The sequence below is a fragment of the Fibrobacter sp. UWB5 genome, from assembly GCF_002210295.1.
GTDB lineage: Bacteria > Fibrobacterota > Fibrobacteria > Fibrobacterales > Fibrobacteraceae > Fibrobacter.
Map to the genome: position 1 here is coordinate 1 of NZ_MWQH01000001.1, position 114590 is coordinate 114590.

114 protein-coding genes and 5 tRNA genes (1 of these 119 running past the window's edge) are annotated in these 114590 nt (G+C 50.7%); 95 read left to right on the forward strand and 24 right to left on the reverse strand.

The window, feature by feature from the left end; translation table 11 throughout:
- The 32 genes from tuf (B7989_RS00005) to B7989_RS00160 all read left to right on the forward strand — a co-directional run bounded on the left by tuf (B7989_RS00005) (position 1) and on the right by B7989_RS00160 (position 17847).
- Complete coding sequence (gene tuf, locus B7989_RS00005) at positions 1 to 1185, forward strand: elongation factor Tu (protein ID WP_072981006.1); 1185 nt, start codon at positions 1 to 3, stop codon at positions 1183 to 1185.
- Between the two features lie 9 nt (positions 1186 to 1194).
- The gene (rpsJ, locus tag B7989_RS00010; RefSeq protein ID WP_088626645.1) at positions 1195 to 1503 is read left to right on the forward strand and encodes a 30S ribosomal protein S10; all 309 of its coding nucleotides are present in this window, start codon (positions 1195 to 1197) and stop codon (positions 1501 to 1503) included.
- 5 nt (positions 1504 to 1508) lie between these two features.
- Positions 1509 to 2126 (forward strand): 50S ribosomal protein L3, encoded by a 618-nt coding sequence (rplC, locus tag B7989_RS00015; RefSeq protein ID WP_072980618.1) that lies wholly within the window; start codon positions 1509 to 1511, stop codon positions 2124 to 2126.
- Positions 2126 to 2746, forward strand: a complete 621-nt coding sequence (rplD, locus tag B7989_RS00020; protein WP_073057022.1) for a 50S ribosomal protein L4 — start codon at positions 2126 to 2128, stop codon at positions 2744 to 2746. Before rplC ends, rplD begins: the two co-directional genes overlap by 1 nt.
- On the forward strand, positions 2746 to 3054 hold the full coding sequence (rplW, locus tag B7989_RS00025) for a 50S ribosomal protein L23 (RefSeq protein WP_073322853.1): 309 nt from the start codon (positions 2746 to 2748) through the stop codon (positions 3052 to 3054). Before rplD ends, rplW begins: the two co-directional genes overlap by 1 nt.
- A 2-nt stretch (positions 3055 to 3056) precedes the next feature.
- A complete protein-coding gene (gene rplB, locus B7989_RS00030) occupies positions 3057 to 3887 on the forward strand; it encodes a 50S ribosomal protein L2 (RefSeq protein WP_073322855.1) in 831 nt (276 codons plus the stop codon).
- 3 nt (positions 3888 to 3890) lie between these two features.
- Positions 3891 to 4175, forward strand: a complete 285-nt coding sequence (gene rpsS / locus B7989_RS00035; RefSeq protein ID WP_072980626.1) for a 30S ribosomal protein S19 — start codon at positions 3891 to 3893, stop codon at positions 4173 to 4175.
- The gene (rplV, locus tag B7989_RS00040; RefSeq protein ID WP_072799941.1) at positions 4175 to 4522 is read left to right on the forward strand and encodes a 50S ribosomal protein L22; all 348 of its coding nucleotides are present in this window, start codon (positions 4175 to 4177) and stop codon (positions 4520 to 4522) included. The genes rpsS and rplV overlap by 1 nt, the downstream gene beginning before the upstream one ends.
- 5 nt (positions 4523 to 4527) lie before the next feature.
- Positions 4528 to 5187: a 30S ribosomal protein S3 gene (gene rpsC / locus B7989_RS00045; RefSeq protein ID WP_072799942.1), complete on the forward strand. Its 660-nt coding sequence runs from the start codon at positions 4528 to 4530 to the stop codon at positions 5185 to 5187.
- A 2-nt stretch (positions 5188 to 5189) separates the two neighbouring features.
- Positions 5190 to 5603, forward strand: a complete 414-nt coding sequence (rplP, locus tag B7989_RS00050; RefSeq protein ID WP_072799943.1) for a 50S ribosomal protein L16 — start codon at positions 5190 to 5192, stop codon at positions 5601 to 5603.
- Positions 5603 to 5794, forward strand: a complete 192-nt coding sequence (gene rpmC / locus B7989_RS00055; RefSeq protein WP_072799944.1) for a 50S ribosomal protein L29 — start codon at positions 5603 to 5605, stop codon at positions 5792 to 5794. Before rplP ends, rpmC begins: the two co-directional genes overlap by 1 nt.
- Before the next feature lie 18 nt (positions 5795 to 5812).
- The gene (gene rpsQ / locus B7989_RS00060; RefSeq protein ID WP_088626646.1) at positions 5813 to 6067 is read left to right on the forward strand and encodes a 30S ribosomal protein S17; all 255 of its coding nucleotides are present in this window, start codon (positions 5813 to 5815) and stop codon (positions 6065 to 6067) included.
- 21 nt (positions 6068 to 6088) lie between these two features.
- Positions 6089 to 6457 (forward strand): 50S ribosomal protein L14, encoded by a 369-nt coding sequence (gene rplN, locus B7989_RS00065; protein WP_072799946.1) that lies wholly within the window; start codon positions 6089 to 6091, stop codon positions 6455 to 6457.
- Positions 6457 to 6756 carry a 50S ribosomal protein L24 gene (rplX, locus tag B7989_RS00070; protein ID WP_072799947.1) on the forward strand — a complete coding sequence of 100 codons (300 nt, stop codon included), beginning with the start codon at positions 6457 to 6459 and terminating at the stop codon, positions 6754 to 6756. The genes rplN and rplX overlap by 1 nt, the downstream gene beginning before the upstream one ends.
- A gap of 9 nt (positions 6757 to 6765) precedes the next feature.
- The gene (rplE, locus tag B7989_RS00075; protein ID WP_088626647.1) at positions 6766 to 7305 is read left to right on the forward strand and encodes a 50S ribosomal protein L5; all 540 of its coding nucleotides are present in this window, start codon (positions 6766 to 6768) and stop codon (positions 7303 to 7305) included.
- 9 nt (positions 7306 to 7314) lie between these two features.
- Positions 7315 to 7500, forward strand: coding sequence for a type Z 30S ribosomal protein S14 (locus B7989_RS00080; RefSeq protein WP_072799949.1), 186 nt, complete (start codon positions 7315 to 7317; stop codon positions 7498 to 7500).
- Positions 7501 to 7513: 13 nt separating this feature from the next.
- A complete protein-coding gene (gene rpsH / locus B7989_RS00085) occupies positions 7514 to 7909 on the forward strand; it encodes a 30S ribosomal protein S8 (protein ID WP_073057028.1) in 396 nt (131 codons plus the stop codon).
- A 2-nt stretch (positions 7910 to 7911) separates the two neighbouring features.
- Positions 7912 to 8451, forward strand: a complete 540-nt coding sequence (gene rplF, locus B7989_RS00090; protein WP_072800078.1) for a 50S ribosomal protein L6 — start codon at positions 7912 to 7914, stop codon at positions 8449 to 8451.
- Positions 8452 to 8460: 9 nt separating this feature from the next.
- The gene (gene rplR / locus B7989_RS00095) at positions 8461 to 8832 is read left to right on the forward strand and encodes a 50S ribosomal protein L18 (RefSeq protein WP_072799951.1); all 372 of its coding nucleotides are present in this window, start codon (positions 8461 to 8463) and stop codon (positions 8830 to 8832) included.
- An 11-nt stretch (positions 8833 to 8843) separates the two neighbouring features.
- The gene (rpsE, locus tag B7989_RS00100; RefSeq protein WP_072799952.1) at positions 8844 to 9326 is read left to right on the forward strand and encodes a 30S ribosomal protein S5; all 483 of its coding nucleotides are present in this window, start codon (positions 8844 to 8846) and stop codon (positions 9324 to 9326) included.
- A gap of 13 nt (positions 9327 to 9339) precedes the next feature.
- A complete protein-coding gene (gene rpmD, locus B7989_RS00105) occupies positions 9340 to 9519 on the forward strand; it encodes a 50S ribosomal protein L30 (RefSeq protein WP_072799953.1) in 180 nt (59 codons plus the stop codon).
- A gap of 1 nt (position 9520) precedes the next feature.
- Positions 9521 to 9964 (forward strand): 50S ribosomal protein L15, encoded by a 444-nt coding sequence (gene rplO / locus B7989_RS00110; protein WP_072799954.1) that lies wholly within the window; start codon positions 9521 to 9523, stop codon positions 9962 to 9964.
- Entirely contained in the window at positions 9964 to 11325 is a 1362-nt protein-coding gene (gene secY, locus B7989_RS00115) for a preprotein translocase subunit SecY (RefSeq protein ID WP_088626648.1), read from the forward strand. The genes rplO and secY overlap by 1 nt, the downstream gene beginning before the upstream one ends.
- Entirely contained in the window at positions 11325 to 11543 is a 219-nt protein-coding gene (infA, locus tag B7989_RS00120) for a translation initiation factor IF-1 (RefSeq protein WP_014546098.1), read from the forward strand. The genes secY and infA overlap by 1 nt, the downstream gene beginning before the upstream one ends.
- 28 nt (positions 11544 to 11571) lie before the next feature.
- Positions 11572 to 11688 carry a 50S ribosomal protein L36 gene (gene rpmJ / locus B7989_RS00125; protein WP_014546097.1) on the forward strand — a complete coding sequence of 39 codons (117 nt, stop codon included), beginning with the start codon at positions 11572 to 11574 and terminating at the stop codon, positions 11686 to 11688.
- Between the two features lie 9 nt (positions 11689 to 11697).
- Positions 11698 to 12066 (forward strand): 30S ribosomal protein S13, encoded by a 369-nt coding sequence (gene rpsM / locus B7989_RS00130; protein WP_072799956.1) that lies wholly within the window; start codon positions 11698 to 11700, stop codon positions 12064 to 12066.
- An 11-nt stretch (positions 12067 to 12077) separates the two neighbouring features.
- Complete coding sequence (gene rpsK / locus B7989_RS00135; protein ID WP_083532333.1) at positions 12078 to 12518, forward strand: 30S ribosomal protein S11; 441 nt, start codon at positions 12078 to 12080, stop codon at positions 12516 to 12518.
- An 18-nt stretch (positions 12519 to 12536) separates the two neighbouring features.
- On the forward strand, positions 12537 to 13511 hold the full coding sequence (locus B7989_RS00140) for a DNA-directed RNA polymerase subunit alpha (protein ID WP_072799957.1): 975 nt from the start codon (positions 12537 to 12539) through the stop codon (positions 13509 to 13511).
- A 2-nt stretch (positions 13512 to 13513) separates the two neighbouring features.
- A complete protein-coding gene (gene rplQ, locus B7989_RS00145) occupies positions 13514 to 13978 on the forward strand; it encodes a 50S ribosomal protein L17 (RefSeq protein ID WP_088626649.1) in 465 nt (154 codons plus the stop codon).
- A gap of 221 nt (positions 13979 to 14199) precedes the next feature.
- Positions 14200 to 15291: a polysaccharide biosynthesis/export family protein gene (locus tag B7989_RS00150; protein WP_233144180.1), complete on the forward strand. Its 1092-nt coding sequence runs from the start codon at positions 14200 to 14202 to the stop codon at positions 15289 to 15291.
- Between the two features lie 6 nt (positions 15292 to 15297).
- Positions 15298 to 16500, forward strand: coding sequence for a Wzz/FepE/Etk N-terminal domain-containing protein (locus B7989_RS00155; protein ID WP_088626651.1), 1203 nt, complete (start codon positions 15298 to 15300; stop codon positions 16498 to 16500).
- A gap of 3 nt (positions 16501 to 16503) precedes the next feature.
- A complete protein-coding gene (locus tag B7989_RS00160) occupies positions 16504 to 17847 on the forward strand; it encodes an O-antigen polymerase (protein ID WP_088626652.1) in 1344 nt (447 codons plus the stop codon).
- Here B7989_RS00160 and B7989_RS00165 read toward each other — a convergent pair.
- Together B7989_RS00165 and B7989_RS00170 are read right to left on the reverse strand one after the other, a co-directional pair.
- Complete coding sequence (locus B7989_RS00165) at positions 17788 to 19020, reverse strand: oligosaccharide flippase family protein (RefSeq protein WP_088626653.1); 1233 nt, start codon at positions 19018 to 19020, stop codon at positions 17788 to 17790. The genes B7989_RS00160 and B7989_RS00165 overlap by 60 nt on opposite strands.
- Positions 18993 to 19985 (reverse strand): acyltransferase family protein, encoded by a 993-nt coding sequence (locus B7989_RS00170; RefSeq protein WP_088626654.1) that lies wholly within the window; start codon positions 19983 to 19985, stop codon positions 18993 to 18995. The genes B7989_RS00165 and B7989_RS00170 overlap by 28 nt, the downstream gene beginning before the upstream one ends.
- A gap of 107 nt (positions 19986 to 20092) precedes the next feature.
- Here B7989_RS00170 and B7989_RS00175 point away from each other — a divergent pair.
- The 9 genes from B7989_RS00175 (at position 20093) to B7989_RS00215 (ending at position 30364) form a co-directional block, all read left to right on the forward strand.
- Positions 20093 to 20172: transfer RNA gene (locus tag B7989_RS00175), tRNA-Leu, on the forward strand.
- Between the two features lie 38 nt (positions 20173 to 20210).
- Positions 20211 to 21470: a trigger factor gene (gene tig, locus B7989_RS00180; protein ID WP_088626655.1), complete on the forward strand. Its 1260-nt coding sequence runs from the start codon at positions 20211 to 20213 to the stop codon at positions 21468 to 21470.
- A gap of 12 nt (positions 21471 to 21482) precedes the next feature.
- Positions 21483 to 22073 (forward strand): ATP-dependent Clp protease proteolytic subunit, encoded by a 591-nt coding sequence (locus tag B7989_RS00185; RefSeq protein WP_072799965.1) that lies wholly within the window; start codon positions 21483 to 21485, stop codon positions 22071 to 22073.
- Positions 22073 to 23386, forward strand: coding sequence for an ATP-dependent Clp protease ATP-binding subunit ClpX (gene clpX / locus B7989_RS00190; protein ID WP_088626656.1), 1314 nt, complete (start codon positions 22073 to 22075; stop codon positions 23384 to 23386). Before B7989_RS00185 ends, clpX begins: the two co-directional genes overlap by 1 nt.
- A 217-nt stretch (positions 23387 to 23603) precedes the next feature.
- On the forward strand, positions 23604 to 25406 hold the full coding sequence (locus tag B7989_RS00195; RefSeq protein WP_088626657.1) for a polysaccharide lyase family 1 protein: 1803 nt from the start codon (positions 23604 to 23606) through the stop codon (positions 25404 to 25406).
- Positions 25407 to 25486: 80 nt separating this feature from the next.
- Positions 25487 to 27817 (forward strand): endopeptidase La, encoded by a 2331-nt coding sequence (gene lon, locus B7989_RS00200; RefSeq protein WP_088626658.1) that lies wholly within the window; start codon positions 25487 to 25489, stop codon positions 27815 to 27817.
- A gap of 38 nt (positions 27818 to 27855) precedes the next feature.
- Entirely contained in the window at positions 27856 to 28638 is a 783-nt protein-coding gene (locus B7989_RS00205) for a YggS family pyridoxal phosphate-dependent enzyme (protein WP_088626659.1), read from the forward strand.
- A 103-nt stretch (positions 28639 to 28741) separates the two neighbouring features.
- The gene (locus tag B7989_RS00210; protein WP_088626660.1) at positions 28742 to 29302 is read left to right on the forward strand and encodes a LemA family protein; all 561 of its coding nucleotides are present in this window, start codon (positions 28742 to 28744) and stop codon (positions 29300 to 29302) included.
- Positions 29303 to 29311: 9 nt separating this feature from the next.
- Entirely contained in the window at positions 29312 to 30364 is a 1053-nt protein-coding gene (locus tag B7989_RS00215; protein ID WP_088626661.1) for a M48 family metallopeptidase, read from the forward strand.
- Positions 30365 to 30378: 14 nt separating this feature from the next.
- Here the strand turns inward: B7989_RS00215 and B7989_RS00220 are convergent, their stop codons facing one another.
- From B7989_RS00220 to B7989_RS00270, 11 genes are all read right to left on the reverse strand, one after another.
- Positions 30379 to 33561 (reverse strand): KGGVGR-motif variant AAA ATPase, encoded by a 3183-nt coding sequence (locus tag B7989_RS00220; protein ID WP_088626662.1) that lies wholly within the window; start codon positions 33559 to 33561, stop codon positions 30379 to 30381.
- A gap of 14 nt (positions 33562 to 33575) precedes the next feature.
- A complete protein-coding gene (locus B7989_RS00225; RefSeq protein WP_144264921.1) occupies positions 33576 to 35327 on the reverse strand; it encodes a hypothetical protein in 1752 nt (583 codons plus the stop codon).
- Positions 35328 to 35428: 101 nt separating this feature from the next.
- Complete coding sequence (locus B7989_RS00230; protein WP_088626664.1) at positions 35429 to 36421, reverse strand: PP2C family serine/threonine-protein phosphatase; 993 nt, start codon at positions 36419 to 36421, stop codon at positions 35429 to 35431.
- A gap of 1 nt (position 36422) precedes the next feature.
- Positions 36423 to 37109 (reverse strand): VWA domain-containing protein, encoded by a 687-nt coding sequence (locus B7989_RS00235; protein WP_088626665.1) that lies wholly within the window; start codon positions 37107 to 37109, stop codon positions 36423 to 36425.
- 37 nt (positions 37110 to 37146) lie between these two features.
- Positions 37147 to 38370 carry a serine/threonine protein kinase gene (locus B7989_RS00240; RefSeq protein ID WP_233144182.1) on the reverse strand — a complete coding sequence of 408 codons (1224 nt, stop codon included), beginning with the start codon at positions 38368 to 38370 and terminating at the stop codon, positions 37147 to 37149.
- Positions 38351 to 38962 (reverse strand): hypothetical protein, encoded by a 612-nt coding sequence (locus B7989_RS00245; RefSeq protein ID WP_088626666.1) that lies wholly within the window; start codon positions 38960 to 38962, stop codon positions 38351 to 38353. Before B7989_RS00245 ends, B7989_RS00240 begins: the two co-directional genes overlap by 20 nt.
- A 457-nt stretch (positions 38963 to 39419) precedes the next feature.
- Positions 39420 to 40427, reverse strand: a complete 1008-nt coding sequence (locus B7989_RS00250; protein ID WP_088626667.1) for a GTPase family protein — start codon at positions 40425 to 40427, stop codon at positions 39420 to 39422.
- 70 nt (positions 40428 to 40497) lie between these two features.
- Entirely contained in the window at positions 40498 to 41181 is a 684-nt protein-coding gene (locus B7989_RS00255) for a GTPase family protein (RefSeq protein WP_088626668.1), read from the reverse strand.
- A gap of 157 nt (positions 41182 to 41338) precedes the next feature.
- Positions 41339 to 41521, reverse strand: a complete 183-nt coding sequence (locus B7989_RS00260; protein WP_088626669.1) for a hypothetical protein — start codon at positions 41519 to 41521, stop codon at positions 41339 to 41341.
- A 128-nt stretch (positions 41522 to 41649) separates the two neighbouring features.
- Positions 41650 to 42333, reverse strand: a complete 684-nt coding sequence (locus B7989_RS00265) for a LysR family transcriptional regulator (protein ID WP_158212834.1) — start codon at positions 42331 to 42333, stop codon at positions 41650 to 41652.
- A gap of 298 nt (positions 42334 to 42631) precedes the next feature.
- Positions 42632 to 43555, reverse strand: a complete 924-nt coding sequence (locus B7989_RS00270) for a viperin family antiviral radical SAM protein (RefSeq protein WP_088626671.1) — start codon at positions 43553 to 43555, stop codon at positions 42632 to 42634.
- A 240-nt stretch (positions 43556 to 43795) separates the two neighbouring features.
- On the opposite strand from B7989_RS00270, the gene B7989_RS00275 reads away from it, so the two are divergent.
- Positions 43796 to 44491, forward strand: coding sequence for a hypothetical protein (locus B7989_RS00275; RefSeq protein WP_088626672.1), 696 nt, complete (start codon positions 43796 to 43798; stop codon positions 44489 to 44491).
- 18 nt (positions 44492 to 44509) lie between these two features.
- Positions 44510 to 47626, forward strand: a complete 3117-nt coding sequence (locus tag B7989_RS00280) for a KGGVGR-motif variant AAA ATPase (protein WP_088626673.1) — start codon at positions 44510 to 44512, stop codon at positions 47624 to 47626.
- An 86-nt stretch (positions 47627 to 47712) separates the two neighbouring features.
- Here B7989_RS00280 and B7989_RS00285 read toward each other — a convergent pair whose 3' ends face one another.
- The 3 genes from B7989_RS00285 to B7989_RS00295 form a co-directional block, all read right to left on the reverse strand.
- Positions 47713 to 49002, reverse strand: coding sequence for a replication-associated recombination protein A (locus B7989_RS00285; RefSeq protein WP_088626674.1), 1290 nt, complete (start codon positions 49000 to 49002; stop codon positions 47713 to 47715).
- 101 nt (positions 49003 to 49103) lie between these two features.
- Positions 49104 to 49964, reverse strand: a complete 861-nt coding sequence (locus tag B7989_RS00290) for a hypothetical protein (RefSeq protein ID WP_088626675.1) — start codon at positions 49962 to 49964, stop codon at positions 49104 to 49106.
- 32 nt (positions 49965 to 49996) lie between these two features.
- Entirely contained in the window at positions 49997 to 50404 is a 408-nt protein-coding gene (locus tag B7989_RS00295) for a thioesterase family protein (RefSeq protein ID WP_088626676.1), read from the reverse strand.
- Between the two features lie 88 nt (positions 50405 to 50492).
- Here B7989_RS00295 and B7989_RS00300 point away from each other — a divergent pair, with 88 nt between their 5' ends.
- The 19 genes from B7989_RS00300 to B7989_RS00390 all read left to right on the forward strand — a co-directional run bounded on the left by B7989_RS00300 (position 50493) and on the right by B7989_RS00390 (position 68922).
- Positions 50493 to 51431 (forward strand): hypothetical protein, encoded by a 939-nt coding sequence (locus B7989_RS00300; protein WP_088626677.1) that lies wholly within the window; start codon positions 50493 to 50495, stop codon positions 51429 to 51431.
- Positions 51432 to 51663: 232 nt separating this feature from the next.
- Positions 51664 to 51736: transfer RNA gene (locus B7989_RS00305), tRNA-Thr, on the forward strand.
- A 10-nt stretch (positions 51737 to 51746) separates the two neighbouring features.
- Positions 51747 to 51829: transfer RNA gene (locus B7989_RS00310), tRNA-Tyr, on the forward strand.
- Between the two features lie 46 nt (positions 51830 to 51875).
- A tRNA-Thr gene (locus B7989_RS00315) sits at positions 51876 to 51947 on the forward strand.
- Between the two features lie 22 nt (positions 51948 to 51969).
- Positions 51970 to 53154 carry an elongation factor Tu gene (gene tuf, locus B7989_RS00320; RefSeq protein ID WP_072981006.1) on the forward strand — a complete coding sequence of 395 codons (1185 nt, stop codon included), beginning with the start codon at positions 51970 to 51972 and terminating at the stop codon, positions 53152 to 53154.
- Positions 53155 to 53166: 12 nt separating this feature from the next.
- The gene (gene rpmG, locus B7989_RS00325; RefSeq protein ID WP_072801172.1) at positions 53167 to 53319 is read left to right on the forward strand and encodes a 50S ribosomal protein L33; all 153 of its coding nucleotides are present in this window, start codon (positions 53167 to 53169) and stop codon (positions 53317 to 53319) included.
- 12 nt (positions 53320 to 53331) lie between these two features.
- Positions 53332 to 53404 (forward strand) — tRNA-Trp (locus B7989_RS00330).
- Positions 53405 to 53423: 19 nt separating this feature from the next.
- Positions 53424 to 53612 carry a preprotein translocase subunit SecE gene (secE, locus tag B7989_RS00335; protein ID WP_072980610.1) on the forward strand — a complete coding sequence of 63 codons (189 nt, stop codon included), beginning with the start codon at positions 53424 to 53426 and terminating at the stop codon, positions 53610 to 53612.
- 3 nt (positions 53613 to 53615) lie between these two features.
- Complete coding sequence (gene nusG / locus B7989_RS00340) at positions 53616 to 54155, forward strand: transcription termination/antitermination protein NusG (RefSeq protein WP_073322889.1); 540 nt, start codon at positions 53616 to 53618, stop codon at positions 54153 to 54155.
- 29 nt (positions 54156 to 54184) lie between these two features.
- Positions 54185 to 54610 carry a 50S ribosomal protein L11 gene (gene rplK / locus B7989_RS00345; RefSeq protein WP_072801175.1) on the forward strand — a complete coding sequence of 142 codons (426 nt, stop codon included), beginning with the start codon at positions 54185 to 54187 and terminating at the stop codon, positions 54608 to 54610.
- 39 nt (positions 54611 to 54649) lie between these two features.
- A complete protein-coding gene (gene rplA / locus B7989_RS00350) occupies positions 54650 to 55336 on the forward strand; it encodes a 50S ribosomal protein L1 (RefSeq protein ID WP_072801176.1) in 687 nt (228 codons plus the stop codon).
- Between the two features lie 8 nt (positions 55337 to 55344).
- The gene (gene rplJ / locus B7989_RS00355) at positions 55345 to 55881 is read left to right on the forward strand and encodes a 50S ribosomal protein L10 (RefSeq protein ID WP_072801177.1); all 537 of its coding nucleotides are present in this window, start codon (positions 55345 to 55347) and stop codon (positions 55879 to 55881) included.
- Positions 55882 to 55932: 51 nt separating this feature from the next.
- Positions 55933 to 56304 carry a 50S ribosomal protein L7/L12 gene (gene rplL, locus B7989_RS00360; protein ID WP_072980602.1) on the forward strand — a complete coding sequence of 124 codons (372 nt, stop codon included), beginning with the start codon at positions 55933 to 55935 and terminating at the stop codon, positions 56302 to 56304.
- A gap of 129 nt (positions 56305 to 56433) precedes the next feature.
- Positions 56434 to 60705 (forward strand): DNA-directed RNA polymerase subunit beta, encoded by a 4272-nt coding sequence (rpoB, locus tag B7989_RS00365; protein ID WP_088626678.1) that lies wholly within the window; start codon positions 56434 to 56436, stop codon positions 60703 to 60705.
- Between the two features lies 1 nt (position 60706).
- Positions 60707 to 65152 (forward strand): DNA-directed RNA polymerase subunit beta', encoded by a 4446-nt coding sequence (gene rpoC, locus B7989_RS00370; protein ID WP_088626679.1) that lies wholly within the window; start codon positions 60707 to 60709, stop codon positions 65150 to 65152.
- Positions 65153 to 65218: 66 nt separating this feature from the next.
- Positions 65219 to 65608 (forward strand): 30S ribosomal protein S12, encoded by a 390-nt coding sequence (rpsL, locus tag B7989_RS00375; RefSeq protein ID WP_072980597.1) that lies wholly within the window; start codon positions 65219 to 65221, stop codon positions 65606 to 65608.
- Positions 65609 to 65620: 12 nt separating this feature from the next.
- Positions 65621 to 66097, forward strand: coding sequence for a 30S ribosomal protein S7 (gene rpsG, locus B7989_RS00380; protein WP_088626680.1), 477 nt, complete (start codon positions 65621 to 65623; stop codon positions 66095 to 66097).
- Positions 66098 to 66355: 258 nt separating this feature from the next.
- Positions 66356 to 67024 carry a hypothetical protein gene (locus B7989_RS00385; protein ID WP_088626681.1) on the forward strand — a complete coding sequence of 223 codons (669 nt, stop codon included), beginning with the start codon at positions 66356 to 66358 and terminating at the stop codon, positions 67022 to 67024.
- 182 nt (positions 67025 to 67206) lie between these two features.
- A complete protein-coding gene (locus tag B7989_RS00390) occupies positions 67207 to 68922 on the forward strand; it encodes a glycosyl hydrolase family 8 (protein ID WP_233144184.1) in 1716 nt (571 codons plus the stop codon).
- 86 nt (positions 68923 to 69008) lie between these two features.
- On the opposite strand, the gene B7989_RS00395 is transcribed toward B7989_RS00390, so the two are convergent.
- Entirely contained in the window at positions 69009 to 70157 is a 1149-nt protein-coding gene (locus B7989_RS00395; RefSeq protein WP_088626683.1) for a glycoside hydrolase family 26 protein, read from the reverse strand.
- Positions 70158 to 70288: 131 nt separating this feature from the next.
- Between B7989_RS00395 and B7989_RS00400 the strand changes: the two genes are divergently transcribed.
- The 9 genes from B7989_RS00400 to B7989_RS00440 all read left to right on the forward strand — a co-directional run bounded on the left by B7989_RS00400 (position 70289) and on the right by B7989_RS00440 (position 81035).
- Positions 70289 to 71608: a GntR family transcriptional regulator gene (locus B7989_RS00400; protein ID WP_088626684.1), complete on the forward strand. Its 1320-nt coding sequence runs from the start codon at positions 70289 to 70291 to the stop codon at positions 71606 to 71608.
- Positions 71609 to 71788: 180 nt separating this feature from the next.
- Positions 71789 to 73195, forward strand: a complete 1407-nt coding sequence (gene eno, locus B7989_RS00405; RefSeq protein WP_088626685.1) for a phosphopyruvate hydratase — start codon at positions 71789 to 71791, stop codon at positions 73193 to 73195.
- Between the two features lie 295 nt (positions 73196 to 73490).
- A complete protein-coding gene (locus tag B7989_RS00410) occupies positions 73491 to 75314 on the forward strand; it encodes an ABC transporter substrate-binding protein (protein ID WP_088626686.1) in 1824 nt (607 codons plus the stop codon).
- 35 nt (positions 75315 to 75349) lie between these two features.
- Entirely contained in the window at positions 75350 to 76708 is a 1359-nt protein-coding gene (locus tag B7989_RS00415; protein WP_233144185.1) for an ABC transporter permease, read from the forward strand.
- Positions 76709 to 76710: 2 nt separating this feature from the next.
- Entirely contained in the window at positions 76711 to 77556 is an 846-nt protein-coding gene (locus B7989_RS00420) for an ABC transporter permease (RefSeq protein ID WP_088626688.1), read from the forward strand.
- 11 nt (positions 77557 to 77567) lie between these two features.
- On the forward strand, positions 77568 to 78566 hold the full coding sequence (locus B7989_RS00425; RefSeq protein ID WP_072800039.1) for an ABC transporter ATP-binding protein: 999 nt from the start codon (positions 77568 to 77570) through the stop codon (positions 78564 to 78566).
- A complete protein-coding gene (locus B7989_RS00430; RefSeq protein ID WP_088626689.1) occupies positions 78556 to 79368 on the forward strand; it encodes an ABC transporter ATP-binding protein in 813 nt (270 codons plus the stop codon). Before B7989_RS00425 ends, B7989_RS00430 begins: the two co-directional genes overlap by 11 nt.
- 183 nt (positions 79369 to 79551) lie before the next feature.
- Positions 79552 to 80568, forward strand: coding sequence for an N-acetylmuramoyl-L-alanine amidase (locus B7989_RS00435; protein WP_088626690.1), 1017 nt, complete (start codon positions 79552 to 79554; stop codon positions 80566 to 80568).
- A gap of 23 nt (positions 80569 to 80591) precedes the next feature.
- Positions 80592 to 81035, forward strand: coding sequence for a hypothetical protein (locus B7989_RS00440; protein WP_088626691.1), 444 nt, complete (start codon positions 80592 to 80594; stop codon positions 81033 to 81035).
- Between the two features lie 103 nt (positions 81036 to 81138).
- Here the strand turns inward: B7989_RS00440 and B7989_RS00445 are convergent, their stop codons facing one another.
- Positions 81139 to 81792: a porin family protein gene (locus B7989_RS00445; protein WP_088626692.1), complete on the reverse strand. Its 654-nt coding sequence runs from the start codon at positions 81790 to 81792 to the stop codon at positions 81139 to 81141.
- 218 nt (positions 81793 to 82010) lie between these two features.
- Between B7989_RS00445 and B7989_RS00450 the strand changes: the two genes are divergently transcribed.
- Both B7989_RS00450 and B7989_RS00455 read left to right on the forward strand, forming a co-directional pair.
- Positions 82011 to 83738, forward strand: a complete 1728-nt coding sequence (locus tag B7989_RS00450) for a glycoside hydrolase family 9 protein (protein ID WP_088626693.1) — start codon at positions 82011 to 82013, stop codon at positions 83736 to 83738.
- 122 nt (positions 83739 to 83860) lie between these two features.
- Entirely contained in the window at positions 83861 to 85540 is a 1680-nt protein-coding gene (locus tag B7989_RS00455; protein WP_088626694.1) for a DUF4832 domain-containing protein, read from the forward strand.
- On the opposite strand, the gene rpe is transcribed toward B7989_RS00455, so the two are convergent.
- Complete coding sequence (rpe, locus tag B7989_RS00460) at positions 85530 to 86180, reverse strand: ribulose-phosphate 3-epimerase (RefSeq protein ID WP_088626695.1); 651 nt, start codon at positions 86178 to 86180, stop codon at positions 85530 to 85532. The genes B7989_RS00455 and rpe overlap by 11 nt on opposite strands.
- 77 nt (positions 86181 to 86257) lie before the next feature.
- Between rpe and B7989_RS00465 the strand changes: the two genes are divergently transcribed.
- From B7989_RS00465 to B7989_RS00495, 7 genes are all read left to right on the forward strand, one after another.
- Positions 86258 to 86740, forward strand: a complete 483-nt coding sequence (locus B7989_RS00465) for a glycogen-binding domain-containing protein (protein ID WP_088626696.1) — start codon at positions 86258 to 86260, stop codon at positions 86738 to 86740.
- Between the two features lie 80 nt (positions 86741 to 86820).
- On the forward strand, positions 86821 to 87354 hold the full coding sequence (locus B7989_RS00470) for a hypothetical protein (RefSeq protein WP_088626697.1): 534 nt from the start codon (positions 86821 to 86823) through the stop codon (positions 87352 to 87354).
- 155 nt (positions 87355 to 87509) lie between these two features.
- A complete protein-coding gene (gene lysA, locus B7989_RS00475) occupies positions 87510 to 88772 on the forward strand; it encodes a diaminopimelate decarboxylase (protein WP_088626698.1) in 1263 nt (420 codons plus the stop codon).
- Positions 88773 to 88930: 158 nt separating this feature from the next.
- The gene (locus tag B7989_RS00480) at positions 88931 to 90097 is read left to right on the forward strand and encodes a ribose-phosphate pyrophosphokinase (RefSeq protein ID WP_088626699.1); all 1167 of its coding nucleotides are present in this window, start codon (positions 88931 to 88933) and stop codon (positions 90095 to 90097) included.
- A 138-nt stretch (positions 90098 to 90235) separates the two neighbouring features.
- The gene (locus B7989_RS00485; protein ID WP_144264922.1) at positions 90236 to 91066 is read left to right on the forward strand and encodes a hypothetical protein; all 831 of its coding nucleotides are present in this window, start codon (positions 90236 to 90238) and stop codon (positions 91064 to 91066) included.
- Between the two features lie 165 nt (positions 91067 to 91231).
- Positions 91232 to 91771, forward strand: coding sequence for a hypothetical protein (locus B7989_RS14055; protein WP_198959531.1), 540 nt, complete (start codon positions 91232 to 91234; stop codon positions 91769 to 91771).
- A gap of 235 nt (positions 91772 to 92006) precedes the next feature.
- Entirely contained in the window at positions 92007 to 92750 is a 744-nt protein-coding gene (locus B7989_RS00495) for a hypothetical protein (RefSeq protein ID WP_088626701.1), read from the forward strand.
- 106 nt (positions 92751 to 92856) lie between these two features.
- Here the strand turns inward: B7989_RS00495 and B7989_RS00500 are convergent, their stop codons facing one another.
- Both B7989_RS00500 and B7989_RS00505 read right to left on the reverse strand, forming a co-directional pair.
- Positions 92857 to 94539, reverse strand: coding sequence for a putative transporter (locus tag B7989_RS00500; RefSeq protein WP_088626702.1), 1683 nt, complete (start codon positions 94537 to 94539; stop codon positions 92857 to 92859).
- 21 nt (positions 94540 to 94560) lie between these two features.
- A complete protein-coding gene (locus B7989_RS00505; RefSeq protein ID WP_088626703.1) occupies positions 94561 to 95127 on the reverse strand; it encodes an FISUMP domain-containing protein in 567 nt (188 codons plus the stop codon).
- Between the two features lie 118 nt (positions 95128 to 95245).
- Between B7989_RS00505 and B7989_RS00510 the strand changes: the two genes are divergently transcribed.
- Positions 95246 to 96148 (forward strand): LysR family transcriptional regulator, encoded by a 903-nt coding sequence (locus B7989_RS00510; RefSeq protein ID WP_088626704.1) that lies wholly within the window; start codon positions 95246 to 95248, stop codon positions 96146 to 96148.
- A gap of 69 nt (positions 96149 to 96217) precedes the next feature.
- Positions 96218 to 98074: a hypothetical protein gene (locus B7989_RS00515; RefSeq protein ID WP_233144186.1), complete on the forward strand. Its 1857-nt coding sequence runs from the start codon at positions 96218 to 96220 to the stop codon at positions 98072 to 98074.
- Here the strand turns inward: B7989_RS00515 and B7989_RS00520 are convergent, their stop codons facing one another.
- Entirely contained in the window at positions 98075 to 98551 is a 477-nt protein-coding gene (locus tag B7989_RS00520; RefSeq protein WP_158212835.1) for a cytochrome c, read from the reverse strand.
- 173 nt (positions 98552 to 98724) lie between these two features.
- Here B7989_RS00520 and B7989_RS00525 point away from each other — a divergent pair, with 173 nt between their 5' ends.
- From B7989_RS00525 to B7989_RS00570, 10 genes are all read left to right on the forward strand, one after another.
- The gene (locus tag B7989_RS00525) at positions 98725 to 99744 is read left to right on the forward strand and encodes a GDSL-type esterase/lipase family protein (RefSeq protein WP_233144187.1); all 1020 of its coding nucleotides are present in this window, start codon (positions 98725 to 98727) and stop codon (positions 99742 to 99744) included.
- Positions 99745 to 99890: 146 nt separating this feature from the next.
- Positions 99891 to 101219, forward strand: a complete 1329-nt coding sequence (locus B7989_RS00530; protein WP_088626707.1) for a GGDEF domain-containing protein — start codon at positions 99891 to 99893, stop codon at positions 101217 to 101219.
- Positions 101220 to 101236: 17 nt separating this feature from the next.
- The gene (locus B7989_RS00535) at positions 101237 to 101644 is read left to right on the forward strand and encodes a hypothetical protein (RefSeq protein WP_088626708.1); all 408 of its coding nucleotides are present in this window, start codon (positions 101237 to 101239) and stop codon (positions 101642 to 101644) included.
- A gap of 46 nt (positions 101645 to 101690) precedes the next feature.
- Complete coding sequence (locus B7989_RS00540) at positions 101691 to 102533, forward strand: TIGR02147 family protein (protein ID WP_072800019.1); 843 nt, start codon at positions 101691 to 101693, stop codon at positions 102531 to 102533.
- Entirely contained in the window at positions 102530 to 104236 is a 1707-nt protein-coding gene (locus tag B7989_RS00545; RefSeq protein WP_088626709.1) for a carboxypeptidase-like regulatory domain-containing protein, read from the forward strand. Before B7989_RS00540 ends, B7989_RS00545 begins: the two co-directional genes overlap by 4 nt.
- 138 nt (positions 104237 to 104374) lie before the next feature.
- Complete coding sequence (locus B7989_RS00550; protein ID WP_088626710.1) at positions 104375 to 105262, forward strand: polyprenyl synthetase family protein; 888 nt, start codon at positions 104375 to 104377, stop codon at positions 105260 to 105262.
- Complete coding sequence (gene dxs / locus B7989_RS00555; RefSeq protein WP_088626711.1) at positions 105262 to 107130, forward strand: 1-deoxy-D-xylulose-5-phosphate synthase; 1869 nt, start codon at positions 105262 to 105264, stop codon at positions 107128 to 107130. The genes B7989_RS00550 and dxs overlap by 1 nt, the downstream gene beginning before the upstream one ends.
- Complete coding sequence (locus tag B7989_RS00560; protein ID WP_088626712.1) at positions 107127 to 108344, forward strand: RNA methyltransferase; 1218 nt, start codon at positions 107127 to 107129, stop codon at positions 108342 to 108344. Before dxs ends, B7989_RS00560 begins: the two co-directional genes overlap by 4 nt.
- Entirely contained in the window at positions 108344 to 109237 is an 894-nt protein-coding gene (gene pyrF, locus B7989_RS00565; protein WP_088626713.1) for an orotidine-5'-phosphate decarboxylase, read from the forward strand. The genes B7989_RS00560 and pyrF overlap by 1 nt, the downstream gene beginning before the upstream one ends.
- Positions 109238 to 109240: 3 nt before the next feature.
- A complete protein-coding gene (locus tag B7989_RS00570) occupies positions 109241 to 110137 on the forward strand; it encodes a hypothetical protein (RefSeq protein ID WP_088626714.1) in 897 nt (298 codons plus the stop codon).
- A 7-nt stretch (positions 110138 to 110144) separates the two neighbouring features.
- On the opposite strand, the gene B7989_RS00575 is transcribed toward B7989_RS00570, so the two are convergent.
- Together B7989_RS00575 and B7989_RS00580 are read right to left on the reverse strand one after the other, a co-directional pair.
- Positions 110145 to 110912, reverse strand: coding sequence for a hypothetical protein (locus B7989_RS00575; RefSeq protein ID WP_088626715.1), 768 nt, complete (start codon positions 110910 to 110912; stop codon positions 110145 to 110147).
- Positions 110906 to 111907, reverse strand: a complete 1002-nt coding sequence (locus B7989_RS00580; protein WP_088627332.1) for an MlaD family protein — start codon at positions 111905 to 111907, stop codon at positions 110906 to 110908. Before B7989_RS00580 ends, B7989_RS00575 begins: the two co-directional genes overlap by 7 nt.
- A 96-nt stretch (positions 111908 to 112003) precedes the next feature.
- Between B7989_RS00580 and B7989_RS00585 the strand changes: the two genes are divergently transcribed.
- The 3 genes from B7989_RS00585 to B7989_RS00595 all read left to right on the forward strand — a co-directional run.
- Positions 112004 to 113209 (forward strand): M18 family aminopeptidase, encoded by a 1206-nt coding sequence (locus tag B7989_RS00585; protein WP_088626716.1) that lies wholly within the window; start codon positions 112004 to 112006, stop codon positions 113207 to 113209.
- Between the two features lie 195 nt (positions 113210 to 113404).
- Positions 113405 to 114235: a TIGR02147 family protein gene (locus tag B7989_RS00590; protein ID WP_088626717.1), complete on the forward strand. Its 831-nt coding sequence runs from the start codon at positions 113405 to 113407 to the stop codon at positions 114233 to 114235.
- Positions 114228 to 114590, forward strand: partial view of a hypothetical protein gene (locus B7989_RS00595; RefSeq protein ID WP_088626718.1) — the 5' end (the start) only. The gene runs 522 nt beyond the window's last position; 363 of the gene's 885 nt are visible here — the first part of the coding sequence; its start codon is at positions 114228 to 114230; its stop codon lies beyond the right edge, outside the window. Before B7989_RS00590 ends, B7989_RS00595 begins: the two co-directional genes overlap by 8 nt.

Genomic DNA, 114590 nt, shown 5'->3' on the forward strand with positions numbered 1-114590 from the left:
ATGGCAAAAGAACATTTTGACAGAAGCAAGCCGCACTGCAACATCGGCACCATCGGCCACGTTGACCACGGCAAAACCACTCTGACCGCCGCAATCTGCACGACTCTCGCTGCACGCGGCCTCGCCGCCGCCAAGCGTTTCGACGAAATCGACAACGCTCCCGAAGAAAAGGCCCGCGGCATCACGATCAACACCTCCCACGTGGAATACACCACTGCAAACCGTCACTACGCTCACGTCGACTGCCCGGGGCACGCCGACTACGTCAAGAACATGGTGACCGGTGCTGCCCAGATGGACGGCGCCATCCTCGTCGTTGCAGCTACCGACGGCCCGATGCCGCAGACCCGTGAACACATCCTCCTCGCTCACCAGGTGGGCGTGCCGAAGATCGTCGTGTTCATGAACAAGGTCGACATGGTGGACGACGAAGAACTCCTCGACCTCGTGGAAATGGAAGTTCGCGACCTTCTGTCCAAGTACGAATTTGACGGCGACAACACCCCGATCATCCGCGGTTCCGCTCTCAAGGCCCTCGAAGGCGACCCCGCCTACCAGGACAAGATCATGGAACTCATGGACGCCTGCGACACCTACATCCCGCTTCCGGCCCGTGAAACCGAAAAGCCGTTCCTGATGCCGATCGAAGACGTGTTCACCATCACTGGTCGTGGCACCGTCGCTACCGGTCGTATCGAACGCGGCGTGGTTCACCTGAACGACAAGGTCGAACGCGTTGGTCTCGGCGAAACCGCCGAATACGTTGTTACCGGCGTTGAAATGTTCCGCAAGCTCCTCGACGACGCCCAGGCTGGCGACAACGTCGGTTTGCTCCTCCGCGGTGCAGAAAAGAAGGACATCAGCCGCGGCCAGGTGCTCGCTGCTCCGAAGTCCGTGACCCCGCACGCCGAATTCAAGGCAGAAATCTACGTCCTGACGAAGGACGAAGGTGGCCGCCACACTCCGTTCATGAACGGCTACCGTCCTCAGTTCTACTTCCGCACCACCGACGTGACTGGCACGATCCAGCTCCCGGAAGGTGTTGAAATGGTGACTCCGGGTGACACCGTGACCATTCACGTGAACCTGATCGCCCCGGTGGCAATGGAAAAGCAGCTCCGCTTCGCAATCCGCGAAGGTGGCCGTACCGTTGGCGCTGGCTCCGTAACCGAAATCATCAAGTAAGGAATTATCATGGCTGGTGAACGCATTCGTATTCGCTTGAAGAGCTTCGATCATCGTATGATCGACCGCTCCGCTCAAGACATCGTGAATACAGCTAAGAACACTGGGGCACGCATTGCCGGCCCCATCCCTCTTCCGACGAAGATCCAGAAGTATACGGTGATCCGCTCTCCGCATATCGACAAGACTTCCCGTGAACAGTTCGAATCCCGTACGCACAAGCGTCTTATCGACATCCTTGATGCTACGCCGCAGACTGTTGATTCCCTCATGAAACTTGACTTGCCGGCAGGCGTTGAAGTCGAAATTAAGGTTTAATAACAATGAACGGTATTCTCGCAAAGAAATTGGGAATGACCCAAGTGTTCACGGAACAGGGCGAACGCGTTCCTGTAACGGTTCTCGAAGCCGGTCCGTGCGTGGTCGTTTGCCATAAGACAGAAGAGAAGGACGGCTACACTGCTGTCCAGATCGGCTTTGGTCTCAAGAAAGAACAGCGTGCCAACAAGGCAGAAATCGGCCATTTCAAGAAGGCTGACGTTGCTGTTCGTGAACACCTCGCTGAATTCGATGTCGCTGATCTCGAAGCCTGGCCGGTTGGCAAGGAATTCGGTGCAGCTGACTTCGCCGATGTGAAGATGGTGAATGTCTCTGGCCTCTCCAAGGGTCACGGCTTCTCCGGTACCATCAAGCGCCATAACTTCCACAGCGGTCCTCGTTCTCACGGTACGCACAATATGCGCGAACCGGGTGGTACGTCCGCTCACTCTTATCCGGGCCGCGTTTTCCCGGGCAAGCGTATGGCCGGTCAGTTCGGTAACAAGAAAGTGACCGTGAAGCACCTCCAGGTCGTCAAGGTTGACGGCGACCGCAACCTGATCTTTGTCCGCGGCGCAGTTCCCGGTGCAAAGAACAGCATCATCGTGGTGAGGAAAGACTAATGGCTACAGCAAAGCTTTTCGCCGCTACTGGCGATTTCAAGAATGATATTCAGCTCCCGGCCATGTTCGATCAGGAAGTCAACAAGGTCTGCATGTACTTGCACATCAAGGCTATCCTGAACAACAACCGTCAGGGCACTGCCCAGACCAAGAACAAGTCCGCCGTTAGCGGTGGTGGTCAGAAGCCCTGGAAGCAGAAGGGTACCGGCCGCGCTCGTTCCGGTCAGAACACCTCTGCCGTGTGGGTTCGTGGTGCTAAGGCTCATGGTCCGAAGTCCCATGACTACTTTGAAAAGGTGAACAAGAAGGTCAAGAAGATCGCTTTCCGCTCTGCTCTCGCTGCTAAGGCTGCCGAAGGCAAGGTGCAGGTGTTCGAAGCTCTCGCTTTCAACGCCCCGAAGACTAAGGATCTCCTCGCCGTCCTCAACAAGGCCGGTCTCGAACAGCGCAACGCTCTCTTCCTCGTGAGCGAAGCTGACAAGAACCTTTACCTCTCTTCTAACAACATTCCTTGGTGCCGTTGCGCACGCGTTGCCGATGTCAACACTTACGACATCGTTCGCGCCAACAACGTCGTCATCTCCCAGGCAGCTCTCGCCGAACTGGAAGGAGGCCGCTAATGAGTGAACTTCACGAAATTCTCGTTGCACCGCACATTACCGAAGCTACCGCCCGTTTGATGGCTGCTGTGCGTAATGACGTGCACAAGTATGTATTCAAGGTTGCCAAGACCGCAACGAAGACCGAGATCAAGGACGCTATCGAAAAGCGTTTCGGCGTCAAGGTTGATTCCGTCAATACCCTTATCAACCGCGGCAAGATGAAGCGCGTTCGTATGGGCATGGTCGCCGGCAAGAAGTCCAACTGGAAGAAGGCCTACATCACGCTTAAGGCCGGGCAAAAGATTGCCGAGTTCGAAGGAGTATAATCATGGGTCTGAAGTCTTATCGCCCGCTTACCCCGACGCTGCGCTACAAGCAGATTGGTGACCGCAAGGAAATCACTGCGGAAAAGCCGTACAAGCCGCTCACCGAAGGCATCAAGCGTAGCTCCGGCCGTAACAACGCCGGTGAAATCACCTCCCGCCGTCGCGGTGGTGGTCACAAGAAACTGTATCGTATCATCGATTTCAAGCGTCAGTTTGCTGGCATCCCCTGCACTGTTGAAACGATCGAATACGATCCGAACCGTTCCGCTCGTATCGCTCTGGTCAAGTACCTGAACGGCAAGCGCTGCTACATCATCGCTCCGGCTGACGTCAAGGTTGGTGATGTGCTGAATTCTGGCGAAGGTGCCGAATTCCGCGTCGGTAACGCTATTCCGCTCCGCGATATTCCGCTGAACACCATTATCCACAACATCGAAATGAAACCGGGCAAGGGCGCTCAGATCGCTCGTTCCGCAGGTGCAGGTGCAGAACTCGTCGCTAAAGACGGCAAGCTCTGCCAGGTCAAGCTCCCGAGTGGCGAAGTTCGCTACATTCCGGAAGATTGCCTCGCCGTCGTGGGTCAGGTTTCCAATATCGATCACATGAATGAATCCTCGGGTTCTGCAGGCCGCTCTCGCTGGCTCGGCATTCGCCCGTCCGTCCGTGGTGTCGTTATGAACCCGGTCGATCACCCCCTTGGTGGTGGTGAAGGTCGTACCTCTGGTGGTCGTCATCCGTGCTCTCCTTGGGGTAAGAACTCTAAGGGTGCCAAAACTCGTAACAATAAGCGTACCGATAGGTTTATCGTACGTCGTCGTCAGAAGAGGGCCTAATTCATGTCCAGATCCCTTAAGAAAGGTGCTTTCGTGGATTCCCACGTTTTGAGCAAAGCCCAGGCGATGGCCGGTTCCGACAAGAAACAGGCTATCAAGACCTGGTCCCGTCGTTCCACCATCATTCCTGATATGGTCGGACTTACGTTCTCCGTCTATAACGGCAAGCAGTTCATCCCCGTCTACGTGACCGAAAACATGGTCGGCCACAAGCTGGGTGAATTCTCCATGACCCGCACTTTCCGCGGTCACCGTAAGACTGAAACCGCTGCTGGAGGAAAGAAATAATGCAAGCTGTTGCTAAAGTGAAAAACGTCCGTTACGGCGTTCGCAAGCTCCGTCGCGTTGTCGACCTGGTTCGCGGCAAGTCCGTTGCAGAAGCATTCGCAATGCTTTCTATTCTCCACACGCAGACCAAGGGTGCTCCGCTGGTCGAAAATGCTCTGAAGTCCGCTGTTGCTAACTTCAAGCAGAAGGCCGCTGGTGCCGTTGCCGCCGAAGAACTGGTCGTCAAGACCATCACTGCCGACGGTGGTACCATCATGAAGCGTATCCACCCGCGTTCCCAGGGCCGTGCTTTCCGTATCGAAAAGCCGCTCTCTCACATCACAGTCGTTGTGGCCAACAAGGAGTAATTAAAATGGGTCAGAAAACTCATCCGAATGGTCTTCGTCTTGGCGTTATCCGCGGCTGGGAATCCAAGTGGTATGCCGAAGACAAGTTTGCCGATCTTCTTTATGAAGACATCGTGCTCCGTCGCTACTTGATGAAGCGTTTTGAACATGCCTCCCTTTCCAAGGTCGGCATCGAACGCACCGTCAAGAAGGTGAACGTGAACCTCTTTACCGCCCGTCCGGGTATCGTGATTGGCCGTAAGGGCGAAGAATTGGAAAAGCTCAAGGGCGAACTCCAGTTCCTCACCGGTAAAGAAATCTATATTAACGTCCAGGAAATCAAGCGCCCGGAAACGGATGCCAAGCTGGTTGCCGAAAACATCGCTCGTCAGCTCGAAAAGCGTATTTCCTTCCGTCGTGCCATGAAGCGCGCTATCCAGTCCGCTATGCGCATGGGCGTTGAAGGTATCAAGGTGCAGTGCGGTGGCCGCCTCGGTGGTGCCGAAATTGCCCGCGTCGAAAAGTATGCCGAAGGCCGCGTGCCTCTGCACACTCTCCGCGCAGACATCGATTACGCGACTGCCATTGCTAAGACCGTTTATGGTTCCATCGGTATCAAGGTGTGGATCATGCACGGCGAAAAGATTGGCAAGGACGTCATGAACGATAACAAGAGAGAGAAGTAATTATGCTGAGTCCTAAAAGAACATTACATCGTAAGCAGATGAAAGGCCGCATGAAGGGCATTGCCTCCCGCGGCAACTCCATCGCCTTCGGCGAATTCGGCATTCAGGCTCTTGAAAAGTGCTGGCTGACTGCTCGTCAGATTGAAGCCGCTCGTATCGCCATGACCCGTAAGATCAAGCGCGGTGGCCGCGTTTGGATCCGCGTCTTCCCCGATAAGCCGATCACCCGTCACCCTGCTGAAGCCCGTATGGGTAAGGGTAAGGGCGCCGTCGAATTCTGGGCAGCCGTTATCCTCCCGGGTCGCATCATTTTCGAAATGGGTGGTGTCGAACGTGAACTGGCCATGGAAGCTCTCCATGTCGCAGCACAGAAGCTCCCCCTCAAGTGCAAAATCATCGAAGAATCGGAGATCTAATGAAAGCACGTGAATTAAAGGAACTGGGCGTTGACCAGCTCAAGGAAAAACTGGCTCAGTTGAATCTCGATTTGTTCAATTACCGTATGGCTGCTAAGCTCGGTAACTTGGAAAAACCCTCTTCGATCCGCAATACCCGTAAGGATATCGCTAGGGTCAAGACCATCCTCACCGAAAAGGCCAAGGCATAAGCCGGGCAGGAGCAGGAAATGGATAGAAACCTTCGTAAGGTAAGACAGGGTGTCGTCAGCTCTGACAAGATGGACAAAACCATCACCGTCGTAGTTGAAAACCGTAAGCGTCACCCGGTGTACAACAAGATCATGACCACCACCAAGAAGCTCAAGGCTCACGATGAAAACAACGAAGCCGGTGAAGGTGACTTGGTTGAAATCATGGAAACTCGTCCGCTCTCTGCGACGAAGCGCTGGCGCCTCGTTCGCGTTGTAGCTAAGAAGAAATAATCGTTTTGGAGTAAGGCGAATATGATTCAAGAAGAAACCAGACTCGTCGTGGCCGATAACAGTGGAGCCAAGGAAGTCGCCTGCATCCGCGTTTTGGGTGGCACCAACCGTCGCTATGCCAGCATCGGTGATGTCATCAAGGTTGCCGTCAAAGACGCAATCCCCCAGAGCAAGGTGAAGAAGGGTTCCGTAGCTGACGCCGTCGTCGTGCGCACTCGCAAAGAAATTGCCCGTCCGGATGGCACGTTCATCCGTTTCTCGGACAACGCCGTGGTTCTCATCAACAAGGATGGCGAACCTCGTGGAACCCGTATTTTTGGACCGGTGGCTCGTGAGCTCCGCGACAAGAAATACATGAAGATCATCTCCCTCGCACCTGAGGTTCTCTAATGGCAAACATCAAGAAGAATGATAACGTCAAGGTGATTTCCGGTGCCAACAAGGGCAAGACCGGCACCGTGATTAGTGTCAAGGGCGGTAAGGTGACCGTTTCGGGCGTGAATGTCCGCAAGCGTCATGAAAAGCCGTCTCAGACCAATCAGACTGGTGGCATCATTGAAAAGGAACTGCCGATCGACATTTCCAACGTGATGCTCCTCGAAGGCAACACTCCTGTCCGTACCCGTATCGTGCGCGAAGCCGGCAAGAAGGCTTCCCGCGTGAGCGTCAAGTCCGGCAAGGCTATCTAGAGGTAACACATGAACCAGATGAAGCAATTTTATCTCGAAAAAGTAGTTCCGGCCTTGCAGCAGAAGTTTGCTTACAAGAACGTGATGGAAATTCCCCGCCTCCAGAAGATCGTGCTCAACATGGGTGTCGGCGCTGCCGCCTCTAACCGCAAGATCCTGGATGAAGCCGTTGATACCCTGACCGCTATTACCGGTCAGAAGGCCGTCGTCACCAACGCCAAGAAGGCTATCGCTCAGTTCCATCTGCGCGAAGGCATCGGCATCGGTGCTAAGGTCACCCTGCACGGCGAAAACATGTGGGACTTCCTCTTCCGTTTCATCAACATCGACCTCCCGCGTGTCCGTGACTTCCGTGGTCTCGCACGTCGTGGCTTTGATGGCATGGGTAACTTTACCCTCGGCATCAAGGAACAGACGATCTTTGTTGAAATCGACATTGACAAGATTTCTCGTACCTTCGGTATGGACATCTCCTTCGTGACGACCGCTAAGACGGACGAAGAAGGCCGCGCCCTGCTCGAAGAACTTGGACTCCCCTTCAGGAAGTAAGGTAATACCATGGCAAGCACAAGAATGATTGAAAAATGCAAGCGCACCCCGAAGTATACCGTTCGTGGGTACAACCGCTGCAAGCGTTGCGGTAGGCCGCACGCCTTTATGCGCCGCTTTGGCCTTTGCCGTATTTGCTTCCGCGAAATGGCACTCGCCGGCGAAATCCCCGGTATCACAAAGTCGTCTTGGTAAGGAGAGTATACTCATGGCAATGACAGATCCTATCGCCGATATGCTCACCCGTATCCGCAATGCCGCTTCGGCAAAGCTCCCCGTGGTGGACATTCCTGCCAGCAACTTGAAGCGTGAAATCGCTCGCGTGTTGCAGGAAAAAGGTTTCATTAAAAAGTTCGTCGTCGTCGATGACGGTAAGCAGGGCATCCTCAAGGTCCTCCTCCGTTACACGAAGGGCGAATCCGCTATCCAGGGCATCCAGCGCATTTCTTCGCCGGGTCTCCGTCACTACGTTGACGCCGCAAAGCTTCCGCGCGTTCGCAATGGCCTTGGCTATGCTATCATCTCCACATCTAAAGGCGTGATGACCGACCACGAAGCCCGCAAGGAAAACGTGGGTGGTGAAGTCATCGCAAAGGTATGGTAAAGATGTCCCGTATCGGTAAAGCTATTATCAATATCCCGGCCGGCGTGAAAGTCGCCGTCAATGGTCAGAACATCAAGGTTGAAGGTCCTCTCGGCAAGCTCGAGACCGACGTTCATGAACTGATTGCAATCAAGCTCGAAGGCAACCAGCTTTCCTTCTCTCGTCCTGACGATCAGAAGTTCACCCGTGCCATCCATGGCACCACTCGCGCTCTCGTTGCCAACATGGTCGAAGGCGTGACCAAGGGTTTCCAGAAGACGCTCGAAATCGTCGGCGTTGGTTACCGTGTGGAACAGAAGGGCAAGGACCTCAACTTGGTTCTCGGCTTCTCTCACCCGGTTATCTTCAAGGCCCCGGAAGGCGTTGAACTCAAGGCTGTTGACCCGCTGAAGATCTCCATCAAGGGCATCGATAAGCAGAAGGTCGGCCAAGCTGCGGCAGAAATCCGCAAGTACCGCAAGCCTGAACCGTATAAGGGCAAGGGCATCAAGTACGAAGGCGAAATTGTCCGTCGTAAGCAAGGTAAGAAGACAGGTAAATAAGGGTAAACTATGACTGCAATTGCTAAGAAAAGAATCCAGTCCAGAATCGCACGCCACGAACGCGTACGCAAGTCTGTTGTCGGAACTGCAGAATGCCCTCGTTTGGCTGTTCGCCGTTCCTTGTCCCACATGGTAGCCCAGATTATCGACGACGAAAACAACAAGTCTCTCGTCCAGCTCACCACCACTGCCAAGGAATTCCAGGCTAAGTTTGGTGAAATGACGAAGTCGGAACAGAGCAAGCAGCTCGGTATCCAGATTGCTGAAGTCGCTAAGTCCAAGGGCATTGAATCCGTGGTCTTTGACCGCGGCGGTTACATCTATCACGGTCGCGTTCAGGCTCTCGCTGAGGGAGCTCGTGAAGGCGGACTCAAATTCTAGTGAGGTACACTTTGGAACGCGAAGCTCAAGTTTCTGAATTTGAAGACAAGGTTGTACACATCAACCGTTGCGCTAAGACCGTCAAGGGCGGTCGCCGTATGTCCTTCTCCGCTCTCGTTGTCGTTGGCAACAAGAACGGCAAGGTCGGTGTTGGTCTCGGTAAGGCTAAGGAAGTTTCCGAAGCTATCCGTAAGGGTACCGAAGCCGCCCAGCGTAACATCGTTGAAGTGCAGCTCCTCGACGGCACCATTCCCCACGACATCGAAGTCAAGAGCGGCGCAACCCGCATCCTCTTGATGCCGGCTGCTCCGGGTACTGGTGTTATCGCCGGTGCCGCTGCCCGTGCCGTTCTCGAACTGGCCGGTGTGCGCAACATCCTCACCAAGATTCACGGTTCTTCCAACCCGAGCACTGTCGTGAGCGCCTGCCTCGAAGGTCTCTTGGCCCAGAAGAACAAACAGGACTGCGCTGCCCTCCGCGGCGCCAATGCCTAAGGAGTAATACACGATGAAGAAAGTTCGTATTACTTTGATTAAGGGTACTGTCCGCCGTCTCCCGATGCACCGCGCTAACGTGGCTGCTCTCGGCCTCCGCAAGATCGGACAGTCTGTTGAACACGTTTTGACCCCCAGCATCCAGGGCATGATCAATGCCGTGGCTGACATGGTGAAGGTCGAGGAGATCTAAGATGGAACTCAATACTCTCAATCCTGGCAAGGCTGCCAAGGGCAAGAGCCGCAAGCGCATTGGTCGCGGTCCGGGTTCCGGTTGGGGCACCACCGCTGGCCGTGGCCAGAAGGGTGCTGGCGCTCGTAAGAGTGCACAGGCCGGTCGCGTCGCCTTCGAAGGCGGCCAGATGCCGATCCACCGTCGCATCCCGAAGCGTGGCTTCAAGTCTCACTTCGCCAAGGACACGCAGATCGTTAACCTCAAGAAGCTCGCTTCTTGCAGCGTGACGGACTTCGACGCCCAGGCAATGTTTGACCAGGGTTTCATCAAGAACATCGAACTGCCTATCAAGGTCCTCGCTTTTGGTACCATCGACAAGGCAATCAATGTAAAGGTTAACGCCATCAGCGAAAAGGCTAAGGCCATGATCGAAGCTGCTGGCGGCAAAGTCGAGATCGTCTAATGGAAGCTCTCAAGAAAGCCCTTGATGCGTTCGCTAATGCGTTCAAGATTGAAGACCTGCGTAAAAAGCTCCTTTTTACGCTCGGTGTCTTGATTATCTATCGCCTTGGCGCACACATCACTATCCCCGGAGTGAATTCTGCCGTTCTGGCGGAGTTCTTCCGTAACTCGAATAATTTGTTCGGTCTGTATGACTCCTTCACGGGCGGTGCCTTCGCTAAGGCTACCATCTTTGCCCTGGGTATCATGCCGTACATCAGTGCGAGCATTATCATCCAGTTGATGGGTTCCGTGATTCCCGCTATCCAGATGCTTCAGAAGGAAGGTCAGGAAGGGCGTGCTAGGCTGAACCAATATACCCGTTACTTTACGGTAGCTCTCGCTGCCTTGCAGGGATGGGGCATTTCTGTGTGGCTTTCGTCCCTTAAGGTGACAACCGCTACCGGTGCCGGAGTGTCTGTCTTGGCTGATGACTTCTCCTCTGGTGCCGGAAACATCGGTTTCCGTTTACTAGCTACCCTGACCTTCACCGCCGGTACGATCTTCGTGATGTACCTGGGCGAGCAGATTACCTCGCACGGTGTGGGTAACGGTATTTCTCTTATCATCTTCGCCGGTATCGTCGGCGGCCTTCCGCGGGCTGCCCTTGCAGAAATTGAAATGTTTAAGGAAGATATCCAGCCTCTCGCCATCGAGATCTTTATTCTCGCTGTCGTGATCCTGATTATCGGCTTTATCGTATTCGTCGAGCAAGCGAACCGTCGCATTCCACTCCAAAGTCCTCGCAGGACTGTAGGTTCCAAGGTCGTGGGCGGCCAGTCCAGCTATCTGCCTTTCAAGGTGAATACCGCTGGCGTGATCCCCGTGATCTTTGCAAGCTGCATCATGTTCATTCCGGCCATGATCGCTTCCTGGTTCCCGAACGTTTCTGCGATGCAGTCCTTTGCGGCTGCGTTCATCCCGGGTCACATTACCTATAGTGTGATCTTCGCTCTCCTGATTATATTCTTCACCTACTTCTACACGGCAATCCAGTACAACCCTAACGACATTGCCGAAAACCTCAAGAGAAGTGGTGGATTTATTCCGGGAATCCGTCCGGGTAACGAAACTGCAAAGTACATAGACCACGTTCTCACGAGAATTTCTTTGCCTGGATCGCTTTTCCTCGCTTTAATCAGTGTTGGTCCGCTCCATCTCAAAGACGCACTCAATATGAGTTTCTATATTGGGGGCACCTCGGTACTTATCGTGGTCGGTGTGGCGCTGGATACGCTCCGTCAACTCGAAGCCCAGTTGCATACCAAGAATTATGAAGGTTTCCTCAAGCATGGCCGCATTCGCGGCAGGATGGCGTCTTAGTGGCTAAAGAAGAAGGAATACAAGTAGAAGGTGTTGTGTTGGAAGCCCTTCCCAACGCTTTCTTCCGTGTCCAACTCGGAAATGGCCACGAGATTCTCGCTCATGTTTCAGGAAAAATGCGTCGGCATTTCATTCGAATTTTGCCGGACGACAAAGTGTTGGTAGAGATTTCTCCCTACGATCTCAATCGTGGACGAATCACATACCGTTACAAGTAATAGGTATTTTCAAAGAAAGGTCAAACCTATGAAAATCAAAGCCTCCATCAAACCCAGATGTGAAAACTGCAAGATCATCCGCCGTAAGGGTGTATTGCGCATCATCTGTTCGAAGAACCCCCGTCACAAGCAGAAGCAGGGATAAGGAGATCGTATGGCACGTATCGCTGGTGTCGATTTACCGAAAAACAAGACTGTTGAATACGGTCTGACGGCAATCTATGGTGTCGGTCTGTTCACCGCTAATAAGGTCTGTGCTCAGCTGGGCATCGACAAGAACAAGAAGTGTGACGACCTGACTGAAGAAGAACAAGGTAAGATTCGTCATCTCCTCGAAGACGAATACTCTGTGGAAGGTCAGCTCCGCGCAGAAATCACCTTGAACATTAAGCGTCTGCAGGATATTGGCTGCTATCGCGGCATCCGCCACCGCAAGGGTCTCCCTGTTCGCGGTCAGCGCTCCCGTACCAATGCCCGCACTCGTAAGGGCCCCAAGAAGACTGTGGCTAACAAGAAGAAGTAAGGAGATTCATCGTGGCTGAAGAAGAAATTAAGGAAACTGCTGCCGCTGCCGAAGCTCCGGTCGCTGCTGCTACAGAAGAAAAGGTCAAGAAGGGCAAGAAGCGTATTGACGTTCAGGGTATCGCCTGCGTGTTCGCTTCCTTCAACAATACAATCGTTTCTATCACCGATGCTCGCGGCAACGTGGTCGCTTGGGGCTCTCCGGGTAACTCCGGTTTCAAGGGCTCTCGCAAGAGCACTCCGTTTGCTGCCCAGCTCGCCGCTGAAGTCGCTGCCCACAAGGCTTTCGACCTCGGTATGCGCAAGGTAGATGTCCGCGTCAAGGGCGCAGGTGGCGGTCGTGAATCCGCTGTCCGTGCTATCAAGAATGCGGGCCTCGAAGTTCTCTCTATTCGAGACGTGACGGGCGTTCCGCACAATGGTTGCCGTCCTAAAAAGAAGAGAAGAGTCTAATTAAAAGAGGTATCGCCAATGATGTGGAAATCACTTCAGATGCCGCGCAGCTTCCAGAAAGTGGAAACCGGCGAAGATGGTCGCTACGCCAAGTTTGTCGTAGAGGCTTTGGAACGTGGCTGGGGTATTACCCTCGGTAACGCCCTCCGTCGCTCGCTCCTTTCCTCTCTGCAGGGTGCGGCTATTGTCTCCGTGAAAATTGAAGGCGTCGATAAGGAATTCTCGACGATTCCGGGTGTGAAGGAAGATGTCACTGACATTATCCTGAATCTCAAGAGCATCCGCGTGAAGCTCCTGTCCGACCACGACGAAACGCTCCGCTTGGACATGTCCGGCGAAGGCGAAGTCACGGCCAAGGACTTCATGGACAATCCGAATGTCGCCATCTTGACTCCGGACGTCCATATCGCTACTTTGAACGGTAACGCATCGCTCTCCCTGGAAGTGAAGATTTCCAGCGGTCGCGGCTACGTCACTGCAGACGAATTGAAGGACAAGGACGCTCCGATTGGCGTGATCGCCATGGACGCCAACTTCAACCCGGTGCAGAAAGTCGCGATGCACATCAGCGATACCCGCGTTGGCCAGAAGACGGACTATAACCGTCTGGAACTGGAAATCACGACTGACGGTTCCATCGATCCGGAAGACGCTCTTGCATACGCTGCAAAGCTCCTCATGGACCACTTGGAAATCTTCATCAACTTCGAAGGCGATCTCGAAAGCCCCGAAGAACTTGAAATGGATGAAGAACGTCAGCGTATCGCCCAGCTCCTGCGCACCCGCGTGGACGATCTGGAACTCTCCGTTCGCTCCAGCAACTGCCTCCGTATGGCTAACATCCATACCGTCGGCGAACTTGTGCGCAACAAGGAAAACGATATGCTTAAATACAAGAACTTCGGCAGGAAGTCCTTGGTGGAACTTAACGAGGTGTTGACCTCCATGGGCCTCTCTTTTGGCATGGACGTCGATGACTACTTGAAGGATTAAACATGAGACACGGTGTAAAAAACAAGAAATTGGGCGTTAACGCTCAGCACAAGCGTGCCATCCTCCGCGCTCTTACCACTTCTATTCTTGAGAAGGGCATGGAAGCCGAGCAGAGCAACCGCTACGTGCGCACTACTCTCCACAAGGCTAAGCTCGTCCGCAGCTGCGTGGATCGCATGATCACTTATGCAAAGAAGGGTGACCTTTCTGCACGTCGTGAAGCTTCTCGCTTCGTGATGAGCCCGAAGGCTGTGCAGGACCTGTTCGCAACGATCGGTCCGCGCTATGCCGGCCGTAACGGCGGCTATACCCGCATCATCAAGCTCGGCCCGAACCGCGCTGGTGACGCTTCCGAAATGGCTCTCGTCGGTCTCGTCGAAGACGAAATCGTCGTGAAGGCCAAGAAGGCTAGCGAACCTGCCAAGTCCGAAGCTGTGAGCATGGTCGAAGGCGAAAGCAAGGCATAATTGATCTTTGCAAAAAGATTGGAGATGGGGGCCGATGCATGTCGGCTCCCTCTTTTTTGGTAATTGACCTTGGATAAAAAATCCTAGCAACTATTAACTATTGACTAGTATCTTTACTCTTTAATTTTGTATTTTATAGAGACATGCGTAACTTTATACTATTCATAGCTTTACTTTGCGTTAGCCTTTTTGCCGATGACGACCTTTTTGGCTCGGGACTGATGTCTACGAAGAGGAGTGGAATCTCGTCGCGCAGTTCGGCCGTGATGCAGCCAGCTTCTGCAGAAGCCCCTGTTGATTCGAGCTACGTGCTTGGCCCCGGCGACTTTTTGGACTTGATGCTCGAAGACAATTATTTGACTGTGCAGGTGTATCCGGATGGATCTGTCGCCATTGAAGAATGCGGTGGCGTTATCGTGGGTGGCAAGACGCTTGCCGAGGCGCGAGAACTGATTCTGGATCTTGCAGCCAAGCGTTACAAGCGTGACCAGTGCTTTGTGCAGCTTTCCGTGCTCAAGAAATTCAAGGTGAACGCCATGGGTGCCATTTCGGAAGTGGGCCAGCAGTTGGTGGAACCGCAGACGAGACTTAGCATGTTTTTGCGCAAGGTGGGCGGAACCCTTTTGAGCGCCGACATCGAAGATGTGCAGGTGATTCGTGGTAAGGATACGATTCACGTGGATTACAGTGCCATGGCGACGAAGGGCGAATTCGATAACGACATCATGCTGGAACAGGGCGACAAGGTTTATGTGCCGTTCGTGAAGATGGGCGAAAACGTTTCGTTGATTTTCCCGGGCTACAGGACCAGTGCCGCATACCAGGAAGGTCGTACCTTGCAGGAATACTTCGACCTGGTCGGAGGCTACCGCCTGCATAACTACGGCTACAAGGCCGCTTGCGTTCGTGAACCGGGCAAGGCCCCGCGCTGGATCGATATTTCTGAAATGAGCAAGACGACTGTTGCACCGAATACCGAAGTGGAATTCTCCGTACAGGAAATGCTTGTGTACGTGGGCGGTGCCGTGAACTACTTGGGTCGCTATCCTTACGATCCTTCGTGGCATGCCATTGATTATGTGGCGGCGTCTGGCATCAACACGATTACGGGATCGTGGAGCCAGGTCAAGGTATGGCGTGGCAAGAGCCCTGAACCTTTGAAACTGAGCGTGACCGAAGACCAGATTATGCCGGGCGACTATATCGAAATCCCGAAGAGCCATTATGAATCTTTCAAGGATTTCACGTTGTTCTTGGCGTCGCTCCTTACGGTGATTTCTTCGGCATTCATCATTTACGTCAATTATAAGTAGTTTTGTATGGAAAAGCAGGAATCTGTCGGTTTTATCGAAGTCTGCCTTCGCTTGCTGAATAACGACTTGAAGCATTTCAAGTTGTGCCTAGCGATTGTCCTTATTCCCACGATCGTAGCCTTTGTGCTTGTCATGTGGGTCATTAAGCCTGTGTATGCGGCGACGGCTGTGGTGACTCCGCCGTCTTCGTCTCAGACTTCGTTGAACGGTTTGAGTTCAATGCTCGGTGGCGCCTCTGGCATGGGCGCGCTCCTTGGGCTTTCCAGTAGCGACGAAGATGAGAACGCTGTCTGGACGATTTTCAATTCGTGGGAATTGCATGACCAGGTGATTAGGGAATTCAACCTGGCGGAGCATTATGAATTCGATGGCGATTTCCATGCGGACTTGTTGAAGGAATTCCGCAAGAATTTTGCGGTAGAAGTCAACAAGGAAGACATGTTCGCCGTCTCCATGGAAGACGAAGACTTTAGGCTTGCCGCAAAGATTGTGGCCTTCATGCTTGAAAAGGCGGACTCCGCCTTTAACGCTTTCAAGACAGCGCAGGCAAGGCAGTCAAGAATTTATTTCCAGAGCAGGCTCGATTCCTGTGAAATGACTCTGGATTCCTTGATCAAGGAATTTGTGAAGTTCCAGGTGGACAACAATTTCTATGACCCTGATGTTCAGCTTGAATCGACAATCAAGTACTTGGGTGCCTTGCAGGCCAAGCGCGAAGAGGTGTCGATTGAAATGGCTTTCGAAAAGGCTGACCGCGGTGAAAAGAGCAAGCGCTATGACGAACTCACCAAGCGTTACCAGGGCGTGAATTCGGCCTTGCACGGTGCCTTGAAGGGCCGTCACGAGAACATGGGCATGGTCGCCCTCAAGAAGTCTCCGGAACTTGCCGCCGAATACATGCGCCGCGAAACAGAGATTCGCGTGCAAGAGGCCATGTACAAGTTGCTTCGCCAGCAGAGCGAACAGATGCGCATGGAAGAAGCGAAGATGCTTACGAACTTGCATGTGCTTGAACCGCCTTGGGAAAACGACAAGAAGATTTACCCTCTGAGAGGCGTTACCCTGGTGTTCGTGTTCTCTGTGGCCTGCATTATTGCGACTATTGTCAGCAACTTGCTTGGCTACCTGGCCAGCGAATCGAAGCGCGGGTCCTCGGTGGCTGCGGAATGGAACGCCTTCAAGGGATTCTTTAAAAAGAACAAGGGCTAGCCCGTGTTTTCGTGGATAGTAGAATATCCGGTCAGCGCCGCCCTTCTTCTGGTAGTCATTTTTTGCCTATTCCAGTCTTGGTGGTTCAAGAAGGATTTCTTTAGTCCGCTCAATGTCTATTGCTTTGCGCAGTGCATTACCCTCGCTATCTCGTATCTGCAGATAAACAGGGCGATGAGTGATTTTAAACTTTATACCTGGGGCGTGTGGCTCCTTGGATTCTTGTCGTTTGCAGGCGGCTGTATTATTGCGAGGCTTCACGCGAAGTCGAAGGGATTGCCGGTCAACGTTTCAGAGCCTGTGGCTCCCAAGCGTTATAACTGGACTATTCACCTGGTACTTTCGTTCTGCGTGTTCTGCCTGTTTCTTGTGGGCGTTTATGGCGTATACTCGGTGGTGGGCAACCTGATCATATTCACGGATAGCCCGGCCAAGTGGATGACGAAAGATATCAACTACGGCTATTACACACTCCTGTTCAATAGCGGTCCGTTGTGCGTACTGCTTTTCGGCGTAGCGTCTTTTAAGAAGTTCAACGATGTGCAGTGGGTACGCCATGTGGCCTTTGTCATGGTGTTTGTGACGATTGCCGTAAACCTGATGACATACCCGAACAGAACGACTCTGTTCTTTAATGCGGGTTTCTTCTTGATTTTTGTGAACTACCTGTACAAGCGGATTTCGCCGATTGTCATTACGACGCTTTTGGTGGTTGCCATTGCGGTGTTCGTATCGATAAGCAGTCTTCGTGACCAGTATGGTGGCAGTTCCGCCGAGGGCAAGGCGATGGACGTGGTGCTTGAACTGCCCTACAAGTACTTGGCGAATAACTACTGGAACCTGGATTATGCGCTGAACCCGCCGACCGATCGCGAAATACACCCGCATACTTACGGTATCGACTTCTTTAACGGCATATTCGAATACGCAAGGCTCACGGGTTCGTTCAGGACCAGTTTCCGCTGGGATGACGCCTTTAACGACAGAATCCAGAAGGTGGAAGGGTTCAACACGGTGAACTATCTTTGGGAAGTTTATAAGGACTTCCACTTGCTCGGCGTGCTCCTGTTTCCGCTCTTATGCGGAATCGGCCTCACGGTGCTTCATTTGCGCTTGTGCAAGCCCTTTACCCCGCGGCAGATTCTGATGTATACCTACTTCATCTACTTTGTGGGATGGTGGTTCTTTACGGCGGGTTACAAGCAGGGCATTTTCTGCATCTGGGGTGCGATTATCTATTTCGTTTCTACCGTGTGCATGTGGCAGAAGCGCGGCACGGTAAAAGAATTACCAACGGAACCTGCGGTTCTTGACAAAGTAAGCGAGCAGGAACAGGCTCAGGCATAAATCGCCCGAAAGGGTGAGCATCGGAATGTAGGGCGCCTTGAGCAAGCTTGCGCCACCGATACAGACTGCAATATTTATCACGCCGCCAACGGTAATCATGGTTCCGTAGAGCCATGTGCGTTTTTCCTTGAGCAAGGTCGAAATCATTCCCATGCGGGTCGCTTGCAGAATCAGGGAGCAGGCGAGAATGCGCAGGCAGTAGCAGCTGGTTTCCAGGACATCGGGCGTCCAGGGGGCGGCAAAGAAAACGATGCGGAGCGTGTATTGCGGGAACAGCCAGAAGGGGGTCGTGACCGCCGCGATGAAAAGCGTGAATACGGCCTGGTCGCGCAAGTGGAGAACGCGTGTATCGGTCTGGTGCAAGGTAATGAGGCTTGACGAAATAAAGTGCACCATGAGGCTAGAGGCGAGAATGACGAGTTTGTGCGAGAAATTGTAGGCGCCCAGAAATTCGGGCGTTGTAAAGTGCGCTACCGTGTAAAGGCCGACCGGCAAGTAGGCGAAGCTTGCAATGCTCGAAAGCGCATAGGGACATGCCGACTTGAACATGAGCTTGAAGAACTTGGCCGTGTGCAAACCGATGCGGAAAATCTTGAAGGTAAACGCCTGGCCGACACCGAACCCGAACGCGGGCAGGGCCGCAATCACCATGGCAAGCGCAATCAGGGGAATGGAATCGAGTTTGAGTACCCAGAGGGCGATTCCCATGACGGTGCAGTAAGACAGCGTGTGGAGAACTTTTGAAATCAGGAGCTTTTTCCAGAAGTTTCCGCAAATGAAGTACCAGTCAAAAAACGCATGCTGGAAGAGTAGGCCAAGTGCAAGAACCAGTTCGCCTTCAAAGATATCGCTCCCTCTTCGGACAGTGAATGCGAAGACGACCATGGCAATGGCCGTTAACGCCGTCATGAAGAGTCTCAGTTGCAAGACGTTGGTGAACAGGGTGCCGTTTGTCGCGCGCTTGCCGAAAAAGGCTAGAATCAGCGTTGCCATGCCAAAGTCGGCGAGGGCGCAGAAGATGGTGTAATCGCTTTGCAGGATTCCGAAGGAACCGAACTTGACAATTCCCAAATTGTTTGCGATAAGGTTCTGGACAAGGACAGAAACGCCCTGGATAAGGATATTGACCAGAGATATGAAAACGCCTATCTTGATGTTTCTGAGTGCTTGCATGATTTGATGCGTTTCTGGATAAAGACGGTGAGGGGGAGGATGATTCCGCAAGCGATTGTATAGAGCGCAATCTTTAATTCAGTGGAGGCGTCGGGCAGGACTCTTTTGATGACTATCGAAGCGCACACGATAACGAGCCAGTGCAAAACGTAATAGGTCATGGAATCCTTGCCGATAGCTTGCAACCTTATTTTTTCGAGTAGGCGGATTCTGGCAATATGGTCGAGGATGACGATGCCTGCAAGCGATGCGGGGAACCATAAGAAATATAAACCGCTAGAGACATGGTGGAGTCGCATGTCTACTTGTGGGGCGTTGGCGGCAAAGATGGCAATGAACGTTACGATGGCGGCTATAAGGACGGGACGTATGAATTGCTTGTCTTTTAAGAAATGCCCGGCAGCAAGGAAGCATAGACCTGCAGAGATGTTTCCGAAATAATGGGGCAGGCCCAGGGGCGCGTACATAAAGGCACAGGCGGCAAGGAGCCCGATGATGGCGATGATGTAGTCGGGCAGTTTCTTGAAGAGAATGTTGAAAATGATTCTTGCGAAGAAAAGGCTGAACAGGAACCAAAGCGGCGGGTTACTTTCGAGGGCGCCGCCCATAAGGAGGGCGTGCAGGTTGTCTCGAATGAAGCCTGCGGCCGTAAAGCCTTCGTGACTCATTTTGGCGGCGTATTCGAGGCAGGCGCCGAAGAATGAAAATAGGGCAAAAGGAATCAGGAGCCTTTTGGCCGAAGCCTTGATTTCGACGAGGGTCGGTTTTTCGCGAAAGAACATTCCGGCCTTGAAGAAGAACCAGGGCATCATGAAAAATATCAGGCTGCACCAAAAAGTGTACAGGGATTGTTGCCCTTGCCATAGTCCCGCATGTTGCGTGATGTGGCCGAATACCATATGGATAATCAGAAAACCGCAGGCGATATCGGGGTAGAGTTGTCTTTTGGTCGGTGTGATTTCCATGACTAAAAATTAGCATCTTTCTTTTACAAAATCGCCCTTCGCAACGATAAATAAGGTGAATGCAGGTATCGGTAAATGAAAAATTTTGTATCTTTGGGTGCAAAATCGCGAGAGTGGCGGAATTGGCAGACGCACCAGACTTAGGATCTGGCACTTCGGTGTGAGGGTTCGACTCCCTCCTCTCGCATGTTTTTCAATACTTTTTAACCGACTCTCGGAGTTCATATGAGCGTAGAAATCAAAGAAACAAGCGCAACCGTGCGCACCCTCGAAATCACCATCCCGCAGGCAGACCTCACTGCCCCCTTCGATCATAAGCTTGCTCAGTACAAGAAGCAGGTGTCCATGAAGGGTTTCCGCCAGGGCATGGTGCCGAAGGCCATGATCCTCAAGCAGTTTGGCGGCGCTATCCGTCAGGAAGCTGTGGATGAAGTCGTGAACAAGCTCGTTCAGGAAGCGCTCAAGAACGCAAATATCATCCCGGTTGGCCAGATGAAGGTCGTCGACTTCAAGGACGACAAGGAAAACGACATCGCACTGAAGGTCGAAGTCGAAATGGACCCGGAAATCGACATCAAGGGCTACGCTGACACGGGCATCACCGTTCCGGAAACCGCCGTTCATGAAGAAGAAGTCCAGGCCGAATACGACCGCCTGGTTCAGATGTGGAGCAAGGACGAACATGTTGACCGCGCTGCCAAGAAGGGTGACGTGGTCGTTGGCAACTACATCGAAGTGGTGATCGACGGCGAAAAGCAGGAACTCCCGGAAAACAAGGAATTCCGTTCTCTCCTCGGCGAATCCGCCTCTCCGGGATTCGACGAAGGCCTCACCGGCGCAACCGCTGGCGAAACCAAGGAAATCAACTTCAAGTACCCGGATGACCACAAGGACGAACGCTATCGCGGCAAGACCGCCCAGTTCAAGGTCGAAGTTACCGACGTGCGCGAAATTGTTCCGCCGACCATGGACGAAGAATTCTGCAAGCAGATTGGCGTGAAGGACGTCGAAGACTTGAAGAACAACCTCGCCGAAGGCCTCGCTAACCAGAAGCAGGATGCTGCCAAGAACAAGGCTATCAACGAAGCTATCGACAAGATTATCGAAGCCAACCCGTTCGAAGTGCCGAAGGCTCGCGTCTATGACCTCATCAAGTGGACGCTGAACCGCAACGCCCAGAGCGAAAAGGACGTGGTGGAACCGACTGAAGAACAGCTGAACGGCCTCACTCCGGAAGCTATCCGCGAAATCAAGAAGCACCGCATTCTCGACTTCATCGCCACCAAGGAAAAGATTAAGCCGGCTCAGGCTGACGTCGACGAACGCCTGAAGCAGATGGCTGCCGCCTACCACGTGGACTTTGAAACCCTCAAGGGCCACTTCCGTCAGAGCGGCCGTATCAACCAGCTCCGTGATGAACTCCGCGTTCAGATGGCTGCCGACTTCATCGTCGGTATCCGCCCGGCTGCTGAAGAAACCAAGTAAGAGGTAAATTGAATGATCATCCCTACCGTCATTGAGACCACCGGACGCGGTGAACGCGCCTACGATATCTATTCCCGTCTCCTCAAGGAACGCATTATCTTCCTGGGCACGCCGATTAACGACGAAGTGGCGAACAACGTCATGGCCCAGTTGATTTTCCTTGAATACGAGAATCCGGAAAAGGATATCACGCTGTACATTAACAGCCCGGGTGGTTACGTGTCGGCAGGGCTTGCCATTTACGACACCATGCAGCATGTTCGCCCGAACATCGCGACCATCTGCATTGGTAACTGCGCTTCGATGGCTGCAGTGTTGCTTGCGGCAGGTACCAAGGGCAAGCGTTACGCGCTCCCGCATTCCCGCATTATGCTTCACCAGCCGTCTGGTGCTGCTACCGGTCAGTCGACCGATATCCAGATTACCGCGAAAGAAATCGTGCGCACCAAGGAAACCTTGGCTGAAATCGTTGCCAAGCATACCGGCAAGTCCATTGACGAAGTCCGCGAAAAGACTGACCGCGATTTCTATATGGGCCCCGAAGAAGCAAAGGCCTTCGGTGTCATCGACGAAATCTTTGTTCCGCGTAAAGAGGGCATTTAATGTATCGTAGCGGGAAAAATCACCCGACGGTTACGTGTAGTTTTTGCGGCAAGCCCGCAGAACGCGTCGAGAAGATGATTACGGGCGCAGGCGTGCAGATTTGTAGCGACTGCGTTGCGATGTGCCACCGCATTATCGAAGAAGACCGCGTGCGTGCCAAGCAGGAATCTGCCGCTGCCGAAGCTTCCTCGAAACCGCTCCCGCTCCCGACCGAAATCAAGGCGCACCTGGACGAATACGTGATCGGCCAGGACCAGGCGAAGACCGCCCTTTCTGTGGCGGTGTACAACCACTACAAGCGCCTGCGCTACAAGCAGGCTCACCCCGATGCGCAAGAAGTCGAAAAGTCGAACTTGCTGTTGGTGGGTCCGACCGGTTCGGGCAAGACGCTCTTGGCCCAGACTATGGCGCGTTTCTTGGATGTGCCCTTTACTATTGCCGATGCGACCGTGCTGACTGAAGCCGGTTACGTGGGCGAAGACGTGGACAGCATCATTGTGCGCCTGTTGCAGGCTGCCGATTACGATGTGGCCCGCGCTGAACGCGGTATCATCTTTATCGATGAAATCGACAAGATTGCCCGTAAGACTGCCAACCCCTCCATTACTCGCGACGTGAGTGGCGAAGGCGTGCAGCAGGGGCTTTTGAAGCTTTTGGAAGGTACTGTTGCTGCCGTGCCGCCGAAGGGTGGCCGTAAGCACCCCGAACAGCCGCTGGTGCAGGTGAATACCAAGAACATTCTGTTCATTTGCGGTGGTGCCTTCGAAACGCTCGACAAGATTATTTCCCGCCGAGTGAATACAGGCGGCATGGGCTTCGGTGCCGACATCCGCAGCGCCGAAGAAAACTCGCTCAGCGAACTTTTCAAGCTCTTGGAACCCGATGACCTGATCCAGTTCGGTTTGATTCCTGAAATCGTGGGCCGCTTGCCTGTGGCTGTCGCCCTCGAAGAACTCGACGAAGCTGCGCTTCTGAATATTCTGACCCAGCCGAAGAACGCCCTCGTAAAGCAGTACAAGAGCTTGTTCGAAATGGACGGAATTGAGCTCAAGTTCGAAGACGATGCCCTCAGGGAAATTGTCCGCGAAACGATGGTCCGCAAGACAGGTGCCCGCGGGCTCCGCTCTGTGATGGAAAAGACCTTGCAGAAGGCCATGTTCGATATGCCGGGTTCTGGCAACAAGGAATTCGTGGTGACCGCCGAAATCGTGAAGAACGGTCTCAATGCCCCCGAAAAGAAGACTGCCGACAAGACGGTCGCTCTCGATGCCGGTGCCGAAACGGCAAAGAAAACCCGAAAAAAGGCTTCGTAGCTAATTGTAAAATATATTTTTGAGAACATTTTAGAAATGGCGATTTTTACTTAAAATCGCCATTTTCTTGTTTTATGCGCTAGAATAACGAAAAAAGTGCATTTTATTTTTGAAATGCCTATTGACTTTTGGTTGTTTTGATTATAAATTTTGAGAAGAAATTTGAGAACATTTTCGAGCGTGGTGGCTTGAAATGTCAAAATAAGGGATGGTTGATATGGTTAAATCACAAAAAAACTGGTCTAGAACTCTTGTCGTAGGCGCAGCATTGGGCGCAGCCCTCGCAACTTCCGCGATTGCGGCCACGTCACCTGATTTTCCGCTGACGGGCTGGGCGACCCAAAACGGCAGCACCACTGGCGGAGCCAATTACGGCACAGTCACCGTTGACAACGTAAGCGATCTTAAAAGCTACGCCAAAGCGGGCAACAAAACAATCTACATCAAGCCTGGTACTTATGCAGGTACCGTGGAAGTCGGTAGCAACGTTACCCTTTACGGCTATCCTGGAGTCACAATCACTCAGCCGTCCAAAGGAAGCGGTATCAAGATTTCCGGCTCCAAGAACGTGATTGTTCGAAACATTTCTGTGCAAGGTGTTGGTGCGGTCGATGAAGATGATGAAGACTGCTTACAAATAAACCATGAAGCAAAAAACATTTGGATTGACCATGTTCATGTCTACGACGGGCACGACGGTAACATGGACATTGTAAACCAGTCTGATTATATTACAGTCTCGTGGAGCAAGTTCACCTATACGTCCAAATCTAAGAACCATCAATTTTCCAATCTTTTCGGCAATAGTGATTCAAAAACTGCAGATGCTAACGCCTTGAAGATTACCGCACACCACAACTGGTGGGGTGATGGTGTAAAGGAACGTATGCCCCGCGTGAGATTTGGCCAGGTTCATGTGGTCAACAACCTCTACACAAGCTCTGCCGCAAGCTATTGTGTTCGTGCCGGCATGAAGGCAAACATCCGTGTCGAAAGCAATGTGTTCATCGGCGTAAAAAATCCTTTGGATTACAACAATCAGTCCAAAGAAGATGCCAAAGTTTCGATGATTAACAACTATTACGAAAAGACCTCCGGCAACACAACAGGCCAAGGAACTGCGTTCACGCCGCCATACCAAATGAGCGTTACCGATGTGAGTAATCAGGCAAAAGCTTACGCGCTCCGCGATTCCATCCAGGCTTACGCTGGCCCAACGCTCCCGGCTCCGGGTAGCTCGCAGGTGACACCGGTTTCTTCTTCAAGTATTGTGGTGGCATCGAGTTCTTCGCAGGCGAAGTCCAGCAGCAGCGTTGTGCCTGCATCGAGTTCTTCTGCCAAGTCCAGCTCGTCGCAGACGCCTGTCGCGGGCGAGGCTAGCCTCACCAAGCACGGCTCGGGCAGCGCAAATCAGGAAGTGGCCCAAGGCGCCTCCATCGTGGAATTTTACTACACGATTGACGGTGCTACCGGTGCAACGGTAACGGGCCTTCCGCAGGGTGTAACGGGCACGCTCAAGGGCCTTGACTACTACATTTCGGGCACGGTGGCATCTACTGCCGCGGCGGGTGCATACAAATTCACCGTCACCACGACGGGTGCTACGACAAATGTGTCCAAGAGTGGAACGATTACCGTGGTTGCGGGCAATGGAAGTTCCGAAACGAAATCCAGTTCAAGCGTGGCTTCAAGCTCTTCGCAGGTTAAATCCAGTTCCAGCGAAGCAAAGTCCAGTAGCTCCGAAAAATTGAGCAGCAGCGAAGTGGCGGAATCGTCTAGCTCTTCTGAAACGGCGCAGGGCATTCAGGCTGTCGCACAGACTCGCGTAAGCCTCTCGGTCTCTGGCCACGAACTTTCGATTATGGGTGCCATGGCAAAGCCGATTACCGTCTTCGATATGCAGGGCCGCTTGGTCTACAGGAATTTCGCCACCAGCAATCAACATGCGGTAACGCTCCCTGGCGCGGGTGGCTACCTGGTGCGCGTGGGCTCCGAGAGCCACACTGTTCGAATTCGATAGTGACCTCCTAACCAAACCAAAAGCCAGTTTGCAACTAAATGCAGACTGGCTTTTTTTTAAAGATACTATCTTTGTAATGTATGGCTTTAGACACTTCAAAAACGTATCCGTTGCTCCCTCTGAGGGACGCTGTTGTATTTCCGCACACGACCCGCCGCATTTTGGTCGGCAGGGATATTTCTTTGCGCGCTCTTGAATATGCTGAATCGCACGATGGACAAATCATTCTTTCGGCTCAGAAGAATATCGAGCAAGAAGAACTTGAAAACCCGATGCTCGACCTTTACTCGGTGGGCATTCTCGCACACGTAAGCAATGTAACGCCCTTCCCGAATGGTTGCGTGAAGGTGGTGCTCGAAGGGGACTGCGTGGTGGATTTGCGTTCCATCACGACTAAGGACAACTTCTTGATGGTGACTGTTTCGGCTCACAAGCCCGCGATTACGGATGCCGACAAGAGCCCGCGCTTTGAAACGGTTCTGACCCAGTTCAAGGAATATTCCCTGCACAGGAATATTTCGGAAGGCATGGTAGATGCCCTGTTTACCATGGACAGCCAGATTAACGCTTTTTATGGCATGATTCCGTTCTTGCAGATTTCGATGGACGAACGCCAGCGCTTGCTCGAAATCGGTGAAATCGATGAACTTGCGGAACGTCTGGTCGAAATCATGCAGGTGGCTGCCGATACCGACACCATGATGGTCAAGGTACAGCAGAACGTACGCCAGAAAATGGCCCAGCAGCAAAAGGAATGGTTCATTAGCGAACAGATTCGCCAGCTGCAAGATGAACTCGATGGCGAAAACGGGAATTCTTCTGAGCCCGATCAGCTGCTCAAGAAAATCAAGGCGAAAAAGTTCTCGGCCGCCATTCAAGAAAAGCTTGAAGATGAAATTGGCCGCATGCGCCTGATGCAGCCGACGTCTCCGGAATACGCCGTGAGCCGCAATTATTTGGACTGGTTCCTGACGCTCCCGTATGGCGAATACACCGACACCGTTCTCAACATGAAGAAGGTGAAGAGTGAACTGGACGCCAAGCACTTTGGCCTGGACAAGGTCAAGGAACGCATTATGGAATACGTGGCCGTGCTGAAACTGACGGGTACCGAACGCCGCGCTCCGATTCTTTGCTTGGTTGGTCCTCCGGGCGTGGGCAAGACGACGCTCGTGGAATCGATTGCCCATGCCATGCAGCGTAACTTTGTGCGCATTACCCTGGGTGGCGTGCGTGACGAAGCCGAAATCCGTGGCCACCGCCGTACCTACATCGGTGCCATGCCGGGCCGCTTTATCCAGGCGCTTCGCCGTGCCAAGTGCATGAACCCGATTATCCTGCTCGATGAAATCGACAAGATGGCAAGCGACTTCCGCGGTGACCCCGCCAGTGCCATGCTCGAAGTTTTGGACCCCGAGCAGAACCACGACTTTACTGACCACTTTATGGAAGTGGGGCTTGACTTAAGCCGCGTGCTCTTTATTGCGACGGCGAACAGCGAAGCCGAAATCCCCGAAGCCTTGCGCGACCGTTTGGAAATGGTACGCCTACCCGGTTACTATCCGCACGAAAAGTTGCAGATTGCAAGCAAGTACCTGGTGCCGCGCATTTGCGAACGCACGGGCATCGAAAACGGCAAGGATGTCGCTTTTGACGACGGCATCATTTCGAAGGTGATTCGCGAATGGACGCGTGAAGCGGGCGTGCGCGAACTGGAACGTACTCTTGAAAACGTGGTGCGTCACCGTGCCAAAGACAAGGTGATGGGCAAGAAGTACAAGACCGAAGTGACGGAAAAGACCTTGCAAGATTACTTGGGCGCTCCGCGTTACCTCGACAACCAGCTGCCTGCTGCAGGCCGCCCGGGCGTTATCGTGGGCCTTGCGTGGACAAGCGTCGGTGGCGAAATTCTGCCCATCGAATGCATGCTCTTGCCTGGCAAGGGAACGCTCTTGATGACGGGTAAGCTTGGCGACGTGATGAAGGAATCGGCGCAGATTGCTTTGAGCCTTGTGCGCGAACGCCTGAGCCGCTTCGGTATCGATCCGAATATTGTGAAAAAGACGGATATCCATATTCACGTGCCCGAAGGCGCTGTGCCCAAAGATGGTCCTTCTGCAGGTATTGCCCTCACGCTTTGCTTGCTCAGTGCGTTTACCAAGCAGCCGGTTTCGCCCGAAATTGCGTTCACTGGCGAAGTGAGCCTCACGGGCGCATGCCTTGCGATTGGCGGCTTGAACGAGAAGGCGCTTGCCGCACTTCAGGCCGGCGTAAAAACCTTGCGACTCCCGGCGCAGAACCAGAAGGATGTAAACGAACTTCCGGCGCCTGCAAAGAAGGGCCTCAAGATTTACACGCACAAGCACATCGACGAAATTATCAAGGTGCTGTTCAAGGAAAATAAGAAGTAAACGTCATTGCGAGTGAAGCGTGGCAATCTAGGAATATTATGGAATTTACTTTAGATGAAATGCGCGAGCACCTTGCAGCTCTCGAAGCAAGGATTAGCGAAGCCTGCAAGGTTGCGGGCCGTAGCCGTGAATCGGTAAAACTCGTTTGGGTGAGCAAGTTCCACCCGGCAGAAGCTGTAGAAAATGCGATTGCGCTGGGTGCTACCGATTTCGGTGAAAACCGCGTGCAAGAAGCCGAACTCAAGTTCTCCGAACCGCGTATTGCAAAAGACGGAAACCGCGTGCGTTGCCATGTAATCGGTCCTGTACAAAGTAACAAGCTCAAGAAGGCGGCGATTGTCGCTGACTGCATCCATTCCATCGCAAGTATTGAAGCGGTAGAAAAGCTCGAAAAGGTTTGTGCCGCGCAAAATAAGGTGCTGGATATTCTCTTTCAGATTAACGCCGGCGAAGAAGAAACCAAGAGCGGCCTCGATGTGCACGAAGCCGAGGCGTTCCTTGCTGATCTAGAAAATCGTGCGGGCGCAGCCACTGCCGACGGCAAGAGCGCGAATTTCCCGCACCTGCGATTCCGCGGGCTCATGACCATCGGCAAGAATACCGGTGTCGCCGAAGATAGCCGCGAATGCTTTGCATTCCTCCGTAATCTGCAACAAAAGTTCTTGGCCAAGGGCGGTGTATTCGCCCACTTTGACCAGCTTTCGATGGGCATGACGGGTGACCTTGAAGTCGCTATTGAAGAAGGCTCTACCATGATTCGCGTGGGAACGGCCCTCTTTGGCGAACGCGACTACAGTAAACCGGTCAATGATCCTGTCTAGAGTCAAAAGACGCTCTTTTGGGGCGTAAAAATGTCATCCCGGGTTTGACCCGGGATCTTTTTTTTATATAGATTTCTTACTAAGAAACAGAAAGGAGTAAAATATGACTATTGGAATTGTTGCCGGCATTGTCGTGGTGGTGCTAATCGCCTGGTTCATTTCGATGTATAATGGACTTGTAAAACTCCGCAATAACCGTGAAAATGCATTCGCAAATATCGATGTGCAACTCAAGCAGCGTTTTGATTTGGTGCCGCAGCTGGTGAGCACTGTCAAGGGCTACGCCACTCACGAAAAAGAAACTCTCGACAAGGTGACTTCTGCTCGTGCCGCGGCCATGAACGCAACAACCGTCGACGAAAAGGTTCAGGCTGACAAGGCGCTTTCTGGTGCACTCGCAGGACTCCGCATTTCGCTGGAAGCTTACCCTGAACTCAAGGCCAACCAGAACTTCTTGCAGCTGCAGAACGAACTTGCCGATATCGAAAACAAGCTCTCTGCCGCCCGCCGCTTCTTCAATTCTACCACTCGCGAATTGAACAACGCCTGCGAAGTATTCCCGAGCAACATTGTGGCCGGTATGTTCGGCTTCAAGCGTGCCACGATGTACGAGGCCACCGAAAGCCGCGAAGACCTGAACAAAGCACCCGAGGTGAAGTTTTAGCCTTCCCTCATGAAATACGTCGGACTCCAAACCCAGATTTGGCGGAACAACCGCAACAGCATCTTGCTGCTGTGCCTGTTTCCCGTTATTATCCTGGCGATGGTGTTCGTAGTCATTTTGAGTCTTGACTATTTCGGTGTGCTTTGCCCGATTGTCGAAGGCGGGTGCCCCGAAGGCCACGCCACCTACATGAAATACGGCATTCTGCACTGGCCCGAAGTGCGGCATAGTTTTTGGGAGGTGCTTCCTTACACTTTGCAGATTGTCGGCGTGTGGTTCATTATCGCCTATTGCGCGAATACCGCCATTATACGGCATGCGACGCATGCGAAACCCCTTGAACGCAAAGATAACCTGCGCGTCTACAATATTGTCGAGAACCTCTGCATTGCAGGCGGAATCGAGATGCCGCAAATCAACATCGTCGAGGATAACGGTCTGAACGCGTTTGCGAGCGGAATCGACATTCCCTCGTTCACGATTACGCTCACGACCGGGCTTATAGACAAATTAAATGACGCGGAGCTCGCCGCCGTTGTGGGGCATGAACTCACGCATATCAAGAACCGTGACACGCGACTCATGGTGGTGTGTATCGTATTCGTGGGAATTTTTTCGACCATTCAGATGGTATCGATGAAGCTGCTTTCGGCAATGCTACGCGGCCCCCGCAACCATTCCCGCAGCAGGCGCGGCGGGGGAAGTGGTGGAGTTATCATCATCTTTGCGCTGATTCTTGTTTTGATCTGGAGCACCATCGGCTACTTGTTCAGCTGGCTCACGCGCCTTGCCATTTCGCGCTCCCGCGAGTACGTGGCCGATGCGGGCGGCGCCGAACTCTGTGGCGACCCCTGGGCGCTCGCTTCTGCCCTGCAAAAAATTTCGGACTATCCGGGTCTCGATACCGTGCGCCGTAGCGATGTGGCGCAACTCTACATCATCCACCCCGACGAAGAATTCGACAATGATATGAAACTCAAGGGCATCATCGCGAAGGCGAACATCATGTTCTGCACCCACCCCGATACTCCCGAGAGAATCAAGCTGTTGAAGCAGTTCTAGGGTTGTTGAAAGATTTATTTTTTGTTGCTTAATTTGGATATCATTTTTGCAATTTCTGACGCCATACTTACTGCTGAACCGACGGCTGTAGCTGCAGTTCCAAATTCTTTAAGTCCAGCGCCAGTGGCGACATTGCCTACACCTTCGATAAATTTGCTTATGTTTGCAATTTGATCAAATTCAGAATTTTTATTCCTAATTTTTAAATTGTCGTTACTTTTTTCGTCTACATCTTTAAGTCCCCATGGGAACCAATAGAGAGGAGCAAATACGAAAGATTTTCCTTTTGTTGTTTGATTAATGGCCATAATGCCATTTGCAAAGATCATATTTATCAGATCTTCTTTTTTATGACCGTATTCGGAAGCGTCTATTCGAATGGTTGTTTCGTTGATTAAATTTTCAAATTTGTTTTCGTCCAGTGATTTGTAGAGATACATTCCTTTACCACCAAACAAAATAGCACTTTGAAAGGTTTGCAAGCTTTTACAGAATTTATCGTTGACTAGCTCATAAAATAACGTTGTTGCAGCATTGGTACGAACTCTTTTTGATGCATAAATAGTTGGACTTATAATTTCAGTTATATTTGATTCTGCAGTTGCTATAGCCGTACCTATAGCATATCTGTAGATGTTAATGAATAATTGTAGATTGGCCGTGTTATCAGCGTTAGATAATTCCTTTTTGAAATAATCCCACGGTCTTCCTAAACCGAGTGTGTCTTTGCCAAAGAACACTTGTAAAAGAGGAATCATTTCTGCTTGTGAAAGGTCCTTGAATTGATTATTGTTGGTCTCAAAAATTTTTTCAGTATTTGCAATGTATTGTGGATCTATGCCGAGTTTTCTTGCAATATTCCAATAAGCTGAACCTGTTGTTGGGTCTGAAAAAATTAGTTTGAAGAAATATCCGAAAACTTCTTCGATAGACCATTCCATATTGATGATGTTGTTGGATTGTAGGTCAGTATTTAGGGACTCTATTTGTGGCAATAGATCTGTACGGACGAAAATTTTAGGAATGATGTTGCTGGAAGTAACTTCTGGGTAGCTGCAATAATCATAAAGAGATGATATTGTGTTATTCCAGTATAAAGGATGGATGTAGGACTCTAATCCATCAAAGAGAATGAAAACTTTTTTATGTGATACTTTCAGAAGTTCGTTAAAAATTTGTAAATCACCTACGATTCCTAGAAGAACATCTACGCTTTCCGTGTACTTGATATAATCTATTCCTGAAAATTCTTTGTCATAAGGCATTTCAACAAAAAATTCAGGCTTGTCGGCATTCATTGCATGCCTTTGTTGTTTGACCATCTTGCGAATTTTTGCTAGACTTTCATTTCCGTCGTCATGTAACAATTTTGTCCAAATGTATATTCGCCAAAAATTGGAGAATATAAAATCTTTATCAAAACTATGTTTAGCTATATCAGTTAAGAGAAGCTTCTCTTCCCTTTTTTGGGGTGTTGCATTTATAAAAATGTAATCGTCATTATCGTCTTTTTGACTGGATGATCTTTTGATATTGTTGGAAATCTGGTTGTTTTGGAGAGCTTTATATAAATATGTTTTCCCCGTTCCCATGCGTCCGCAAATGATGAATTTGTCTCTATCGAAGAAATTGTTCATGCATGTTCTATAGAAGAATGTACTTTCGTTTATAGCGCTGTCTTCTGCGCTATTTGCGGACTCTTTCAAAACTTTTCTTAAATGCTGAAGGATGATGCTTCTTAAATCAAATAAATTAGAATTTGCATCTTTAGCTATTAGATGCGCTTGCTCATTTGAGAAAGCTTTTTTATCAATTTCATTGTAGTATTCGCGTAATGCATGTGCTATAGAACCAAATACTGTGCCAAGTATCCCGCTTGGGAAACATTTTCTATCAATTTCATTAAATAGGAGAGTGTAGTCCGAGAATTGGTTGTCCCTATCTGTTGAGGTGTTCATGTCAATGAATTTTTCATTTGCAGCATAATCGCCTATTCCAATCCTTTCTAGATTATCATTTCGATGAATCGGAATTCTTGCCGGAACATTTTTTTTGTCATAAACACCCATAATGAACGCTTCCATTCGATTATAGGCTTCCATTAAAACGTTGTCTTCTTTATAATTTTTCGGTAAAATTGAATATGCTAGGATTAGCTCGAATAGATTTTCGTTTTTAACATGTTGAGCTAAAAGATTTATTAATCCTGGTTCGTTTTGCCTGCTTAATCCAAAGAAACCTACAACGCATGATGATAAATGTAATGTTGCAGTTCCAAAGATATCATTGAATCCGGTTCTGGAATCGATCAGGATTGCGTCCACATTTAAGGTCTTTAACTGTTCAAATAGAGCGTTGAAACTTTTGATCACTTTTTGGGTGTTGCCTAAGTTCAACTTAGCCAAGCCCTCTAAGTAGTCTTGCCTATTTGGACTTTTTAGCGCATTATCTTCTGTAACACCTTCGTTTAGATTCCCTGCAGGGACGAGCCAGATACGATCAAGTGCTGGATTATAGTCGTTGCTTTGATTACGAGCTCCAACATTTAATATATAATCATTTATGTTGACATCTTTTCCCATAAATTGGGAATCACATAAAAATTCAACAAGTCCGTTTTTTTTGCCTTCTATTAGTTCCTCGTGTTCGGATAGATCAAAGAAATTGAGGTATCCGGGAGCCTCTAAATCACAATCAATAATTGCGACGTTCTTTCCTTGTGCTGCTAAATGCAATGCATATGAAGCCATTGCAGTGGTTCTGCCAACGCCTCCCTTGTGGCTATAAAATGTGATGATGGGAATCTCTGTTTCGTCATCTTTAGTGAGGTTGATTTTTGATGTGCTATAAAATGAGTCAAATCTATAACGAGGACCGTAATCAATGTTATTCGGATTGTTGACGATATTGGAATAAAATGAATCTTCTAAATCTGCAAAAGGAAGGACCTTGAAGAAGATTTTTATATAATCATTTCCTTTAATTGGCTCTAAATCAGAAAAAGATTTCGTTTCTTTGCAGAAATTATCAAATTTTTGTTTGATATCTGTATAATATTGGCAATCATGAACGAATATATATACATCTATTTGAAATCCTGTTCGGATAAAGATTTTAAATTTTTCTGTTTCGTCGTTTTTAAGTTCTTTTAGGAGGAAAAGTTTTAATGCTTGGGCGTATTTTGAAATAAATGTCATAATGAACTCCTTTTTTATGCATGGTTTATAGCAGCGAAGATGGTTTCACACAGTTTTATCAGTTGTTCTAAAGTCTCCTGTTGCAAGGCATTTTCTTTTTCAATGCATATCCATTTTTCACTTTCGTTCTCTGTGTATCGAAGGCTTGTGTCCCAATTTTGAATTAAGGTGATAACTTTGTTTTTTATAGCAGCATTCTCAATAGGAATATCTTCGGTAGAAGATAGATATGGTACATCATTTGTGATAAGAGTGTTTTCAATGTTTCTATTGTTTAAGACATTGGTTATAATTTCATAGAAGTGATGATCTTCTACAGAATGAAAACAAGTACGATTCCATTTCCCTACAAAATTTTTTTGTTTCCATTCTTCAAATTCTTTTTGTTTCCATTCATCTATGAGCTTATTTAGCTCTATTAGTGCTTTTGAATCTTTTTCATATTGTTCGATACCTTTCTCATTAGAATACTTTTCGTCATTTTTTTGGGGATATTGTCGATTAGAGCGCCAGCATTTTTTGATGTTGTTCCAATTGACTTTATAATAATCTATATGAGTATTTTGAGTGAATTCTATATCTAAATCTGTTATTCTTTCTCCTTTAAATCGTCCTCCTTCGTATGCAGCATAAATTGTCAATGCTTCTAATATATATCCTGTTAAATAGTAGATATCTTTTAGTAAGTAATTTTTTTTCTCTAATTCATCATTGAAATGCTTGAATTTCTTCTTAAGCAAAACATCATTTTTATCCAGTTCCGCTTCAAGATTTGATAAAACCTTCCTATCCCTTAACAAGATTTTGTATTCTTTAGATTGGTATACATCTTTTTTTGTATATGATTTATGTTGCTTGCGGAAAATCTTATTTTTTCTTAATTGAGATTCTTGTTTGTCTAAGTATGTTATATACTCTGTTTCGTCCAGTTGCTTTTTTAATTTATCTATATTTTCTTCTAAATAAGTTTTTTGTTCATTAATTGTTTTTTCTACATCTTTTATAAATGCATCAATTTCTTCTAATTTATTGATGTCGTCATTTAATTCTTGGAAAATTGCGTTCAAATTTGAATCATACGATTTCAATTTATTGCTTAATGCTTTTGTTTGGTGCTCTTGATTATTTAGTTTAATTGAAAATTCTTCTAATAGATGTGCATTTTCATTTTCTTGCAATTCCTCTCGCTTCAAAGATTCGCTATGTATCCTTTGCGGAAATTCTTGGTCAATTTCGTTTGCAATAGATTCTAGCTGATGTACACAATCTTTCAATTTGGAAGATAGTTGTTCTAGAAAAATACTATTTTCTTTAATTTTAAGTTTTTGTTCCCTTTGCCGAATAAAATCTTCTTTTAATTGAGCATTAATTGTTTCTAAGAGCGTAGTTGGTTGGCATGTAGAATTATCGGATTCATTTAACAAATCATTCTGCTGGATTAACCACATCGTGCTATTTTGTAATTGGTTCGAGATGTTTGCTAATGGTTCCGTTTTTTCTTGGTAAAAGGCATTTGTTTCTTGCAACCATTCTCGATGTTTATCTATAGATGCAGTTTGTTTCTGCAGCAAGGAAATCCATTTTTTTAGGAGTGCATATTTTTTTGCAATATAATCTTCTTTACTTATTAATTGAATGGCTTTTTCTTTTAACAAATCGCTTTTTTTTGGTGTTATTTCCCATTCTGTATTTTTGAAAAACATTTGACATGCTGCCAAATGTCTTTTTGCTGTATATAGATACTCCCTATGTTTCATTGTGTTCATATCACGAAATATATCTCTTTTTTCTAGAAAAGACTAATAATTATATGAAAAGAGATGCTTTACGTCTAAACTGTTCGAATCCTCCAAAGTAGATCGTGCTATTAAAAAGCCCGGAGGGCGGATTTGTAATGTCCGTCCTCGCGAACTTCCAGAATTTTTGCGTTGACAAGTCGCTTGAAAACTCTGTCCAGTTTCTTGCCTCGCCAGTGCAGCCTACCTTTTATTGCGCCGTAGGCTTTCCATGTCTGCAGAATTTCAAGAACTGCATCAAAGCCTTGCAGTCTTTTACGCGATGCACGCGTATTGGGCAGTCCAAGAATGCAGCATTTATCTTTCTCTGAAAAATCTCTGTAGCCAGCTCCCTCAGCGCAACGCGACATCAGCACGATGCTGCAGTCGTCAGAGGTTTTTTGCTTTACAAGATTTTCGAAAGTGCTGTTCAACATTCGCGACATGTAATCGGCGTCGCAAGCGGAAGCTAGCTTTACTAAGCGGGTAAGGGAAGGAGAAAGGACTTTATCCCGTTTGTTATAAAAACCAGTCTCCGTGCCGTCGGACATCAAGATGAATCCCGAAATTTGATTCAAGTTCCCCTTGATAATCTTCATGCTTGCGATGGCGTCGCTTGATGTCGTAAAGACTGTGGTATTTGCAAACTCACCGTTTTCTGGGTGGGAGGCTACAAGCACCTTGTCATCTTTGACATAGCCGATGACTCCATCTCCGATGTGGCAAATGATGAATTTTCCAGCCTTTTCTGCAACGAATAGCAAGGTAGAGGCAAGATCTTTGATGGTACATTTTTTTTCAAGACAGAGTGCGTTGAGGCTGTTGCCTACGACTGCGAGAATATTCTGCTTTACAACGACTCCGTCTTCGTTGATTATGGCGTCAAAGTTGTCTGCCATGTAGTCGCAAATCGTTTTCGCAACGGTTTCGGCTCCAAAGTGCGAGAGAAAGGCGGAGCCCGCCCCGTCGGCAAGGGCGCACACGGTGCATGAACCTTTGACGATGGAGTAGGTCTTGTCTTGGCAGGGGGTGTCGGTTTTCAGGTGACCCTTGCCTTGCACGGCGCATTGCTGTGTATACCACATGCTACAGCTCCGCCCAGCCATTGATACCGTCTGTATCCAGCTTGATTTTGTCGCCCGGAGAGGACTGCGTCACTTTCGACACGCTCTTACTGAGCCAGGCGAAAAATTCCTTGAAGTTCAATCCCTGCAGCTTGAGGGGCGGGCGCTTTGGAGAGAACCTTGCCAGCACATCCATATCGGCTTCTTCGCCGATACCGATGGGGAAGACGGTCAGCTTGCGTTCGTTGACCATGTCGCAGGTACGCTGGATTGCCCTTGAGAGTTCCGAGTTGTCGCCATTGGGCCTGCCGTCCGTCATCAAGACGATCCACGGCTGGTAATAATCCACACCGCTGCTCTTGTATTCGGACTTGCGCTGTTCCAGCATGTCGAGCGCCATGTTCATGGCTTCGCCCATGGGTGTACCTCCATTGGCGTAAAACTCAGGTGTTTCGGACTGGTGCTCAAGGGTGTTGAAGTCTGTTTTGCGAGTGACTGTTCCACCGAATGTCACGACCGAAATCTCGGCGGAGTACAGGGCGGTTTCATCGCTGCGCACCGCGTCGTAAAACAGACGTACTCCTTCACTGAGTTCGTTGATGGGATCTCCGCTCATCGAACCGCTAGTATCCAGAACGAGACACACCGGCACGCGGGTGGAGGGGTTGTTTTCGAGGTCTTCGAGGTTGAGGAGAGTTTCTTTTTCCATGATGTTTTTCCTTATGTTTTGATTGTTGGTGTTAGAGTTAATGGAATAAGCAGTTGAAAAAACTGCGAGATTTACTTTGAACGGTCTTCCTTACAGGGGCTCGTGAAGTGCGATTTCTCAATTGACGGCTAAGCCATATCTTTCGTTGGCACTCCATGCAGATTCCCTCTTTGGTAAAATGAGATTGATCAGTGTCTTCGTTGCAGCGTGGGCACACAACGTAGGTAACCCCTTTTTGCTTCTTGAAACGAGTCGGGTAAAGTTCTTCTGACATTTTGTCCTGCTCGCCTAATTTCCCCGTATCAAGTAAGCCTAGGTAGTAGTTGAGTTTTTTGTACCATTCAAAGGCGCCTAATCGAGTGTTCTCAGTAGAATATTTACCCCCCTTGCTGAAAGTCTCATAGAAAGCCTCTTTTAGGTATTTGGGCAGGTGGCTCCACAGGAATCTCCAGGGACCGTTGGGAGTCTTCTTGTTAGATTTCTCTCCAAGGGGGTACGAAAAATCCATGTTGATGATGTTTCCCTGGGAAGTTTCGCCTCCTTTCTGGTTGTATGGCATTTGCCCTGTTACCATCAAAGAGAACAGAAGGACTGCCACGGCAAAATTTTCGTTGCCTATAGTGCGAAGGAAGCTGTTGTATGCACCCTTGTTTTGCAGTTCGGGTGCGGTAAACGGAATGGTTCCTACAGCGCAGGGATATCCATCTACTTGGTAAGAGTCGCAGTCTACGAAGTACACTTCCTTGGGTGTTCTAACCAGAATGTTATCCGGGTTGATGTCTCCAAGAACGATCCCCTTTGAATGTAGGTAGCCGATTCTTCGTAAGATGTTGACGCAAAGCTCAGTCAGGTCGCGTTTCCGCCAGTGAGGAAATGTCTTCTTAAGAAGCGGCTTGATGTAAAGGTTGCGGAGCTTTACGCCATCTGCCTTCTCCATCAGGTAGCCTACAAATTCGTTTTTCGAGTTGTAAAGTAGTGCCTTAGGAAGGCAGATTCCGGGGCAAGAGAGGCCCATGCGCAGCAACGCCTGGAGCTTCGCGAGCCTATGGGACGTGGTCTTTTCAGGCTTGTAAACTTTAGCCACGTAGGGTGTGTTTGTCTTGAAAACCGAACCCTCACCACCTTCACCCAATACAGAGCCAAGCGTCACAGACTGTTGGTTTTGCGTATGCAGAACATCGCCTGGTTTGACAGACTTGGTCACAGGGAGCCTTCGATCAGGGGCAATTTTTTGCATAGGCTTATTCAAAATCGGGTTCATCGTTGTTCTCCATGGATTCATTGTCATGGGAAGTCGCCTTTCTAGGCAGACTCGCATGTACATTTGGCGGACAGATGGCATTCATGGCGATGATTTCGCCAAGTCTTCTGCAGTGCGACAAGGCATCATCTGGGAAAATGATGTCATACCGCTCATTAGTGAAATCCATTTCCGTAGTTACGGCGTCAGGCGAAACTTGCTTCAGAAAGCGTTCATTACAGACTCTTTTACGGTGATTCTCGCCTTCTTTTTCTGTAAAATACCCTCGAATCTCAAACGTTTCGTCACCAAAAAATGCGTGCAGTATCAGGTTATAATCGGCTAAGCCATCTTGGAGGTTCACTGCAATGAAATAGCGGCACGCATCGTCATTAAACCAGTCTACAATAGTGCCTGTATTGCGCCAATCCAATTGAACGAGGTCTATGTCTTTTTGTGTAATTGGAGGCATCCTGTCGTTTAAGGGCACCTTTTTCGCGACAACATAGCCATCGGTGCTTTTTGTATCAAGTGACAATGTTATGCTGCCGTTTTGGTTGTTTAGACATGTGTAACCGAAGGGAAACATGTCGATCAATTGTTTAGATTCCATGAATTAAGGCTCCTTTGGAATAAGTGGCGTTAAGAAAAATAAAGGGTGGTTCCCATTTTACCATGCGCAGGGAACCTTGGCGCTTTTCTCGGTGATCCACAACACTATTTACCGAGTTTTTCTGCAGCTTCCTGAATTGCCTCAATGATCGGCTTTGCCGCATCAATAAGGGTCTTCGCCACTTCAATCACTTCTTTGACTTGCATTGTTTTCTTCCTATGGTTGTTTCGCCCCTCTCCGGCGCGGGGGCACACGCATGTTCACAAAGTGCAATGCTTGCACTAAGTACGTTCGCTGTCTTTCTTAGTCATCTTTTCGTAGATGGCGATAGCTGCAGCAACGATTTCAAGAACCGTGAGAACTTGTTTCATTGTTGTTTCTCCTAGAGAAGATTGATGCTCCCAGTTTACCGTGCGCCGAGAGCATTCGCGCAAGAGACGGTTTGGTCAATCTTTTGTTACCAACCAAAGAAGCTGCCGAAGAATGAACTAACGCAACTCTTGACCGCACCGAAAGCGCCGCCGATGATGCGACCGCCGATACGACCTACCACACGACCTGCGCTACCGAAGCAGCTGCCAAGGCTTTCTCCCACGTCGGCACCGATGTCGGCGCATTCCGAAATAGATTCGGCGATGTCGTCCATGATGCTCTTGCGATAATCTTTGAGCTCGTCATCATCCGTCCACATTTCACGCTTGCGGTTGATGTTGTTTACGAAAATTGTGCGTTTTTCCTTGGGCGTGTAGTGGACAATCTGGTATAGAAGCTTCGTCAGGTTATAGGGACGCTGCGGCTTGTCGCCATCCTTATAGCCTGCGCTATAGTAGATGGGTTCCACATCAACGCCGGTACTTTCCATGATGCGTCTTTTGACCGATTCCACCTTTTCTTCAAGGAAACGTTCCAGCTCGGGTTCGGGCTTGTTGTTCTCGCGATCCCAGCCGCGACCCTTCATGGCCATGTCGGCCTGGTTGATTGCCACCAGGATGCGCCCCTTGTCCTCGCCCAAGTTTGGCACGATCACGTTGCTGATGAGTTCGAAGGATGTTCCCATGTCGCGGGAACTGCCGTCGAGAATTACCAGCACGAGGTCAATAAGCGGATTGCCTTCGCTGTCGCGTTCGAGGAGCTTTGCCGTCAGGTTTTTCGCATGGCGGTTGTCTGCTTCCTTGCCGTCGCCAAGACCCGGGCTATCCCACAGAATCAGGTTGCCGAGTTCGTACTTTTCGATATCCATTGTCTCGGGATCCACACCTACGCCCACCTTTGACACGTCAGCGTCGAAGAGTGCATTAATCGTGGAGCTCTTGCCACACCCCGTGGCACCCGTAACGAGCAAATTCACTTTTCTGCCCTTGAGCAGGAGCAGGTTGGCAATCAGCTTGCGCTTGATGGCTTCAGGAAGGCCGGAAGCTTCGATATCGCGCTGCATTTTTTCGATGAATTCTTGGTTGTTCTTCATTTTTTTACTCCTATTGAGTTTAGTGTTAGTTTGTGATCGTTTAAGTTTTCCCGTAAAGACTCTCTCATTTTCATGCACAGTTAGCGGGCGGTCGATAGCAGGGGATCTGTGCTACTACAGCATCGATGACTGCTTGCACGTTGTAGCCCGTCTCCGCTGAGAAGCACACCGGCGTACGGATAGAAACGCCCGTCGCCTCGTAAACACGACGCTTGACAGACTCCGCCTTGTCGCGTAGGAACGAATTGAGCTCCGCATCGGGCCTGTTGTTCGCATAATCCCAATGCATCCCTTTCATGGCGACATCGGCTTGATTGATTGCCACCAAGATACGGTCGCGTTCGATATTGGGAACAACCACCTCGTTCAAGAGCGAATAGCACGAACCCATATCGCGAATGCCGCCTTCAAGTACCACCAGGACAAGGTCCATGAAGAGGCAGAGTTTGTTACCCTTCTTGTACGTTTTTAGCAGCGAATCAACGAGCTTGCGCTTGTGTCTCGCATCAGCGGCAGTACTGTCGCCAAGACCCGGCGTGTCCCAAACGCGGAAACGATTGCTAAGCGAGTGTTGACTCACTTCCATCGTTTCGGGATCAACTCCCGTACCTACTTTGGCAACGGGTTTGCTCATAAGAGCGTTCACGAGCGTAGACTTGCCGGCTCCCGTAGCGCCCACAATAAGCACATCGAGAGGCAGGTCGTCACCTACACGGTGGTAGATGTCGTTTTCACGATAGTTCAGGATGTTCATGTCGTTACTCCTTTTGGGAAATTTCTTTCTGTTTCTGTCTATTATATCAGCTGTTGTTTCCGATTCTATAACCAGTATTTTGAAAAAAAAGTGAAGTGGTTCCCGTTTTACCATGCGCAGGGAACCTTGGCGCTATTACACGTAATACGGGTTAAGTTCACGGATCAAACAGATTGCCGATACCGTTGAGAATATCGCATACGCATTCTCCCGCAAATTCAACGGCATCCCCTGCAAGTTCAAGTGTTTCGTAGAGGATTTCGTCAGAATGCTTCGCAACTTCGTTAGCGATGGTTGTGCCGACCTGTGTTCCGATTGTTTTAGCGATGATTTCAATCATTGTGTGTTTCCTTTGGCGCTCCTGCACCGGTTCTATCTATTATATCGGCCGTTAATCCCGATTCTATAACCAGTATTCTGAAAAAAGTGAAGAGGTTCCCGCTTTACTATGCGCAGGGAACCTTGGCGCTACCCATTCTGATTTTCAAGATATTCTTGCAGAAGCTTGGTATTCAGCCGTTTTCTGAGAGACTTGAGATTTTTGCTGACGGCTGGTTGCGAGATGCCTAACAGTTGTGCGACGGCACTTTCACTTTCAGCCTCCCCTTCAATCCATGTTGTCAATATGTCATGCGTGCGACTTTCAGAGGGGACAGCTTCCAATATGGCCTTTATCAGATTATGATTGTCTGTTTCCGAAGAATCAGACTCGTGATTATCGGTGTCAAATTGGCGCCATACCGTTGCGTTCCCGTAATCAACGTACTTGCCAAGCGAAACATTATGCCCGTTGTTGCAGCGCCATGTTCCAGCCTCGGCCTTGTATTGCGCTTTAGCGATTTCGTTTTTCTCCTCAAACGACCATTCAATCTCTCGATTCATCCAGGTTGCAAAAGAACATACGGGCTTGTAGTTTCGGCACGTTTTGTCAAATGCTTCATAGGCGGCACCAAAAACAAACCATTGTTTCCGTGCGTCATCGTTTCGTAACTTTGCAATTTCGTAATCAAAGGGATGTCTGTTGAAATGGTACATGGCCGCCGCCTCAAATTTTTCTCTATAGAAATCATAGAGGGTGTGGATGGAGGCAATGTCGCCGTCATTCTGGACTTTTGCAATGAGGGCAAGGCGTGCTTCTTTATCGAGTTTCATTCTTCTATCTCCTTTTGCACAATGGCAAGAAAACGACATCAGGGACATCCTGATTTCGTGATAGGTTCGGCTCTTTAGAGCGAAAGCGGTAAAGAGCCGTATAGCGCCCGATTTTTGGTATCAGGCAAACCAATCAGATAGAAGCGCCTTTTTGCCGTAGGCGAACGGACTCGAGTTTAATGCCTTCGAGCGAGGCATGGGATTCCTAAAGAATCTTGCTAAGAATGAATGCTGCGATCAATAGCATTTCAGACCTCCGTGTTAGAGTGAATCCAAGTAATGATGATGATGTCAAGGGTTACGCCGCAGAAGCGAGCTTCATCTTGGCGATGGTTGCGTCTGTGGCGACCGATGTGTAGCGATTGAAGAATTTGCCCTCCGCAAAGCCGACTTCTTTCATAGCCACTTCAAAGGGTGTGCTCATGAGAGGGTGGCTGTAGCGGTACTCAGCTTGACCATTTTGGAAAAGCCGCCCGTCTGGAGCTATCATCAGGTAGCTGCCCAGCATAGCAGCATTGTCTTCTACGAAAATATGCTGGCTGGGTGCGCCATCTGATGCGAAAAGATCTTCACGGTAGTTGTTGCGCAGGAACGAGAAAAATTGCTCGTCAGTAACCCCCTTGCAACAGTCAAAGGGAATTTGGCGAAGAATCTTGTATTTTGTTGCGCCAAGAGCGGCGACCTTGTCAACCAGGAGCTCGTTGTAATTGTTCTGATTGACAACAGTGTTTACCTTGATGCGGATTTTCGGGTTGATGGCGCGGAGAGTGACCAACTTGGAAGCTATTTCTTCATAGCTCAATGTCTTGCCGTGGCAATGGCGACCAATCTTGAGATTGGTTTCATGCGAGAAGGAATCAAGAGAAACCCCAACCTGCGAAAACAGGCGGGCAAATGGAAAGATATTTTCTAAATGGCTCCCGTTGGAGATGACGGAAACCTCGGCGCCGTAAGCGCGCGCCGTTTTGGCGACAAACTGAATTTTGTCTTTGAAAAGGGACGGCTCTCCACCGACAATGCTCAAACGCCAAGGTGTACCGGATTCGCCAAAATGGTCCCTATGGAACTTGGCGATGTTCTCGATAATCTGGCGTACATTCGAGGGGTCGTTCCAGACCTCGTTTTGGTGGTTATGCCACTTGGAATAGCACCCTTGGCAGCTGAAGTTACATACAGCGCATGCGTGGAAATTGATGACGAGGGGAAGAGTCGTGTTCTTCATGGGAATCCTATCCTTCTAGGCCCCGACACCGCTTCATTCAACCCAAACTTACTCCCGCCTAGGTTACAAAGGCGAGCTGTAACCTGCGGTTACAGAATTAAAAAAGCGGCACAAAGGCACTATGTATTCATATAAGATTCCCGCTCCGAAGAACAGGAGGCTAAAAAACCTACTTCAATTATATAAAAATCTTGTGGGTTCGGCAAGTTTTTTTTTCAAAAAAGTGATATATTTCACGTTATGAAGTACAGAGAGTATCTAGATACTGCGCAGAGGCACTTGGCAACATGCAAAAAATTTGTAAAAACTATTAATGAAAGTGAAATTTCAGATAAGAAGAACCTGCTAAAGGATATTTATTATTTGTCGGGTTACATTTTTGAAGCCGTCACGGTATTCATTATTTATAAGACAGGATACTCTCATGTAAGAGATCTTTATAAGATGCAAGGCAAAGTGTTTGAGCCGGACAAACATGATGTTGATGAATTTATCAAAGAATTTACGCAATTTACAAAAGTCGATTATTATCCAGTTTATAATGGAATCACAAAAAGAATTTATTTGGGGAGTAGAATAAGAGATCCTATAACTAAAAAAAGGTTGAAAATAAGCGATGATGATAAAAAGTTTTTAAATGAATTTAATGGTCTTAATGCCATAGAACAACATCATTTTGTAAATCTAATAGAAAACATAAAAAATGATAAAGAATTGTTTGACGTCATTTTCCCGCCATCAGAAAACGTTCCCTTTTTTGTCACTCCAGTTACTATTGAGGTTGAAGCTCTTATAAGAGGATGGTCTTCAGGACTTCGATATTCTGATGCCTTTTTGTGGGAAAAAATTGAAAAGGATCTTAACGAATCGTCTTTGAAAGATCTTCTTGATGTTTGTCAAGAAATCGTTTTTTACTCATATCAAAAAAAGACTTGATTATGGTCAGGAGATAGTATGATACTCATAACAACGTATGCAAAAGAGCTTGAAAAATTTCTGACTAAAAAACAGGATTCTAGAGAAGTTCGGAAATTTAAAATTTTTGTACGAATTGGTTTCCAATTGGATGTATATGTTTTTACAGAAGACTGCGAATCCCTGCAGAATATTGAAGCGGAATTTTTTGATTACATTTCAAAAACTGGCTATGCGGTTAATCAGAACAAATTAAGAATATACTTTAATATTTTACCTCTTTCTGAATTAGACGATTCATACTATTCTAAAATGGTTGAAGGTTCGGAATCTATAGACTATGGTCCTCGCTATAGATTTGATTCCTTTTTAGGAAAAAAGCAATATGAAATAGCAGATGCAAGCGAATTTCCTCCTGTAATAACTTTTTATAGCTATAAAGGTGGCGTAGGACGTACAACGGCAATGATTTCTTATGCATTGCACCTAGCTGCGGATAAGGGGAAAAAGGTTGCCATTATTGATTGCGATCTTGAAGCGCCGGGATATTTAAATTTTTTCAATCTATCGGAGCATCCTGAATTAAAAGATGGGAAAAAAAATGGTCTTGTAGAATTTTTATGCGATACGCAATTTGTTGATAAATCGATTGATATAAATAATTATATTTTAAATATTGGGGTTGATAGAAAACTTAGTAAGCAACATCCTGAATTAGAAAACATTTGGTTAATGCCGGCTGGTAATTTGAATGACGGAACTAATGATGGTGTATTTAGCCAAAGTAGGCGCGATTATCTAGAAGGGCTTGCTAAGTTAAATTTAGGCAATACAAAGAATGTTGTGCAAGGATTTAATAACCTTTTTGGGTATCTAAAAAATTTAAATATTGATGTAATCTTAGTCGATTCTAGAACTGGATTTAATGATATATTCGGAAATGCGATTCTATATCTATCTACGTGTGTTGTAGGTCTATTTGGATATAGTCGACAAACAGAGCCCGGATTCATGAATCTTGTAAATATTCACTCGGCGCTTTTGAAGGCGGATGAAAATAAAAATGATAAACATAATGGACAAAGTTTCAAACTGATACTCGCATATTCGATTTTGCCAAACAATGAAAAGGATCGTATTCCTCCACAAATGAGTGATTTTATAAATCGTTCTTATGAGAATATATTTCCGGCACAATATTTTATTCATAGAAATCCTATTTTAGAAAGTATTGGTACGGGAGACGCTGAAATTGATGATCAATTTATAAAAATGAATACGTCCGAATTTGATAAAGATAGGTTTGTAGACTATACAAAATTGTTTGAAGGAATTGATGATTATTGTTTCTCAGAAAGTCAAGATGATTATGATGAAGGAGTTTCTGAATGTTCAACAAAAAAGCTCATTATTTCTGCTGAAGAGATTTCTGATCTCACTTCGAAAATAGATCTAAAAAATATTATTCTTTATCATTTGAAAAATGAACTAGAACATACGGGAAAGCAATCAGGAAAAGACGAGCTTATAGAAAGAGGGTTTCTTTATCGTGAATGCATGAAAAAAGTATTTAACAAGAACTATTTCATCATTGAGGGGATGAAAGGCTCCGGAAAAACATACTTGTGCAAAGCGTTACAGAATAAGAATATTTTAAATAAAATTAAAGAATGTGCTGACGGCGAACAGGACGTTCAGTATACAAGTATTTGTGTTATGGATGGAAATGATAAAATCATTTTTAGCGGTTTATTGGGGGAAACGCTAGATAAATACTCCCCAAATAATATGTCCAACTATGAACATTATTTTAATCATTTTTGGCATATTTTTACTTGGAATAAATTATTGTACGACGATGGAAATGAAAATCTTGCTGCAATTCGTCACAAGGTTATCACTAATAGCGTGCTTACGAACATAGGGATCGAACCATTTGGAGGAAAAGTTGATAAAAACAAATATATCCATTATTTAAATGAAATCGTTAAGAAGGATGCACTTTATTATATTAAGGAAGATATAAAGAATTTTAATAAAGAGCTCAAACAGCAAAGCAAAAAGATCATTTTGCTTTATGATCAAATTGATTCAAAGCTCCCTTATTGGAAATACATTGCGAATTGCCTTATTAAATCTTATTCAGTAAAAAGTATGCGGTATAGCAATATTTTGCCAAAGTTTTTTATTTGTGCAGGTACGCTTGCTCAAGCAAAAGGTAAAGAAAACAATCGTTTTTCTGGCAACATTATTAATATTGAATGGAGCATTGAAGAAACATTTGGACTCCTATTTAAAATCATTTTTTCGGATGAATGTGCGAGCAAGGCGTTTCGAAGTATGGCGATTAAACAAGGAATTGATTTTAACAATATAGATGCTTTAAAGAATGATTTCTTAATTCCCCAAAGGCAGCTAAAATGTCTCTCTAGAGCATCGTTGGAACAACTAGTTCAAGTTTTTTTTGGAAAATACGTCAATCAATTAGGAAAACCATGGGATTATTTTAAGAAAATGTTGTCCAATGCAGATAACAATTCTGTCAATTTATCTTACTTCATAAATATACTCAAAGATAATGCTATTGAACAAGCACTAAAATCAGAACGCTACATAAAAGAAGTCATTTCACCGTCAGTATATACTTCAAATGAGATCTTGAAAAAGGCTGCGGGGAGGTATTTTAAGAATCTGGCAAGCGACAAATCAAACGAGATTCTATTAAAATTTAAGGAAACAGTTCTTCATACTCCACGATTTGTATTTTGTTATAAGTCGATGGAGAGTACTCTGTTTAATCTTTTGATAGAAGAAACTCTTGAAAAAAACAAAGAATCACTTTTATCACCTTCAGTGTATCGCGCGTCGTTTGAGAAATTAAGAAGACTTATTATTGGTCAAGGGATAATGGCGGAAAAATTTACCAATAAGGGTTTATTTTATGTATTTGCTCCGATTTATTGGAGTTTATGGCATTTGCAGAATGGTGCGCTTGATGATGGGTTTTACTTCATTGATAACAAGATGTATATTGAATTATTAAACAAATCAATTGAGCGTAATAGACAATTGAAACGGAATTGTAAAAAAGAACTTCAAATGCTTGCGAAATTGCGCAAGAGAAAGTACTTGTTTAGTGTAACTGGAACTTGTTGATGCCTTTTTATAGAATATATTTTATCCTATAGAATTTTGACTTAACATCTTATATATTGCAAGATGTTAAGTAACAATATTGTCGCTTACTGAACGTTCTTCTTCTCTCGTTTAATCTGCTTCAGCTGCGCAAGTCTTTCGCCGAGTTGCTTTTCCTTGCCGTAGGGTTTGGGCTGGTAAATCTCGGTGCCTTCGAGTTGCTTAGGCAGGTGTTCTTGAGCGGAGTAAGCGCCGGGGCTGTCGTGATCGTACTGGTAGTCGATTCCGTAGCCCAATTTTTCGCCGACCTTCGTGACCGAATTGCGGAAGGCGCGTGGTACAGGGAGAGTGCCTGTCTGCTTCACGATTGAGTCGGCCTTCATTCCTGCGAGTTCCACGCTGTTGCTCTTGGGCGCAAGCGAAAGGTAAATCGCAAGTTCGTCGAGGGCAATCAGACCTTCGGGAATTCCCATAAAGTCATAGGCTTCGCGGGCGCTTGTGGCAAGCAAAAGTGCGTTTGGGTCGGCAAGGCCGATGTCTTCCATGCTCATGCGCATGAGTCTGCGCAGAATGAATCGCGGGTCTTCGCCACCTTGCAGCATGCGGTGCAGCCAGTAGAGGGCGGCATCGGGGTCGCTTCCGCGCACGGACTTGTGCAAAGCCGAAATCAGGTTGTAATGCTCTTCGCCGCCCTTGTCGTAACGCAGGGGCTTCTTGTACTGGAATTCTTCCAGGAGCTTTTCGTCGATGACTTTCTTGTCGCCCAGATTCTTGCCAATCCATTCAATCTGATTCAGCAGGAATCGTGCGTCGCCATCGGACTGCGCGATGAGTTTATCGACGACGGCGTCTTCGACTTCAACATCCTTCAGCTGCAAACCGCGGGGGTGGTCGCGCAAGGCGCTAAAAATCAGCGTACGCAAGTCGTCCTTGCTCAAGGGTGCAAAAAGAATCAGCTGGCAGCGGCTAAGCAAAGCGCTGTTGACCTCAAACCCCGGGTTTTCGGTGGTGGCGCCAATGAGCGTCACCGTGCCGTCCTCGACGGCACCCAACAGCGCATCCTGCTGGCCCTTGTTAAAGCGGTGGATTTCGTCGATAAAGAGAATCGTGTCCTTGAACATCGCCTTCATCTTGCGGGCGTCAGCTAGGACTTCCTTGACTTCTTTCACGCCGCTTGCTACCGCCGAGAGCGCCACGAACGCCTTCTTGGTGTGCTGGCGAATTACGTGGGCAAGGCTTGTCTTTCCGCAGCCCGGAGGGCCCCAAAAGATCATGCTTGGCACGCTGTCGTTTTCAAGACTCTTGCGCAATAGGCTCTGCTCGCCCAGAATCTTGTTCTGGCCTAAGAACTCATCGAGGTTCCTGGGGCGTAATCTTTCGGCGAGCGGCTGGTCCATAAGTCAAATTCTTTATTTCTGTGTACAAATGTATACTATTTCAAGAATCCTGTCAAGCCGTTCTGATATGGGGCGTGGATTTTTTTTTCGCGGGTTTTAACTTATTCCTCGAAAAGCATATCTTCAAAAGGTACAAGTCCGCGATGGAGTGTGTAACAGGTGAATTTCAATGCCGATATGAATTTATCGAAGGGTAGGTCTATGCCGGTTTCCCTATACGAAAGAGTTCCTTCTTCGCAGAGAACGTCAGAAATATTTTCCTTGTCCTTATGGCTTTCGCAGCCCTGAAGGAACAGGTCCGAATCAATTCCCGTATAGGTTTCTTCCCAAAGGACCGTTCCGCCTTCTAAAAATGTAGCCTTGACGGAGGCTCCCTTATTTGGATAGGTCGCATTTACGTGTGCGATGTTTCCTTCATAGTCGACTGTGCAGGACTGGGCTTTTTCGTAGGAACCTTCTAATACCTGTTTTACGTAGTTGTCGCATGCGCCGTTCATGTACTCTTTGATTTCGTCAAGAGTCTTAACAATATCGCTTTCGGCAGCATAGACTACTGCGGTGTCCGAACAGATAACGTGTGGATTCTTCAGGCTGGAATAAGACTCTTTTATGATGCTACACAACTCTTGCAGCACGTCTTCGTATAGGGGGTCTGTTGAGTATAACTCCTCCCTAAATTTCATTCTTTCCGAGATATCGAACTCGGAAAAGGTGGTTAAGGGATCTGTGATATCGGAGCTGGTTACGGCCGAAAAGACGACTTTCGAATCGGTCGTGTAAACTTTGCATTCCTGAGTTATAATGTCGTCGATAAGGGCTTGGCGCTCATAAATCAGGGTCCCGTAGTTGCCTTCGTTTATGTCGTGGATGGCGCTGTTCCAAGAGTCTTCGCTCGAGGTTGAATCGGTGCATGCCCAGAAGGCCAACGGAATAGAAATCCATGCAAGTTTAGTGAATGTCATAAGATCTCTTCGTTATGTCCAAAGTATTAGGATTACCCGTTCACAAATTCAAACTTAGAGAATCCGCTCGGCAGTTCGCGAGTGGGGCGGCCGCCCTTGGTCATGCAATGCAGAGTAGAACCTAAGGTGCACAGGTTTCCGTTCACGTATACTTTGTATTCAAAACGGACCTTGAGGCCTTCGCGGATCATCGAAGTTTCGACGTCTACGAAATCGCCGTAGCGGGTGGGCTGCTTGAACTTGACGTTCAGTTCCAGGACCGGCGCTCCGAAACCTTCGGCTTCCATATCGGCGTAGCTTGCACCTGCGGTGCGGAAGTATTCGGTGCGGGCCTGCTCGAACCATACGGCGTAAACGGAGTGGTGGACGATTCCCATCTGGTCGGTTTCCGCGTAGCGGACTTCAATACGTGCGGTGTGCTTGTAGGTGCAAATTTCCATGCCCAAAATATATAAAACTCCTTAAATTAACTTGTTGCCAATGCCGAAAAAAAGACTATATTGTAGAGCATAATATTGAGGAGGATAAATGAAATCTATTTCTAAGGCCCATTTTTTCAAGACAGGCGTCATGTTGCTGCCCTTTGTTTTTGGGGCTTGCACGACAGACGAGTCTTCTTCGGCGTGGGAACGCCCCGACAGTTTCGGTGACGTCCTGTACGAACGCCATTTGGGCAAGGGGACGAGTGCTGCATTTGAATGCAAGGTGTATTCCCAGAACAACCATGTGTCGCTCGAAATGATTTTTGACGTGCCGGCGTACCAGTCCACGATGAATGCCGTGTACTATTTCGAAGTGGGTGACCCTGCCAATATGTATGTCGACATTTTGTTGTCGGGCATGTTCCAGGACGAATCCGACGATGCATGCGCAGGTCTTAAGGCGAACAACGAAGGGATGAAGGTGTCGTGTTCCCGTTCCCATGTGACCGGTAAGAGTGAACTGGAGTCCGTGAGCGAAGCTTCGTCATCGCTGGTACTTGGCATGATGGTGCCCAAGTTCAAGAGCCAGTGCGATAATTTCTATGACAACTATAAGGACATAATGTCGGGCTTGCCGGGGAGATGGAACTATGGCAACGGTGAGCCTGCCGAGCCGGCCCTGCTCTGCGATGTGAATCTTACTGACGATGCCCTTCACATGAATGTAGACTATTCGACGAGGTCTATGGCCATGGAAGTGACCCATTATAGTATTAATGGTGAGCCTATGGGTGCGTTTAGAGTCGCTGAGAGCTATGCCGGAGTTCCGGCGGATACGCTTGCGATGATTTGCAGCGCCTATCGTCAAGAATCCGATCTCTCTGGCGTATATTGCGAGGGCTCTACCATATCTTACTTGGCTCCCGAAGAGCAGGATGGCGAGGTCATGACCCTCGAAGACATGGCCGTAGTCTATAAAAAGGAAGTTTGCCCGGGCCTTTTAGACGGTTCACTTAGCATGGAAGACTTGTGGTTTAACGACTAATATATAACTAGTTGTTATTGAATAATTTAGGCCCCTTTTCCTCCGAAAAGGGGTTCTTTTTTGGCTTTTCAAAACTATTCACAATCTATTCACACTCTTTTATCTAATATGTAGACAGATTTCTTGAAAAAAATGAAAAATTTTTGCTTTTTTTGACGATTTTCGTTGACAAAACCCATTAAAACTTATTAAATTTGGCTCACTCCTATGTTCAGTAATGAAACTAGGGTGTGCCAAAGTAGCTCAGCTGGTAGAGCAGCTGATTTGTAATCAGCCGGTCGTAGGTTCGATTCCTATCTTTGGCTTAGACATAATGGGTCGTTGCCCGAGTGGTTAAAGGGGACGGACTGTAAATCCGTTGGCTTACGCCTACCGTGGTTCGAAACCACGACGGCCCACGATAAAACGCCTGCTGAAGCAGAGAGCGCTTCAGCAGGCTATTAAGCCCAGGTAGCTCAGTGGTAGAGCACTTCCTTGGTAAGGAAGAGGTCTCGGGTCCGACTCCCGATCTGGGCTCTCACTAATTGGAGATAGAATCATGGCAAAAGAACATTTTGACAGAAGCAAGCCGCACTGCAACATCGGCACCATCGGCCACGTTGACCACGGCAAAACCACTCTGACCGCCGCAATCTGCACGACTCTCGCTGCACGCGGCCTCGCCGCCGCCAAGCGTTTCGACGAAATCGACAACGCTCCCGAAGAAAAGGCCCGCGGCATCACGATCAACACCTCCCACGTGGAATACACCACTGCAAACCGTCACTACGCTCACGTCGACTGCCCGGGGCACGCCGACTACGTCAAGAACATGGTGACCGGTGCTGCCCAGATGGACGGCGCCATCCTCGTCGTTGCAGCTACCGACGGCCCGATGCCGCAGACCCGTGAACACATCCTCCTCGCTCACCAGGTGGGCGTGCCGAAGATCGTCGTGTTCATGAACAAGGTCGACATGGTGGACGACGAAGAACTCCTCGACCTCGTGGAAATGGAAGTTCGCGACCTTCTGTCCAAGTACGAATTTGACGGCGACAACACCCCGATCATCCGCGGTTCCGCTCTCAAGGCCCTCGAAGGCGACCCCGCCTACCAGGACAAGATCATGGAACTCATGGACGCCTGCGACACCTACATCCCGCTTCCGGCCCGTGAAACCGAAAAGCCGTTCCTGATGCCGATCGAAGACGTGTTCACCATCACTGGTCGTGGCACCGTCGCTACCGGTCGTATCGAACGCGGCGTGGTTCACCTGAACGACAAGGTCGAACGCGTTGGTCTCGGCGAAACCGCCGAATACGTTGTTACCGGCGTTGAAATGTTCCGCAAGCTCCTCGACGACGCCCAGGCTGGCGACAACGTCGGTTTGCTCCTCCGCGGTGCAGAAAAGAAGGACATCAGCCGCGGCCAGGTGCTCGCTGCTCCGAAGTCCGTGACCCCGCACGCCGAATTCAAGGCAGAAATCTACGTCCTGACGAAGGACGAAGGTGGCCGCCACACTCCGTTCATGAACGGCTACCGTCCTCAGTTCTACTTCCGCACCACCGACGTGACTGGCACGATCCAGCTCCCGGAAGGTGTTGAAATGGTGACTCCGGGTGACACCGTGACCATTCACGTGAACCTGATCGCCCCGGTGGCAATGGAAAAGCAGCTCCGCTTCGCAATCCGCGAAGGTGGCCGTACCGTTGGCGCTGGCTCCGTAACCGAAATCATCAAGTAATCGGATAATAAAATGCCCAGAGAACTCATCACGCTCGAATGCACCGAATGCAATCAGCGCAACTATGACTGCGACAAGAACAAGCGTCTTCACCCCTCCCGCGTGGAGTACAAGAAGTACTGCCCGTTCTGCCGCAAGCATACTGTTCACAAGGAAACCAAGTAAGGAAGTCCGAATAGGTCGGTAGCTCAATTGGTAGAGTCACGGTCTCCAAAACCGTTGGTTGGGGGTTCGAGTCCCTCCCGACCTGCTCACTTCCTGGAGTCATTATGCGCAAGATCCAGCAATATGTCAAGGAATCCATCGAGGAACTGAAGAAAGTTACTTGGCCTACTTGGGAAGAACTTAAGGGTTCGACTTTGGTAGTGATGCTTTTCAGCGTCATTATGGGTCTGTACATTGCCGGACTCGACGTTGGTTTCTCTTGGATCATTGACAAAATTATGGGAAGAGGTTAATGTATGCTTTGGTATGCCATTCACACCTTTTCCGGTCAAGAAAATAACATTAAGAAACGTATCGAGCAGATGATTGAACGCGAAGGCGTTCAGGAAAAGTTCGGCCGTATCATTGTTCCGACCCGCGAAGTGGTTTCCACCGTTCGCGGTCGTCGTCATGTATCGGTGCAGAACGCAATGCCCACTTACGTTTTCATCGAAATGGTGCTGGACGAGCTCACCCAGCATTTGGTGATGAACATCAATGGCGTCACCCATTTCTTAGGAATGACACCCACCAAGAGGGTGGCTATTCCTTTACAACAGAGCGAGGTCGATCGTCTTCTTGGAGTTGATCCTAGTGGCTCCGCGGAAGGCGAGATCCAAAATCCGTATACAATTGGCGAAAATGTCCGCATCAAGGAAGGTCCTTTCAAGGACTTTGTGGGCGTCGTAGACGAAATTATGGAAGACAAGACCAAGATCAAGGTCATGGTCACCGTCTTCGGTCGTTCTACGCCTGTCGAACTTTCCTACAACCAGGTTGAGTCCGACATCGCTTAAGACTACGGTTTTGAAACGGAGATAACACAGTGGCAAAGAAAATCACAGGTTATATTAAGCTCCAGATTCCTGCAGGCGCCGCAAACCCGGCTCCTCCGGTGGGTCCCGCCCTTGGTCAGAAGGGTGTGAACATCATGGAATTCTGCAAGCAGTTCAACGCAAAGACCCAGAACGACAAGGGCATGATTATCCCGGTCGTTATCACGGTCTATGCCGATAAGAGCTTTACCTTCATCACGAAGGTATCGCCGGTTCCGGCCCTCATCAAGAAGGCTGCCGGCATTGAAAGCGGCTCTGGCGAACCCAACCGTAAGAAAGTTGGTAAGCTCACCAAGGCCCAGGTCCAGGATATCGCCCAAAAGAAGATGCCGGATCTAAACACAATCGACCTCGAAGCCGCTATGCGCATGGTCGCGGGTACTGCTCGCTCCATGGGCGTTGAAGTGGTTGACTGAGGCAGGTAATTCACCGTTACGTATCTGACAGGAAACACCATGTTCAGAGGAAAAAAATACAAGAAGATTGCTGAAAGCATCGATCGTAACAAGGCTTATGATCTTGCTGAAGCAGTCCAAATCCTTAAAAAGTCCGAATTGAAGTTCGACCAGACGGTCGAAATCCACTTCAATCTCGGTGTGGACCCAAAACATTCCGACCAAGTGGTTCGTGGCACTGTTGTGCTGCCGCATGGTACCGGTCGTCAGGTCCGCGTCTTGGTTTTCTGCAAGGACAATAACCTTGAAGTTGCAAAGAACGCAGGCGCAGACTACGCTGGTGGTGCTGACTTGGTTCAGAAGATTCAGGAAGGCTGGCTGGACTTTGATTCCGTCGTTGCTACTCCCGACATGATGCCGGTGATTAGTAAGGTCGCTAAGGTCCTCGGTCCTCGCGGTTTGATGCCTTCTCCGAAGGCCGGCACGGTTACGGTTAACGTGGCCCAGACGGTTAAGGAACTCAAGGCTGGTAAGATTCAGTACCGCGTTGACAAGGGCGCCAACGTCCATGCCCCCGTAGGCAAGCTCTCCTTCGGCGTCGAACAGCTGGTTGAAAACACCAAGGCTGTGATCGACTCCGTCGTCAAGAACAAGCCTCAATCTTCTAAGGGCACCTACATTAAGAGCCTTACGTTGTCTGCAACGATGGCTCCGGGCATCAAACTTGATATGGCACTGACGCGATAGGAGATACCATGAAAGCTGTAGTTAAAAAACAACAGACCGTGGATTCGCTCGTCGAGTCCTTCAATGGCGCTACCGCCGTCTATCTGCTCAATTATCAAGGCATGACCGTAGAAAAGGACAATGCCCTTCGCAAGGCACTCGCATCTAAGGGTGTGAAGTACCACGCTGTGAAGAACACTCTTCTCAAGCGCGTGCTCGCTGCTCTTAAGGTCGAAGGTCTCGACGATTTGCTGACCGGCGCAACTTCTGTGATGGTCGGCTTCGAAGAAGATCCGCTTCTGCCTGCTCGCGAAATTGAAGCATTCCACAAAGCAAACCCCGATTTCTTGGTTGCCAAGAGCGTGTACCTTGATGGCAAGGCGATGCCTGGCTCCGAAGTCGTGAACCTCTCCAAGATCCCGGATCGTAAGGGCATGATCGCTCAGATCGTCTCCATCGCTCTCGGACCTGGCTCCACGATCGCCGGTCAAATCAAGACGCTCCAGGAAAAGCTGGAAAAAGAATCGGGCTCCGAAGCTGCTCCTGAAGCCGCTGCGGAAGCTTAACAACAAACCACAAACCAAAAAATTTAAACGGAATAATCGGAGAAACACATCATGGCAACTGATATCAAGGCACTGGGCGATCAAATCGTTGGTCTTACCCTTCTCGAAGCCAAGGCTTTGGCTGACTACCTTAAAGAAACCCACGGCATCGAAGCTGCTGCCGGTGGCGCCGTCGTAATGGCCGCCGCTGCTGCCGCTCCTGCTGAAGAAAAGACTGAATTCGACGTGATCCTCGTCGAATGCGGCGCTAAGAAGATGGACGTCCTCAAGGCCGTTCGCGCCATCACCGGTCTGGGCCTCAAGGAAGCTAAGGACCTGGTCGAAAAGGCCAACAGCGTGGTCAAGGAAGCAATGCCGAAGGCTGACGCTGAAAAGCTCAAGAAGGACCTGGAAGATCTCGGAGCAAAGGTCGCTCTGAAGTAATGCTTTCACTTCATTGACTTTTATATGCCAATCGCCTGCACGACTGTGCGGGCTTTTGGTGTATAATGTTTTTCGCTATTTTTTGCTATTTTTAGATAAAAAAGCTCTTCACCGGATGAGGTATTTCAAATGACCACGGAGCGAAAAAGCTATTCCTCCAACAAGTTCCAGTTGGAACTCCCGTACCTGATCGAAGTCCAGAAGGCTTCGTACGAGCAATTCCTCCAGAAGGAAATCTCGCCAGAAAAACGTCTCAAGGTAGGGCTGGAACGCGTGTTCCAGGATATTTTCCCGATCACTGACGTCAAGGGTCTTTATTCCCTTAATTATGAAGGTTATTATTTCGGTATCCCGAAGTACAGCATCCCCGAATGCCGTGAGCGTGGCCTCACGTATTCCATGGAGCTTTACGCCACTCTTTCTCTTCAGATTTTCGAAGAAGATGGCGAAGACCGCAAGCTCAAGGAAGAAGTCAAGAACGATGTCCTTATTTGCGAACTCCCGATCATGACTGAAAACGGTACGTTCATCGTCAATGGCGCTGAACGCGTTGTCGTTTCCCAGTTGCACCGCTCCTACGGTATTAGCTTTGACGAAGAACTCCAGCCCAGCGGCCGCTCCGATTACAAGAGCCGTATTATTCCGCACCGTGGTGCCTGGGTGGAATTCAATACCGAAGGCGACACCCTTTACCTCATCATCGACCGTAAGAAGAAGCTCGCCGCTACGACCATGCTCCGCTGCATCGGTTTCGAAACGACTCAGGAAATCTTGAAGCTGTTCTACAAGAAGAGCGAAGAAGTTTCTGTTAGCGACCTCTCCAAGGAATTTGACGAAAATGGCGTTTGCGTTCTTATCGACCGCATCATTTTCGAAGACGTGATTGACAAGGATTCCGGCGAAGTCATCGTTCACGCCAACGACGTGATTGACGAAAAGAAGCTCGAATGCCTCATCGAAAACAAGGTGGAAACGGTTGTGCTCCTCTCCAAGGACGAAGACAACCTCCTCATCCACTACACCCTCGCTGCCGACAAGTCCAAGTCCCGCGAAGACGCCCTCAAGGCTATCTACTCCGTGACCCACCAGCAGCAGGACGAAGCTCCGGACATGCGCACTGCCGAACTCTATTTCGACAGCCAGTTCATTTCCGACCCGCACAAGTACGATCTCGGCGAAGTTGGCCGTTATCGCTTGAACGCTAAGATTTACAGCAAGCCCGAAATCTTGAAGGTCCTCGAAGAACAGGGCGACGAATTCAAGATTCCGTCCCTCACCACGATGACCATGAGCAAGGCAGACTTCCTTGCCATCATCGAATACATGGTTGGCCTCTACAGCGATACCGAAGGTTACACCCTCGACGATATCGACCACTTGGGCAACCGTCGTACTCGTTCCGTGGGCGAACTCCTTGCTAACCAGATTTCCGTGGGTCTCTCCCGTATGTCTCGCGTCATCCGCGAGAACCTGAACCTCCACGGCGAAGACGAACAGACCACTCCGCGCGACCTCGTGAATACCCGTATGGTCAGCTCCACGGTGCAGTCCTTCTTCGGTTCTTCTCAGCTTTCCCAGTTCATGGACCAGATGAACCCGCTTTCTGAATTGACTCACAAGCGTCGTCTCTCCGCTCTCGGTCCTGGTGGTCTTTCCCGCGAACGCGCAGGCTTCGAAGTCCGTGACGTGCACTACACGCACTACGGCCGTCTCTGCCCGATCGAAACTCCGGAAGGCCCTAACATCGGTCTTATCAACTCCCTCGCATCTTTCGCCGTGGTGAACCACTTCGGCTTCATCGAAACCCCGTACCGTATTGTGGGTCTCATCGACTTCAAGGATGCCAAGGGCAACATCGTAAAGATTCCGGAAGCCAAGTGGCACTTCGGTATCTTCAAGGCTTTCGTGCATGACCCGCACCTCTTCCTGGAACTCGAACTTTCCAAGAAGCAGATCGATTCCGTGCGCATGAACCTCGACATCAAGCAGCGCGACCTCTTCGAAGGTTTCGTGAACAAGGTGTTTGCGTTCAAGGATGCCGAAGGCAACGTGACTTACTACCGTAACGGTTTCACCGTTGATGACTTCAACGGCAAGGCCGACTACGAACAGGTGGGCACTGTGGTCGAACAGATCGTTTCCGACTACATCACCTTCCTCACCGCTGACGAAGAAGACGCTTTCAAGGTGGCTCCGGCTTCTACCGAACTCACCGAAGACAACCGCTTCAAGGGCGACATGGACGGCTACGTGATCGTTCGCGACAAGAGCGAATACCCGCACCTCATGCGCCAGGACAGCTTCGCTCTCGACGATACCGAAACCGAACGCATCGACCTCATGGACGTGGCCCCGATGCAGATCGTGTCTGTGGCTGCCGGTCTTATTCCGTTCCTCGAACACGATGACGCTAACCGTGCATTGATGGGTTCTAACATGCAGCGCCAGGCGGTACCTCTGCTCCGCGCCGAAGCTCCGGTCGTGGGTACGGGTCTCGAACGCCGCGCAGCTCTCGACTCGGGTACGGTCGTTCGCGCCAAGCACGACGGTAAGGTGACCTTCGTTGACGCTCGCAACATCACCGTGCAGCGTGGCAACATGGTCGACGGCAACTTCGTGCCGCTCACCGGTCTCGGCGAAGACTACGAATTCCTCGGCAAGGATCCGATTGACAACTACGTTCTGCGCAAGTTCGAACGTTCCAACCAGGATTCCTGCATCAACCAGAAGCCTATCGTGGATGTGGGCGACTTCGTCAAGGCTGGCGATGTGCTCGCTGACGGTGTGTCTACCGACCACGGCGAACTGGCTCTCGGTAAGAACATCTTGATCGGCTTCCTCCCCTGGAACGGTTACAACTACGAAGACGCCGTTATCATTTCGGAAGAACTCGCCATCAAGGATACCTTTACTTCTATCCATATCGAAGAATACGAATTGGAAGTCCGCGACACCAAGCGCGGTCCGGAAGAACTCACTCGCGAAATCCCGAACGTCGGCGAAGACGCCCTGCGTAACCTCGACGAAAACGGCGTGATCCGCGTGGGTGCCGAAGTTTCCGCTGACGATATCCTCGTCGGTAAGGTGACTCCGAAGGGCGAAACCGAACTCTCTCCGGAAGAACGTTTGCTCCGCGCTATCTTCGGCGAAAAGGCCGGCGACGTGCGCGATTCTTCTCTGAAGGCTCCTCCGGGAATGAAGGGTGTCGTGCTCGAAACCCGTATCTTCAGCAAGAAGGACAAGGCCGACAAGAACAGCAAGGAAAAGGATCAGGAAACGATCAACGAAATCCGTTCCAACTTCCAGGCTCAGATTGACAAGATCAAGGCTTCTTGCTCCGAACACTTGTTCGAACTCTTGGGCGGCAAGGCTGCCGGTAAGGTCATGGACAACGAAACCCATGAACTCCTGATCCGCGAAGGCCAGACTTATACTGAACAGAACCTCTCCGTCATCGACGTGACGAAGGTTTCTCCGGCTTCCACTTTCGTGGTGGGCGACGACGAACTCCAGGAAAAGGTTCTTTCGCTCGTGCTCGTTGCACGCGACAACCTGGATACGCTTACCCGTACCATGGAAAAGGAAATCGACAAGGTCACTAAGGGTGACGAACTCAAGCCGGGTGTCCTCAAGAGCGTGAAGGTCTACATCGCCAAGAAGCGTTGCCTCTCTATCGGTGACAAGATGGCAGGTCGTCACGGTAACAAGGGTGTGGTCTCCAAGATCGTGCCTGTTGAAGACATGCCGTTCACCGAAGACGGTCGTCCGCTCCAGATTCTTCTGAACCCGCTGGGCGTGCCTTCTCGTATGAACATCGGTCAGGTGCTCGAAGTCCACTTGGGCTGGGCTGCCAAGACCCTCGGTTTCAAGGTTTCCACTCCGGTGTTCGACGGTGCCAAGTTCGAAGACATCTGCAAGGAACTCGAAAAGGCTTACCAGAAGAACCCGATCGTGAACTACGAAATGGATCCGGACAACAACAAGATTATCGGTAAGGCCAAGCTCTATGACGGCCGCACCGGTGAAGCATTCTTGAACCCGGTTACTATCGGTTACATGTACTACCTGAAGCTCGGTCACTTGGTGGACGACAAGATCCACGCCCGTTCTATCGGTAGCTACGCGCTCGTGACGCAGCAGCCTCTTGGCGGTAAGAGCCAGTTCGGTGGCCAGCGCTTCGGTGAAATGGAAGTGTGGGCTATGGAAGCTTACGGTGCCGCTTACACGCTGCAGGAACTCCTCACAGTCAAGTCTGACGACGTGCAGGGCCGTTCCAAGGTGTACGACGCTATCGTGCATGGTCAGAACACTCCGAAGCCGGGTGTTCCTGAATCCTTCAACGTTATGATCCGCGAAGTTCGTTCTTTGGGTCTCAATATTCAGACCAATGGAGATAAGTAATATGGTCGAAGAAATTGAACGCGACAATTCTGGCGATATTTCGATTCACCTCGCCGCTCCGGAAATGATCCGTAGCTGGTCCCATGGTGAAGTGACCAAGCCCGAAACCATCAACTACCGTTCCTTCAAGCCTGAAAAGGATGGTCTTTTCTGCGAAAAGATCTTTGGACCGGTGAAGAACTGGGAATGTAACTGCGGTAAGTTCAAGCGTATCCGTTACAAGGGTGTCGTTTGCGACCGTTGCGGCGTGGAAGTGACTCACTCCAACGTGCGCCGTAAGTACATGGGCCACATTGAACTTGCTATTCCTCTGACTCACACTTGGTTCGTTCGTAACCAGCCGTGCGTCATTGGCGCTCTGTTGAACCTTTCCACCAAGGATCTCGACAACATCATCTACTACGAAAAGTATGTTGTGATCGATCCGGGTGACGCTGACCTCGAACCGAATGCCTTGATCGATGAAGCCCAGTACCAGGACCTCACCAACGAAGGCCGTACGTTCGACGCCAAGATGGGTGCCTCCGCTATCAAGCAGCTGCTTGACCGCGTTGACCTCACCGCCCTTTCTGCAGAACTTCGCACTCAGGCTATGTCCAAGTCCAAGACCAAGCAGGAAGACGCTCTCAAGCGCCTCAAGGTCGTGGATTCCTTCCTCAAGTCTCAGCGCGAAAGCTTCCGCGGCTACTACGAAGATCCGGTCAAGGCCATGAAGGCCGACAGCCAGCAGCCCTGGCTCCGTGGTCTCGCCGAAGCCGTTGCCGAATTCAAGGCTAACTACGAAACCAAGCACGACAACTTTGTGGTTGCCGACGCTTACGAAGAATTCCGCAAGATGTACCCGAGCGAAGCTCGCCTTCTTGCAAACCAGCCGTCTTGGATGATCCTCGACGTGCTTCCGGTGATTCCGCCTGATCTTCGTCCGCTCGTTCCGCTCGAAGGCGGCCGTTTCGCAACGTCTGACTTGAACGAACTTTATCGCCGTGTCATCAACCGTAACAACCGTTTGAAGAAGTTGATCGACCTCCGTGCACCGAACGTGATTCTCTGCAACGAAAAGCGTATGTTGCAGGAAGCCGTTGACCAGCTGTTCGATAGCGGCCGTCGCACTGCCCGTACGGGTTCTGCACGTCCGATGAAGAGCCTCGCCGAACTCTTGAAGGGTAAGCAGGGCCGCTTCCGTATGAACTTGCTCGGTAAGCGCGTGGACTACTCCGGTCGTTCCGTGATCGTGGTGGGCCCGGAACTCCGCATGCATCAGTGCGGTCTCCCGAAGCGCATGGCTCTCGAACTTTACAAGCCGTTCATCATCCACCGTTTGGAAGAAGAGGGTATCGTTTATACCCTTAAGTCCGCTAAGAAGTACGTGGACGCCGAACGTCCGGAAGTGTGGGATATCCTCGAAGAAATTATCGAAGACCACCCGGTGATGTTGAACCGCGCCCCGACGCTTCACCGTCTGGGTATCCAGGCGTTCTACCCGCGCCTGATCGAAGGTAACGCAATCCGCCTCCACCCGCTCGTCTGTACTGCATTCAACGCAGACTTCGACGGTGACCAGATGGCTTGCCACCTTCCGCTGTCTTTCGAAACGCAGCTCGAATGCCGCGTTCTCATGCTCTCTTCGAACAACATTCTTCACCCGGCTTCCGGTCAGCCGATCGCTGTGCCGGGCCAGGATATCGTGCTCGGTCTGTACTACCTGACCAAGCCGCGTCCGGCTCGTAAGGGTGAAGGCATGCACTTCTTCGACTCTGCCGAAGCCGTGCGCGCTTATGAAAACGGTGTTGTCGATCTGAACGCTATCGTTTACCTGAAGCTTAAGGCCGGCAAGAAGATCTACATGGGCGCCCTCGAAAAGGATGCCGTCTGCTTGCGCGAATCTGCCGACGACAACGGCAACATCGAAGTTGCCGTGAAGGCCGGTGAAAAGATCAAGTTCCTTACTCTTAAGGAAGACAATGTTATCAAGACGACCGTCGGTCGTATCATCTTCAACGAATTCGTTCCGAAGGAACTTGGCTACGCCAACGAAACCTTCGGCAAGAAGGTGATCGCCAAGTCCATTGACGACCTGTACCGCCGCACCGGTAACCGCGTGACCGTGGATTACCTGGATGACTTGAAGGCCAACGGTTACAAGTGGGCAACTCGCGCCGGTTCTTCTGTGGCTATCGCCGAAATGGTGATCCCGAAGGAAAAGCAGGAAATGCTCGACAAGGCTGCCGAACAGGTTTCCCGCATCCGCGGCCTTTACGAAGACGGTGTGATTACCGACGGTGAACGTTATAACCAGACCATTGACGTGTGGTCCAAGACCACGTCCGAAGTTGCTGCCAAGCAGTGGGATTTGCTCTCCAGCGACCGTGACGGCTTCAACCCGGTTTACATGATGGCCGACTCCGGCGCTCGTGGTAGCCGTGAACAGATTAAGCAGCTGTCCGGTATGCGTGGTTTGATGCAGAAGCCGATCAAGCAGCTCGGTGGTCAGGAAGTTATTGAAAACCCGATTAAGTCTTGCTTCCGTGAAGGCTTGAACGTGATGGAATACTTCATCTCGTCTCACGGTGCTCGTAAGGGTTTGGCAGATACCGCTCTTAAGACGGCTGACGCTGGTTACCTTACCCGTCGTCTCGTCGACGTGGGCCAGGACCTCGTGATTACCGAAGAAGACTGCGGTACCACGAACGGCATTGAAGTGTCCGCTTTCAAGGACGGCGACGATACCGTGATCGCTCTTGAAGAACGTCTCCTCGGTCGCGCACCGGTGGACGACATCAAGCACCCGGTGACTGGCGAAGTGATCGTCAAGGCCGGCGAACTCGTGACCGAACGCGATCTTCCGAAGATCTCCGCTACCGGTCTCGAACACATCAAGATGCGTTCCGTGCTCACCTGCGATTCCCGCAATGGTGTCTGCTCCAAGTGCTATGGCCGTATGCTTGCTTCCGGTCGTCCGGTTGACCTGGGCGAAGCCGTGGGTGTGCTCGCTGCACAGTCCATCGGTGAACCGGGTACGCAGCTTACCCTCCGTACCTTCCACATCGGTGGTGCTTCTTCCCGTCTGACTGTCGAAAGCGACAAGAAGGCAACCGTCGATGGCCGCGTTGAACTCGAACAGGTCGAAACTGTCGAACACGAAGGCCAGAAGGTCGTTACCAGCCGCATGGCTGAACTCGTTATCTTTGACAAGACCGGCATCAACAAGGGTCGTTACCAGATTCCGTACGGCTCTATCCTCCATGTCGAAAACGGCGCCGCAGTTACTGCTGGCCAGGTAATGTTCGAATGGGATCCGTATAACAGCCCGATTATCAGTAACGTTTCTGGTAAGGTTGTTCTTACGGACATGGTTGAAAACCGCACCTACCGTTCCGAAACTGACGAAGTGACGGGCGTGGAAACCTGGACCGTGATTAGCGACAAGCAGCACGGCAAGAAGGACCTCCACCCGGCAGTTACCATTGTTGATTCTTCTAACACGAAGATTGGTAACTACATGCTTCCGGACGGCGCTATCCTTACCGTTAAGGCTGGCGACATGGTGACCGTCGGTCAGACTGTTGCAAAACTTCCGCGCGCTGCCGGTAAGACCCGCGATATTACGGGTGGTCTTCCGCGCGTGGCCGAACTCTTCGAAGCTCGCGTTCCGAAGAACAAGGCATTCATCGCTCCGATCGACGGTCTCGTCGAAAAGATTGAAGAAGTCCGCAACAACCAGGTAGTTTATATTAAGATGGATGACCAGGAAGAGAAAGTGCTGGTTCCCCGCGGCGTCCATCTGGCGGTCAACGAAGGTGACCGTGTCCACATTGGTCAGAAGATCAGTGAAGGCAGCGTGGATCCCCACGATATCCTCGACGTCCTTGGTCCTGAAGAGGTCCAGCGTCACTTGGTGAACGAAATCCAGGCGGTGTACCGCCTGCAGGGTGTGGCTATCGCAGATAAGCACATCGAATGTATCGTCCGCCAGATGATGCGTAAGGTGAAGGTCAAGGATTCCGGAGACTCCGAACTGCTTCCGGGCGAAGAAATTTCCAAGGCCCGTCTCCGCGCAGAGAACGACCGCTTGGTCGCACTCGGCAAGACTCCGGCGACCTTCACGCCGATGCTCCTTGGTATCACGAAGGCATCCTTGGCGACAGACAGCTTCATTTCTGCCTGCTCGTTCCAGGAGACCACCAAGATCCTTACCCGCGCTTCCATCGAAGGTAGCGTTGACCCGCTCCTGGGTCTTAAGGAAAACGTGATTATGGGTCGTCTTATTCCGTGCGGTACTGGCGCACGCCACCTGAGGAACGTCCAGGTGGTGGATGCCGATGCCGAACTGGATGCCGCGGCTCGGCCTATGGGTATCCAGGGCGATTACACCGAATCCGACGATAGCGCCATCCAGATGCTGGATAACGAAATCGGTATCAATGACGAGGAAGATTCGGATAATTAACCCGAGATACTTGAAAAAAATTGGAAAAGAAACTATATTTGCACTCCAAAATCTAGGAGATTAACAGTGCCAACTATTCAACAGCTCGTCCGTAACGGACGTGAACAGATCAGCAACAAGACCGCTTCCGTGGCCTTGAAGTCCTGCCCCCAGAAGCGCGGCGTTTGCACCCGCGTGTACACCAGCACCCCGAAGAAGCCGAACTCTGCTCTTCGTAAGATCGCCCGTGTGCGTCTTTCCAACAAGATGGAAGTGACCGCATACATTCCTGGTGAAGGCCACAACCTCCAGGAACACTCCATCGTGCTCATCCGCGGTGGTCGTGTGAAGGACGTCCCCGGTGTTCGTTACCACATCATCCGTGGTACTTTGGATACCCAGGCTGTGAACGGTCGTCAGAACGGCCGCTCCAAGTACGGTGTTAAGAAGAAAGGTGCCGCTCCGGCCAAGAAGTAAGGAAGGTAGAATATGTCTAGAAGAAGAAAGGCTCTCCATCGCTCCATCCTCCCGGATCCGCGTTACAAGTCCACGCTCGTTACCGAACTCGTCGGTGTCGTGCTGAAGCAGGGCAAGAAGACCATCGCTGAACAGATCGTCTATACCGCTCTCGAAACCCTCGGCCAGAAGCTCGAAGGCCCGGAATCCCCGCTTGAAAAGTTCGAAATCTGCCTCGAAAACATCAAGCCGCGTCTCGAAGTGAAGTCCCGCCGTATCGGTGGTGCCAACTACCAGGTTCCGATGGAAGTTGCTCCGGACCGCGCCAAGGCTCTCGCTCTCCGTTGGTTGCTCGACGCTGCCCGTAACCGCAACGAAGCCAACATGGCTGACCGCCTTGCTGCAGAACTCGTTGCCGCCAAGAACGGTGAAGGCAACGCTGTCCGCAAGAAGAACGACACGCACAAGATGGCCGAAGCCAACAAGGCTTTCGCCCACTTCCGTTTCTAATTCTTGCATTAGCACGGAATTATCCTAGAGGATTAGCACGTAAGGCGAATGTCGCAAAATCAAGCTAGCTTGATTTTATGACTGAGCCTAAGTGCAGATGTTTTTAAACATCAACGGCTCGCTGTAAACAGCGAGCCTTTTCTTTTTTGTGCCGTTTATCCTTGTGTTTTTCCCTTTTATCAAAGGATTGGGCTAGGGGAGGCCTTTCCCGGAGAAAAGGAATTACTTTTAGGGTGAATTTGTTGTGAAGGGAATTTTATGGGTTGGTTAGGAAAATTTAATTTGTTCGTATTTCTTTTCACTGCAGTGTCTGCGGTGCATGCCTTTGCGCAGCCAGCCGAAGTGGACGGCCCCATTTTGCAGGATTATTGCCCTCGCTGCAATGACAGCAAGCCGCCTGATTATATGCCGTATGGGTTTACGGCGGAGATTGCCTATGCAGGGCCGACAGTATTGAGTGTACAACTGGGGGGTCGTTTTTCTTCTATAAAGGGAAAGGCTCTTGTTGGAATACCCATTCTTTCTGCGGATATCGATTTTGACGAGTGGAGTGAAGGGTGGAAGATTTCCGATGAAGGTATATTAGGTTTTTTCCTCTGTATTGGTGCCTTCGGAGGGAATGGTCACGACTTTAGGATTTGGCTGGATTACCTCTTGTTCGGCAACACTTACTACCCATTGACAGAAGACGCTAGTATCGGATTGTTCGAAACGCATCATATTGTAGATTACCTGATTTATGATACGAGCCTTGGAAAACCCTGGGAATTCGGCTTCTCGGAAGCGGCGGGCGTCAAGTTCATTTATAGTAAAAGTAGAACGGGTGACGTGTACTATCTTGACGTGGGCGCCAATGTCCGGTTGACGAATAAGGCATTCCGCTTCGGAGCGTTTGTACAGTTTGGATTCACTGGAACATACACGTAGTCGCATTTACTTTGCTTCAATGCAATATGTAGACTAAAATTTTAACACAAAAATGCCGAAATTTTGCGTAATTAGGCGTTTAAAACCGAACAACGCAAATAGTTGGACTTTTATTGCTTTTGTATACAGCGGGATTTATCTTTGCGGTAAAGGGTAAAAACAAAACACTAATGGGAGTGAAAATGAAAAAACACCTGAAATCCTTTGCCGGCATTTTGGCATCTGCCGCATGCCTTGGCGCATTCGCGACCACCACATCGATGGCTGCAGAAACCTACGCGGGAACCTTCTTTGACGAAAACGGAGCCTATTACGGTCCGGATTGCGACAAGGATAAAAACTATTCCGGTGCCTATTATACGGGTAATTACGAAAGCCCGTTCAAGAAGATTTTGGGCAAGACTGACGCCGAAATTCAGGAAAAGATGGATGCCCTTTGGAATCATTACTTTAAGGGTGATGATAATTCCAAGGTTTATTATGACAAGGGTAGCGAAGCCTACATCAAGGACATCAACAACAACGATGTCCGTTCCGAAGGCATGTCTTACGGCATGATGATTGCCGTGCAGACGGGTCACAAAGAAGAATTCGACAAGCTCTGGAACTGGGCGAAGAACCACATGTGGCACAAAAGTGGCGGCTGGGACGGCTATTTCGCATGGCAGCGTAACGACAGCGGTACTGGTGGCGATGACAACTGCGCACCTGATGGCGAAATGTACTTTATGATGTCTTTGCTTTTCGCAGCCAACCGCTGGAACGACAGCAAGTACATGGAAGATGCCCAGTACATCTTGAAAAAGATGTGGGACAACGGCCAGCATAGCCTTTTCAACCCGCAACACTATGTGATTACATTCCAGCCGCAGGGTAACGAAAACAACTTCTCCGACCCGTCTTACGACTTGCCGGCATACGTTGACCTTTTCGCCCGCTGGTCCACCTCCAATCAGGACAAGTGGAGCAAGGCTGCAAAGGCAACCCGCGATCACTTGTACAAGTCCTCTAACACGAAGTCCGGCTTGTTCAGCGATTACAACAACTTTGACGGTACTCCGCACGGTGTGAGCTACAATGCCCATGCAGAACAGTACATGTACGATGCCATGCGCTGTGCCATGAACTTCGGTATGGACTACTATCTGTTCGGTGTTGATTCTGCTCGTCAAGAAGAAATGGCCCGCCGCATTATCGATTTCTTTGAAAAGGATGGCTACAAGCACGCCCGCTTTAACTGGGATGGCTCTAATCCGCAGGAACAGTATACGCAGGGCGAAGCTGGTGCAAATGCCGTTGCGGCCATGGCTTTGATTAATGATTCCAAGTACGATGCCGCCGTCAAGAAAAACTTGGAGTTGGCATGGGATACCAAGTTCATGACCGGTCAGTACCGCTACTACGATGGCCTGGTGCATTACCTTGCCATGCTCCACTTGAGCGGCACCTTCAAGATTTGGAAGCCGAAGCCGAATGTCGAATCTGAAGAAAAGACCATTAACGAAACCGAAATCAACGGCGTGACCTATAACGACGGCGACAAGGTGGATTACTTCGAAGGTTGCAAGCTCTACAAGGCGACCATCAAGGCTGCCGCCCAGACTGGCCCGGGTAATGATTCTACTGTTACCAACCCTGATTCTACCGTTACCAACCCGGATACTACGATTGCAATTCGCACAACGGTTGCCTTGAACAATAATGTTCGCGTGTGGTCCACCAACAGCGCAATCGTTATTGAAAACGCACCGGCAGGCACCAAGTATACGGTCACTGACCTCAACGGTCGCGTGCTGACTGCATCGAAGATTGCAACTTCGACCCAGGAAGTCCGCCTCGCCAAAACGGGCCCGATGCTTGTCATTGTCGGCAACAAGGCATACAAGGTTGTGAAATAGTAAAGCTTCTATTTAAGGCTTGTATATAAAAAGTCCCGGAAGGAAAATCTTCCGGGACTTTTTTGTTGTTTGGGTTGGATTGATGATTATTGCTTAATAGAAAGTTTGTAAATGCTTCGTGTACTTGCCTCGGGTGCATCGATAGCGTGTACGCCCGGGGTGAAGTGCTGTACGGCGCTCTGCCACAAAATACGCCCCTGGTAGTCGAACTGCACGACGCTTGCCTTTAATGCTTTGTCGGTTTGCATGTAGAGTTTGCCGTCTTGCAGGCGAAAGGAGTTGCCGGCAGCCCTCCCGGTAGGCTTGATAGCCGTGTTACTCTCCAAAGCCTTCATTTTGGCGATGCCGGCCTTCCAGGCGTCAACGGCGGCCTGCGAGGTGTTGAGCGCCCAGTCGCCTTCGTTGGCTTCTTTGCTCTGGCTGAACCACATCACCGCGAAAACGCGGGAGAAGTCCGTGACAAAATGCTCGAACATGTCGGTAATCCATTCGGCCTTGTTCCCGCCGAGTTCGGAACTGGAGATTTCGGCGATGAAGAGTGGCTTGTCGATATTCGCGAGAGCGTTGTAGGCCTTCTTGAATACCTGCGTGAAAGTCTGCCAGCTGGACCAGCTCTGGCATTTGCCCCAGTTGTAGCCGTCGATGGAGATGTAGTCGACGTATTCGTCGCCGGGGTAGTTGCCGGTAAGCGTGGAACCCTTTCCTGCGTTCGAGGCGTTAGTGGTCCAGACCCACTTGACGTTTTCGACATTTTCTTCGCGGAAGATTTTCACGATGTGGCGGAATGCTTCGGCCACGTTTGCGTCGGTGTTGCCGGCACCTTCTTTACCCACGCCCCAGTCGTACCAGTCGCCGTTTGCTTCGTGGAGGGGCCTGAGCCAGATTTCTTCACCGTAATTCTTGACGCCCTTGGCGTAATCGCGGATGTATTCGTCGGCCCTGCCGTCGACCAAGTCTTGGGCACCGTATCCGTTAGCCATCCAAGTGACCACCAGTGTGGAGCCGTTTTCCTTGGCGACGTTGGCGTATTCTTCGGTTGCGTTCCAGTCGTTGATGTCGAAAAGTGCAAAGTAGCTGATAAGGTCGAGATGCGTGCCCTGCAAATCCTGGAACGCCTGCACGTTCTGCTGCGTGGGCTGCGGATACTGACCCGGGCCACCGACCCATGCGCCGACCTGGAATGCCATGGCCGCGACAGGTGCGACACACATAGAGAGGAATAGTTTCTTGTTCATATAAACCCCGATAGGCGTTAAACGCCGGTAATGTTGTTTTACGTTTTAAAGATATGTTCGGGATTTTGTGAAAGACGATTTAATTGTTTATATTTGTATTAAAGTGTATCTAGTGTTATAACGGAGGCTCCATGACTGTCGATGAATTTTGCAAGTGGATAGAATCGTCCGGATTCAAGGACGGCGCAAGGCTTCCATCTGTGCGCAAGGTGGCTGCGTCATTGCATGCCTCGACCTTTACGATCTTCCAGGCGTACAAGCGCTTGGTAGAACAAGGGAAAATCTACGGAGAGCACGGTAATGGTTACTTTTGGGGCCAAAAGCCCGAAATCGTGGTAGACGCAAGCGAGCACGAGACCGAACGCCTGGAGCGCCTGCTTTTAGAAGACTGGAAATCCGGCAAGATTTCGGTAGACAGTACGCTACCGTCGATTAAGGACTTGTGCTTAGTTTACAGGACCACATCGGGTTCCATGAGCCGTACCCTTGAAATGCTGCGTGAAAGGGGAGTGCTTGACCGCAAGGGCCGCGGGCGTTACTACTTCAAGAACACAAGGTCGTCTGCGTCCAACTTGAAGGAAATCCTCTTGATTATGCGTTGCAATCCGAACGGGGATTTTAACGGGCTTGGCGAACGTGAACTGACGTTCATGCAGAAGGTGTACGCCGAGGCACGCCGCAACAAACTTAAAGTCAAGGCGCTCGGGTATTATGAAAAAGAGGGCCTTTTTCTAGATGCCGCCGGAAACCGGGTTCGGCTGGAGGACTGTGGCGAATACTTCGGTGCCGTCGTTTCGACCATGCTGGTGTTCAACATCAACAAACTCTTTGCCCTGCTTGCCTGCACGCGGTTCCCTATTTCGGTGTGGTGGGAGCACCCGCTGTATGACATTCCCCGCGCGTTGAAAAAAGAAAAGCGCTACGCGTTCTTCAATTTGGCCTTTGGCGATTTCCCGGGGCGCGCGGTGGGGCATTTCTTGAAAGAAAAGGGAATGGAACGTGTCGCCTTTATTTCGCCTTACCACATGAGCATGTGGTCGAGGGACCGCCTGAAAGGGCTCAAGAAGGTGGGGCTCGATGTAGTCGAGGCGACCGATGCGAGCCATGCGAGCCATTTTGATTTTATGCAGGAGAAGGGGGCGCATGAACATTTTAGCCGTATTTTGCTTAAGCTGGTGAAAGAGATTCCGCCTGTAGATGCGTGGGTCGTGTCTAACGATAGGGTAGGGGTGGAAATTTTGTCGCTTGTGGAGCAGGGTAAGCTCAAACGCCCGCCTTACATGGTATCGTTTGATAATTCTAACGACAGTTACCGCAACCGTCTGGATTCCTTCGAGTTCAGCTTGGATGCCCTTGCCGAACAATCCGTATTCCACCTGGTATCCCCTGGTGTTACTTTGTATAAAAAAGACGATTTTAGGGAACTTTCGGGGCTTGTCGTGGAAAAATAAGCCGGGCGTTACGGGCTGGCGTCTGAAGCCCGCTAGAAGGGGTAGTGAGTAACAGGATGCGAACGAGGGGAAGGCTTTCCCCTTTTTCTTCACATTTTTTCTAACCACTAACCACTAATCACTAACCACTTTTTTATATTTAAGGCACAAAAATTTTCACTTTAACAGAAGGTTAATAAAATGGCTAAAATCGCTAAAGTTTGGGCTCGTCAGATCCTGGATTCCCGTGGCAATCCGTCTCTCGAAGTCGATGTTACTCTTGACAACGGTATCGTTGGTCACGCTGCTGTTCCGAGTGGTGCTTCCACCGGCGAACGCGAAGCTTGCGAACTCCGCGACGGTGACAAGAAGACTTACTGCGGTAAGGGCACTCTCACTGCTGTGAAGAATGTGAACACCAAGATTGCTAAGAAGATCATCGGCATGGATCCGTCCAAGCAGACTGAAGTTGACGACGCCATGATCGCTCTCGACGGCAACCGCATGCTCAAGAACAAGCTCGGTGCAAACGCCATCCTCGGCGTTTCCATGGCTGTTTGCGTTGCTGCCGCTAAGGACGCTGGCCTTCCGCTTTACCAGTACATCGCCAAGCTCCATGGCACCAAGAAGCTCACGCTCCCGTGCCCGATGTGCAACGTGATCAACGGCGGTGCTCACTCCTCCGCTCCGATCGATTTCCAGGAATTCATGATCGCTCCGGTTGGCGCAAAGACTTTCTCCAAGGGCCTCCAGATGGTCACCGAAATCTTCCACGCCCTCAAGGCTGTGTTGAAGAAGGCCGGCTTCGACACCACCGTTGGTGACGAAGGTGGCTTCGCTCCTGGCGTTTCTATCAAGCCGGCTAAGAACAAGTTCGGTTACGAAATCACTGGCGTGATGACCCTCGAAAAGGCTCTCGACGCTTTGAAGGCTGCAACCACCAATGCCGGTTACAAGTTCGGCACTGACATCAAGATCGCTCTTGACGTTGCTTCCTCTGAATTCTGCGACAAGAACACCAAGGCTGGCAAGCCGGAAACCTACACCTTCAAGAAGAGCACCAAGAAGACTGTAAAGTCTGCCGACATGGTGAAGCTCTACGAAAAGCTCATCGACAAGTACTCCATCTTCTCCATTGAAGACGGTCTCGACGAAGCTGACTGGGCTGGCTGGAAGGTCATGACCGACAAGCTCGGCGGCAAGATCAACCTCGTGGGTGACGACCTGTTCGTTACCAACCCGACCATCTTCGACGAAGGCATCAAGGCTGGCATCGCCAACGCTATCCTCATCAAGGTGAACCAGGTGGGTTCTGTGTCCGAAACTCTCGCTGCTATCAAGCGCGCTCAGAACGAAGGCTATGCTCCGATCGTTTCTCACCGCTCTGGCGAAACCGAAGACACCTTCATTGCTGACCTCGCCGTCGGTACCGCCGCTGGCCAGATCAAGACCGGTTCTCTCTCCCGTACGGACCGCGTTTGCAAGTACAACCGCTTGCTCCGCATCGAAGAAGAACTCGGCAAGGCTGCCGTGTACGCCGGTGACCCGCGCAAGGCTTGCAAGGCCCCTGCTAAGAAGGCCGCTTGCAAGAAGTGCTGCAAGAAGTAATTTCTTAAACCAATAGAATTTACTAAGAGAAACCGTTCCTGGTTAACGACCGGGGCGGTTTTTCTTTTGTATGTAACGAGCGTTAGTTTGTGCAAAATACGAAAAAATGGGTTTGTTTCTAGTGAGTGTAAATTTCCGTAAACATCAATAGCCGCAAGGACTGCCGCCTTGCGCTTAAAAGCACGATTGTAAACACTATTTTTGAAAATCGAAGGAACAAACAAATCTTTTAAATCTATATTACGAGAGAATTTTTTCACATAAAGCTTATTACAGCTCATAAAAGAGGACACACATGATTGGACTTAAATCGATTGCCAGGACGGCGCTTGCGCTCTCGGCATCCGGTGCACTCCTTTCGGGTTGCGGCGACGCTTCTTCGGAAGGTGATCTGGGTGGTGCGCTTCCCCGTCAACAGACGCTATACTTGTCGGGCCAGCAGAACGACGCTCCGGGTTCCTTTAACCCGCTAGCCGAAAGCTGGATGGCTTCCTGGCCGGTGGGCGGACGTTTCAACCTGATGTACGAACCGCTCATCACGTACAACTCCCTGAATGGTAAGATTGAACCCCTTCTGGGTACCTTGGTCGAGGAACTCTCCAATAACGACTCTATCGTTGTGGACTTGAACCCCGCCGCCAAGTGGAGCGATGGCAAGCCGGTGACCTCCGTGGACGTGACTTTCATGTTCCTGCGCGGTTCCATCAACTCTACCGAACAGATTTCTGCAATCCATATCGACTCCTTGAAGGGTGCCGATGGCGTCATTACCGAACGTCTTTCGTTCATGGTTGCTAAAGACAAGCGTAACAACCCGTTGACCGTGCGCGACATGTTGCAGGCAACGCGTATCGCTCCGTCTCACGTGTTTGAACCGCTGATCAAGGAAAAGGGCCTCGACGAAACGAAGAAGCTCCCGATGGATCAGAACCCGGTCGTTTCCGGTCCGTACAACCTGCGTAGTGCCGACCCGAACAAGATTATTCTTGAACGCCGCGACGACTACTGGGGCAATGCCGCCCTTCATGACGGAAAGCTCCCGGCTCCGAAGTTCATTGTTCACCCGATTTACAAGAACAACGAACACAACACGATTGCTATGCGTGAAGGCAACCTCGATGCCTCCCAGAGCTTCATTCCGCGTATTGCCCGTAAGGCTTCGGCCGGCGTCCACACCTGGTGGAACGAACCGCCTTACTTCCGCCCGGGTGCAATGCCCATGCTCGTGATCAACACCCTTAAGGAACCCCTGAACGACAAGCGCTTCCGTCGTGCTCTTGCAACTGCAATTGACTACAACGCGCTCCGCCAGTTCGCTGTTTCCAACTACACCTCTACCCTGAAGGCCGGCCTCATTATGCCGACGGACCTCGAAGGCAAGTACATTGTCGACGAAGACCTCGACAAGTATGGCGTGAACCTCCGCATCAGCGATGAAGCCGAACGCCTCGCTGCCGTGAAGCAGATCCTTTCCGAAGCTGGCTTCAAGTCCGTGTTTAATGACGACGGTACCTTGGACCACATGGAAAATGCCAAGGGCGAGCGTCTCCCGACTCTCTACATCACTAGCCCGAACGGCTGGACTGACTGGGAAGCCATGGTGACGATCGCTGTCGAAGGTATGCGCAAGGCCGGTATCGATATTCGCGAAGGCTTCGTGGACGGCGGTTCTTACTGGCCGGCTATGGGTCTTGGCAACTTTGACCTCGTGATGCACAAGCCTGTTGCTGACGTGACTCCGTCTCTTCCGTGGAGCCGCTTCAACGAAATCATGGCAAGCCGCGACTGGCAGCCGCTTGGCGCCTGGGCCGGTGTGAACATCGGTCGTTACAACCAGCCGGGTACCGAAGGCTTCCGCCCCGAAGTCGACCAACTGTTGTCTGCTATACCTCTGATGACAGACTCTGTCGAAATCGCAAAGGCTTACCGCGAACTCAACAAGATCTTCATGGAAGACCAGCCCTCTATTCCGCTGGTTTACCTGCCTGAACAGTTCTACGAATTCAGCGACCGCGTGTGGACGAACTGGCCCACCGCCGAAAACCCGTACGCTCCGGCTCAGCTGCCGTGGGTGGCTTCGGGCACCAAGATCCTCTGGAACTTAAAGCTTGCTAAATAAAGGTTAAAGGAATACAAATGCTTAAACAATATCCTATGCTACGCTATGTCCTGCAGAAGGGGTTCTGGTATCTCCTGACCTTCGTTTTTGCAGTGGCATTGAACTTCGCCTTGCCGCGTCTTGGCGATAACAACCCGGTCGACATTATCATGGGTCAGGCCGGTAAGGGTCTTTCTCCGACTGAAGCCCAGAAGAAGAAAGCCGAACTCCTGGTGTCCTTCGGTATGGCCGAACTCGACGATCAGGGCAACGTGATTTATGAACCGGAAGTCGACGAAAATGGCCAAATGGTTACCCGCAAGGTGCCCAAGCTCGACGATGCTGGCAATCCGGTTCTCGTGACTGTGAAGGAAGTCAACGAAGACGGCACCCCGAAGATGGTGGATCGCCAGAAGGTTGACGCCGAAGGTAAGCCGGTCTTCGAAGAAAAGCCCGTGCTCGACGCCAAGGGCAAGCCCGTAATGGAAAAGAAGGGCAAGAAGAAGGTCGCCAAGGTTGAACAGGTCGCTGTCATGGAACAGGTTCAGGCTGAACGCCAGGACACCGTGATGGTTGACGAAGTCGTCCTCAAGACCGACCCGAAGCTCAGCTCCGCATTCTCCCAGTTCCTCCGTTACATTGCCAACGTGTTCAAGGGTGACCTCGGTCTCTCTTACCAGAACAACGAACCGGTGACCAATGTAATCAAGAAGTCGCTGCCGTGGACGCTCCTCATCCAGGCTCCGACCATTTTGCTCGGCTGGATTATCGGTAACTTGCTCGGTGCCTTCGCTGCTTACAAGCGTGGCATCTTCGACAAGGTGTTCTTCCCCTGCGCCATGTTCCTGAACGGTGTGCCGTACTTCGTGTTCGGTATGCTCCTGGTGGCCATGTTCTCCATCACGCTCGGCTGGTTCCCGGCTATGGGTGCTTACAGTTCCGACATTCCGGAACTCACCTTCTCCTGGACCTGCATCAAGAGCGTCGCTTGGTACTACATCCTCCCGTTCTTCAGCTGCTTCCCGATTCTTCTTTCGGGTCAGGCAACGGGTATGCGCTCCATGTCGATTTATGAACTCGGTACTGACTACATGAAGTACGCCAAGTGGCTCGGTCTTCGCGAAGGCAAGATTATCAGCTACGTGTTCCGTAACGCTATGCTTCCGCAGCTCACCGGTCTTGCCCAGTCCCTGGGTGCCATGGTGGGTGGCGCACTCATTACCGAAATGATCTTCTCTTATCCGGGCCTCGGTATGGCAATGCTCAACGCCATCCAGAAGAACGACTACGCAACGATTCAGGGTTGTACGCTCATGATTTCGACCTGCGTGCTCGTGGCTAACTACGCCGTTGACGTGCTCATCGCCGTGTTCGATCCGCGCGTGAAGGCCGGTCTCCAAATGGGAGGTAAGTAATTATGTTGAAACTCTTAAGAAACCTTCTCAAGTCTCCGATGTTCGTCATCGGTATCTCGATCTTCGTGCTCACGCTCCTGATCGCACTCTTTGGACCGATCTTCTACAGCGTCGATACTCACGCCCGTGACATTCTCGCTGGTCCGTATGCAGGTTCTTCTTCTGAACACCTGCTCGGTACTGACCACTTGGGTCGTGACTATGTGTCCCTGTTGATCGCTGGCCTCCGCAGCTCTCTCTATGTGGGCTTTGTGGCCGGTATCATCGCTACCACGATCGGTGTGCTTATCGGTCTGTTCGGCGGTTTCCGCGGCGGTTGGATTGACGAAGTCCTGAACATGTTCACGAACCTCTTTATCGTGATTCCGCAGTTCGTGATTCTCGTGCTCATCAGCTCTGCCGTGAAGGACGGTCGTTCTCTCACCTTGATCGGCCTCATCATCGGTCTTACCGCATGGAGCTGGTCTGCTCGTGCAGTGCGTGCCCAGGCATCTTCCCTGCGTAGCCGCGACCACATCGCTCTCGCTCGCATCAACGGTGCATCCACGCTCACGATCGTGATCAAGCATGTGCTTCCGTACTTGCTCTCTTACGTGTTCATGGTGTTCATCATGCAGGTGGGTTCGGGCATTCTTTCCGAAGCTTCTATCTCCATGATTGGCCTTGGCCCTGTCGATACGACTAGCCTCGGTATCATCCTGAACCAGGCAAAGGACAACGGCGCTCTTGCCGACTCCATCTGGATTGCCTTCATTCCGGCAACCTTGGTGGTGACCCTTACGGTGTTTGCCCTTTACCTCATCAATACTTCTATGGAAGGCGTCTTTAACCCGCGTCTGCGCAAATAAGAGGTAACGAAATGTCTGAAAATGTATTTGAAGTAGAAAATCTCGGCCTCTATTACCTTGGCCGTTTCGGCGACAAGACCCATGCCGTGACGGATGTTTCCTTCTCTATGAAGAAGGGTGAAATCCTCGGTATCGCAGGTGAATCTGGTTGCGGTAAGTCCACCTTGGTGTCCGGCCTTATGGGCATGTGCATTCCGCCGCTTTACCCCGAAAAGGGTGACGTGCGTGTTCGTGTGGGTGACCACATGGAATCCCTGATGCACCGCAAGCTCGAAGATGTTCGTGCCAACGTGCTCGCTCAGCAGGTTTCCATGATTCCGCAGGGTGCATTCAACGCCCTGAACCCGGTGCGTAAAATCAAGGACATCGCAGCCGACGTGATCGCCGCCCACCAGCAGCCGGGCAAGAAGCTCGACAGCAAGGAAATCTACGACCGTCTTTGCGAACGTTTTGACTTGTTCGGCATGGACACCAAGCGCGTGCTGAACTCCTACCCGATTCAGCTCACCGCCGGTGAACGCCAGCGTTCCGTGATCGGTATTTCTACGCTTCTCAACCCGCAGATGGTGATCGCTGACGAACCGACTTCCGCTCTGGACGTTTCTACCCAGAAGGAAGTGATCAAGATGATCTTTGATCTTTTGGACAAGGGCATCTTCTCTACCATGATCTTCATTACTCACGAACTTCCGCTCCTGTACCACGTGGCCGACAATATCGCCATCATGTACGCCGGCGAAATCGTGGAATACGGTACGGCTGACCAGGTCGTTAAGGACCCGCGTCACCCCTATACGCAGGCTTTGATGGGCGCTATGCTTTCTACCGAAGCTTCTCAGCGTACCCGTCATCCGGTGGCTATCGAAGGTGCTCCTCCGAGCCTCAAGAACAAGATTGTGGGTTGCCGCTTTGCACCGCGTTGCAAGAAGGCATGCCCCGACTGCAAGAAGAATACCCAGAACATCCGCATTGTAGGCGACCGTCAAGTGAGGTGCGATTATGCTGTCTGATAAACCCATTGTATTTTCCGCTAAGCGCATCAGCAAGGACTTTGGTGCCGGTAAGACCCTGAAGACCGCCGTGAAGGATGTGTCCTTCGACATCTATGACGAAGAATTCATCTCCATCGTGGGTGGTTCGGGTTGCGGCAAGTCCGTGCTCGCAAAGATCATGCTCGGTCTTTACAAGCCGACTCGCGGCCAGTTCCTGTATCGCGACAAGCCCATCAAGAACCTGAAGGCTCACTGGAACGAAGTGCAGTCCGTGTTCCAGGATCCGTTCGGCTGTTTCAACCAGTTCTTTACTATCCGTAGCCAGCTGGAAGACGCCCTGAACATCCTCAAGGACAAGCCCTCCAAGGAAGAAGTCCGCCGCCGCGTGGACGAAGGCCTGATGGCTGTGAACGTGAAGCCCGAAGATATCGAAGGCAAGTACCCGTTTGAACTTTCCGGCGGTCAGATGCAGCGTATGCTTTTGGCCCGTATCTTCGCGCTCCGTCCGAAGGTCTTGATCGCTGACGAAGCCACCTCCATGGTGGACGCCTGCGTGCGTGCCAACATCCTCGATTACTTGCGTAAGTTGAAAGACGAACTCAAGATGACCGTGGTGTTCGTGACTCACGATATCGGTCTTGCAAACTACGTTTCTGACCGTATCTTCATTATGCACGACGGTAAGATCGTGAACCAGGGTACTCCGGAAGAAGTGCTCGACAACACGACCGAACCGCACACGCTAAAGCTGCTTGACGATATCCCGGAAGTCCACAAGACCGAATGGATCAAGAACAGCCATCGCTCTAAGAAAGGCTAAACGCTATTGCGAGGCGCCGTAAGGCGACAGCGCAATCTTTGAAAACCCGACTCCGTAAGGAGCCGGGTTTCTTTCTTTTTGGGAGATTTCTGCGTTTTTGTACTAAAAATTATCGTTTATTTTGAATGTAGAGTTGCATACAAAAGAGAATTATTTTACCTTGTAGCGAAAAAGAAGGGGTTTATGAGACCGGAAACCATCCAAAAGCGCGAAGACGAATTTTTCTCTAACCTGACCAACTCCGCTGGGGTCAAGTACAAGCTGACCCAGACGACCGATATTGGCCATGGGATAAAGATTTATTCTATCCGCCCGGATTTCACGTCTTACTATTACAACACCAAGACAACAAAGAAAAGTATCTGCCTGCATTTTACGGTCGGCTACATCAAATCAGATACGACAGCCCTTTCCACAAAAGACAATTGTGTTTCGGTGTCCTACGTGGTAGACCGCAGCGGCCGCATTTACGAGATGTTCCCGGATACCGAATGGAGCTATCATTTGGGTAGCGGCGCCGTTGGCGGAAATGGTGCCATGTCAAAGCAGTCCATTGGCATCGAGATTTCCAATTACGGCCCCTTGAAGCTTTCCGGCGAAAACCTCGTGGACGCCTACAAGAACGAGTACTGCAAAGTATCCGAGACACAGTTCTACGACAAGCTGAACTACAGGGGCTATGATTATTTTGCCTCCATGACAGAGGTTCAAATCTCTGCGACGGCAGCCCTTATCAAGTACCTTGGCAGAAAGCATGACATTCCTATGAACTTTATGCCTAGCGACGCCCCGTTTGCAAATAATGCCGAGGCGTTGGCATTCAAGGGCGTGTTCTACCATACCAACGTACGAAAGGACAAGTTTGACTGGCCCTTTGGCCCGTCGCTAAAGTCGATTATTGCGGCTTGCACCAATGTGCTCCCGCAGGCAGAAGAGGCTAAGGCTGACGCGACCAAGACCGCAGCACCCTCGGAAGCCACGAAGGTTGCCGAGCCCGCCCAGAAGCCCGCTGAAGCGTCAATGCCTGTTGAAACCCCGAAGGCCGAAGTCAAGGCTCCCGAAGTCAAGAAGTCTCCCGAAATTAAACCCGCCGCAAAACAGCAAGCGAGCAAGCCCAAAACCACCCCGGTAAAGGCGCCTTCGCTTCTTGGAAGCATTATTTCGTTGCTCCTCCAATTGCTTGGCGGCAAGAAACGTTAACCCCCAAATAGGAAGAAGAAAACATGGCAACAGAAACACAAGTGCCGGCTACACCGGATTCTGCCGACAAGGCAAACGCCAAGCTCAACAAGATGGAGCTGATGAAGAAATTCAAGCAGCACAGGGATAGCGTGAACAAGGCTATCTTGGACTTGCAAAAGGATTCTTTGACGCTCTCGAAGGACCTGGAAATTTGCAATGCCAAGGCCGGCGAATTGCAGGTGAACTTGCAGCACCTGCAGGGCGCAAATGACTCGCTGAATAACGAAGTGGCCAAGTTGCAGACCGAATTGCAGGAAGCAATCAAGCAGCAGTCTCCTGTTGCCGCCCTTGCTTCGCCGAGCGGCTGCGCCGTTCTGATTGTTCTGATTATCGCTATCACGGCGATTGCTCTCAAGAAGGGCTTCTCCATCGCCAAGGGCGACACGAAGCTTTCTGTCGGCGGTGACGACAAGAAAGAAGAGTAATCGTCAAAATTAATGTATTAAAAAGCCTCTCCTGTTGGAGAGGTTTTTCTTATAAAAAAAGAGCCCGCGAATGCGGACTCCTTTAAAAGCGTTTTAGGCTCGATTACATGAACCAGTAGGTTGCACCGATGGACACCTGCATGTTCTGCACATCGACTTCGACGGAGCCCAGGGGACCCATGTCGATATCGTCGTAGAGGTTGGTGAGGCCCATGGCGAAGCGGAAGTTCACGTCGAGGTTCGGCATCACGGAGTAGCCGAGGCCGAAAGCGAGACCGAATTCGAGAGTGTTGGTCTCGTTGCCGATCATGGGACCTGCGCTAGCGTCCATATCCATGTCAAAATCGCTCATGCTAAAGTCGTAGCCACTCATGTCTACTTCAGCGTCGCCTTCGTCAGAGTCGGCGTCGTCGCTGAGGATGAAGCCGATGGTCGGACCTGCTTCCACATAGAGACCGGCAACCGGGCTGATGCGGGCGAGAACCGGGATATTCAGGACCCAGAAGGAGAGGGTGCCATCGTCATCGGAGATGCGGCGGAAATCGATACCGACTTCGGGAACGACTGCGAACATTTCGTTGACGTTATACTTGGCGGCGACACCGGCGTTGAAGCCGACACCCCAAGGAACGTCATCGGTGTTGTCACCCTTGAGGGTGCTCATAGTACCAGCAATGCGTCCACCGACATGAACCTGAGCGAAAGAAAGGCCAGTTGCAAGCAGAACAGCAGCAACGATGAGAGATAACTTTTTCATTTGTTTTCCTCTTGATTTAAGGTTAGTAACTGAAATATAACAAAAAGTTTACGAAAGCGGAAGATTTTTTTTTAGAAAAATTCATTTATTTGTATTTGTTAATTTGGTTGCTGTATTTAGTGTGTAATACCGTGTAAATCCCTTTTTGGTTTCCCCTGAAAACACAAATTGACCGGATTTGCCCACTTTTGGGGGTGGTTTTTAGGTATATTCTAGGTATGAATTTCTCAAAAAGCGCATTTTTAGCAGGTGCGGCTTCTGTAGCCGTGTCTTTTTCGTCTGCTTTTGCAGGTCCCCTTGTAAACCAGCTGGGTTTTGCCCCCGATGCTGAAAAGATTGTCGTTTACCCCGGTAGCGATGCCAACGGGCTCGAAGTTCGTGATCTCAACGGAAAGACGGTCTTGAAACTCAAGGCCCCCATGGTCTACGACTGGGAATACAGTGGCGAAGAAGTGCAGACTTTTGATATTTCTGCCGTCAAGAAACCCGGCACCTACCGCCTTTTCCGCGGCAAGGAATATGTGGGTACTCCCATCGTAGTGGGAAAGAACGTCTATAATGATTTGGTAAAGGCTAGCCTCAAGTGGTTCTACTACCAGCGCGCCAGCATGTCGCTGGAACCCCAGTATGCGGGCAAGTGGGCTCGCGCTGCAGGCCACAAAGACAATCGCGTTATCGTTTACGGCACCGACAAAGTGACTGGCGGTAAGGGCAACGGTCAGGTAATCAAGTCCGACCGCGGCTGGTACGATGCCGGTGACTACGGCAAGTACATTGTGAATTCGGGCATTACCGTGTTCACCTTATTGCAGGCTTACGAGAATTTCCCGAAGTATCTGGATTCCCTGACCTGGAACATTCCGCGGGAATTTGCGAAATATCCTGAAATCCTGGAAGAAGTCCGTTACAATCTGGACTGGATGCTGACCATGCAGGACAAGGACGGCGGCGTTTACCACAAGGTGACTACGCTTAAGTTCGGCGGAAGCGTATTGCCCGAAAACGATCGCGACGCCCGTTATGCAATTCTCAAGAATGTAACAGCAACGCTCGACTTTGCGGCCGTGATGGCCCAGGCAAGCGTTGTTTACAAGAATATCGACAAGGCTTATTCCGACAAGATACTCAAGGCTGCCGAAGATGCCTACGCATGGGCCAAGATGCATCCGCAGCAGTTCTACAAGCAGCCTGCCGACGTGCAGACGGGCAACTACATGCACGACGGCGAAGACGGCAAGGATGAATTCCGCTGGGCCGCCGCAGAACTTTTCCGCGCCACCAAGAAGCCGTATTACCAGGATGACTTGAAGAACAACCTCTTCACACCCGATGGTGCCTGGTGGGGCAACGTGAACATGCTCGCCGCTTTCCGCGTGGCACTGGATTCTGCTGACTTCGACAAGGAAATTGTTGCTGCCGCCAAGAAGACTGTGCTCACCGAAGCCAACAACCTTCGCACTGTAGGTGACACGAGCGCCTACCGCCTGCCCGCATTCCCGTGGAGCTGGAACTGGGGCTCTAATAGTGCCATGGCAAACAATGGTATGGTGCTGGTGCATGCTTACCTGCTCACCAAAGACAAGAGTTACTTGGATGGTGCGCAGCAGTGCCTCGACTACTTGCTCGGTAAGAACCCGCAGGACATGACTTATGTGACCGGTTTCGGTTACAGGAGCCCGCGTAACCCGCATCATCGCCCGAGTGAATCCGACATGGTCGATGACCCGGTGCCGGGAATGCTCGTGGGTGGTCCGCACCTCGGCAAGCAGGACATCAACCTGGACGGCAAGGAAAATTGGAAGTGCCCGAACTATGCCGCTGCCGACAAGCCGGCTCTCGCTTATATCGATAACCGCTGCAGCTACGCGACCAATGAAGTGGCCATCAACTGGAATGCTCCGCTGGCTTACCTCGCTGCCGCCCTCGAAGCGATTTATAATAAGTAGTTTTTGAGTTTCATAGGTCACAGGTTTTAGTTTTTTTCATTGATTTCTTAAACCTGCCCCCCGAATAATATATATTACGGATATGGCTTGATGCCGTATCCGTTTTTTGTGAAGGGGGCTCCATGAAGAAGTTTGTTATTTGGGCGATTGCCGCGGTACTTTTGCATGCGCCAGTTTTTGCCGTGGGCCTAGTAAAACAGTCAATCGATACGACCGATGCGATGGCGACTCTCGGCAATTATGATCGCGGATTCTATACACCGCAGGTGTTGCATTTGAAACCTTCGGGCAGCAAGCCAATTGAAAAGCCGTATGGCAAGCTGTTGCACTTGCGTGCGGAAATTTCGGAATTCAGCAGCAACGCATGGCTTTCGATTGACACGACCGGCGGAAAGCGCGATACGGTGCGCGGCGTGAGCCAGGACCTGACCGAAGACGCCCTGAATGTTTTGCAGACAACGTTTGACAACATTCGCAAAAATAACGGCTACGTGATTGTGCGCATCTGTTACGATCCGTGGTACAACGGACGCAGTAATGTGACTCCCGAACACAAGTGGGTAATGCGTCATGTGGAACAGCTCGCTCCTGTGCTCTCGAAGAATACCGACGTTATCGTGGCGCTCGAGATGGGAATGCACGGTGCCTACGGCGAGATGCACAGCGACACGAACATCACCTACGACCGCATTGCCGAGGCGACGAACCTGATGCTGCGCAGTACGCCGCCCGAACTCAAGATTCTCACGCGCACGGGAAACTATTCAGCGAAGGTGCTGGGCTTTGACAACTGGGGCGTCGACTTCCATATCGACGGCGATAAATTCAAAGAAATCGCGAAGGCGAAGGGCGACACCATGTACCGTGTGGGAATGTTCAACGACGGCTATTTAGGAACGCAGTACGATTACGGCACTTGGGGCGCGGATTGTGCGACGTCTATCTGCCGCGAAGAAGGGGTGGCCTGGCTCGAAAAGTACAGCATCAACACGCCTTACGGCGGCGAGGCGCTTACGACAGCAGAAAATTATCAGGTCATCAATACACCAGAGTTCTTGGCATACGAAGGCTTCCGCACGCATACGAGCTACCTGAACATTCAGTGGAACAACAAGCTGATTGACAGTTGGAAAAAGACTCCGTTCAAGCAGAAGGATTTCGATTATGACCCAGCGCGAGTCGATTCGCTTTCGGGTTTCAAGTACATCAATGACCACTTGGGCTATCGTTTTGTACTGCGCGAATCGTGGATGAGCGATACCGTAGGGGACGACGGAATTTTACGTGCGAAACTCCGCATTCAGAACGTGGGCTTTGGCAATTTGACATGGAATGCACCGGTGAGGCTTGCCATTTTAACAGACCTGGAAGGTACCGGTTTGTTGGAGTGCCCTATGCCGACTTATTACGACCTGCCGGACATTGATTCCCGTGATATCCATAGCCGAACTATATTGATTGCAGGTGGCGATACTGTGATGACGTTCGACGGAAATAACGAAATTGAAATTTTGACCAAATTAAATATACGAGGCAAAGGACGTTACCAAGTGTTCTTGAAGGTGGGCGAGGTTCAATTTGCCAACAGTAAGCGTGTGGGTGGCGGAACATGTGGCGACGAGCAGCCTGCCGCCTATTTGGGCAAAATCTACTATGACGAAAATGTCAAATCATCGATTCCGCGCGCCCTCCCAGCTGCGGCACAAAAGAAGAACGCCCCCTTCGTGCAGAGGGAACGCCTCAATGCAATTATCCGCGATGGCAACAAGCGCTACCGCGCCAATGGTGCGACTAGCCGTTAACGAGTTTCACGAATTCGCGGCACACGGCTTCGGGATCGCTCTTGCCGAAGATGGCGGAGCCTACCACGAAGATGTTTGCGCCGGCTTCCTTGCAGGCGAGGATGTTGTCGAGCTTGACGCCGCCGTCAATCTGGATGTTGAGTTCCGGCTTGAGGGCGCGGAGTTCGCGAATCTTGTCAAGGCAATAGGGAATCAGGCTCTGGCCGCCGAATCCCGGGTTCACCGACATAATCAAGACCATGTCCACGATGTCGAGCACGTACTTGATGCTTTCGAGCGGGGTTGCCGGGTTGATGGCCACGGCGGGCTTCACGCCGAGTTCGGCAATCTGGTGCAGCAGACGGTCCAGGTGGTTCGTGGTTTCGGCGTGCACGCTGATGAGGCTTGCGCCGGCTTTTGCAAATTCGCCCACGTAGTTCTCGGGGTTTTCGATCATCAGGTGGCAATCAAGCGGGAGCTTGGTTCCCTTGCCCACGCAAGCCGAGATGCCCGGGCCAAAGCTGATATTTGGGACAAAGTGTCCGTCCATGATGTCGAGGTGAACAAGGCCGGCGCCACCGTTTTCGATAGCCTTGAGGCCGTTGCCGAGTTCGAGGAAATTTGCGTTCAACACGCTAGGGGCGATAATTTGCTTGAGCATGGCCCAAATATAGCAAAACTAGACAGGTTGAAAAAAATTTACTATTATTGGCGCCAAACAAAGCAAGGAGATCAACAATGTCTAAAGGAACAAAAACTGTAGTTGCCAAGGCCGCCGCCAAGAAGGTTGCCGCTAAGGCTGCTCCGAAGGCCGCCGCTAAGCCGGCTGCCGAAAAGAAGGCCCCGGCCAAGAAGACCGCTGCTAAGCCGGCCGCTGAAAAGAAGACTGCCGCCAAGCCGGCTGCCAAGAAGGCTGCTCCGAAGGCTGCCGCTAAGCCCGCTGCCGAAAAGAAGGCTCCCGCTAGCGCTGCCAAGAAGACCGCTGCTAAGGCTCCCAAGAAGGTGACGGTTGTGTTCGAAGCCAACTGCCCGCTCGCAACGACCGTGTCTGTCGCAGGTTCCTTCAACAACTGGGCTGTCGACAAGGACATGCTCAAGAAGGACAAGAAGACTGGTCTTTGGACTGGCAAGATCACCCTCGATGCTGGCGATTACGAATACAAGTTCGTTTGTGATGGCCAGTACTGGGACGAAGGCGACAACAAGGTCAAGCACGTCTAATCCCTTTTTTTGGTTAGTTTATCGGAAGGTTCCAGGCGACTGGGACCTTTTTTTATTTTTTTAAGGTATCTTTATGGCAAATGAAAAAAATGATTGCCGTTATTTTGTTTGCTTTATGCTCGATTGCGTTTTCTCAACCCTGTGAGCGGACCGATCGAGTATCTGGGGAATGCGCTAGTGATACGCTTTCTGTCGCGGTTTCCGACAGTGCCTTGTACTACGAAGAAATGTCTGCCAAGCTGAAAACCGAAGGCGAACAATTGTTGGAAGACTATGTTGACGACATTGTTGCCGGCGTATTTTTGGGAACTCTCGGTGCTGTCGGAACCATATGGAGCGTTAGCGCTTCTTCAGGCGCTTCCTTAGAGGGTGGTGGCGTTTTAGTCGTGTTTATCATGGCTCCTAGCGCGTGCCTCTTGATGGGCGGTGTTTTCGGTGTCGCTGGCGGCATAGGGAAGGGTATCAGAGGAAACAGGATGCTGGAACAGTCCGAAGAGTACAAGAATTCGGCAGAAAGATTCCGGACAAAGTCGCAGCAGGTAAAAGTGGATTTTGTTCCGTTGCTCAATCCGCTGACCAAAACGGTGGGCATGGATTTAGCGCTTAAGTTTTAAAGATTGAACGCAGGTATGAACGCCTGCGTTTTTCATTTTGTGTAAAGCCGGCGCGAACTTCGCACTCCGTATTTCGCTTGTCCTAAGCAATGTGGCGTTAAAGCTCATCCGTGCGGCTCTGCACCTCACGCCCATTTTCTAAATTTTACCCCCGTATGGCAAACTATTCTATTCCTCAAGACGTTTTTGTGAAGGCTGCCGATCAGTACGGCACTCCGCTCTGGATTTATGACCGCGCTACGATTGAAAAGTGCGTGAAGGATGTCCAGGTATTTGACACCGTTCGCTTTGCTCAGAAGGCATGCCCGAACCTTTCCGTGGTTTCGCTTATCCGTAAGCTTGGCTGCGTCGTTGACGCCGTTTCGGCCGGCGAAATCGTCCGCGCCCTCAAGGCCGGATTCAAGGGCGGCCAGCAGAAGGGCAAGGCTCCCGAAATTGTCTACACCGCAGACATCTTCGACAAGGATGCTCTTGAACTCGTCAAGAAGTACGATATCGCCGTGAACGTGGGCTCTCCGGACATGATCCAGCAGCTCGCTGATTTCGGCGTGAAGTCCGAACTCACCATCCGCGTGAACCCGGGCTTTGGCCACGGTCATTCCCGCAAGACCAACACCGGTGGCGATCTTTCCAAGCACGGCATCTGGCACGAACAGATCAAGGACTGCATCAAGCTCGCTCAGGCTAACGGCATGTGGATCACGGGTTTGCACATGCATATCGGTTCCGGCACGGACTTCGAACACCTCGCACAGGTTTGCGACGCCATGGTCGACGCCAGCCGTCGCCTGGGCTCTCACTTGCGCACCATCAGTGCAGGGGGCGGCCTCCCGATTCCGTATCACGAAGAAGACAAGGGCAACCGCATCGACGTGAACGCTTACTACAAGCTGTGGGACGATGCCCGCAAGCGCATTCAGCAGAGCATCGGCCACGAGGTTCACTTGGAAGTGGAACCGGGTCGTTACCTGGTGGCCGAAAGCGGTTACCTGATGGCCGAAATCCGCGCCGTCAAGAAGCAGGGCGACAACCTGTTCTACCTGGTAGACGCCGGCTTTACCGACCTCGTTCGCCCGAGTTTCTACGGTAGCTACCATGCTATTTCGATTATTGCCCGCGACGGTCGCGAACTGAACGAAACGGTGGACGCCGTTGTGGCTGGCCCGCTCTGCGAATCCGGTGACGTGTTCACGCAGGAAGAAGGCGGCTTTGTGGTGACCCGCAAGCTCCCGAAGGCCCAGGTGGGCGACCTCCTGGTTCTGCATGATGCCGGTGCCTACGGTGCCGCCATGAGCAGCAACTACAACAGCCGTCGCTACGCCGCCGAAACCATGTACACCAAGGGTGAACTGAAGGTCGTGCGCGAACGCCAGACTTTTGAACAGCTCATGCAGAACGACCGCATTATCGATCTATAAGCGTCGCATAGCTTCGTTATGATTTTTAGGCTTTCGTCAGAAATGGCGAAAGTCTTTTTCGATACGTAGCCTATTGTATGACGACCTTGAATTTGGGTATCGAATTATTCTATATTTGCCCATAACCAATGGTTCAACCTCAACATCAAGGCGTAAATATGTCTGATCGTTTTATCGTGACCGGAAACTTCACCGATGATCCGTTCGCCATCGACATGGCCCAGTACATCGGCCTCCGTGAAGATATTTCCGACGTGGTCTCCTTGAAGACCTTCGCAAACTCCGAATTCTGCCCCCGCTACATGCTCGACGTGGACGATATGGAACATATCGGCCGTCGCTTGGAAGGCAAGATCGTTTTGATTTGCTCGGTTTCGAACCATGAACGCAGCCGTAACGACTACGCCATGCGTAACTGCATTTTGGCCCGCGCCGCTAAGGACAACGGTGCCGAACAGGTGGTGCTCGTGGAGCCCGATTTGTTCTACAGCGCCCAGGACCGCGGTCCGCACCGCGTCGGTCCGCTCGAAAAGGATCGCCCGGATGTCGACCTCAAGAAGTTCGACGGCCAGGCCTTCACGAGCCTCCTTTACGCCGAACTCCTCAAGAAGTCTGGCGTTGACGCTGTGGTGACCTGCCACAACCACAGCATCAAGGTGCAGAACCTGTTTACTGAAATTTTTGAAGGCAACTTCCACAACCTGATTCCGACCGACGTTTACGCTCACTACATCAAGAGCAGCAACTTCGTTCAGACCGGTAAGGACGGCAACAACCTCGTGATCGTCTCTCCGGACAAGGGCGCACGCCCGTTCATGAACGCTGTGTTCGACGCTCTCCAGCTCCCCGAATGCAAGCGCGTGGTGATGGACAAGGTCCGTACCGGCGAACGTGAAATCAGCATGACCTTCAACCCGGAACTTTCCGACATCAGCATCGAAGAAATCGAAGGCAAGGACGTGATCGTGTTCGACGACATGGTGCGTACCGGTACGACGATCGTGCAGTGCTGCGAACACATCAAGAAGGGCCATCCGAACCGCGTGTGCTTCGGCGTGACTCACTTCCACACCAGTGCCGAAGCCCGTGAAAAGCTCAACAGCCCGGCTATCGACGAAATCCTCACGACTTCGACGCTCCCGGATATTATGAACCGCGACTGCCAGGGTAGGCTCCGCAAGAAGCTCACCGTGCTCAAGCTCGGTAAGTGGATTGCCCGCCACGTGATGCAGATGTACGGCATGGACGATGGCCGCTTCGAAAAGGACTTCTACAAGATCGATATGTCCTCGAAGAACCCGCGTTGGCCGCCCCAGTTTTTTTAATAAGTTCTGTTGCCTCAGCTCGGCGAACATGATAAAATGGAGCAACTTTTTAAATCCCCTGGCGAAATGCCGGGGGGTTTTTTCTATCTCCTTGATATTGATGTATATTTGGTGAGAAGAGTTATACAAGGAGTTCTAATGAAACATCTGAAATATTTAATGCCTGTCGCTGCATTTGCGCTTGTAACCCTTTTCGGTTGCGATAGCGATTCCAACTCTACCGAAGCGAATACCAAATATGAAAATACTAGGTGGTATGCCAATGACGCTGCGGATGCCGATTCCGTAGTAAAGAATTTTGAGGATGCCGCTTCGACGCCGGACAATTCGACGGTGAAAGATGAACCTGCCGAGCAGGATTCTAATCAAGAAACGTATGATGGTTCTACGGGCTTGATTTCGTGCTATTACCAAATGGCCGATGTCTTTAGGACGCGCTCCTGCATCCAGGCGGATGTCGACTATGAAAAATATCTGAAGAAGATGTGCACGACGGAAGCCGAGGGTGCCGACGGGATGGTTGTTTCTGCCACTTTGGGAAACGGATGCCCGTCTGGTGCAACGAAGGTCTGTGTTGATAAGGAAAAAAACACGGCGGTTTCGGCCAAGATTTATTACTATGGTGCTGTGTTTAACACGATGAGCTGTGCCGAACTTCTGGAAGATGGGGATGATGACACCGAAGTAAAGGATGTCACGAACTCCGATAAAGAAAATAGTGACCCAAAACAAACGGTTCCTGTAGATGTTCAGGACGGTGAAACTTTCGCATGCTATGGCGAGGACGTTTGTGGCGTGTTCCCGTTAGACAAGTATAATCGCTCTGAATGCGAAAATGATGGTGGCTCTATTGCGGCAGAGTGCCCGGCAGGTGGAACAAGGTGTGACGGCGTCATCGACGGGGTTCAATATTATGTTTATCCGGGCGCCTTCTTCGATTGCGAAGATATTCGCGATCTTGCAGAATAAGGCAAAGACCGCTCCTTTGTACATGAATGTTTACAAAATGGCGGTGCTTGCTAAAAATGTTGTTTTGTAATACAACAAATGTCAATATTTTGTTTAAAAAAAGCAACCTGTTTGAAAAAAATGGATGTATATTAGGGACTACCTAATTCATTATAAGGAGACAAAATGTTTACTAAAAAAGTTATTCTTCCTGTTGCTGCTCTTGCTATGACCGCTCTCGTGGGTTGCGGTGACGACAGCTCTTCTAGCCCGGCTTCTAAGGAAGCTCCGGCTACCTTGAAGCAATTTTTTGACACAAAGGATGTCGCTTGCTCCGCAACGGACAATATGTGTGCTAAGATTTATATCGAAGAAGATCTGAAGGACACTGTCCAGTGCAATGGTACTTCTTGGGAAATGATGCTTTTCGGTAAGCCGGTTACTGGCTGCGAAAATGCTGCTCCGGCTGCCGAAACTCCGGCTGACCCGGCTGCCGAAACTCCGGCTGATCCGGCTGCCGAAACTCCGGCTGATCCGGCCGCTGAAACTCCGGCTGATCCGGCTGCTGAAACTCCGGCTGACCCGGCCGCCGAAACTCCGGCTGCTGGTGGTGCAACCTGCTACATGGCAAGCGATATTCCGGGTATGGCTGAATGCATTCCGGTTACCCAGGATCAGTGCGCAACGATCGCGGGCGAATGGGTTGAAGCTTGCCCGGTGAACTAATAAAGCTCTGACAACAGGCTGACGGCCTGTTGCTTTAGCTCAACAAATGACTTCCCTGCAGAAGGGGAGTCTTTTTTTGTGGAAACGCTTCTAAAACGTGACGAAAAGTTCCAAAAAGCGATATTGCCGCTCCAGAATAGAGCAAGAAAATTTTTTTTACTAGCGCCGCGTATCCGATTCTTTTTGAATCGGATATATGTTTTCTTTATGGTTTTTAGTTCTATAAGGAGTCCAAATGCTTAACAAAAAAATCATCCTTCCTATTGCCGCCTTTGCAATGGCATCGTTCGTTGCTTGCGGTGATGACAGTTCCTCTTCTGGCACTGCTGCTAGCAGCAATCCCGCTAATAACAGCAATGTTCCGGCAAGTGTTCAAACGCTTGAAGAAGCGATCAATCTTGCTTGTTCTTCGACCGAGAATATGTGCGCCAAGGTATATGTGGAAGAAGATGCCGATACCGTACAGTGCGATGGAACAATCTTTACTCCGATGATGTTGGGCAAACCGGTTGATGGTTGCAAGAATAAGGCTTCGGCAGACACTCCTGCTGATTCGGAAAACAAGACGCCTGCTGCAGAAGAACCTGCTGGCGATGAAAAACAACCCGCTGGCGAAAATCCGGGTGCCGGTAAGGAACCTGCCAATCAGGGTGGCGACGAAGAAACTGTCGACCTGGGTGGTGGCGCCGGTGAAGAAGGTGCTGAACCGGGTGAAGGCAAAGAACCTGCCGGCCCTGGTGCAGGCGAAGAACCCGCCGGCCCTGGCGCTGGTGAAGAACCTGCCGGCCCTGGCGCAGGCGAAGAACCTGCCGGCCCTGGCGCAGGCGAAGAACCCGCCGGTCCGGGTGCAGGTGAAGAACCCGCCGGTCCTGGCGCAGGTGAAGAACCCGCCGGTCCTGGCGCAGGTGAACAACCTGCCGATCAAGGTGCAGGCGAACAACCCGCTGAACAGGGTGCAGGTGAACAATCTGCTGAATAAAAAAGTGTGCAACGAAGACTCCCCTGCATAAGGGGAGTTTTTTATTCGGAAAACGACCCCCCGGAAGGAGGGTCGTTTAGTGTTCGAGGAGTACTAGAATGAAATGTTATATCGCTTGCAGCAGGAGTATCGCGAGCACCTGGCCGCTTAAGATTCGAAGCAACATGGTGAGCGGGTAAACGGAGGCGTAGCCGATGTTCACTGCTTCGCTGTTCGCTTGGCCGTTGGCAAAGGCCAGAGCGGGCGGGTCGGTGGTGGCGCCTGCGAGAACGCCGCAGAGCGAAAGGTAGTTGACTTTGAAAACCAGGTGGCCGACAGTCGCGACGATTGCGAGCGGCACGAAGGTAATGAGTGCTGCAAGTCCCATGTAGTAAACGCCGTCACCGTTCAGGAGCACGTCAAAGAACTTGATGCCTGCATTCAGGCCGACGCAACTTAAGAAGAGCGTGAGGCCGAATTCACGGAGCATGAGGTTTGCGCTGTTGGCCATGAAGAAGTTCAGCGGACCGATTTTACGCTTGCGGCTCAAAAGAATGGCGACAATCAGGGGGCCACCGGCAAGACCGAGCTTGAGCGGGGTCGGCATTCCGGGGATAGCGATAGGAATGCTTCCGACAATGACTCCGAGGAAAATGCCCAAGAAGGCGGGGAGAATTTCGGGGTGGTCAAGAGCGGTGAGCGAATTGCCCAGTTCCTTCTCGGCGGCCTCGATGCCTTCGGCGGTGCCGACGACTCGGAGCTTATCGGCGAACTTGATTCTCAAATCGAGTCGGCCAGTGAACTTGAATCCGCTGCGCACGACGCGGCTGATGTTTACGCCGTAGCGTTCCGCAAGAGCCAAGGAACCGATGGTGCGGCCGAGAATCTTCTTGTTTGTCACGAGAATCGTCTTGACGACAATCTTCTTGTCAGTGTTGCTGGTTTCAAGCGTAATCGGTTTTTCCAGACGCTTGCCGATAATTTTTTCCATGGCGCAAACGGCTTCGGGCATGCCCACAATGTGCAGCTTGTCGCCTTGTTCAATCACCGTCTTTCCGTTCGGGGTAAAAATGCTTTCTCCGCGCAAGAGGCGGGTGACGACGACTCCGCTCGAAATCAGGTTCGGAATGTCCTTGAGCTGGATTCCGTAAAGGTTCTGGTTTTCGACGGTAAGGCTGCAAGATTCAATTTCTTTGCTGTGGGCAGCGATTTCCGCTGTATATTTTTCGGCTGACTTGGCGGGGTCTTGCCTAAAGATGAGGCGCACGAGAATCATGACCAAGATGATTCCGATGACGCCGAACGGATATGCAACAGCGTACCCGATACCCGTGAGGGACGTGTCCACCCCGGCCGCGGCAAAGGCTGAGTTAGCGGCTCCAAGGGAAGGCGTGTTCGTGACAGCGCCACAAAGCATTCCTATGAGTACGGGTACGTTGTTATGCATATCTGTAAAGAAGTACAGGCAGAGCGTTACGATAACGCCGAGCAGCACGATGCTTGTCGAAAGGATGTTCAGTACAAGGCCGTGACGGCGAATGGAATCCATGAATCCGGGTCCCACTTGCATGCCTATGGTGTAGACAAACAGGATCAAGCCGAATTCCTGAATAAAGTGAAGGACGTTCGGCTCGACACGGAGTCCCAGGTGGCCAAGGCCAATGCCCACGAAAAGGGCGCCTGCGCTACCGAGCGCGATTCCCTTGACCTTGATTTTTCCGATCATGAGGCCGAGTGCGGCGGTGAGCGCGATTGCTAATACTTGTTGCCCTACCGAGGGCTTTGCGAATAAATCGATTAGCCAAGTCATTTTATCCCTCCGTCTTTAAATTTACTCTTTTATGCAACGGACCGAGGCGGCAATGTTCTTGTTGAAGTGTTCGTAAGTGATAGTGGAATCGGTGGCGCGGACGAGGTAGGCTCTGGAATCGTCGTAGCTGTCGCTTGTCCAGAAGCTTGCGCTTGCGCCCTTGTCGGCAAATTTTCCGTCATAGTAGCGGAATCCGGCAAATTGCATGTTGAAGGAACTGTTTTCCTTGAGCGTTACCGAAGAGGCGTCGCCAAAGGCCTTCTTGAAATCTTCTTGCGAGGGGAGGGTCCAGCCTTTCGGGCAGAGTCCCGTTGTTGCGGCGTTCCAGGTGTAAAGTCTCCCCATGATTTCGCAGTTGACGTGTTCGTTGCCGTAGCAGACGCTGGAATCGGGGATGTAGGCGGTGATGTTTTCGGCCATCCAGACTTTGCCGCCGAGGTTTGCGGTCTTGTAAGTCTTTTCGGAACAAGAAAGCGTGTTGGAGGCTTCATCGTACTTGCAGGTATTTGCCTGGTCGCAGGCGGTAAACGTGATGGCGGTGCCTAACGTAATGGTGGCAAGTGCGATGGTCTTGAATGTCGGTTTCATAAGTACTCCTTGTTGTTTTTGCGTGCAAATTTAGAACCGGCGATTCATATTGTCTAATAGATTATTTATATTTAATTCATCAATATTTTTGATGAATTGCTTTAGATAAGAAAATTGTATGGAACTCACGCACTTAAAATATTTCTTGGAAGTCGCCCGCACAGAACACGTAACGCAAAGTGCGAAAACCCTATGTATTGTGCAGCCTGCGCTCACGCACGCCCTTCATAAACTTGAAGACGAACTCGGCGTAAAACTCTTCAAGACGCAGGGCCGAAACATCAAATTGACAGAAATCGGGGAATATTTTTATAAGAAAGTGAAACCGCTTTACGAAGATATCGAAGCGCTTCCGGCACAGCTCCGCGCCATGGAAAACGAACAGTCGGCAACCTTGAACTTGAATGTGCTTGCCGCATCGACGTTCGTGACCAATGCCGTTATCTTGTATAAGCAAAACGATCCGGATCTTCGATTCAACCTGGTGCAGAACGAAGAAACGACGCTTTACGACATTTGCGTTCGCACGTATGCAGACTACAAGGCGTCTGCGCAAAAATACGGTTCCGACGACGAAGAAAGTTTTGTCTGTTCCGAAAACATCTTTCTGGCGGTTCCCAATGTGGCACAGTACCGCAAATGCGACAGTATCAGCCTCAAGGAATTGCAAGAGACGAACTTTATCGGGCTTTATGGTTCCAAGCAATTGCGCAATATCTGTAATGAATACTGCGAACGCGTCGGGTTCAAGACGCACATTATTTTTGAAAGCGACAACGCCCTTGCTGTAAAGGACGCTATTGCCAGCGGTATTGGTGTGGGGTTCTGGCCCGAATACTCTTGGGGCCGAGTGAACAACCGACGAATACGTCTATTAAAAATTACAGATGCCGAATTCAAGCGCGATATCGTGATTACGCTTCGCCGAAACAAGCAAGACAACTCGCGTTCCGAAAGATTTTTCAAGTTCTTGACCGGTTTGCTCAAACGGACTGAAAAACGTAAGAAGCCGCATAGGTAATTTTTTACTATATTTGGCTCCCCAATAAAGGTTGATTTGATGTTTGATTTGAATGCATTTTTTGAAGGGATGTCCAAGCCTCTGCTTCGCAATGCCCATGCGAAGGCTTTCGGTCACAAGGGCCTGTTGAACAACGCCCTCATCCAAGATGAAACGCTCGGTTTTTATAACGACAAAGAACGTGTCGCCGCCTTGTTCCAGAAGATGGAACCGTGGCAGCGCCACTGTATGACTTTGATTTACAATAGTGCATCTAGAGGTCTAACTTTTAATGAACTTCGACTGACGGTTCCTGTAAGCAAGTGCCGCGACCTGCAGACTTTCTTGCTCGAAATGTGCCGCGAGTACGTGCTCTGGCGCAGTCCGTCTACAAATACCTCGGTGTATTACGGCTTTGCGAACTTCCTCGGAATTTTTGATGAACCGCTTGTGGAGGCTCCCGCTGTAAAGGGTGCAGACCTGTTCTACCAGAACCTGATTGACTGGCATATTTGCGAGGTGCTCGCCCTGGCCATGACCGGCGACCTCAAGGTCAACAACAGCAATGCGTTGCACCGCCGCAGTTACCAAATTTGCACCGAAGCGTTTACTTCTGCAAGGCGCATCTCCGAAAAGACTGCCGAAAACGAAGTCTCCCTGATTTTCAGTTTCCTTACCGGTAACGGCTGGCTGGAACAGGAAGACGCATGTCTTGTCCCTACGGAAAAGGCTCTTGAATTTATCCGCAAGAACGGCTTCCGCCTGCACCAGGACTTGGTTTCCTGGTGGCTCAAGGAACGTTTCCGCGGCGACCGCAGCCATTGCGTGCGCTTGCTCCGCATGCTCGACAAGCCGCGTACGGCTCTCTTTGCGTCTTCTATTTTCTGGGTGCTGGACCCGACGTTCCGCCTGCAAGAAAAAGATGGCCTGATCGCTTGGGAATACTTGCCGCGTCCGTTGCGCGAACTTTGGCTCTTGGGCCTTGTCCGCTTTACCATGGTGGGCGGCAAGGTGGCCGCAGTCTCGCTTGAACAGGCCGGCCGCGACTGGCTGGAATCTTCGATTGCCTCGGTGCCGGAACAGAACATCTCTTGCTTGCCGAACTTCGAACTGATTGCCTCGACCGGAACTTCGCCACGCGTGCTCTTGATGCTTGCCTGCCTTGCGAAGGTCGAAAACGACGAAGTGTACTTGCGCTTCTCGCTGAACCGCGAAAGCTACCTCCGCGGCCTCAAGTGCGGCATTGCCGAATCTGAAATCGAAAATTTCAAGGGCTGGATCAAGCCGCCGGTCAACGTGGAATCGACGATTGCCGAATGGAATTCGTCTTACTACGGCGCCCGCGTGCAGACGGTTCGTTTGCTCAAAATCGAAAACGCCGAAGTGCTGAACGAACTTTCCCGTTTCCCGCAGTTCATGGAATGCGCCAACGAATACATTGCCGGCTACGGCTTCGTGCTCAAGCCCGAAATGGAATCGCGCGCCTTCGAAATTCTTACGAACTACGGCTATTGCCCGTTCGTGGAACGCAAGAACGTGAACCGCTCGAGCGCTCCGACCGAAGAATGGCGCAAGGAATTTGTGGTCGCATGGCCCGAAGCGAAGGCTCCGGATTACGAACTCAAGGATACCGCCAATTCGGAAACCTTGCAGACGGCGCTCAATTCGACGAAGTACGGCAACAACTACCAGAAGCTGAGTACGTTTGACTTGGTGAAGGTGTTGCGCTATGCGAAGACCGTGGGCGCCCTCATCGGGGCCAAGGTCAAGAACCCGACCAAGCGCGGCGACAACGAAGTCGAAAGAAGCTTCTTTGTGCATGCGCTTAAGCTTGCGAAGTCTCCGCAGACAATCGAAATCCAGCCGTACGGAAGCGAAGTCCCCGAACTGTTGGAACTTTCGTTTATTCAAGAAGTCAAGGTCTATAACGGCCGCCAGCCGCAGTAATTACGGCAACGTTTGGGCAAAGCCTGCAATGTCGATGAGTTCCTGTAACGTGAACTCGTCAATGTAGGCTTCCATGCCGCGTTCCTTGTCGCCAAAGTTGATCTGGTGCCAGAAGGTGGGCATTTCTTCGCGTGCGCGGTCGCCAATGAAGGCGGGCTTTTCGTAATAGAGCGAAAAGTTGAAGCGCCTGCCGTCATCGCCATGGCAGGGTCTGCAGTTTTGCATGAATAGCTTTTTGCCGCGCTCAATGTTGGCTCCCTTGATTTTTCCGTCCTTATCGAGCAGTTTGTACACAAGGAGAGCCATACGGGCGTCTTCGCGCGTGAGCGTGTCGCCGGGGGAGCCCGGTTCGGGTTTTTGCACTGCCGGTTTCGTTTCGGCCGGCTTGCCGTTTTCGGCAAATGCAGAGGCCCCGAGCAGCATACCGTAAGCTGCCAAGGCCAATATCCCTGTAGATGCCAACCGAGCGAATTTCATGCAAATCAATGTAATAAAATGTTGAATGTGAAATGTGCGATTATTCATTGCACATTCCTCATCAAACATCACACATTTACTACTATTCCCTTATGCGTTGTTTGAATTGGATTTACTCGACATTGGTGGGTTGTGCCCTCATGTCGTCATTCTCATTTGGAGCGGAGGTCTCCGTGGATCAGTTCTCTAAGAACCTGTTGTTCAGCGGCCGCTGGGAACATGGAAAGGAATTCAGCCGTACCAGTGCCCCGGCTGCCATGGTGCAGTTCAAGGCTACGGCTAAGTCGCTGGAATTTGAACTGGAGGGCGAAGCCAGATTCCGTGTCGACGAAGACGGAAAAGAAATTGCCGTGTTTACAACAAATGCACGGAATGTGTATAAAGTAAAAACGACCACCGGTGCAGGTTCGCACCTTTATCGCCTGATTAAAATCAGCGAAAGCAATCCGGGAGGCGTCCACCTATACAGAGTCGCCACCGACAAATCGGGCAAGTTCGATGAACCTCCCAAACCGAGCAACCGCCGCATTGAATTCATTGGCGACTCGTTTACCGTGGGCTTTGGCGACGAAGGCCAGAATGGTCAGGACGAATCCCTGGTGTTCGAAAAGACGAATGCTTCCAAGAGCTACGCCTTCTTGATTGCCGACGGCTACAAGGCGGATTTTCAGGTGAACGCCTTTAGCGGGCGCGGCCTTGTGCGCAATTACGACAACATCGTGCCGGAATGGCCGATTCCGCGTCTGTATGACTTTACGGTTCCGGGCGAAGCTCCGGGGGATCTCGCAAACGGCGTTCCCGAGCAGTCCATCCGTTACGATTTCAACTCCTTCCATCCGCAGGTCATAGTCCTTTTCATCGGGATCAACGATTTCCAGGGGAACCCGCCCTACGCAAAGCATGATGCCTTCAAGAAGGCCTACGCCGAACTTCTCGACAAGCTCCGCAAGGCCCATCCGGGTGTCAAGTTCCTGCTTTTGTCGACCAAGGTGTGGCCTAACGATGACTTGACTCCGACGGTCAAGGCGATTTATGACGCCCAGAAGGCTGCCGGCAAGTCCGACCTGGAATTCATGACGCTTACGACGGCGAATGTCGGACTCCTAGGACACCCCGACATACATTCGCACGAAGACATGGCGAAGGCGATTCGACCCCTGATCGGGCGCCTCGGAAGGTGGCTTTCCCGCTAGTTTTTGTACAAAGGGTCCTTTTTTTCATACAAAAGACCCTTTTTCGTGCATAATTGTGTTAGTATCGGCACACTTTTTTACAGAGATTATTGCATTTTGGGTCTTTTTTGTATATTTAAATTGAGGATTTTGGTAGGATAGTTCCCATGTCTAGGATACTTGAGAAGATATACGTTCTGTTCAGGATGAACATCCTGATTTTCGTGCTTTTGGCAATTACCGTCATTGCACTCTTTGCGCATCAGAATGGCCTAGATGTGATTGAACCTTTGTACCTGCACGACTATCCGTATATCATTGCCGAGACGGACTCTGCAGATGGCGGTGCCTCGGCTGTAAAGCTTTCCCGTACAGATTCTTCCATTATCGTGGACTACGAACTGAAGGAAGGCTACGCCTACCCGTATGTGGGCGTCAAGATTTTCTTGGGTGATGGCAAGACCCGCGGTAAGGACCTCTCCAGGTTCGACAGCATTTTTGTGTGGGTGAAGCCCCGTGGCGAAGGAACCGTACGTCTCTACATGCGCGGCTACGACAGCACGTTCTCCCGCCCCGACGACGAACTTTCGCTCAAGTTCAACGAAATTGAATTCTTCCCGCTGGAAGAAACCTACCCGGCCGTGTTTGTCCCGCAGGAATTCCGCGTGGCCAGCTGGTGGGTGGCACAGAACGGCATTAACGTCCACAATGCAAGGGTCGACCTTTCGAACATTCCGCTGATTGAAATCCAGACGGGTACGAATGCTCCGCTTGGCTACGGAACGCTTGAAATCAAGGGTCTCTGCTTCAAGGGCAAGAAGATTTCGAAGGCTGAACTTTCGACGGCACTTGTGGCCCTCTGGTTCATTACCTTCTTCGTGATTTTGATGATCCGCTTCTTTGACTACAGCCGCGAACGTACGGCCAGCAAGAAGAAGCGCGAAGAACTCGAAAAGAACTTGCGCGCCTTGGAAATCGAGAAGAGCGAATACGAAAAGTCCAGCAAGGAAGACCCGCTTACGGGTTGCCTGAACCGTGCGGGCTTTAGCAGCGTGCTCATGCGCGAACAGGAAAACCTGAGCAAGAACGACAGCCCGGTGTCCTTCGTGATCCTGGATATCGACCACTTCAAGCATGTGAACGATACTTACGGCCACATGGTGGGTGACGAAGTCCTGGTGAACCTCGCGAAGCTCATCCAGAGCAAGATTCGTAATACCGACGCCCTGGTGCGTTGGGGTGGCGAAGAATTCGTGATTCTGTGCGGCGACACGCCGATCCAGAACGCCCAGTTCCTTGCCGAAAAGCTCCGTATGGCAATTGAGAACTCGCAGCTGATCAAGCAGCAGAAGATTACCTGCTCCTTCGGTATTGCTGAAATGATTGCCGGTGAAGACCCGAAGCGCCTGTTCGAACGCGCAGACAAGGCCCTTTACGCCTCTAAGGAAAATGGCCGTAACCGCGTCACGAGTGCGACCTTCCGCCATACCCGGTAGTTCGCAGAATTAGAACTATGAAAAACGTCATTGCGAGTGCGACGAAGCAATCCACAGTGGCGTTTTTTTTATTAGCCGCATTAATCCTGTTTGGTTGCGCCAAGAAGGAGCCCGAAGTGGACTTCAAGCCGCTCCAGATGCATTGGGTCCTGGCCGAGGGCGAAGACGATTCCCAAATGCCCCGCAAGGATAACTGTGTGATTTTGCTCACAGCGCGCCTGATGGCCGAACCGCCGGTGCAGGCCTCTACCGCCGGCGAACTGAGCTACAAGGTCACCTACGGCCGGAGCTCCGAAAACCCCGAAATCCTCAAATTTGACGGAATTTGCAGGAATTTGTCCATGATGGACAAGCCCGAGTGCCGCTGGGAGGCCACCTGTGATGCCGATTGTAAAATCGTTGTAAACTTCCACAACGGAGATTGATTTTACGGCATAGGCTTTTGATAGTCAATGATTTATCTTTATAGTTATGAAGAAGATTTTTGAATATACGGACTATCGCGAATGGTTGAGGGATGCTTTTGAGGATTTTAAGCAGCGTAAGACTGTCATTTCGTGGCGCTACATGGCCATGAAGATGGGCGCTGATCCTGGCAACCTCCTTCGCGTATCGCAGGGCAAGATCCACTTGCCCCTTAGTCTGATTAAGCCTGCAGCAGAATTCTTCGAACTTGAAGGTAAAGAAGCCGATTACTGGGCTGAAATGGTGTATTTCGGTCGCGCGAAGACCGACGCCGACGCCTTGCAACACTACGAACGCATGCAGGCCCTGAAGGGCGTTTCTCTTAAGTTGTTGCAAAAGAAGGAATTGGAATTTTACCGTCATTGGTACTACAATGCCATACGTTCCGTGATTGGCATTTGCAAGTTCAAGGATGACTACCAGGGTCTTGCCGAAAGCTGCACCCCGAACATTACCGAAAAAGAAGCCCGCGACGCCGTGAAACTGCTCGCGGACCTCAACATGATTTCTACCGACCGCGACGGCTATTGGAAGGTGAACGACACCTTTGTATCGACGGGGGGAAACTGGCGTTCTCAGGCTGTACGTGCATTCCAGCACGAAACAATCCGCCTCGCCGACGAATCCCTGGACAGGCACCAGCCGTTCTTGAGGGATATTAGCACGGTCACCATGACTTTTTGCATGGACGATATCCAGCTCTTGCGCGAAAAGATTAACGCTTTCCGTGAAGATTTACTACGTTTATCCCAAGAAGGGACGGATGACGATACTGTATTCCAGTTGAACATCCAGATGTTCCCCTTGGCGTTCACCAAACCCCTGAAGGAAAAGGAGAAAGAAAAATGAGAAAATCGCTCTTTCTTTTGCCTTTGCTCTCGCTGTCGATAGCGGGTTTGGTGGCCTGTTCCAATAACAAGGATGACGTGGCTGGTGGTCCGGGTAGTATTACTACGAACGGACTTGCCCTTATTGATGGTCAGCCCGCCTCTTATGCGACTGTGGCACTCCGCAAGGTGGACTATAAGGAAAAGTCCGCTGGCGAAGTGAATGCCCTTGTGATTGCGGATTCCTATGCCGACGAAAAGGGTAACTTCAAGGTTGAAATCCCGGCTGACGGCAAGTACCGCTTGACGGTCGCCCATGATGGCGTGGCTTACTCCAGGGTTTTGACCCGTAATGAATTTGCTGAAGCCGGTGTCTCGCTCAAGCCCGATACCGTGCGTCTCGAACCGACGGCAGTGCTTGCCGGTGTCGTAGATGTTCCTGAAGGATCGTCTACGGTTTGGGTCGGTATTGTCGGTACCGACGTCTTGGTGAAAACCGACGAATCCGGCTGGTTTGCTCTGTCGTCTATTCCGGCCAATGACTCCTTGCAGCTGTACTTCGTGAACGAAGACTTCGACAAGAGCCTGGGCGAAAAGGACCTCTTTGTAACCCCGATGGAATCGATTATGCAGGATTACCGCGAAGCCGTGGTTCCTGAAGATACGACTCCGGAAGATACGGTTGAACCTGAAAAACTGCTGCAAGTCTTGGCTTTGCTCAAGGATGGAACTCCGGCAACGTATGCGACGATTGCCTTGCGTGCCGCCGATGCTAAGGTCGAAGATTATGCCGTGCAGAACACGATGGTGGAATCTGAACTGCGTACCGACAAGAATGGCCGTTTTGAAATGGAATGGCCTGACTCGGGCGACTACCGCTTGACGGTTACCAAGGACGGCTTTGCCTTCTCCAAGATTTATAACGCCAAGGATTTGGCAAAGCTGGATACGCTCCGTCTGGAAGCCACAGCCTCTATTTCGAGCAAAGTAACGCTCCGCACCGGCGAAGAATTCCTGTGGGTCGGCGTTTACGGCCTCGATCTGTTGGTCAAGACAAATAACGCGGGCTCTTATGTGTTGCCCAGCGTGCCGGCAAGGGATTCGCTCGATATCTACTTTGTGATGCCGGATAGCGCAAAGACCCTGTATGCCGAATGGAAGGCGATTGCCGAGCCGTACAATACCAAGTTCACGAACCCCGTGATGGTGCTGCAGGACTTTGAAGACGGCATCAAGAGCTGGTACGTGAATACGGATGCCCTTTTCAAGGGCACGACGCTCACGCCTATGGCCAAGAATGTGGCTGACGGCATTGTGTACGATTCGACTCGCAAGTCCAAGGTGTTCCATGGTGAATACAAGCTTGCCGATGACGATTACGCCTGGGTACTTGTCGGAACGACCTTCGAACACGAGATGAATTTCTCCGCGATCGATTCCGTCGTGTTCTACGCCAAGGGCGACGGAAACATTCGCCTCTCGCTTGAAAACTACATCAACGACGATAAGAGCCTGAAGGCCGCTACCGAATGGTTGCCGCTTTCCAAAGACTGGCAGCGCATTAGCGTGAATCCGGCTGAACTCTGCGTCGGAAATGCGAAGACCGAAACCTGCTTTACTTCTTGGAGCGGGGTGAAGTACTTGGTCAAGCAGCTCCATATTTTCCCGCAGGACGGCACCGAATTCTACATTGACGACGTGACGCTTTACGGCGCCTTGTTCTAGGGAACAAATACAATTTTCTTACAAGTAAAAGCCGCCTTAAAAGGGCGGTTTTTTTATGTGTTTTTTCGCATCTTGAGGCCTTGTTTCGCTCTGTTTAGTCTTGTATACAATCACGAAATTAAGTATCTTTGGGGTTATATGGAAACCCTTGAAAAAGAAGCGGCTGTTGCCCTCGATTACCTGTCCCGCATCTCTAAGGAAGCGGAAAAGAAGTTTGATGAATTTTTGCCGCCCGTAGCCGACCGTCCGGAAAGGCTTCACGAGGCGATGCGCTATTCGATGTTTGCAGGCGGCAAGAGACTCCGCCCGGCACTGGTGCGTGCTGCATTTGACATGTTCGGCGGCAAGGGCGAATCGGTAGATTACGCCATGAGCGCTCTTGAAATGCTCCATACCTTTAGCTTGATTCACGATGACCTGCCCTGCATCGATAACGATGACTTTAGACGCGGTAAGCCCACAAGCCACAAACAGTTCGGCGAAGCCACTGCCGTGATGGCTGGCGATGCCCTCTGCATTCGTGCTTTTGAACTGATGGGCCGTACCGGTAACGCCAAGGCGATTGAAGTCCTAGCCCACCTGTTGGGTACCTACGGCATGATCGGTGGCGAAATGATCGACATCGAATGCGAAGGCAAGAAGGTTGACTTGGAAATCGTCGACTATATCCATTACCACAAGACGGCCGCTTTGATCGAAGCCTCTCTAGAAGTGGGTGCACGCCTTGCAGGCGCAAGCGAAGACGACATCAAGATTATTCGCGACTATGGCCGTTCCATCGGCCTTGCATTCCAGATTGTGGACGACATTCTGGATATCGTTTCTACGACCGAAGAACTGGGCAAGGATGCCGGTTCCGACATCGAAAAGGGGAAGGCGACATACCCGGCTCTCGTGGGTCTCGACAAGTCCCGCGAGCGTGCGCACGAACTGTACGAGGAATCGCTCAAGGCTTTGGATGGCCTCAAGTGCGACACCACGATTCTGCGCTCCATTGCCGCATTCATCATTACCAGGGTTAACTAATGGACCTTAAGAATATCAAGTCCCCCCAGGACATAAAGCATTGCTCTGTCGAGGAGCTTTATCACCTGGCGTCGCAGATCCGCGAGACCATCATCGGTCAAGTGGCGAAGCATGGCGGTCACCTGGCTTCTAGCCTGGGTGTCGTGGAACTGACGCTTGCCTTGCATTACGTGTTCAATGCTCCTGACGATAAAATCGTGTGGGACGTAGGGCACCAAGCTTACGTGCACAAGCTTTTGACGGGTCGCTTTGACCGGTTTGAGACGCTTCGCCAGCAGGGCGGCATTTCTGGATTTTTGAAGAGGAACGAAAGCGAGTACGACTGCTACGGCGCCGGACACGCGACGACCTCTATTTCTGCAGCCCTCGGCTTTGCCGTGGCGCGCGACCACTTCAAGCGCAAGAACAGCGTGGTCGCAGTCATCGGTGACGGCTCCATGACGGGCGGTATGGCTTACGAAGCCATCAACAACGCCGGTCTTTCGAAGCAGAACATGACCATCATCTTGAATGACAACAAGATGAGCATCGCCCCGAACGTAGGTAACTTCAGCAAGTACCTGAACCGCGTGATTTCGGACCCGGTCTACAACAAGATGCGTTCGGACCTCGACCGCCTGATGAAGCGTCTCCCGGGCATTCTGGGATCTCGTTTCCGCGACTTGTTCCTGCAGGCGGAAAATGCGGCGAAGACGGTGGTGAAGCCGGGCCGATTCTTCGAAGATCTCGGCATCCGTTACTTTGGCCCGATCGATGGCCATGACATTAACGAACTGATTATGCTGTTGCAGCGTGTCAAGGAACAGCCGGGCCCGTGCCTGGTGCATATCTTGACCGAAAAGGGACGCGGCTTGGATGCTGCGGTGAAGAACCCGACCAAGTGGCACGGCATTGGACCTTTCGACCCCGAAAGCGGTCTTCCGCTTGCTCCGGGAAAACCGAACCCGTCTTTGACGCATGTGTTCGGAAACACTTTGCTTGAACTCGCGAAGAAGGATGACCGCATTATCGGCATCACGGCTGCCATGCCTACCGGTTGCGGTATGGACATTGTGGCCAAGGAACTTCCGGACCGCGTGATTGACGTGGGTATTGCCGAAGAGCATGCGCTCACGTTTGCCTCGGGCCTTGCCTGCGATGGCGTGGTGCCTGTGGTCGCGATTTATTCGAGCTTTATGCAGCGCGCCTATGACCAGATTATGCACGACATCGCCTTGCAGAACTTGCATGTGGTGATGGTGCTTGACCGTGCGGGCCTGGTCGGTGCCGATGGCCCGACCCACCATGGCGCGTTCGACTTGTCGTTCTTGCGCACGGTGCCGGGTATCACCATCTTGGCGCCGAGCAACGAAAACGAACTGCGCGACATGGTGCGCGCGTCTATCGACATGAAGGGTCCTGTCGCGATTCGATATCCGCGCGGGACCGCACTGGAAGAACACCTGAAACCCGCTCCCGAAACCGTGGACGTGAAGCTCCCGAAGGTTCTGGAAGAAGGCAAGGACATCTTGCTCCTGGGTGCAGGATTCATGACGAACGAACTCAAGAAGACGGCTGCCGTTCTCCGCGAAAACGGAAAGAACGCCACCGTCGTGGATGCTCGTGTTATCAAGCCGCTGGATACCGAGGCTTACCGCAAGCTCTTTGACGCACACAAGACGATTGTGACGCTCGAAGACAACACGCTGGTGGGCGGTTTCGGTTCTGCCGTGGCCGAACTTATTGCCGATCTCGGTTACACCGACAAGCGCCTGTTGCGCTTTGGCCTGCCGGATCATTTTGTGGAACAGGGCGAAATTCCTGCCTTGTTCAAGCTTTTGAAAATTGACGGGGAATCCGTCGCCAAACAAATCATGGAAAAAGTATGAGCGAAGAAAATAAAAACCGCACCGTAAAAGTGACTCTGGACCGTAAGTTCGGAGTGAGCGAAAAGCCTGAACGTCGTCCGCGCCGTGACGATGACCGCGAAGAACGCGGTGGCCGTGAAGGTCGTTCTTTCGACCGTGGCGATCGTAAGTTTGGCGACAAGAAGTTTGGTGACCGCGAAGGCCGCTTTGACCGTGAACGCCGTCCGCGTCGCGACGGTGATGACCGTGGCTCCTTTGGTCGCCGCGAAGGTCGCCGCCCGTTCGGTGACAGGGGTCGCTTTGGTGGCGACCGTCGCCCGCGCCGCGAATTTGCTGCAGGCGCTCCGATTTACCGCCAGCGTCCTGAAGAACAGAAGGAAGAAGTCGAAGAAGTATTGGACGAAGCCGCACTCGAAGCCCGCGTGGCCGAAGTGGAATCCAGCGAAGATTCCAACTTCAACCCGCCTTGGTTCAAGCGCATGCTCGCCCTTACGACCGAAAAGGGCCGCGAACGCGAAGGTCGTTTCCTTGGCGAAGGCGTGCATGTGGTGCAGGAACTCGTGAGCAACCACCGCGAACTCGTGATCGGCGTGTACATGACCGAAGGCTTTAATGACGAAGCCTTGATCGAACAGATTAACGAAGCCGAAATCAAGCTGAACATTCTTACCGACGAACAGATGAAGAAGATTTCTTCAACGGTGACGACGCAGGGCATTGTTGCCGTGGCTCGCATTGCAAGCAAGAAGCCGGTGTATGAATCCAGCCGCAGCGTGATTACGCTCGTGGACGCCGTGCAGGATCCGGGTAACCTCGGTACGCTTTTCCGCACGAGCCTCGGTTTCGGTTCTGACGGCATGATTCTTGGCCGCGGTACCGTGAGCCCGTTCAACCCGAAGGTGGTGCGTGGTTCCTCGGGCACCTTCCTCCGCGTGCCTTTCGAATTCGATGTCGATCTCGTTGACCAGATTAACTTCTTGCGCAGCAAGGGTTACACCATTATCGCAACCGATTTGCATGCCAAGCAGTCCCTGCGCCAGATTCCGCAGAACAAGCTTCGCAAGATGGCGTTCCTCGTGGGTAACGAAGGCGCCGGCACCAATCCGTACTTCATTGAACTCGCCGACGAAACGGTGAAGATCCCGATGAGCAGCGAACTCGAATCCCTGAACGTCGCTGTCGCTCACGGTATCCTTAGCTACGAAGCCGCCCAGATTCAAGAGGATTTGAAGTAATGAACTTTCAGGCTCGCTTAGAAGAACGTATTGCCAAGTGCGGTAACCCGATTTGCCTCGGCATGGATCCGGTCATGAAGCTGATTGACCCGTGCTGCCCCGCAGGCTCTGCCGAAGACAAGATCAAGCGTTTTTATTCCGAAATTCTGGAATGCTGCCTCAAGCGTAACGTGACGCCCGCCGTAGTCAAGCCGAACAGCGCTTACTACGAATGCGTGAGCGTGCAGGCCATGCTCGTGCTGCAGCAGCTGATTGCCGACTATCGCAGTGCCGGTATTCCCGTGATTCTGGATGCCAAGCGCGGTGACATCGGTAAGTCGAGCGCTGCTTATGCAACCGCTGCTTACGATGTGTACAAGGCTGATGCCGTGACGGTGTCTCCTTGGATGGGTGCCGATTCCGTGGGCCCGTTCATCCGCGAAAATTCTGAAAACGGTGCGTATGTCTTGCTCCGCACGAGCAACAAGGGCGCCCACGATTTCCAGGATTTGCCGGTGGTCCGTGGCGACGATCCGCGCGATGTTGCCGAAGCCTTCTATTCCGTAGCCGACAAGATTATGGAATGGGACGCCAACCTCGGTTACCTCGGTGCCGTCGTCGGTGCAACGCATCCTGAAGAACTCGAAAAGATTACCGCTTACACGGTGGCTCACAAGCACGAAATTCCGTTCCTGATTCCGGGCGTGTCTATTCCTGGTGTTCCGGGCGGTCAGGGCGGTGACGCGAAGACCGTGCTTACGGCTATCGCCAACGGCGGTGGCAAGCGCAAGTTCCACGTGCTCAACAGCTCCAGTGGCTTGAACTTTGCCTACCAGCGCAGCGGCAAGCCCGAAAACTTCGCAAGCGATTGCGTTGACGCTCTCGAAAAACTCGCAGAGGCCTGCAACTTCTAAGTTATGCGTTTCCTTGCTGTCATCATATTCGCTATCGCGGTTATCGCAGCGGCTTTTCATTTTGCGAAGCCTTTGCCCGGTACAAACTTCGACGAGTCATTCTTGCCGAAGGCCTCGACAGTGCATTATGTGGCTGCAGGGCACGACGCATCGGTCGCGGGACTTTTCTGGATTAAAGGTCTCACGGAACTTGGCGAAAGTTACTTGACCGGTAAGGAATACGCCTACCTCGGTCATGTGGCTGAACTTTCGACGAGCCTTGACTCCTTGTTCTACACGCCGTATTACTTTGTCGGTGGCGTGACACCTGTCGATGCTCCCGATACTTCGGACTTTTCGGTACTACGCCGCGCCAGCCGCGTGTATCCCGAAAACTGGCGCCTGTCGCTTTACTACGCGCTTCGCTTGGCTCGCGGGCCTTACCCGAACAGGACTGAAGCCGCTAACGTGATGCGCAAGTATTTCGATAGCCCGGACACGACCATTCCCGACCATATTCGCACGATTTATCGTAGTTTTGAAATCGACGAAATGCAGACGGAAACGGCGCTCGAAACGGTACTGAACGACGTGATGCAACCGCGCTTCAAGAAATTCCGCGCAAGCTTTTATTCAAAGATTTTAAGGTTGATCGGCTACAAGGGCTTGATTAACGATGTGGAAAAGGACGAACATTACCAGAAGGTAAAGTACCTCGTAGACGGCATGGCCGATGGAAAGATCCACCCGGCAATCGTTTACCGCGAACTCCTTGCCATGAAGAAGATTCGTGACGACGAGCTCGCGGAAATCAAGGCGAAAGAAGCCGCTGCGGATTCTGCCGCGGTAATGGATACGACTGCCACGACAGATACAACCGCGGTCGATACGGTTGCAACGGTCGATAGTTCAGCAAATTAAGTTGAAATTATTCTGCGCAACGCTTGGCGTTGTTCGGAAGCCCCATCAATTCAAAAGCATTCTTGCAGCGGGCTTTCAGGTCTGCTGCTTCTTTTTTAGGAGTGCTTTTCAATTTAGAGCGGTAATAAAGAATGGTTGCCGTGTTGTAGGGCTTGTTGGCCTTGATTGCTTTTTCTTCGGCGACGCGGTAAAGGGAATCGGCTTCGCTGCTTCCGGAAAGGTCTGCCATGCGGGCAGCGGTAAAGGCGTAGAATCCGCCCTTCTTGTCGGAACGCTTGCCGGCCATTTTTAAAGCATCTTCGGCGCGGTCGCTACGAACGGCCGCATAAGCAATGGCGCATTCTCCGTAGAAAGCTGCCTGCGCCGTTTCTTCAGCTTTTTTCAAGGACTTTTCGTCGTAGGCATTGCAAGTCTTTGTCGCTTCCTTGTATTTCTCTTGGGCGTTCAGAAGGCTGATTTTCACCTTCGTGTACTGCAAGAGGGTGCTCTGGTCCAAAACTTCCTTGCGGACGACCGAAAGCAAGGAGTCTGCGAAATTCAGGTCGAGGCTCATGGTACGGATCTGTGCCATGGCGACCAGCACGCGGCCTTCAGAAAGCAAGTCGGCTTCTTTGCGGCTAGCGAGCAGGGCGCGTTCGAGCTGGTTGTAACCCTTCGCGAATTTACCGTTGTCCAAGGACCTTTGGGCACGGAAAGAGTAAACGCCGGAATCGGAAGCGCTTGCAATGGAGCCTGCGGCAAGGAGGGCGACGATGGCGGTCTTAAGCTTTACCATAACGTCTCCACCATGAAGGGCACAGAATCCTTGTTAGGCATGGAACGCTTCACGATCCACATGTTCGAAACGCCTGACATCAAGTCGTCTGCATTCTGGAGCGTCTGCTCCGTCGCTTCCATAAAGTCCGAAAGTCCAGAGGTAACGAGGCTTACCTCGTTCAGGAGACCGTCGACGCGGCCGAAGGTTTTGTCCACCTGACCCATCAAGCCATCGACGCGGCCCATCACGTTGTCCACCTTTTGTGGCAAGGGCCTGACCTCAACCATCATTTCAGAGACAGTCGTTGCAATGGTATCCACCTTTTCAAGCAAGACCGGAACGTGATATTGGATAGTATCGAACAAACCGGATGCTTGGTGCAAAACTTTTGTGCCTTGGTAAGTAATATCGTCAAGACGCACAAGCTGGCGGTTCAAGTTGTCGTACAAAAGTCTGGAACCAAACAGAGCACCAATGGTTGTACCCGTATCCTTGGCCATACCGAGAATGGTGTCGGCAGCATCGATCAAACCGTTTACGCGGCCCAGAACCATGTCCACTTTTTCCAAGACGGTTTCGATATCCTGCGACTCTTCTGGCGGCAAAAAACCGCCATCTTCCAATACGGTGCCTTTACCACGGCGAATGTCAATGTTAATCACACGCGCCGCAATCATGTTTTGGTCGCGCATGGCGAACACCTTGGCGCTATCTGTAATCAGGTTCTGAAACTTTTTCTCGATAATAAACTGAATTTTGACGCCATCGCCTTCGACAGACATACTGTCTACGCGGCCCACCTTTACGCCGCTAATCAGGACTTGGGTGCCCGGGCGAATGCCGAATGCCTTTTCGAAGCGGCTATGCAGGTGATATTCTTCCACACCGATCATGCCGGAGGAGAAAAGCTTTGCATAAAGCACGATACCAAAAACCATCACAGCGACGGCAGAGAAGATACCGACCAGGAGGCCGGAAATTTCCATCCAGTTAATGCGAGGTTTAAAAGCCATGTCAAGAATATAGATTAAAGACTTGTCAATAAATTCATTAGGTAAAAAAAAGTATGCGAAATAGTTGTAAATCATTGTAATATCTATTTTTAGGGTATGGAATACTTTGAATTTTTGAACAAATCGGTAACTCCGTACCATACGGTGGAGGCGTTAAAAGTCCTTTTTGACGCAAAATGTGAAAAAAACACCCGTTTTTTTGAACGCGGTGGCGCCTTGATTGCGGTGCGGACTCCAAAACAAATTTGTTCGGACTCCCAGTTTAGGATTGCCCTGGCCCATACGGACTTCCCGACTTTGAAAATTACGCCGAACCCGGATGGGGCGGCGGCAGGCGTGCGCACTTTGCACCCCGAAATTTACGGCAGCCCGCTTTTTACGAGTTGGCTGGACCGCGACTTGGGCTATGCCGGATTGCTGGCCTATGAACTGGGTGGAAAATTACAGACCAAGTTGATTCGCGGCGATAAGTTGTTCCGCATTCCGCAACTGGCGGTTCACTTGAATCGCGGCGTGAACCAGGATGGCCTCAAGGTGAACCCGCAGACCGATTTGAATGCTCTGTGGACTGCCGTGGGCGGCAAGGAACGCTTTGTAGAAGCCTTGCAGGCGGAACTCCCTGCGGGTGCGAAGCTGCTTGATTTTGACGTGCAGCTCTTTGATGCGCAGCCGGCGCAGTTTGGCGGCTTTGAAAACGAGTGGATTTACTCGGGGCGCCTTGACAACTTGAGCAGTTGCCATGCGATTGCCGAAGCGTTTGCCGCGGCAGGCGAGCTGGAGAAGGATTTCCAGGTGGCCGCCTTCTTCAATAACGAAGAGGTTGGCTCTACTACGCGCGAAGGTGCTGGTAGCAACTTCCTGAGAAGTGTGCTGGAATCGTCGCTGAGCGGGAGTGGAACAGGCGATTTGGATTCCATGCTTGCGGCAAGCCTTGCGCTTTCTATCGATATGGCGCATGCCGAACACCCGAACTTTGTGCAAAAGCATGAAAGCAACCATGCGCCTGTTTTGGGCGGTGGTGTGGTGCTGAAGATGAATTCGCAAAAGCGCTATGCAAGCGATGTTTTCTCGAATGCCCGTTTCAAGCTTCTTTGCGAACAAAATAACATTCCGTACCAGACGTTCGTGATGCGTAATGACATGCCTTGCGGTTCGACGGTTGGCCCCACGATTTCGGCTTCGCTTGGAATCCCGACGGTAGACATTGGCGAGCCTATGCTCAGCATGCACAGCATTCGTGAAATGACCGATGTCGCAGATCACGAGAGCATGATTCGATTAGTCACGGCGTTCTTCGGTTAAGTCTGTACCATACATTGTTGCGATTGGACCCTTATCCCTCTAAGAAGGATAAGGGTTTTTATATGCTACAGTCTGTAGTATATAAAATTACATTTTTTTTATTATTGAATGAATATGCTTAAATTTGCTTAAATAATTGTATTTTGTAGCACAGAATAATTGCAGCAGAATCAAGAAAAACATATATTTAAGAGCATGAAGCCGATATTTGAGTACTACGATTATCGAGAATATATGCGGGCGTTTTATGAGGAACGCAAGCGTATTTCTGCATTTTCGTGGCGCGAATTTTCGAAGATTGCCGGGTTTACTTCTCCAAACTATATGAAGGTTGTTTGCGATGGTAAAAGTAGGCTGAGTAAGATTGGCGTTGCCCGTGTTGCAAATGCGATGGGACTTGCCGACCACGAAAAACTGTATTTTGAAAAGTTGGTCGCATTAAGTGATGCAACCGATGAGTCCAGGAAGCGAAAGATTTTGTCTGAAATTCAGGAGATGGCGAAAGTCTACAAAATCAAGATGCTTGATGGCGATGCGTTTGCTTATTTTGAATCGTGGTTGAACCCGGTGCTCCGTGAGCTTGCTCCAATGAACCCTGGTAAAAAGCCCCTTGCGCTTTCCAAGATGTGCTATCCGCAGGTGAGTGCCACTGAAGTCCGCCGCTCGCTTGACTTTATGGTGCACGCAGGAATCCTCAGGAATGTGGGCGAAGATCGTTATGAACAGACGGAAAAAATTGTTTCGGGGGCGACGGAAATTATGCCCTTGGCGATTCGCTCCATGCATCGGCAAATGGCGAAAAACGCCGTGGATTCCATTGACTCCGTCCCTGTATCCAAGCGTAACTTTAACGGAGTGACGCTTTCGGTGACGCAGAAGGAATATGATTTGATTGTCGCGGAAATGGAAATCTTTAGACAGAGAATTTTATCTATTGCAAGCGGTGTGGAATCTGGTGATCAGGTTTATCGTTTGAACTTGCAATTTTTCCCCTTAACAAAATCCAAGGAGAATGACCATGAATAAGTTTTTGTTTTTCGTAGCTGTTGCGATGGCTGCGGTTTGGGTTGGATGCTCTGATTCCGATTCCAAGGATATTGCGGGCGCAACGACAGAGCAGAACGGGATTGCCTTGAATTCGTCGAGCTCTGCAGAGTTGTCTAGTTCGTCAGATCTTTCAATCTCTTCTGCAGTGTTGGCCGGAGACACCTTGAAGGAACTTTCGTCTTCTAGTTCTTTTGAATCTGTGCTGCCGGAAGATACGACTTGCTGCAAACAAGACGATACCTTGTCTGGCTTTGATCCGAAGCATTTGCGCGACAGCGTGCTTGCAAGATTCGAGGCCGGCGCGGGAACTCCTGGCTACGGACAAAGTCATGAT

What these genes read in the sequence shown, in the direction of transcription:
- tuf (WP_072981006.1), top strand. Translation starts at nt 1, where the DNA reads ATGGCAAAAGAACATTTTGACAGAAGCAAGCCGCACTGCAACATCGGC.
- rpsJ (WP_088626645.1), top strand. Translation starts at nt 1,195, where the DNA reads ATGGCTGGTGAACGCATTCGTATTCGCTTGAAGAGCTTCGATCATCGT.
- rplC (WP_072980618.1), top strand. Translation starts at nt 1,509, where the DNA reads ATGAACGGTATTCTCGCAAAGAAATTGGGAATGACCCAAGTGTTCACG.
- rplD (WP_073057022.1), top strand. Translation starts at nt 2,126, where the DNA reads ATGGCTACAGCAAAGCTTTTCGCCGCTACTGGCGATTTCAAGAATGAT.
- rplW (WP_073322853.1), top strand. Translation starts at nt 2,746, where the DNA reads ATGAGTGAACTTCACGAAATTCTCGTTGCACCGCACATTACCGAAGCT.
- rplB (WP_073322855.1), top strand. Translation starts at nt 3,057, where the DNA reads ATGGGTCTGAAGTCTTATCGCCCGCTTACCCCGACGCTGCGCTACAAG.
- rpsS (WP_072980626.1), top strand. Translation starts at nt 3,891, where the DNA reads ATGTCCAGATCCCTTAAGAAAGGTGCTTTCGTGGATTCCCACGTTTTG.
- rplV (WP_072799941.1), top strand. Translation starts at nt 4,175, where the DNA reads ATGCAAGCTGTTGCTAAAGTGAAAAACGTCCGTTACGGCGTTCGCAAG.
- rpsC (WP_072799942.1), top strand. Translation starts at nt 4,528, where the DNA reads ATGGGTCAGAAAACTCATCCGAATGGTCTTCGTCTTGGCGTTATCCGC.
- rplP (WP_072799943.1), top strand. Translation starts at nt 5,190, where the DNA reads ATGCTGAGTCCTAAAAGAACATTACATCGTAAGCAGATGAAAGGCCGC.
- rpmC (WP_072799944.1), top strand. Translation starts at nt 5,603, where the DNA reads ATGAAAGCACGTGAATTAAAGGAACTGGGCGTTGACCAGCTCAAGGAA.
- rpsQ (WP_088626646.1), top strand. Translation starts at nt 5,813, where the DNA reads ATGGATAGAAACCTTCGTAAGGTAAGACAGGGTGTCGTCAGCTCTGAC.
- rplN (WP_072799946.1), top strand. Translation starts at nt 6,089, where the DNA reads ATGATTCAAGAAGAAACCAGACTCGTCGTGGCCGATAACAGTGGAGCC.
- rplX (WP_072799947.1), top strand. Translation starts at nt 6,457, where the DNA reads ATGGCAAACATCAAGAAGAATGATAACGTCAAGGTGATTTCCGGTGCC.
- rplE (WP_088626647.1), top strand. Translation starts at nt 6,766, where the DNA reads ATGAACCAGATGAAGCAATTTTATCTCGAAAAAGTAGTTCCGGCCTTG.
- B7989_RS00080 (WP_072799949.1), top strand. Translation starts at nt 7,315, where the DNA reads ATGGCAAGCACAAGAATGATTGAAAAATGCAAGCGCACCCCGAAGTAT.
- rpsH (WP_073057028.1), top strand. Translation starts at nt 7,514, where the DNA reads ATGGCAATGACAGATCCTATCGCCGATATGCTCACCCGTATCCGCAAT.
- rplF (WP_072800078.1), top strand. Translation starts at nt 7,912, where the DNA reads ATGTCCCGTATCGGTAAAGCTATTATCAATATCCCGGCCGGCGTGAAA.
- rplR (WP_072799951.1), top strand. Translation starts at nt 8,461, where the DNA reads ATGACTGCAATTGCTAAGAAAAGAATCCAGTCCAGAATCGCACGCCAC.
- rpmD (WP_072799953.1), top strand. Translation starts at nt 9,340, where the DNA reads ATGAAGAAAGTTCGTATTACTTTGATTAAGGGTACTGTCCGCCGTCTC.
- rplO (WP_072799954.1), top strand. Translation starts at nt 9,521, where the DNA reads ATGGAACTCAATACTCTCAATCCTGGCAAGGCTGCCAAGGGCAAGAGC.
- secY (WP_088626648.1), top strand. Translation starts at nt 9,964, where the DNA reads ATGGAAGCTCTCAAGAAAGCCCTTGATGCGTTCGCTAATGCGTTCAAG.
- rpmJ (WP_014546097.1), top strand. Translation starts at nt 11,572, where the DNA reads ATGAAAATCAAAGCCTCCATCAAACCCAGATGTGAAAACTGCAAGATC.
- rpsM (WP_072799956.1), top strand. Translation starts at nt 11,698, where the DNA reads ATGGCACGTATCGCTGGTGTCGATTTACCGAAAAACAAGACTGTTGAA.
- B7989_RS00140 (WP_072799957.1), top strand. Translation starts at nt 12,537, where the DNA reads ATGATGTGGAAATCACTTCAGATGCCGCGCAGCTTCCAGAAAGTGGAA.
- rplQ (WP_088626649.1), top strand. Translation starts at nt 13,514, where the DNA reads ATGAGACACGGTGTAAAAAACAAGAAATTGGGCGTTAACGCTCAGCAC.
- B7989_RS00150 (WP_233144180.1), top strand. Translation starts at nt 14,200, where the DNA reads ATGTCTACGAAGAGGAGTGGAATCTCGTCGCGCAGTTCGGCCGTGATG.
- B7989_RS00155 (WP_088626651.1), top strand. Translation starts at nt 15,298, where the DNA reads ATGGAAAAGCAGGAATCTGTCGGTTTTATCGAAGTCTGCCTTCGCTTG.
- B7989_RS00165 (WP_088626653.1), bottom strand. Translation starts at nt 19,020, where the DNA reads ATGCAAGCACTCAGAAACATCAAGATAGGCGTTTTCATATCTCTGGTC.
- B7989_RS00170 (WP_088626654.1), bottom strand. Translation starts at nt 19,985, where the DNA reads ATGGAAATCACACCGACCAAAAGACAACTCTACCCCGATATCGCCTGC.
- tig (WP_088626655.1), top strand. Translation starts at nt 20,211, where the DNA reads ATGAGCGTAGAAATCAAAGAAACAAGCGCAACCGTGCGCACCCTCGAA.
- B7989_RS00185 (WP_072799965.1), top strand. Translation starts at nt 21,483, where the DNA reads ATGATCATCCCTACCGTCATTGAGACCACCGGACGCGGTGAACGCGCC.
- clpX (WP_088626656.1), top strand. Translation starts at nt 22,073, where the DNA reads ATGTATCGTAGCGGGAAAAATCACCCGACGGTTACGTGTAGTTTTTGC.
- B7989_RS00195 (WP_088626657.1), top strand. Translation starts at nt 23,604, where the DNA reads ATGGTTAAATCACAAAAAAACTGGTCTAGAACTCTTGTCGTAGGCGCA.
- lon (WP_088626658.1), top strand. Translation starts at nt 25,487, where the DNA reads ATGGCTTTAGACACTTCAAAAACGTATCCGTTGCTCCCTCTGAGGGAC.
- B7989_RS00205 (WP_088626659.1), top strand. Translation starts at nt 27,856, where the DNA reads ATGGAATTTACTTTAGATGAAATGCGCGAGCACCTTGCAGCTCTCGAA.
- B7989_RS00210 (WP_088626660.1), top strand. Translation starts at nt 28,742, where the DNA reads ATGACTATTGGAATTGTTGCCGGCATTGTCGTGGTGGTGCTAATCGCC.
- B7989_RS00215 (WP_088626661.1), top strand. Translation starts at nt 29,312, where the DNA reads ATGAAATACGTCGGACTCCAAACCCAGATTTGGCGGAACAACCGCAAC.
- B7989_RS00220 (WP_088626662.1), bottom strand. Translation starts at nt 33,561, where the DNA reads ATGACATTTATTTCAAAATACGCCCAAGCATTAAAACTTTTCCTCCTA.
- B7989_RS00225 (WP_144264921.1), bottom strand. Translation starts at nt 35,327, where the DNA reads ATGAACACAATGAAACATAGGGAGTATCTATATACAGCAAAAAGACAT.
- B7989_RS00230 (WP_088626664.1), bottom strand. Translation starts at nt 36,421, where the DNA reads ATGTGGTATACACAGCAATGCGCCGTGCAAGGCAAGGGTCACCTGAAA.
- B7989_RS00235 (WP_088626665.1), bottom strand. Translation starts at nt 37,109, where the DNA reads ATGGAAAAAGAAACTCTCCTCAACCTCGAAGACCTCGAAAACAACCCC.
- B7989_RS00240 (WP_233144182.1), bottom strand. Translation starts at nt 38,370, where the DNA reads ATGAACCCGATTTTGAATAAGCCTATGCAAAAAATTGCCCCTGATCGA.
- B7989_RS00245 (WP_088626666.1), bottom strand. Translation starts at nt 38,962, where the DNA reads ATGGAATCTAAACAATTGATCGACATGTTTCCCTTCGGTTACACATGT.
- B7989_RS00250 (WP_088626667.1), bottom strand. Translation starts at nt 40,427, where the DNA reads ATGAAGAACAACCAAGAATTCATCGAAAAAATGCAGCGCGATATCGAA.
- B7989_RS00255 (WP_088626668.1), bottom strand. Translation starts at nt 41,181, where the DNA reads ATGAACATCCTGAACTATCGTGAAAACGACATCTACCACCGTGTAGGT.
- B7989_RS00260 (WP_088626669.1), bottom strand. Translation starts at nt 41,521, where the DNA reads ATGATTGAAATCATCGCTAAAACAATCGGAACACAGGTCGGCACAACC.
- B7989_RS00265 (WP_158212834.1), bottom strand. Translation starts at nt 42,333, where the DNA reads ATGAAACTCGATAAAGAAGCACGCCTTGCCCTCATTGCAAAAGTCCAG.
- B7989_RS00270 (WP_088626671.1), bottom strand. Translation starts at nt 43,555, where the DNA reads ATGAAGAACACGACTCTTCCCCTCGTCATCAATTTCCACGCATGCGCT.
- B7989_RS00275 (WP_088626672.1), top strand. Translation starts at nt 43,796, where the DNA reads ATGAAGTACAGAGAGTATCTAGATACTGCGCAGAGGCACTTGGCAACA.
- B7989_RS00280 (WP_088626673.1), top strand. Translation starts at nt 44,510, where the DNA reads ATGATACTCATAACAACGTATGCAAAAGAGCTTGAAAAATTTCTGACT.
- B7989_RS00285 (WP_088626674.1), bottom strand. Translation starts at nt 49,002, where the DNA reads ATGGACCAGCCGCTCGCCGAAAGATTACGCCCCAGGAACCTCGATGAG.
- B7989_RS00290 (WP_088626675.1), bottom strand. Translation starts at nt 49,964, where the DNA reads ATGACATTCACTAAACTTGCATGGATTTCTATTCCGTTGGCCTTCTGG.
- B7989_RS00295 (WP_088626676.1), bottom strand. Translation starts at nt 50,404, where the DNA reads ATGGAAATTTGCACCTACAAGCACACCGCACGTATTGAAGTCCGCTAC.
- B7989_RS00300 (WP_088626677.1), top strand. Translation starts at nt 50,493, where the DNA reads ATGAAATCTATTTCTAAGGCCCATTTTTTCAAGACAGGCGTCATGTTG.
- tuf (WP_072981006.1), top strand. Translation starts at nt 51,970, where the DNA reads ATGGCAAAAGAACATTTTGACAGAAGCAAGCCGCACTGCAACATCGGC.
- rpmG (WP_072801172.1), top strand. Translation starts at nt 53,167, where the DNA reads ATGCCCAGAGAACTCATCACGCTCGAATGCACCGAATGCAATCAGCGC.
- secE (WP_072980610.1), top strand. Translation starts at nt 53,424, where the DNA reads ATGCGCAAGATCCAGCAATATGTCAAGGAATCCATCGAGGAACTGAAG.
- nusG (WP_073322889.1), top strand. Translation starts at nt 53,616, where the DNA reads ATGCTTTGGTATGCCATTCACACCTTTTCCGGTCAAGAAAATAACATT.
- rplA (WP_072801176.1), top strand. Translation starts at nt 54,650, where the DNA reads ATGTTCAGAGGAAAAAAATACAAGAAGATTGCTGAAAGCATCGATCGT.
- rplJ (WP_072801177.1), top strand. Translation starts at nt 55,345, where the DNA reads ATGAAAGCTGTAGTTAAAAAACAACAGACCGTGGATTCGCTCGTCGAG.
- rplL (WP_072980602.1), top strand. Translation starts at nt 55,933, where the DNA reads ATGGCAACTGATATCAAGGCACTGGGCGATCAAATCGTTGGTCTTACC.
- rpoB (WP_088626678.1), top strand. Translation starts at nt 56,434, where the DNA reads ATGACCACGGAGCGAAAAAGCTATTCCTCCAACAAGTTCCAGTTGGAA.
- rpoC (WP_088626679.1), top strand. Translation starts at nt 60,707, where the DNA reads ATGGTCGAAGAAATTGAACGCGACAATTCTGGCGATATTTCGATTCAC.
- rpsG (WP_088626680.1), top strand. Translation starts at nt 65,621, where the DNA reads ATGTCTAGAAGAAGAAAGGCTCTCCATCGCTCCATCCTCCCGGATCCG.
- B7989_RS00385 (WP_088626681.1), top strand. Translation starts at nt 66,356, where the DNA reads ATGGGTTGGTTAGGAAAATTTAATTTGTTCGTATTTCTTTTCACTGCA.
- B7989_RS00390 (WP_233144184.1), top strand. Translation starts at nt 67,207, where the DNA reads ATGAAAAAACACCTGAAATCCTTTGCCGGCATTTTGGCATCTGCCGCA.
- B7989_RS00395 (WP_088626683.1), bottom strand. Translation starts at nt 70,157, where the DNA reads ATGAACAAGAAACTATTCCTCTCTATGTGTGTCGCACCTGTCGCGGCC.
- B7989_RS00400 (WP_088626684.1), top strand. Translation starts at nt 70,289, where the DNA reads ATGACTGTCGATGAATTTTGCAAGTGGATAGAATCGTCCGGATTCAAG.
- eno (WP_088626685.1), top strand. Translation starts at nt 71,789, where the DNA reads ATGGCTAAAATCGCTAAAGTTTGGGCTCGTCAGATCCTGGATTCCCGT.
- B7989_RS00410 (WP_088626686.1), top strand. Translation starts at nt 73,491, where the DNA reads ATGATTGGACTTAAATCGATTGCCAGGACGGCGCTTGCGCTCTCGGCA.
- B7989_RS00415 (WP_233144185.1), top strand. Translation starts at nt 75,350, where the DNA reads ATGCTACGCTATGTCCTGCAGAAGGGGTTCTGGTATCTCCTGACCTTC.
- B7989_RS00420 (WP_088626688.1), top strand. Translation starts at nt 76,711, where the DNA reads ATGTTGAAACTCTTAAGAAACCTTCTCAAGTCTCCGATGTTCGTCATC.
- B7989_RS00425 (WP_072800039.1), top strand. Translation starts at nt 77,568, where the DNA reads ATGTCTGAAAATGTATTTGAAGTAGAAAATCTCGGCCTCTATTACCTT.
- B7989_RS00430 (WP_088626689.1), top strand. Translation starts at nt 78,556, where the DNA reads ATGCTGTCTGATAAACCCATTGTATTTTCCGCTAAGCGCATCAGCAAG.
- B7989_RS00435 (WP_088626690.1), top strand. Translation starts at nt 79,552, where the DNA reads ATGAGACCGGAAACCATCCAAAAGCGCGAAGACGAATTTTTCTCTAAC.
- B7989_RS00440 (WP_088626691.1), top strand. Translation starts at nt 80,592, where the DNA reads ATGGCAACAGAAACACAAGTGCCGGCTACACCGGATTCTGCCGACAAG.
- B7989_RS00445 (WP_088626692.1), bottom strand. Translation starts at nt 81,792, where the DNA reads ATGAAAAAGTTATCTCTCATCGTTGCTGCTGTTCTGCTTGCAACTGGC.
- B7989_RS00450 (WP_088626693.1), top strand. Translation starts at nt 82,011, where the DNA reads ATGAATTTCTCAAAAAGCGCATTTTTAGCAGGTGCGGCTTCTGTAGCC.
- B7989_RS00455 (WP_088626694.1), top strand. Translation starts at nt 83,861, where the DNA reads ATGAAGAAGTTTGTTATTTGGGCGATTGCCGCGGTACTTTTGCATGCG.
- rpe (WP_088626695.1), bottom strand. Translation starts at nt 86,180, where the DNA reads ATGCTCAAGCAAATTATCGCCCCTAGCGTGTTGAACGCAAATTTCCTC.
- B7989_RS00465 (WP_088626696.1), top strand. Translation starts at nt 86,258, where the DNA reads ATGTCTAAAGGAACAAAAACTGTAGTTGCCAAGGCCGCCGCCAAGAAG.
- B7989_RS00470 (WP_088626697.1), top strand. Translation starts at nt 86,821, where the DNA reads ATGAAAAAAATGATTGCCGTTATTTTGTTTGCTTTATGCTCGATTGCG.
- lysA (WP_088626698.1), top strand. Translation starts at nt 87,510, where the DNA reads ATGGCAAACTATTCTATTCCTCAAGACGTTTTTGTGAAGGCTGCCGAT.
- B7989_RS00480 (WP_088626699.1), top strand. Translation starts at nt 88,931, where the DNA reads ATGTCTGATCGTTTTATCGTGACCGGAAACTTCACCGATGATCCGTTC.
- B7989_RS00485 (WP_144264922.1), top strand. Translation starts at nt 90,236, where the DNA reads ATGAAACATCTGAAATATTTAATGCCTGTCGCTGCATTTGCGCTTGTA.
- B7989_RS14055 (WP_198959531.1), top strand. Translation starts at nt 91,232, where the DNA reads ATGTTTACTAAAAAAGTTATTCTTCCTGTTGCTGCTCTTGCTATGACC.
- B7989_RS00495 (WP_088626701.1), top strand. Translation starts at nt 92,007, where the DNA reads ATGCTTAACAAAAAAATCATCCTTCCTATTGCCGCCTTTGCAATGGCA.
- B7989_RS00500 (WP_088626702.1), bottom strand. Translation starts at nt 94,539, where the DNA reads ATGACTTGGCTAATCGATTTATTCGCAAAGCCCTCGGTAGGGCAACAA.
- B7989_RS00505 (WP_088626703.1), bottom strand. Translation starts at nt 95,127, where the DNA reads ATGAAACCGACATTCAAGACCATCGCACTTGCCACCATTACGTTAGGC.
- B7989_RS00510 (WP_088626704.1), top strand. Translation starts at nt 95,246, where the DNA reads ATGGAACTCACGCACTTAAAATATTTCTTGGAAGTCGCCCGCACAGAA.
- B7989_RS00515 (WP_233144186.1), top strand. Translation starts at nt 96,218, where the DNA reads ATGTCCAAGCCTCTGCTTCGCAATGCCCATGCGAAGGCTTTCGGTCAC.
- B7989_RS00520 (WP_158212835.1), bottom strand. Translation starts at nt 98,551, where the DNA reads ATGAAATTCGCTCGGTTGGCATCTACAGGGATATTGGCCTTGGCAGCT.
- B7989_RS00530 (WP_088626707.1), top strand. Translation starts at nt 99,891, where the DNA reads ATGTCTAGGATACTTGAGAAGATATACGTTCTGTTCAGGATGAACATC.
- B7989_RS00535 (WP_088626708.1), top strand. Translation starts at nt 101,237, where the DNA reads ATGAAAAACGTCATTGCGAGTGCGACGAAGCAATCCACAGTGGCGTTT.
- B7989_RS00540 (WP_072800019.1), top strand. Translation starts at nt 101,691, where the DNA reads ATGAAGAAGATTTTTGAATATACGGACTATCGCGAATGGTTGAGGGAT.
- B7989_RS00545 (WP_088626709.1), top strand. Translation starts at nt 102,530, where the DNA reads ATGAGAAAATCGCTCTTTCTTTTGCCTTTGCTCTCGCTGTCGATAGCG.
- B7989_RS00550 (WP_088626710.1), top strand. Translation starts at nt 104,375, where the DNA reads ATGGAAACCCTTGAAAAAGAAGCGGCTGTTGCCCTCGATTACCTGTCC.
- dxs (WP_088626711.1), top strand. Translation starts at nt 105,262, where the DNA reads ATGGACCTTAAGAATATCAAGTCCCCCCAGGACATAAAGCATTGCTCT.
- B7989_RS00560 (WP_088626712.1), top strand. Translation starts at nt 107,127, where the DNA reads ATGAGCGAAGAAAATAAAAACCGCACCGTAAAAGTGACTCTGGACCGT.
- pyrF (WP_088626713.1), top strand. Translation starts at nt 108,344, where the DNA reads ATGAACTTTCAGGCTCGCTTAGAAGAACGTATTGCCAAGTGCGGTAAC.
- B7989_RS00570 (WP_088626714.1), top strand. Translation starts at nt 109,241, where the DNA reads ATGCGTTTCCTTGCTGTCATCATATTCGCTATCGCGGTTATCGCAGCG.
- B7989_RS00575 (WP_088626715.1), bottom strand. Translation starts at nt 110,912, where the DNA reads ATGGTAAAGCTTAAGACCGCCATCGTCGCCCTCCTTGCCGCAGGCTCC.
- B7989_RS00580 (WP_088627332.1), bottom strand. Translation starts at nt 111,907, where the DNA reads ATGGCTTTTAAACCTCGCATTAACTGGATGGAAATTTCCGGCCTCCTG.
- B7989_RS00585 (WP_088626716.1), top strand. Translation starts at nt 112,004, where the DNA reads ATGGAATACTTTGAATTTTTGAACAAATCGGTAACTCCGTACCATACG.
- B7989_RS00590 (WP_088626717.1), top strand. Translation starts at nt 113,405, where the DNA reads ATGAAGCCGATATTTGAGTACTACGATTATCGAGAATATATGCGGGCG.